At 58.6% G+C, this 111,311-nt stretch carries 119 protein-coding genes, 1 other RNA gene, 1 pseudogene and 1 riboswitch (2 of these 122 cut by a window edge); of the genes and pseudogenes, 90 read left to right on the top strand and 31 right to left on the bottom strand.

The annotated features are described in order from the left end of the window. The 5 genes from ACOQOY_RS13820 to rarD form a co-directional block, all read left to right on the top strand. On the top strand, positions 1–219 hold the final stretch of the coding sequence (locus ACOQOY_RS13820) for an alcohol dehydrogenase family protein (RefSeq protein WP_420585987.1). The gene continues 834 nt to the left of window position 1, outside the view; only the last 219 of its 1,053 coding nucleotides appear in the window; the start codon falls outside the window, past its left edge; its stop codon occupies positions 217–219. A 12-nt stretch (positions 220–231) separates the two neighbouring features. Next, positions 232–1,125, top strand: coding sequence for a homocysteine S-methyltransferase family protein (locus ACOQOY_RS13825; RefSeq protein WP_420585988.1), 894 nt, complete (start codon positions 232–234; stop codon positions 1,123–1,125). Between the two features lie 10 nt (positions 1,126–1,135). Beyond that, positions 1,136–2,101, top strand: a complete 966-nt coding sequence (locus tag ACOQOY_RS13830; RefSeq protein WP_420585989.1) for a GlxA family transcriptional regulator — start codon at positions 1,136–1,138, stop codon at positions 2,099–2,101. A gap of 88 nt (positions 2,102–2,189) precedes the next feature. Continuing rightward, positions 2,190–4,643 carry a GcvT family protein gene (locus ACOQOY_RS13835; RefSeq protein WP_420585990.1) on the top strand — a complete coding sequence of 818 codons (2,454 nt, stop codon included), beginning with the start codon at positions 2,190–2,192 and terminating at the stop codon, positions 4,641–4,643. Positions 4,644–4,899: 256 nt separating this feature from the next. Next, a complete protein-coding gene (gene rarD / locus ACOQOY_RS13840; RefSeq protein ID WP_420585991.1) occupies positions 4,900–5,805 on the top strand; it encodes an EamA family transporter RarD in 906 nt (301 codons plus the stop codon). Here the strand turns inward: rarD and ACOQOY_RS13845 are convergent. Together ACOQOY_RS13845 and ACOQOY_RS13850 are read right to left on the bottom strand one after the other, a co-directional pair. After that, a complete protein-coding gene (locus tag ACOQOY_RS13845; RefSeq protein ID WP_420585992.1) occupies positions 5,796–6,500 on the bottom strand; it encodes an SGNH/GDSL hydrolase family protein in 705 nt (234 codons plus the stop codon). The two genes, rarD and ACOQOY_RS13845, sit on opposite strands and share 10 nt — an antisense overlap. Positions 6,501–6,504: 4 nt before the next feature. Beyond that, positions 6,505–6,915, bottom strand: a complete 411-nt coding sequence (locus ACOQOY_RS13850; RefSeq protein WP_420585993.1) for a nuclear transport factor 2 family protein — start codon at positions 6,913–6,915, stop codon at positions 6,505–6,507. Between the two features lie 95 nt (positions 6,916–7,010). On the opposite strand from ACOQOY_RS13850, the gene ACOQOY_RS13855 reads away from it, so the two are divergent. From ACOQOY_RS13855 to ACOQOY_RS13870, 4 genes are all read left to right on the top strand, one after another. After that, on the top strand, positions 7,011–7,658 hold the full coding sequence (locus ACOQOY_RS13855; protein ID WP_420585994.1) for an RluA family pseudouridine synthase: 648 nt from the start codon (positions 7,011–7,013) through the stop codon (positions 7,656–7,658). A gap of 198 nt (positions 7,659–7,856) precedes the next feature. Then, a complete protein-coding gene (locus ACOQOY_RS13860) occupies positions 7,857–8,528 on the top strand; it encodes an OmpA family protein (protein WP_420585995.1) in 672 nt (223 codons plus the stop codon). Positions 8,529–8,642: 114 nt separating this feature from the next. Then, positions 8,643–9,185: an NADPH-dependent FMN reductase gene (locus tag ACOQOY_RS13865; RefSeq protein ID WP_420585996.1), complete on the top strand. Its 543-nt coding sequence runs from the start codon at positions 8,643–8,645 to the stop codon at positions 9,183–9,185. Positions 9,186–9,223: 38 nt separating this feature from the next. Continuing rightward, positions 9,224–10,021, top strand: coding sequence for an FAS1-like dehydratase domain-containing protein (locus ACOQOY_RS13870; protein WP_420585997.1), 798 nt, complete (start codon positions 9,224–9,226; stop codon positions 10,019–10,021). On the opposite strand, the gene ACOQOY_RS13875 is transcribed toward ACOQOY_RS13870, so the two are convergent. Further along, positions 10,013–11,053 carry an NAD(P)/FAD-dependent oxidoreductase gene (locus ACOQOY_RS13875; protein WP_420585998.1) on the bottom strand — a complete coding sequence of 347 codons (1,041 nt, stop codon included), beginning with the start codon at positions 11,051–11,053 and terminating at the stop codon, positions 10,013–10,015. The genes ACOQOY_RS13870 and ACOQOY_RS13875 overlap by 9 nt on opposite strands. 49 nt (positions 11,054–11,102) lie before the next feature. Between ACOQOY_RS13875 and mnmD the strand changes: the two genes are divergently transcribed. Together mnmD and ACOQOY_RS13885 are read left to right on the top strand one after the other, a co-directional pair. Further along, on the top strand, positions 11,103–11,768 hold the full coding sequence (gene mnmD, locus ACOQOY_RS13880; RefSeq protein ID WP_420585999.1) for a tRNA (5-methylaminomethyl-2-thiouridine)(34)-methyltransferase MnmD: 666 nt from the start codon (positions 11,103–11,105) through the stop codon (positions 11,766–11,768). After that, positions 11,765–12,634, top strand: coding sequence for a DMT family transporter (locus ACOQOY_RS13885; protein WP_420586000.1), 870 nt, complete (start codon positions 11,765–11,767; stop codon positions 12,632–12,634). Before mnmD ends, ACOQOY_RS13885 begins: the two co-directional genes overlap by 4 nt. Here the strand turns inward: ACOQOY_RS13885 and ACOQOY_RS13890 are convergent. Continuing rightward, the gene (locus ACOQOY_RS13890) at positions 12,608–14,572 is read right to left on the bottom strand and encodes a lytic transglycosylase domain-containing protein (protein ID WP_420586001.1); all 1,965 of its coding nucleotides are present in this window, start codon (positions 14,570–14,572) and stop codon (positions 12,608–12,610) included. The genes ACOQOY_RS13885 and ACOQOY_RS13890 overlap by 27 nt on opposite strands. 134 nt (positions 14,573–14,706) lie before the next feature. Between ACOQOY_RS13890 and dapA the strand changes: the two genes are divergently transcribed. Then, positions 14,707–15,579, top strand: coding sequence for a 4-hydroxy-tetrahydrodipicolinate synthase (gene dapA, locus ACOQOY_RS13895; RefSeq protein ID WP_420586002.1), 873 nt, complete (start codon positions 14,707–14,709; stop codon positions 15,577–15,579). A 126-nt stretch (positions 15,580–15,705) separates the two neighbouring features. Here the strand turns inward: dapA and ACOQOY_RS13900 are convergent, their stop codons facing one another. The 6 genes from ACOQOY_RS13900 to ACOQOY_RS13925 all read right to left on the bottom strand — a co-directional run bounded on the left by ACOQOY_RS13900 (position 15,706) and on the right by ACOQOY_RS13925 (position 24,617). Next, the gene (locus ACOQOY_RS13900; protein WP_420586003.1) at positions 15,706–16,593 is read right to left on the bottom strand and encodes a dimethyl sulfoxide reductase anchor subunit family protein; all 888 of its coding nucleotides are present in this window, start codon (positions 16,591–16,593) and stop codon (positions 15,706–15,708) included. Further along, on the bottom strand, positions 16,593–17,342 hold the full coding sequence (locus ACOQOY_RS13905) for a 4Fe-4S dicluster domain-containing protein (RefSeq protein WP_420586004.1): 750 nt from the start codon (positions 17,340–17,342) through the stop codon (positions 16,593–16,595). Before ACOQOY_RS13905 ends, ACOQOY_RS13900 begins: the two co-directional genes overlap by 1 nt. Further along, on the bottom strand, positions 17,339–20,152 hold the full coding sequence (locus ACOQOY_RS13910; protein ID WP_420586005.1) for a molybdopterin oxidoreductase family protein: 2,814 nt from the start codon (positions 20,150–20,152) through the stop codon (positions 17,339–17,341). Before ACOQOY_RS13910 ends, ACOQOY_RS13905 begins: the two co-directional genes overlap by 4 nt. A gap of 72 nt (positions 20,153–20,224) precedes the next feature. Then, entirely contained in the window at positions 20,225–21,247 is a 1,023-nt protein-coding gene (gene pta, locus ACOQOY_RS13915) for a phosphate acetyltransferase (protein WP_420586006.1), read from the bottom strand. 5 nt (positions 21,248–21,252) lie between these two features. Further along, positions 21,253–23,031 carry a sulfoacetaldehyde acetyltransferase gene (xsc, locus tag ACOQOY_RS13920; protein ID WP_420586007.1) on the bottom strand — a complete coding sequence of 593 codons (1,779 nt, stop codon included), beginning with the start codon at positions 23,029–23,031 and terminating at the stop codon, positions 21,253–21,255. Between the two features lie 125 nt (positions 23,032–23,156). Next, positions 23,157–24,617: a PLP-dependent aminotransferase family protein gene (locus ACOQOY_RS13925; RefSeq protein WP_420586008.1), complete on the bottom strand. Its 1,461-nt coding sequence runs from the start codon at positions 24,615–24,617 to the stop codon at positions 23,157–23,159. A gap of 134 nt (positions 24,618–24,751) precedes the next feature. Between ACOQOY_RS13925 and ACOQOY_RS13930 the strand changes: the two genes are divergently transcribed. Then, positions 24,752–25,060: an ArsR/SmtB family transcription factor gene (locus ACOQOY_RS13930; RefSeq protein WP_420586009.1), complete on the top strand. Its 309-nt coding sequence runs from the start codon at positions 24,752–24,754 to the stop codon at positions 25,058–25,060. Next, a complete protein-coding gene (locus tag ACOQOY_RS13935) occupies positions 25,053–26,081 on the top strand; it encodes a permease (protein ID WP_420586010.1) in 1,029 nt (342 codons plus the stop codon). Before ACOQOY_RS13930 ends, ACOQOY_RS13935 begins: the two co-directional genes overlap by 8 nt. A 38-nt stretch (positions 26,082–26,119) precedes the next feature. Here the strand turns inward: ACOQOY_RS13935 and ACOQOY_RS13940 are convergent, their stop codons facing one another. Together ACOQOY_RS13940 and ACOQOY_RS13945 are read right to left on the bottom strand one after the other, a co-directional pair. Continuing rightward, positions 26,120–26,512 carry a hypothetical protein gene (locus ACOQOY_RS13940; RefSeq protein ID WP_420586011.1) on the bottom strand — a complete coding sequence of 131 codons (393 nt, stop codon included), beginning with the start codon at positions 26,510–26,512 and terminating at the stop codon, positions 26,120–26,122. Between the two features lie 51 nt (positions 26,513–26,563). After that, positions 26,564–27,325, bottom strand: a complete 762-nt coding sequence (locus tag ACOQOY_RS13945; RefSeq protein ID WP_420586012.1) for a DUF1013 domain-containing protein — start codon at positions 27,323–27,325, stop codon at positions 26,564–26,566. A 130-nt stretch (positions 27,326–27,455) separates the two neighbouring features. Between ACOQOY_RS13945 and ACOQOY_RS13950 the strand changes: the two genes are divergently transcribed. Continuing rightward, on the top strand, positions 27,456–28,085 hold the full coding sequence (locus tag ACOQOY_RS13950) for a ribonuclease T2 family protein (RefSeq protein ID WP_420586013.1): 630 nt from the start codon (positions 27,456–27,458) through the stop codon (positions 28,083–28,085). Here ACOQOY_RS13950 and ACOQOY_RS13955 read toward each other — a convergent pair. The 5 genes from ACOQOY_RS13955 to ACOQOY_RS13975 all read right to left on the bottom strand — a co-directional run bounded on the left by ACOQOY_RS13955 (position 28,082) and on the right by ACOQOY_RS13975 (position 32,445). Then, on the bottom strand, positions 28,082–28,573 hold the full coding sequence (locus ACOQOY_RS13955; protein WP_420586014.1) for a hypothetical protein: 492 nt from the start codon (positions 28,571–28,573) through the stop codon (positions 28,082–28,084). The two genes, ACOQOY_RS13950 and ACOQOY_RS13955, sit on opposite strands and share 4 nt — an antisense overlap. Further along, complete coding sequence (locus tag ACOQOY_RS13960) at positions 28,570–29,304, bottom strand: hypothetical protein (protein WP_420586015.1); 735 nt, start codon at positions 29,302–29,304, stop codon at positions 28,570–28,572. The genes ACOQOY_RS13955 and ACOQOY_RS13960 overlap by 4 nt, the downstream gene beginning before the upstream one ends. 149 nt (positions 29,305–29,453) lie before the next feature. After that, positions 29,454–30,047, bottom strand: a complete 594-nt coding sequence (recR, locus tag ACOQOY_RS13965; protein ID WP_420586016.1) for a recombination mediator RecR — start codon at positions 30,045–30,047, stop codon at positions 29,454–29,456. 64 nt (positions 30,048–30,111) lie between these two features. Beyond that, entirely contained in the window at positions 30,112–30,456 is a 345-nt protein-coding gene (locus ACOQOY_RS13970) for a YbaB/EbfC family nucleoid-associated protein (RefSeq protein ID WP_420586017.1), read from the bottom strand. A gap of 237 nt (positions 30,457–30,693) precedes the next feature. After that, positions 30,694–32,445 carry a DNA polymerase III subunit gamma/tau gene (locus tag ACOQOY_RS13975; protein WP_420586018.1) on the bottom strand — a complete coding sequence of 584 codons (1,752 nt, stop codon included), beginning with the start codon at positions 32,443–32,445 and terminating at the stop codon, positions 30,694–30,696. Between the two features lie 265 nt (positions 32,446–32,710). Here ACOQOY_RS13975 and ACOQOY_RS13980 point away from each other — a divergent pair, with 265 nt between their 5' ends. Continuing rightward, the gene (locus ACOQOY_RS13980; RefSeq protein WP_420586019.1) at positions 32,711–33,070 is read left to right on the top strand and encodes a protein-tyrosine phosphatase family protein; all 360 of its coding nucleotides are present in this window, start codon (positions 32,711–32,713) and stop codon (positions 33,068–33,070) included. 1 nt (position 33,071) lies between these two features. Here ACOQOY_RS13980 and ACOQOY_RS13985 read toward each other — a convergent pair whose 3' ends face one another. Further along, on the bottom strand, positions 33,072–33,479 hold the full coding sequence (locus ACOQOY_RS13985) for a hypothetical protein (protein WP_420586020.1): 408 nt from the start codon (positions 33,477–33,479) through the stop codon (positions 33,072–33,074). Between the two features lie 82 nt (positions 33,480–33,561). Further along, a riboswitch (cobalamin riboswitch) is annotated at positions 33,562–33,783 on the bottom strand. 135 nt (positions 33,784–33,918) lie between these two features. Here ACOQOY_RS13985 and ACOQOY_RS13990 point away from each other — a divergent pair. Beyond that, positions 33,919–34,776 (top strand): hypothetical protein, encoded by an 858-nt coding sequence (locus ACOQOY_RS13990; RefSeq protein WP_420586021.1) that lies wholly within the window; start codon positions 33,919–33,921, stop codon positions 34,774–34,776. Positions 34,777–34,806: 30 nt separating this feature from the next. On the opposite strand, the gene ffs is transcribed toward ACOQOY_RS13990, so the two are convergent. Then, positions 34,807–34,905: signal recognition particle sRNA small type (ffs, locus tag ACOQOY_RS13995), an RNA gene on the bottom strand. Between the two features lie 39 nt (positions 34,906–34,944). Next, entirely contained in the window at positions 34,945–36,813 is a 1,869-nt protein-coding gene (locus tag ACOQOY_RS14000) for a bifunctional 2',3'-cyclic-nucleotide 2'-phosphodiesterase/3'-nucleotidase (protein WP_420586022.1), read from the bottom strand. 176 nt (positions 36,814–36,989) lie between these two features. Between ACOQOY_RS14000 and nudC the strand changes: the two genes are divergently transcribed. Beyond that, positions 36,990–37,970 carry an NAD(+) diphosphatase gene (nudC, locus tag ACOQOY_RS14005; RefSeq protein ID WP_420586023.1) on the top strand — a complete coding sequence of 327 codons (981 nt, stop codon included), beginning with the start codon at positions 36,990–36,992 and terminating at the stop codon, positions 37,968–37,970. A 40-nt stretch (positions 37,971–38,010) separates the two neighbouring features. After that, positions 38,011–38,478 carry an SRPBCC family protein gene (locus tag ACOQOY_RS14010; protein ID WP_420586024.1) on the top strand — a complete coding sequence of 156 codons (468 nt, stop codon included), beginning with the start codon at positions 38,011–38,013 and terminating at the stop codon, positions 38,476–38,478. 196 nt (positions 38,479–38,674) lie between these two features. Here ACOQOY_RS14010 and ACOQOY_RS14015 read toward each other — a convergent pair whose 3' ends face one another. Then, positions 38,675–39,508, bottom strand: a complete 834-nt coding sequence (locus tag ACOQOY_RS14015) for a prephenate dehydratase (RefSeq protein ID WP_420586025.1) — start codon at positions 39,506–39,508, stop codon at positions 38,675–38,677. Positions 39,509–39,627: 119 nt separating this feature from the next. Between ACOQOY_RS14015 and ACOQOY_RS14020 the strand changes: the two genes are divergently transcribed. The 6 genes from ACOQOY_RS14020 (at position 39,628) to ACOQOY_RS14045 (ending at position 46,312) form a co-directional block, all read left to right on the top strand. Beyond that, on the top strand, positions 39,628–40,137 hold the full coding sequence (locus tag ACOQOY_RS14020) for a c-type cytochrome (RefSeq protein ID WP_420587248.1): 510 nt from the start codon (positions 39,628–39,630) through the stop codon (positions 40,135–40,137). Positions 40,138–40,311: 174 nt separating this feature from the next. Continuing rightward, positions 40,312–42,216: an extracellular solute-binding protein gene (locus ACOQOY_RS14025; RefSeq protein WP_420586026.1), complete on the top strand. Its 1,905-nt coding sequence runs from the start codon at positions 40,312–40,314 to the stop codon at positions 42,214–42,216. Between the two features lie 9 nt (positions 42,217–42,225). Beyond that, the gene (locus tag ACOQOY_RS14030; protein WP_420586027.1) at positions 42,226–43,311 is read left to right on the top strand and encodes a microcin C ABC transporter permease YejB; all 1,086 of its coding nucleotides are present in this window, start codon (positions 42,226–42,228) and stop codon (positions 43,309–43,311) included. Continuing rightward, positions 43,312–44,418 (top strand): ABC transporter permease, encoded by a 1,107-nt coding sequence (locus ACOQOY_RS14035; protein WP_420586028.1) that lies wholly within the window; start codon positions 43,312–43,314, stop codon positions 44,416–44,418. After that, entirely contained in the window at positions 44,415–44,732 is a 318-nt protein-coding gene (locus tag ACOQOY_RS14040; protein ID WP_420586029.1) for a hypothetical protein, read from the top strand. The genes ACOQOY_RS14035 and ACOQOY_RS14040 overlap by 4 nt, the downstream gene beginning before the upstream one ends. Further along, complete coding sequence (locus ACOQOY_RS14045) at positions 44,729–46,312, top strand: ABC transporter ATP-binding protein (protein WP_420586030.1); 1,584 nt, start codon at positions 44,729–44,731, stop codon at positions 46,310–46,312. The genes ACOQOY_RS14040 and ACOQOY_RS14045 overlap by 4 nt, the downstream gene beginning before the upstream one ends. A 20-nt stretch (positions 46,313–46,332) precedes the next feature. Here the strand turns inward: ACOQOY_RS14045 and ACOQOY_RS14050 are convergent, their stop codons facing one another. Continuing rightward, complete coding sequence (locus ACOQOY_RS14050; protein WP_420586031.1) at positions 46,333–48,261, bottom strand: elongation factor G; 1,929 nt, start codon at positions 48,259–48,261, stop codon at positions 46,333–46,335. Positions 48,262–48,436: 175 nt separating this feature from the next. Further along, positions 48,437–49,792, bottom strand: a complete 1,356-nt coding sequence (gene hemN / locus ACOQOY_RS14055) for an oxygen-independent coproporphyrinogen III oxidase (RefSeq protein WP_420586032.1) — start codon at positions 49,790–49,792, stop codon at positions 48,437–48,439. A 61-nt stretch (positions 49,793–49,853) separates the two neighbouring features. Here hemN and fnrL point away from each other — a divergent pair, with 61 nt between their 5' ends. Beyond that, positions 49,854–50,597: a transcriptional regulator FnrL gene (gene fnrL / locus ACOQOY_RS14060; protein ID WP_420586033.1), complete on the top strand. Its 744-nt coding sequence runs from the start codon at positions 49,854–49,856 to the stop codon at positions 50,595–50,597. Positions 50,598–50,670: 73 nt separating this feature from the next. Next, the gene (locus ACOQOY_RS14065; RefSeq protein ID WP_420586034.1) at positions 50,671–50,922 is read left to right on the top strand and encodes a GlsB/YeaQ/YmgE family stress response membrane protein; all 252 of its coding nucleotides are present in this window, start codon (positions 50,671–50,673) and stop codon (positions 50,920–50,922) included. Between the two features lie 36 nt (positions 50,923–50,958). Here ACOQOY_RS14065 and ACOQOY_RS14070 read toward each other — a convergent pair whose 3' ends face one another. After that, the gene (locus ACOQOY_RS14070; RefSeq protein ID WP_420586035.1) at positions 50,959–51,798 is read right to left on the bottom strand and encodes a universal stress protein; all 840 of its coding nucleotides are present in this window, start codon (positions 51,796–51,798) and stop codon (positions 50,959–50,961) included. A 196-nt stretch (positions 51,799–51,994) separates the two neighbouring features. On the opposite strand from ACOQOY_RS14070, the gene ccoN reads away from it, so the two are divergent. From ccoN to ccoP, 4 genes are read left to right on the top strand one after another with little or no spacing between them, the layout of a single operon-like run. Next, positions 51,995–53,602, top strand: a complete 1,608-nt coding sequence (ccoN, locus tag ACOQOY_RS14075) for a cytochrome-c oxidase, cbb3-type subunit I (protein WP_420586036.1) — start codon at positions 51,995–51,997, stop codon at positions 53,600–53,602. A gap of 14 nt (positions 53,603–53,616) precedes the next feature. Then, positions 53,617–54,345 (top strand): cytochrome-c oxidase, cbb3-type subunit II, encoded by a 729-nt coding sequence (gene ccoO / locus ACOQOY_RS14080; protein WP_420586037.1) that lies wholly within the window; start codon positions 53,617–53,619, stop codon positions 54,343–54,345. 10 nt (positions 54,346–54,355) lie between these two features. Continuing rightward, a complete protein-coding gene (locus ACOQOY_RS14085; protein WP_420586038.1) occupies positions 54,356–54,541 on the top strand; it encodes a cbb3-type cytochrome c oxidase subunit 3 in 186 nt (61 codons plus the stop codon). Next, positions 54,538–55,401, top strand: coding sequence for a cytochrome-c oxidase, cbb3-type subunit III (gene ccoP, locus ACOQOY_RS14090; RefSeq protein WP_420586039.1), 864 nt, complete (start codon positions 54,538–54,540; stop codon positions 55,399–55,401). The genes ACOQOY_RS14085 and ccoP overlap by 4 nt, the downstream gene beginning before the upstream one ends. 137 nt (positions 55,402–55,538) lie before the next feature. Here the strand turns inward: ccoP and ACOQOY_RS14095 are convergent, their stop codons facing one another. Continuing rightward, complete coding sequence (locus ACOQOY_RS14095; RefSeq protein WP_420586040.1) at positions 55,539–55,676, bottom strand: hypothetical protein; 138 nt, start codon at positions 55,674–55,676, stop codon at positions 55,539–55,541. Positions 55,677–55,776: 100 nt separating this feature from the next. Here ACOQOY_RS14095 and ACOQOY_RS14100 point away from each other — a divergent pair, with 100 nt between their 5' ends. The 7 genes from ACOQOY_RS14100 (at position 55,777) to nusG (ending at position 61,979) form a co-directional block, all read left to right on the top strand. Further along, entirely contained in the window at positions 55,777–56,652 is an 876-nt protein-coding gene (locus ACOQOY_RS14100) for a LysR family transcriptional regulator (protein WP_420586041.1), read from the top strand. Between the two features lie 102 nt (positions 56,653–56,754). After that, positions 56,755–58,182, top strand: a complete 1,428-nt coding sequence (gene ccoG, locus ACOQOY_RS14105; RefSeq protein ID WP_420586042.1) for a cytochrome c oxidase accessory protein CcoG — start codon at positions 56,755–56,757, stop codon at positions 58,180–58,182. 1 nt (position 58,183) lies between these two features. Then, the gene (locus ACOQOY_RS14110) at positions 58,184–58,642 is read left to right on the top strand and encodes a FixH family protein (protein WP_420586043.1); all 459 of its coding nucleotides are present in this window, start codon (positions 58,184–58,186) and stop codon (positions 58,640–58,642) included. Between the two features lie 4 nt (positions 58,643–58,646). Continuing rightward, positions 58,647–60,824: a heavy metal translocating P-type ATPase gene (locus tag ACOQOY_RS14115; RefSeq protein ID WP_420586044.1), complete on the top strand. Its 2,178-nt coding sequence runs from the start codon at positions 58,647–58,649 to the stop codon at positions 60,822–60,824. Between the two features lie 4 nt (positions 60,825–60,828). Beyond that, positions 60,829–60,987, top strand: a complete 159-nt coding sequence (ccoS, locus tag ACOQOY_RS14120) for a cbb3-type cytochrome oxidase assembly protein CcoS (protein ID WP_420586045.1) — start codon at positions 60,829–60,831, stop codon at positions 60,985–60,987. 68 nt (positions 60,988–61,055) lie between these two features. Beyond that, a complete protein-coding gene (secE, locus tag ACOQOY_RS14125) occupies positions 61,056–61,253 on the top strand; it encodes a preprotein translocase subunit SecE (protein ID WP_170764835.1) in 198 nt (65 codons plus the stop codon). A gap of 192 nt (positions 61,254–61,445) precedes the next feature. Next, positions 61,446–61,979 (top strand): transcription termination/antitermination protein NusG, encoded by a 534-nt coding sequence (nusG, locus tag ACOQOY_RS14130; RefSeq protein WP_170533167.1) that lies wholly within the window; start codon positions 61,446–61,448, stop codon positions 61,977–61,979. Between the two features lie 88 nt (positions 61,980–62,067). Here nusG and ACOQOY_RS14135 read toward each other — a convergent pair whose 3' ends face one another. Next, positions 62,068–63,327, bottom strand: a complete 1,260-nt coding sequence (locus ACOQOY_RS14135; RefSeq protein WP_420586046.1) for a peptidoglycan-binding domain-containing protein — start codon at positions 63,325–63,327, stop codon at positions 62,068–62,070. A 380-nt stretch (positions 63,328–63,707) separates the two neighbouring features. On the opposite strand from ACOQOY_RS14135, the gene rplK reads away from it, so the two are divergent. Continuing rightward, complete coding sequence (gene rplK / locus ACOQOY_RS14140) at positions 63,708–64,157, top strand: 50S ribosomal protein L11 (protein WP_010440985.1); 450 nt, start codon at positions 63,708–63,710, stop codon at positions 64,155–64,157. Position 64,158: 1 nt separating this feature from the next. Then, positions 64,159–64,857, top strand: coding sequence for a 50S ribosomal protein L1 (rplA, locus tag ACOQOY_RS14145; protein WP_420586047.1), 699 nt, complete (start codon positions 64,159–64,161; stop codon positions 64,855–64,857). A gap of 69 nt (positions 64,858–64,926) precedes the next feature. Here the strand turns inward: rplA and ACOQOY_RS14150 are convergent, their stop codons facing one another. After that, positions 64,927–65,886, bottom strand: a complete 960-nt coding sequence (locus ACOQOY_RS14150) for a phosphotransferase (protein WP_420586048.1) — start codon at positions 65,884–65,886, stop codon at positions 64,927–64,929. A gap of 256 nt (positions 65,887–66,142) precedes the next feature. Here ACOQOY_RS14150 and ACOQOY_RS14155 point away from each other — a divergent pair, with 256 nt between their 5' ends. The 5 genes from ACOQOY_RS14155 (at position 66,143) to rpoC (ending at position 76,655) form a co-directional block, all read left to right on the top strand. Then, complete coding sequence (locus ACOQOY_RS14155) at positions 66,143–66,691, top strand: hypothetical protein (RefSeq protein WP_420586049.1); 549 nt, start codon at positions 66,143–66,145, stop codon at positions 66,689–66,691. 312 nt (positions 66,692–67,003) lie between these two features. Next, the gene (gene rplJ / locus ACOQOY_RS14160) at positions 67,004–67,522 is read left to right on the top strand and encodes a 50S ribosomal protein L10 (RefSeq protein ID WP_170335589.1); all 519 of its coding nucleotides are present in this window, start codon (positions 67,004–67,006) and stop codon (positions 67,520–67,522) included. 79 nt (positions 67,523–67,601) lie between these two features. Continuing rightward, a complete protein-coding gene (gene rplL / locus ACOQOY_RS14165; protein WP_170446876.1) occupies positions 67,602–67,976 on the top strand; it encodes a 50S ribosomal protein L7/L12 in 375 nt (124 codons plus the stop codon). A gap of 250 nt (positions 67,977–68,226) precedes the next feature. After that, positions 68,227–72,363: a DNA-directed RNA polymerase subunit beta gene (gene rpoB, locus ACOQOY_RS14170; protein ID WP_420586050.1), complete on the top strand. Its 4,137-nt coding sequence runs from the start codon at positions 68,227–68,229 to the stop codon at positions 72,361–72,363. Positions 72,364–72,413: 50 nt separating this feature from the next. Beyond that, positions 72,414–76,655 (top strand): DNA-directed RNA polymerase subunit beta', encoded by a 4,242-nt coding sequence (gene rpoC / locus ACOQOY_RS14175; RefSeq protein ID WP_420586051.1) that lies wholly within the window; start codon positions 72,414–72,416, stop codon positions 76,653–76,655. 112 nt (positions 76,656–76,767) lie between these two features. Here rpoC and ACOQOY_RS14180 read toward each other — a convergent pair whose 3' ends face one another. Continuing rightward, the gene (locus ACOQOY_RS14180) at positions 76,768–77,574 is read right to left on the bottom strand and encodes a DUF2189 domain-containing protein (protein WP_420586052.1); all 807 of its coding nucleotides are present in this window, start codon (positions 77,572–77,574) and stop codon (positions 76,768–76,770) included. A gap of 214 nt (positions 77,575–77,788) precedes the next feature. On the opposite strand from ACOQOY_RS14180, the gene ACOQOY_RS14185 reads away from it, so the two are divergent. Next, a complete protein-coding gene (locus ACOQOY_RS14185) occupies positions 77,789–78,658 on the top strand; it encodes a DMT family transporter (protein WP_420586053.1) in 870 nt (289 codons plus the stop codon). Here the strand turns inward: ACOQOY_RS14185 and ACOQOY_RS14190 are convergent. Further along, the gene (locus tag ACOQOY_RS14190) at positions 78,643–79,449 is read right to left on the bottom strand and encodes a putative rhamnosyl transferase (RefSeq protein WP_420586054.1); all 807 of its coding nucleotides are present in this window, start codon (positions 79,447–79,449) and stop codon (positions 78,643–78,645) included. The genes ACOQOY_RS14185 and ACOQOY_RS14190 overlap by 16 nt on opposite strands. Before the next feature lie 397 nt (positions 79,450–79,846). Between ACOQOY_RS14190 and rpsL the strand changes: the two genes are divergently transcribed. From rpsL to ACOQOY_RS14250, 12 genes and pseudogenes are all read left to right on the top strand, one after another. Next, positions 79,847–80,218 (top strand): 30S ribosomal protein S12, encoded by a 372-nt coding sequence (gene rpsL / locus ACOQOY_RS14195; protein ID WP_005621086.1) that lies wholly within the window; start codon positions 79,847–79,849, stop codon positions 80,216–80,218. 15 nt (positions 80,219–80,233) lie between these two features. Next, positions 80,234–80,704 (top strand): 30S ribosomal protein S7, encoded by a 471-nt coding sequence (rpsG, locus tag ACOQOY_RS14200; RefSeq protein WP_039529242.1) that lies wholly within the window; start codon positions 80,234–80,236, stop codon positions 80,702–80,704. A gap of 18 nt (positions 80,705–80,722) precedes the next feature. Next, positions 80,723–82,840 carry an elongation factor G gene (fusA, locus tag ACOQOY_RS14205; RefSeq protein ID WP_420586055.1) on the top strand — a complete coding sequence of 706 codons (2,118 nt, stop codon included), beginning with the start codon at positions 80,723–80,725 and terminating at the stop codon, positions 82,838–82,840. A gap of 60 nt (positions 82,841–82,900) precedes the next feature. Beyond that, a complete protein-coding gene (gene tuf / locus ACOQOY_RS14210) occupies positions 82,901–84,076 on the top strand; it encodes an elongation factor Tu (RefSeq protein ID WP_420586056.1) in 1,176 nt (391 codons plus the stop codon). A gap of 62 nt (positions 84,077–84,138) precedes the next feature. After that, positions 84,139–86,028 (top strand): amidohydrolase, encoded by a 1,890-nt coding sequence (locus tag ACOQOY_RS14215; RefSeq protein ID WP_420586057.1) that lies wholly within the window; start codon positions 84,139–84,141, stop codon positions 86,026–86,028. Positions 86,029–86,053: 25 nt separating this feature from the next. After that, positions 86,054–86,239, top strand: a pseudogene (locus ACOQOY_RS14220) (hypothetical protein); the annotation flags it as partial. A 45-nt stretch (positions 86,240–86,284) separates the two neighbouring features. Further along, positions 86,285–86,989, top strand: a complete 705-nt coding sequence (locus tag ACOQOY_RS14225) for a hypothetical protein (RefSeq protein WP_420586058.1) — start codon at positions 86,285–86,287, stop codon at positions 86,987–86,989. Positions 86,990–87,208: 219 nt separating this feature from the next. Further along, positions 87,209–87,523 (top strand): 30S ribosomal protein S10, encoded by a 315-nt coding sequence (rpsJ, locus tag ACOQOY_RS14230; RefSeq protein ID WP_008756422.1) that lies wholly within the window; start codon positions 87,209–87,211, stop codon positions 87,521–87,523. Between the two features lie 18 nt (positions 87,524–87,541). Beyond that, positions 87,542–88,267 carry a 50S ribosomal protein L3 gene (gene rplC, locus ACOQOY_RS14235; RefSeq protein WP_170351686.1) on the top strand — a complete coding sequence of 242 codons (726 nt, stop codon included), beginning with the start codon at positions 87,542–87,544 and terminating at the stop codon, positions 88,265–88,267. After that, positions 88,264–88,881: a 50S ribosomal protein L4 gene (rplD, locus tag ACOQOY_RS14240; RefSeq protein WP_068340788.1), complete on the top strand. Its 618-nt coding sequence runs from the start codon at positions 88,264–88,266 to the stop codon at positions 88,879–88,881. The genes rplC and rplD overlap by 4 nt, the downstream gene beginning before the upstream one ends. Further along, positions 88,878–89,174: a 50S ribosomal protein L23 gene (locus ACOQOY_RS14245; RefSeq protein ID WP_008757532.1), complete on the top strand. Its 297-nt coding sequence runs from the start codon at positions 88,878–88,880 to the stop codon at positions 89,172–89,174. The genes rplD and ACOQOY_RS14245 overlap by 4 nt, the downstream gene beginning before the upstream one ends. Then, on the top strand, positions 89,171–89,803 hold the full coding sequence (locus tag ACOQOY_RS14250; protein WP_420586059.1) for a hypothetical protein: 633 nt from the start codon (positions 89,171–89,173) through the stop codon (positions 89,801–89,803). The genes ACOQOY_RS14245 and ACOQOY_RS14250 overlap by 4 nt, the downstream gene beginning before the upstream one ends. Before the next feature lie 179 nt (positions 89,804–89,982). Here ACOQOY_RS14250 and ACOQOY_RS14255 read toward each other — a convergent pair whose 3' ends face one another. Further along, positions 89,983–90,378, bottom strand: coding sequence for a MarR family winged helix-turn-helix transcriptional regulator (locus ACOQOY_RS14255; RefSeq protein ID WP_420586060.1), 396 nt, complete (start codon positions 90,376–90,378; stop codon positions 89,983–89,985). Positions 90,379–90,528: 150 nt separating this feature from the next. Here ACOQOY_RS14255 and ACOQOY_RS14260 point away from each other — a divergent pair, with 150 nt between their 5' ends. The 9 genes from ACOQOY_RS14260 to ACOQOY_RS14300 all read left to right on the top strand — a co-directional run bounded on the left by ACOQOY_RS14260 (position 90,529) and on the right by ACOQOY_RS14300 (position 96,522). Continuing rightward, positions 90,529–91,110: a YceI family protein gene (locus ACOQOY_RS14260; protein WP_420586061.1), complete on the top strand. Its 582-nt coding sequence runs from the start codon at positions 90,529–90,531 to the stop codon at positions 91,108–91,110. 263 nt (positions 91,111–91,373) lie between these two features. Beyond that, positions 91,374–92,402: a hypothetical protein gene (locus tag ACOQOY_RS14265; protein WP_420586062.1), complete on the top strand. Its 1,029-nt coding sequence runs from the start codon at positions 91,374–91,376 to the stop codon at positions 92,400–92,402. Positions 92,403–92,653: 251 nt separating this feature from the next. Continuing rightward, a complete protein-coding gene (gene rplB / locus ACOQOY_RS14270; RefSeq protein WP_008757664.1) occupies positions 92,654–93,496 on the top strand; it encodes a 50S ribosomal protein L2 in 843 nt (280 codons plus the stop codon). A gap of 3 nt (positions 93,497–93,499) precedes the next feature. After that, on the top strand, positions 93,500–93,778 hold the full coding sequence (rpsS, locus tag ACOQOY_RS14275) for a 30S ribosomal protein S19 (protein WP_005980699.1): 279 nt from the start codon (positions 93,500–93,502) through the stop codon (positions 93,776–93,778). Positions 93,779–93,781: 3 nt separating this feature from the next. Next, on the top strand, positions 93,782–94,162 hold the full coding sequence (gene rplV, locus ACOQOY_RS14280) for a 50S ribosomal protein L22 (protein ID WP_039538267.1): 381 nt from the start codon (positions 93,782–93,784) through the stop codon (positions 94,160–94,162). Continuing rightward, a complete protein-coding gene (gene rpsC / locus ACOQOY_RS14285) occupies positions 94,162–94,872 on the top strand; it encodes a 30S ribosomal protein S3 (protein WP_008758042.1) in 711 nt (236 codons plus the stop codon). The genes rplV and rpsC overlap by 1 nt, the downstream gene beginning before the upstream one ends. Before the next feature lie 12 nt (positions 94,873–94,884). Continuing rightward, positions 94,885–95,298 (top strand): 50S ribosomal protein L16, encoded by a 414-nt coding sequence (gene rplP / locus ACOQOY_RS14290; RefSeq protein WP_058283513.1) that lies wholly within the window; start codon positions 94,885–94,887, stop codon positions 95,296–95,298. A gap of 126 nt (positions 95,299–95,424) precedes the next feature. Beyond that, on the top strand, positions 95,425–95,826 hold the full coding sequence (locus ACOQOY_RS14295; RefSeq protein ID WP_420586063.1) for a YybH family protein: 402 nt from the start codon (positions 95,425–95,427) through the stop codon (positions 95,824–95,826). Between the two features lie 75 nt (positions 95,827–95,901). Continuing rightward, positions 95,902–96,522, top strand: coding sequence for a 2OG-Fe(II) oxygenase family protein (locus tag ACOQOY_RS14300; protein WP_420586064.1), 621 nt, complete (start codon positions 95,902–95,904; stop codon positions 96,520–96,522). Between the two features lie 12 nt (positions 96,523–96,534). Here ACOQOY_RS14300 and ACOQOY_RS14305 read toward each other — a convergent pair whose 3' ends face one another. After that, the gene (locus ACOQOY_RS14305) at positions 96,535–97,179 is read right to left on the bottom strand and encodes a hypothetical protein (RefSeq protein ID WP_420586065.1); all 645 of its coding nucleotides are present in this window, start codon (positions 97,177–97,179) and stop codon (positions 96,535–96,537) included. Between the two features lie 170 nt (positions 97,180–97,349). Between ACOQOY_RS14305 and rpmC the strand changes: the two genes are divergently transcribed. The 23 genes from rpmC to ACOQOY_RS14420 all read left to right on the top strand — a co-directional run. Then, complete coding sequence (gene rpmC, locus ACOQOY_RS14310) at positions 97,350–97,556, top strand: 50S ribosomal protein L29 (RefSeq protein ID WP_039538276.1); 207 nt, start codon at positions 97,350–97,352, stop codon at positions 97,554–97,556. A gap of 4 nt (positions 97,557–97,560) precedes the next feature. Continuing rightward, positions 97,561–97,791: a 30S ribosomal protein S17 gene (gene rpsQ / locus ACOQOY_RS14315; RefSeq protein ID WP_008757253.1), complete on the top strand. Its 231-nt coding sequence runs from the start codon at positions 97,561–97,563 to the stop codon at positions 97,789–97,791. Positions 97,792–97,867: 76 nt separating this feature from the next. Beyond that, complete coding sequence (gene rplN / locus ACOQOY_RS14320) at positions 97,868–98,236, top strand: 50S ribosomal protein L14 (protein WP_008757934.1); 369 nt, start codon at positions 97,868–97,870, stop codon at positions 98,234–98,236. A gap of 2 nt (positions 98,237–98,238) precedes the next feature. Further along, a complete protein-coding gene (rplX, locus tag ACOQOY_RS14325) occupies positions 98,239–98,550 on the top strand; it encodes a 50S ribosomal protein L24 (RefSeq protein ID WP_420586066.1) in 312 nt (103 codons plus the stop codon). After that, positions 98,543–99,103, top strand: coding sequence for a 50S ribosomal protein L5 (gene rplE, locus ACOQOY_RS14330; RefSeq protein WP_170356680.1), 561 nt, complete (start codon positions 98,543–98,545; stop codon positions 99,101–99,103). The genes rplX and rplE overlap by 8 nt, the downstream gene beginning before the upstream one ends. Positions 99,104–99,122: 19 nt before the next feature. Continuing rightward, positions 99,123–99,428 (top strand): 30S ribosomal protein S14, encoded by a 306-nt coding sequence (rpsN, locus tag ACOQOY_RS14335; RefSeq protein WP_068340744.1) that lies wholly within the window; start codon positions 99,123–99,125, stop codon positions 99,426–99,428. 13 nt (positions 99,429–99,441) lie between these two features. After that, complete coding sequence (rpsH, locus tag ACOQOY_RS14340; RefSeq protein WP_155148687.1) at positions 99,442–99,834, top strand: 30S ribosomal protein S8; 393 nt, start codon at positions 99,442–99,444, stop codon at positions 99,832–99,834. Positions 99,835–99,845: 11 nt separating this feature from the next. Beyond that, a complete protein-coding gene (gene rplF, locus ACOQOY_RS14345) occupies positions 99,846–100,379 on the top strand; it encodes a 50S ribosomal protein L6 (RefSeq protein WP_170373361.1) in 534 nt (177 codons plus the stop codon). A gap of 11 nt (positions 100,380–100,390) precedes the next feature. After that, a complete protein-coding gene (rplR, locus tag ACOQOY_RS14350) occupies positions 100,391–100,750 on the top strand; it encodes a 50S ribosomal protein L18 (protein ID WP_039523386.1) in 360 nt (119 codons plus the stop codon). A 116-nt stretch (positions 100,751–100,866) separates the two neighbouring features. After that, entirely contained in the window at positions 100,867–101,436 is a 570-nt protein-coding gene (gene rpsE / locus ACOQOY_RS14355; protein WP_155148691.1) for a 30S ribosomal protein S5, read from the top strand. Between the two features lie 12 nt (positions 101,437–101,448). Then, on the top strand, positions 101,449–101,637 hold the full coding sequence (gene rpmD / locus ACOQOY_RS14360) for a 50S ribosomal protein L30 (protein WP_008757946.1): 189 nt from the start codon (positions 101,449–101,451) through the stop codon (positions 101,635–101,637). A gap of 53 nt (positions 101,638–101,690) precedes the next feature. Next, complete coding sequence (locus tag ACOQOY_RS14365; RefSeq protein WP_420586067.1) at positions 101,691–102,374, top strand: DUF4274 domain-containing protein; 684 nt, start codon at positions 101,691–101,693, stop codon at positions 102,372–102,374. A gap of 144 nt (positions 102,375–102,518) precedes the next feature. Further along, positions 102,519–102,734 (top strand): DUF1127 domain-containing protein, encoded by a 216-nt coding sequence (locus ACOQOY_RS14370; RefSeq protein WP_420586068.1) that lies wholly within the window; start codon positions 102,519–102,521, stop codon positions 102,732–102,734. Between the two features lie 185 nt (positions 102,735–102,919). Continuing rightward, a complete protein-coding gene (locus ACOQOY_RS14375) occupies positions 102,920–103,780 on the top strand; it encodes a hypothetical protein (protein WP_420586069.1) in 861 nt (286 codons plus the stop codon). Positions 103,781–103,926: 146 nt separating this feature from the next. Then, entirely contained in the window at positions 103,927–104,400 is a 474-nt protein-coding gene (rplO, locus tag ACOQOY_RS14380; protein WP_420586070.1) for a 50S ribosomal protein L15, read from the top strand. Positions 104,401–104,509: 109 nt separating this feature from the next. Then, positions 104,510–105,874 carry a preprotein translocase subunit SecY gene (gene secY, locus ACOQOY_RS14385; RefSeq protein WP_420586071.1) on the top strand — a complete coding sequence of 455 codons (1,365 nt, stop codon included), beginning with the start codon at positions 104,510–104,512 and terminating at the stop codon, positions 105,872–105,874. Further along, on the top strand, positions 105,871–106,518 hold the full coding sequence (locus ACOQOY_RS14390) for an adenylate kinase (protein WP_420586072.1): 648 nt from the start codon (positions 105,871–105,873) through the stop codon (positions 106,516–106,518). The genes secY and ACOQOY_RS14390 overlap by 4 nt, the downstream gene beginning before the upstream one ends. Positions 106,519–106,730: 212 nt before the next feature. Beyond that, the gene (gene rpsM, locus ACOQOY_RS14395; RefSeq protein ID WP_170332212.1) at positions 106,731–107,099 is read left to right on the top strand and encodes a 30S ribosomal protein S13; all 369 of its coding nucleotides are present in this window, start codon (positions 106,731–106,733) and stop codon (positions 107,097–107,099) included. A 15-nt stretch (positions 107,100–107,114) separates the two neighbouring features. Beyond that, positions 107,115–107,504: a 30S ribosomal protein S11 gene (rpsK, locus tag ACOQOY_RS14400; protein WP_008757289.1), complete on the top strand. Its 390-nt coding sequence runs from the start codon at positions 107,115–107,117 to the stop codon at positions 107,502–107,504. Between the two features lie 115 nt (positions 107,505–107,619). Next, positions 107,620–108,636 carry a DNA-directed RNA polymerase subunit alpha gene (locus tag ACOQOY_RS14405; RefSeq protein WP_039525561.1) on the top strand — a complete coding sequence of 339 codons (1,017 nt, stop codon included), beginning with the start codon at positions 107,620–107,622 and terminating at the stop codon, positions 108,634–108,636. A gap of 118 nt (positions 108,637–108,754) precedes the next feature. Continuing rightward, positions 108,755–109,177 (top strand): 50S ribosomal protein L17, encoded by a 423-nt coding sequence (gene rplQ / locus ACOQOY_RS14410; RefSeq protein ID WP_039538314.1) that lies wholly within the window; start codon positions 108,755–108,757, stop codon positions 109,175–109,177. 145 nt (positions 109,178–109,322) lie between these two features. Further along, complete coding sequence (locus ACOQOY_RS14415; RefSeq protein ID WP_420586073.1) at positions 109,323–110,648, top strand: DUF3300 domain-containing protein; 1,326 nt, start codon at positions 109,323–109,325, stop codon at positions 110,646–110,648. A gap of 1 nt (position 110,649) precedes the next feature. Then, a protein-coding gene (locus ACOQOY_RS14420; RefSeq protein WP_420586074.1) for a DUF2950 family protein crosses the window boundary here: on the top strand, positions 110,650–111,311 show its 5' portion. It continues 229 nt past the right edge of the window; only the first 662 of its 891 coding nucleotides appear in the window; its start codon is at positions 110,650–110,652; its stop codon lies beyond the right edge, outside the window.

Here is a 111,311-nt window from a genome sequence, read left to right on the forward strand (position 1 = left end):
ATCGTGCAGGCCGATCTGCGCGATATCTACCTGCGTGACATCACCATCCACGGCTGCACCCATCAGGCGTTCGAGGTGTTTGGCCGGCTGGTTGAGATGATCAATGCGGGACGGATCAAACCTCTGGTCTCAAAGACTTACCCGCTAAGTGACATCGCAGAGGCGCAGGCGGATTTTCAATCCAAGGCGTTTCCGGGCAAACTCGTTTTGATTCCCTGACAAGGTTGAGACATGGCGGACATCACTCTTTTGGATGGATCAATCGGACAGGAACTGGTCAAGCGCAGCGGTGATCGGCCTACGCCCCTGTGGTCGACCCGCGTGATGATCGACCACCCTGAGCTGGTTGGCGATGTTCATGCCGAGTATTTCCGTCGCGGTGCGACCGTGGCAACGACCAACACCTACGCCGTCCATCGTTCGAGGCTGGTGCGTGAGGGGATGGAGGCGCAGTTACCCAACTTGATCGACGCGGCGCTGACGCAAGCGGAACGGGCGCGCGGGTCGAGTGGCGGGCGCATTGCGGGTGCGCTCGGGCCGCTATTGGCCTCGTATCGCCCGGATCTGAATCCGGATGTCGAGGACGCCGCCCAGAAATTCGCCGAGCTGGTGACGATGATGGCGGATCGGGTTGATTTGTTTTTGATCGAAACCGTCTCTTCGGTGCAGGAAGCCAATGGTGCGTTGCGCGGAACCAGCCGGGCGGGCAAGCCGGTTTGGCTGGCGCTGTCGGTGATGGATGACGATGGTACGCGGCTGCGCTCGGGCGAGCCGCTGTCGGATATCGCGCCGGTGGTACAGCGTTTCGCGCCCGAGGCTGTGCTGATCAACTGTTCCCGCCCCGAAGCGATCCCCGACGCGCTACAGGTCATCGCGACGTTGGGTCGGCCCTTTGGGGCCTATGCGAACGGCTTTACCGGGATCACGCAGGGCTTTCTTGAGGACGCCCCCACCGTGGATGCCCTGCAACAGCGCCATGATCTGGGGCCAGAGGAATATGCCGATCACGCCATGGGTTGGGTCGCGCAGGGGGCCACCATAGTGGGCGGATGCTGCGAGGTCGGCCCGGATCATATCGAAGCATTGGCCGAGCGCTTGCGCATGGCCGGTCATCGGATTGTCTGAGGGTCGGGCAATGGCAATGCAGTCGGACAAATCCCGGGTCGAACATTTCGATATCCTCGTCGCACCCGGCTATGTGTTGCTTGAATTGGCGTCACTGGTCGAAGTTTTACGGCTGGCCAACCGGGTGTGCCCGACCCCTCCGTTCACATACACCTACCGCTCACTCAGGGGCGGGCCTGTCGCCAGCAGCAGCGACGCGACTGTTCAAACCGAACCGGTTCCGGCGCACCCCAATGCGGATTATCTGTTTGTGATCGGCAATTCTGACCCGGATCATCCCGACCTGTCGCTGGGGCGGGTCGTGTCCGACTATACTTTTCGAGGGGCCAAGGTGTTTCTGCTGGCCGAGGCTGCCAGCCGGTATATCAACGAACAGGGCGCGGACGACATGGCCACCCATTGGGAGAATGCCTCGTTCCTGCGTGAACGCGGCGCGCGGTTCGAGGCCAAGCTGTCCATTGCCACCGAACAGGGTGCGGTCGTCACCTGCGCCGGGATGGAGGCGACGACGGATGTAGCGCTAGCTGTCATCGGTCGTCATATCTCGGGCCCGGCCAAGATGACCGTGGCGGACATCATGCTGCACGAAAACATCCGTGATTTCTCCTCGATGCAGCCATTCTCCGGGGCGAAACTGACCTCGACGGGGGATGCCAAGCTGGATCAGTGCATCAAACTGATGCAAGCCAATATCGAAGACCCGTTGCCGATCAATCAAATCGTCGATTCGCTGCACCTGTCGAACCGGTCGCTTGAGCGGAAGTTCAAAACTTTCTTCGGCACCACGCCGAACGGGTTTTATCGCGAAATGCGCTTGGCCAAGGCCAATAACCTTCTGCTGAACACCACGATGAGCGTCCGTGAGATTGGACTCGCCTGCGGTTTCCCGAACGGTTTTTCCTCTGTTTACAAAAGCTTCTTCGGCGTCACACCTTTTGTCGTGCGGCGCGAAAAACGGGCCGCGTCACAACGGTGAAAATCGCCAGAACTGTGACGGTTTTCGTGCATTTACTGTCGGTCTTCCGTGGCAATTTAGCGCAAACTGACACAGTGGAGATTTCAGGATGGTTGATCTTCCCAGCAAGGCCCGTGTGGTCATCATCGGCGGCGGCGTTATCGGATGCTCGGTCGCTTATCATTTGACCAAGAAGGGCTGGGCCGATGTTGTGCTGCTTGAGCGCAAGCAGTTGACCAGCGGTACGACATGGCACGCGGCGGGTCTGATTGCGCAACTGCGGGCCACAGCGAACATGACCAAGCTGGCGAAATACAGCCAAGAGCTTTATGGCTCGCTTGAAGACGAAACAGGCGTGGCCACCGGGTTCAAACGCTGCGGGTCGATCACCGTTGCGCTGACCGAGGATCGCAAAGAAGAGATCTATCGCCAGGCCGCGATGGCCCGCGCTTTCGGCGTCGAGGTCGAAGAAATCTCGAACGAGCGTGTGCAGGAACTGTATCCGCATATCAACCTCGAAGGTGTCAAAGGCGCCGTGTACTTGCCGCTGGACGGGCAGGGCGATCCGGCGAACATTGCGCTGGCGCTGGCCAAAGGCGCACGTCAGCGGGGCGCGGTTGTTAAGGAGCGGGTGAAGGTCGCCGATATCGTCAAACAGGGCCGTAAGGTCACTGGCGTGGATTGGGTGGCTGACGATGGCAGCGCCTCGGGCCATATCGAATGCGACATGGTGGTGAACTGCGCCGGGATGTGGGGCCACGAGGTTGGCCGCATGGCGGGCGTGAATGTGCCTCTGCACGCGTGCGAACATTTCTACATTGTCACCGAGAATATCGAGGGCATGACTCAGCTGCCGGTGCTGCGGGTGCCGGACGAATACGCCTATTACAAGGAAGACGCGGGCAAAATCCTGCTGGGTGCGTTCGAGCCCGAGTCAAAGCCCTGGGCGATGGAGGGCATTCCTGAATCCTTCGAGTTTGACCAGCTACAGGAAGATTTCGACCATTTCGAACCGATCCTCGAAAAGGCTGTCGAGCGGGTGCCGCTGCTGGCCGAGGCCGGGATTCACACCTTCTTCAACGGTCCCGAGTCTTTTACGCCGGACGATGCCTACCATCTGGGTCTGGCGCCTGAGATGGACAATGTCTGGGTTGCGGCGGGATTCAACTCGATCGGTATCCAATCCGCCGGAGGTGCGGGTATGGCACTGGCCGAGTGGATGGATACAGGTGAGAAACCGTTCGATCTGGGTGACGTGGACATCAGCCGGATGCAGCCGTTCCAGGGCAACAAGCAGTACCTGTTCGAACGTTCGAAGGAAACGCTGGGCCTGCTTTATGCAGACCACTTCCCCTATCGCCAGAAAGACACCGCACGCGGTGTGCGCCGCACCCCGTTCCACCACCACCTGCTGGAACAGGGCGCGGTGATGGGCGAGCTGGCCGGATGGGAGCGCGCCAACTGGTTCGCCAACGAAGGGCAGGAACGCGAATACCAATACAGCTGGAAGCGCCAGAACTGGTTTGAAAACTCTGCCGCCGAACACCGTGCCGTGCGCGAGAATGTGGGCATGTACGATATGTCCTCGTTCGGCAAAATCCGCGTCGAAGGACCGGATGCCGAGAAGTTCATGAACTATATCGGTGGCGGCGATTACTCGGTCGCGAATGGCAAGATCGTCTACACCCAGTTTCTGAACCGCGCCGGTGGGATCGAGGCAGACGTCACCGTCACTCGCCTGACTGAGACCGCCTATCTGGTTGTAACCCCGGCGGCGACCCGTCTGGCCGACCAGACCTGGATGATGCGCCACGCGGGCAACTTTAACGTGGTGATCACCGATGTCACCGCAGGCGAAGGCGTTCTGGCCGTAATGGGCCCCAATGCGCGCGCGCTGCTGGGAAAAGTCTCGCCAGCGGATTTCTCGAATGCCACCAACCCGTTCGGCACCGCGCAAGAGATCGAAATCGGAATGGGTCTGGCCCGTGTTCACCGCGTCACCTATGTGGGTGAGCTGGGATGGGAGGTTTATGTCTCCTCGGACATGGCGGGCCATGTGTTCGAAACCCTGCATGAAGCTGGGCAAGATATGGGTCTAAAGCTGTGTGGAATGCACATGATGGATAGTTGTCGGATCGAAAAAGGCTTCCGCCATTTCGGGCATGACATCACTTGCGAGGATCACGTGGTCGATGCCGGTCTTGGCTTTGCCGTCAAGGTCGACAAGGGTTGTGATTTCATCGGACGCGAAGCAGTGATCGCCCGCAAGGAAAGCGGACCCAAGAACCGGCTGGTGCAGTTCAAACTGACCGATGCCGAACCCCTGCTATTCCATAACGAACCGATTATCCGTGATGGCGAGTATGTCGGCTATCTAAGCTCGGGCAACTATGGCCACACGCTGGGTGGAGCCATCGGTTTGGGTTATGTGCCAAGCGAAGGCGAGAAAGCAGCGGACGTGCTGGCGTCGACCTACGAGATCGACGTCTGTGGCGTGAAGGTCAAAGCAGAAGCTTCGCTAAAGCCGATGTACGACCCCAAATCTGAGCGTGTGAAAGCCTGATATGGGTGAGGGGGCTCTGCCCCCGCCGCCCTGTGGGTGTCTCCCACGGGCTATTTTGGGCCAGATGAAGCATGGGATACGATACGCACTTCATCTGGCTGGAAATACCTCGGGGCGCGAGGCAGAGCCTCGCAGAATGACACGGAATAAATAGCGCGACATATCAGAGTTGTTGATGGCCGCCTTCACAGTTTTCATGGTTCCCAAGCCCGACTGATTTGCCGTAGAGATACGCGGTATCAGACGGAGACGCGCCGTGACCGACACCCCTATTCCATCGAACAACACGGACACGCCCAAAGGGCTGGCTTTGGCCGTGACGGCTTATGTTCTGTGGGGTTTTTTGCCGTTGTACATGAAAGCCATGGCGCATATCTCGCCGGTCGAGATCGTGGCCCATCGCGTCGTCTGGTCGGTTCCGGTGGCCGGGTTGTTGCTGGTCGCGCTGGGGCGCACACGGGATTTGAGGGCAGCTTTGGTCAACCCGAAGATGCTGGTGATGGCCTGCGTGACGGCGGCGCTGATTTCCGCGAACTGGGCAATCTACGTTTGGGCAATTGCCAACGACCGGGCGTTGGATGCCGCGCTGGGCTATTACATCAATCCGCTTTTCAGCATCGCGTTGGGCGCCGTCCTGCTGCGTGAACCGTTGACGAAAACGCAATTGGCCGCTGTTGCGATTGCGGCGCTGGGCGTGCTGGTTCTGGTGATTGAAAATGGCAGCTTGCCGTGGCCCGCCTTGGGGATGATGGTCACGTGGGGGTTTTATGCCTTTTTCAAGCGGTCACTGCCTATTGGCCCCAATCAGGGATTTCTGCTTGAGGTTCTGATCCTCTTGGTTCCCGCATTTGCTTATATCATCTGGTTGGGCGTACAGGGGACCGGACATTTCGGAGTGGCCGCGACAGACACTATGCTGCTGGCGGGAGCGGGGATTGCCACCGCGGTGCCTTTGCTGGTCTATGCCAACGGGGCCAAACTGGTGCGGTTGTCGACGATGGGGATCCTGCAATACATCGCTCCGACCATGATTTTCATCACCGCGATCACTTTGTTCGGAGAGCAGATCGACCGGGGCCGCATGATTGCGTTCCCGCTGATTTGGTCAGCGCTGGTAGTGTATTCAATTCCATTGATCCGGCAGATTCGGGCTCAGGTCTGACGCAGAAGGCGGGCGGCTTCCTGGGCCCAGAGGGTATAGGCTTTGGGGCTGGGGTGATACCCGTCGGGCGCGGCAAGTGCCGGGTCGTCGGGTAGGTCCAGCGCCAAATGCCGGGCCTGCGGAAAGCGGGCAGCAACCTGTTGCAGACCCTGATCCAACCGCGCCGCCTGACGGCCCAGAACCCAGGCCAGCGGCTGTGGCAGCGCCGGGAACCGGTTCATCTGGGGAACGCCCGTTACAACCAACCGGCGCACGCCCAATTGGCCGGTCAGAAGCTCGGCCAGCTTGGTCTGCCGTTCGACAAAGCGGTTGCGTGTTACGCCTCGGGTCACGTCATTCACGCCCAATGCGGTGATGGCCATGTCAAACTGCGTGTTCAGCCCTTGCAGTCGGTCTATCGTGTCCTGCGTGGTATGTCCGGTCGTGGCCTCCAACCGCCATTCCACCGCATAATGTTTCGCCAGTTGGCTCACTAAACAACCAGACAGCGCCTGTGTCTGCGTCCCCGCGCCAACTCCGGCGGCTGAGCTGTCTCCTGCGATCAGCAGGCGCAACCGGGGGCCGCGCCCGTCGCGACCCTCACGCGGGCCAATTGGTTCCGGCAGAAGTTGCGCCTTGCGTCGCACCGACAGGCCCTGCGCTGCCAGAACGGGTAAAAGGGGCAGGCGCAAAAGTTGATCCGGGGCAACGGGCATGGGGTCAGTTCAACGCGCTTTTGAACTCAAGGAACCGCGGGTCGGTCATTATCCGCGCCATCATCGCTTCTCGCAAAGCGCCGATGGTTTTGTGCGGGCGCATGACAACCTCGAAATCCTGTATCAATCCGTCTTCGTTCAGAGTAATCAGGTCGACCCCCACCGCGTCCAGATCGCCGACCTTGCACTGAAATTCCAGTGCCCAGTCATTGCCTTCGCCCATCACGCGGCGATAGCGAAAGTCTGAAAACACCTGCCCCACATGCCCGAGCACCGCCGCAACCGGCACGCGCCCTGTCCAAGTGCTGTAGTACGTCGGTGGCGAGAACCGCACGTCCTCTGCCAGCAATTCGTGGATCAGGGTTTCATCGCCTTTGGCGACAACCTCTTGCATGCGTTTTATTGTCGGGTGCATGGGGCCTCCTTCCCTTTGGAGCAGGGTTGCCGAACACGTCCTTTCCCGCAAGCACGACGTTGCGGGAGGTCGCGCGCTGCGATAGGCAGGCGCGCATGAGCGAGACCTATGATCCCCCGATGACCCCTCTGGATGTGCTGCACGAGGATGCGCAGCTGATTGCGGTGAACAAGCCCTCGGGCCTTTTATCCGTGCCGGGGCGGGGTGAGCATTTGGCCGATTGCCTGCTGACTCGGATGCAGGCGGCTTTTCCGCAAGCGCTGCTGGTGCATCGGCTGGACCGGGATACCTCGGGCGTCATGGTGTTTGCCCAGACCCCCCACGCGCAGCGGCACCTGAGCATGCAGTTCGAGAACCGCCAGACACGCAAAACTTATGTGGCCCGCGTCTGGGGGCGGGTATCGGAAAAGTCCGGTACGATTGACCTGCCGCTAATCGTGGACTGGCCCAATCGTCCGCGCCAGATGGTCTGCCATGAGACCGGCAAGCCCGCCGTGACCGATTGGCGCGTGCTCAAGCACGAGGGCGACACGACGCGCCTGCGCCTGTTTCCCAAAACGGGCCGGTCGCATCAGTTACGGGTTCACATGCAGGCGATGGGTCACCCGATTCTGGGCGATCCCTTCTATGCGGACGGACCGGCACGGGATTTCCCACGCCTCATGCTGCATTCCGAAGAACTGCGCCTGAAAAACCCCGAAGGCGGGGCCTCGATGAAATTCCGCGCCAGGCCAGAGTTCTGACCCGGGGCAAGAGCCAAAGCCGTAGAGAATGTGCGGGACCATGAAAAGGACTGAAGTTTTTGCAGCCTTACCTGCTCAGTCCAGCGGGAAATCGCCGATCTCACCGGATTGTTGCTTGAGCCTGCCTGAAGGCAAAGTGATATACTGGCCAGAACAATATGCACCCGGTGAACGGGTGCCGGAGCAGAAGGTGATATCATGACGATTTCCAAGTTTGTTTTGTCTGCCGGGCTGTGCTCGGCTTTGTTTCTGGGTGCCTGTACGGACCCGGGGACGCTGAATTTGCCGTCCGATCCCAACCAGAATGCCAAACAAGGTGCGATACTGGGCGGTCTGATCGGGGCCGGAGTCGGCGCGATCGCAAATGACTCCGATCCTTTGCTGGGCGCACTGGCCGGTGGGGCCATCGGTGCCGCGGGCGGTGGCGTCGTCGGCAATCAGCTGGACCGACAGGCGGCCGAGTTGCGCCAGCAACTGGCCAATGACGGGATCATCATCACCAATGCCGGGGATCGCCTGATTGTCACCGTGCCGAACGACATCACATTTGACACCGACAGCTCGACCGTACGCCCGGCGCTGCGTTCCGATCTGGTCCGGGTGGGGCAGAATTTGGTGAAGTACCCGAACTCGAACGTTCAGGTCATCGGTCATACCGACAGTGATGGCGAGGCGTCCTATAATCAGGCTCTGTCTGAGCGCCGCGCCCGCTCGGTTGCTGACATCCTGCAAGCCAACGGTGTGAACGGCGGCCGGATCACCACTATCGGTCTTGGCGAAAACCGCCCCGCTGCCTCGAACCTGACGCCCGAGGGCAAGGCGCAGAACCGCCGCGTGGATATCGAGATCATCCCCAGCGGTCGCACGTAATGTCACAGGGCACCTTCGGGTGCCCTTTTTCGCACATTGACTGCGCGTCATATGGGCTTTGGCGCGCACGTTCTTTGGACTAGCTATTGGGGAACACCATAGCGGAGTTTCCCAATGTCCGACCCCATCCTGCTGAGCCTCTCCGGCTCGTTGCGCCAGAACGCCACCAACCGCAAACTGCTGCGCGAGGCTGCACGGCTTTTTGGTCCCGGTACCCATATCGAAGCTGACCTGAACCTGCCCCTCTACGATGGCGATCTGGAGGATGGCGAGGGTATCCCTGAGGCGGTGCAGACCCTTTCGGATCAGATCGCGCAGGCCCATGCGGTGATCATCTCGACCCCGGAATATAACAAAGGCCCGTCCGGCGTTCTGAAAAACGCGCTCGACTGGGTGAGCCGCACCGAAGGCCGCCCCTGGGCGGACAAGCCGGTTGCCGTTATGTCGGCGGCGGCGGGTCGCGCGGGCGGTGAGCGCGCGCAGATGATTCTGCGCAGCTATATGGTGCCGTTTCAGCCTCGCATCCTTCAGGGGCCGGAAATTCATCTTGCCAGCAGTTCGAACGAGTTTGATGAGCAGGGAAAGCTGACAAGCGACCGGTATGAAAGCAGCCTGCGCACATTGATGGAGAAGCTGAGGGCTGAGGCGGGTCTCTGACGCTTGTTCATGTGGGTAGACCTGCCTAACCTGCTGCCATGACTGAGGAAGTGCAGACCGACGTGATCGACCCCGCCCGCGCCGCAGCGTTTCAGGTGGCGCTGGGGCAGGCGGCATCTGTTCAGGTTGGTTCACCGTTGCCGCCGTTCTATCATCAGCTTTATTTCTGGTCGCCGCGCCCGCCTTCACAATTGGGCCGGGATGGGCATCCAAAGGTCGGAGGGCTGATCCCAGACATGGGCCTGCCGCGCCGCATGTGGGCCGGCGGGCGGTTGCAGTTCAACGCGCCTCTGATCGCGGGGCGTGAGGCCGAGCGTCGATCCCATTGCGAGAACGCGACCTCGAAAACCGGACGCACTGGACCGCTGGGCTTTGTCACGCTTCGGCATGAAATCTGGCAGGATGAGACCCTGTGCCTGACCGAATGGCAGGATCTGGTCTATCGGCAAGACCCCTCAGCCGATGAAGTCAAACCCGTCCCACCTGTGGCACGTATGGATGAGACGGACAGTCGCGAAGTGACCTTCGACTCGACCTTGCTGTTCCGCTATTCAGCGCTGACCTTTAACGGCCACCGCATCCATTATGATCTGGACTATGCGCGGGACGTTGAGGGTTATGCCGGTCTTGTCGTCCACGGCCCGCTGTTGGCGCAGCTTTTGATGCTGTTTGCAGCAGACCTGATGGGGCCGCTGGCGCGGTTTTCCTTCCGCGCCACCGCGCCATTGATGCATTTCGAAACGGCGATGCTGTGCCGAAACGATCAAACCTTCTGGGTGCGTGGACCAGATGGTCGGCAGTGTATGACGGCCGAAGCTAACCCGCTGTCAGAGTGACGCCTCCGGCCGGAAATCATCTGGAATATCGTCGCGTCCTTCCAGAACCAGATCGGCCATCACCTCAGCTATTTTCGGGGCCATGCCAAAGCCGATCTTGAATCCTCCGTTGGCGATAAACTGACCTGCGTGCAAAGGATGCGCGCCCAGCATCGGGGCGCGGCTTTTGCTGCGGGGGCGCACACCGGCCCACCGTTCGATGACCTCGGCCCCGTGCAGCACCGGAACAGCGCGCATGGCGCGATCCAGCACGTCGTCCAACGCGGCGTCCGTGCTGGTTGGGTTGTCGTATTCACGCTCCGAAGTCGAGCCGATAGCCAGAGTGCCATCCGCATGAGGCACGATATGAATCGCGTCGGCAAACAACTGCGGCACCTCGCCCGCGTCAAAGCGCAGCAACGCGGCCTGCCCTTTGACCCCATTGCCGATGGTTTTTCCGAAGGCGGTGCTGAGTTCCTGCAATCCTGCCAGCCCGGTGGCGTGGACGACCTGCCCTTTGTCTGGTGCATCTGGCACCACCTCGACCCCCATCACGGCCAGCGCTGACACCAACGCGGCACAGGCGCGACGGGGATGCATCCGGGCGCTGAGCGTGTCGTGGATGACGAAGCCGGTCGGGCTGGGCGGGCACCACGCGCCAAGGGCGTCTGTCTCGACCACGCGCCACTCAGCTCGGCCCTGCCAAAGCTCGGCGGAGGTTTCCGCGCGCAGATGTGCCAATTCCAGCGTCCGGGCGTCGGCGATGGGTTGCAATCGGCCCAACCGCGCATAGCCGGGTGAGACGCCTCCGGTCGCCTCGACCTGCGTCCAGAAGGGTTCGGCCATGATCAGGCTGTCGAACTGAAAAGCCTTCTTGGCGTTCCAGTTTTCCGGCACATGCGGGGCCAACGCTCCGACCAGCCCGCCGCTGGACCCTGCACCGGGGCCGAACGGGTCGACGACCTGCACCTTTGCGCCGCGCCGGGCGCAGGTCCAGGCGATGGACAGGCCAAAGATGCCCGCACCACGCACCGTTACATCGACCATTGCCATTCCTCTTTTCCTTGTTCAGTGTCGCGCCGCTTAGCTACAGGATTCCCCGATGGCAGACCAGCGCGCCGCACTGACATGGACCGAGGATCAGATCCCGGTCTCGGATCGTTTCGACGACCCCTATTATTCTTTGCAGAACGGGTTGGAGGAGACGCGGCACGTGTTTCTTGCGGGCAATGATCTGCCTGCGCGCTTCGCACCGGGGTTCCGCATCGCCGAGCTGGGTTTCGGCACTGGCCTGAATATGCTGACCGTCTGGTCGGAATGGGAGAAAACGGGCCAGACCACGCCCCTGAGCTTTACCAGTTTCGAGGCGTTCCCGATGGCGCATGACGACATGTCCCGTGCGCTCGCTTCATTCCCCGAACTCGCCCCGTGGAGCGCGCGTTTTCTGGCACAATGGCAGGGTGGCACATGCGATCTGGGTACTCTGCACCTTGAAGTGATCAAAGGAGACGCGCGCCTAACGTTACCTGAATGGGACGGCCAAGCGGATGCGTGGTTTCTGGATGGGTTCTCTCCGGCCAAGAACCCGGAGTTGTGGGGCGCCGACCTGATGCAGCACGTGGCTGAGCACACGGCCACAGGCGGCACCGCAGCCACCTACACGGCCGCAGGGTTCGTGCGACGGGGGCTGGAGGAGGCCGGCTTCTCTGTAACCCGCACCCCCGGCTATGGCCGCAAACGCCACATGACCCGAGCCTTCAGACCATGACGCAGCAGAACAACATTCGCGCCGGGATAGGCCTGATGATCGCGGCCACCATTGTGTTTGCCTTGCAGGATGGAATTTCGCGCCATCTGGCGGGGGCCTACAACACCTATATGGTCGTGATGATCCGCTACTGGTTCTTTGCGGCGTTCGTCATTGCTCTGGCTGCGCGGTCACCCGGCGGGCTGAGGGCCGCAACGCAGACCAGCCAGTTGGGGTTACAGGTGTTTCGCGGGGTCTTGCTGGCGGCTGAAATCTGCGTCGCCGTGTTTGCCTTTACGGTGCTGGGGTTGATCGACACGATGGCGGTTTTCATCTGCTATCCATTGCTGGTTGCAGCACTCAGCGGGCCGGTTCTGGGCGAACAGGTCGGATGGCGGCGATGGTCTGCGATTGGTGTGGGTTGCGTCGGGGTCCTGATCATCCTTCAGCCCGGTGTGGGTGTGTTTGATCCGTGGGCAATCCTGCCGCTGATGTCAGCGCTGATGTTTGCGCTCTATGGTCTTCTGACCCGATATGCGGCCCGCAAAGACAGCGCGGCCACCAGTTTCTTCTGGACCGGAGTCGCCGGGGCCGTGGCGATGACCTTGGTGGGGATGTGGTTTTGGGAGCCGATGGCCCCCGCAGACTGGGGCTGGATGGCACTGCTCAGCGTCAGCGGCGTTCTGGGCCATTGGTTGCTGATCAAATGCTATGAAATGGCCGAGGCCAGCGCGGTGCAGCCGTTTGCCTATTTTCATCTGGTCTGGACCGCGATGATAGGAATCACAGTCTTTGGCGAACTGCTGCGCCCCGAGGTGGTCATAGGCGCAGCGATGGTTGTGGCGGCGGGCCTGTTCACCCTATGGCGCGAACGACGCCAGAGTTGAGCCAATCAGCTCCTCTGAGAACGGAACCGGTAGCGCGGGCTGCCCCAGACGCGCGCGGTAAACCGGCAGGCTTTCGGCCACCCGCATCACATAGTTGCGGGTTTCGCTGAACGGGATCGTTTCGATCCAGTCGACCACGTCAATCTCTCCGGCCCGTGGGTCGCCATAGCGATCCATCCACGAGATCGGGCGGCGTGGTCCGGCGTTATAGCCCGCGGCCATCATCACCACATTTCCGTTAAAGTCGGCGGCCAACCCCGACAGGTAATTTGCGCCAAGTTTGGCGTTGTACTGCCAGTCTCTGGTCAAGTTCGAGGTTTTGTGCCCGCCGAGAATGCCCAGCTCTTTGGCCACAAGCTGCGCCGTTGCGGGCATCACCTGCATCAACCCGCGCGCGCCCGCGCCGCTTACGACCACTGGATCAAACTCGCTTTCACGACGGGCGATGGCCAGTGTCATCTCTTTCGCCATGGGCAGGCCCATATCGGCCACAGGATGCACAGGGTAATAGGCGGCGGGTAGCACAACACCGGTTGTGGCCGCACGTTTTGCGATCATCACGGCCAGATGCGGTTCTTTCAGTTCGATCACCAAATCGCCCAGCTGCGTCGCCTGCACCGGGTCGAGCTCTTCAACCAGATGGGTCAGAAAACGTTCCGACAGGTTGTCTTCCCCCGCACGCAGCAGCAGCAATCCGGCCTCTAGAACGCTGGAATCGGCGAAGTCTGCCTGTTTCCAATGTGGTGCCCGGCGCGGGTTGGCCAGCTCGCTATCGAAAGGCCGTCCGATCCGCTCGGCCGCCAGAAGACCGTAAAACGAGGTCTGATGATCAGCGCCCATCGCGTAGGCCTCATAGGCTTTGTCGGCATCGCCTTGCGCCGCATAGGCCCGGCCCAGCCAATACCCGGCACGCCCTTTCGAGATCGGTGATCGCACCGCGCCCGAGAAGTTCTGGAAATGCCGAACAGCCGTGTTCGGATCGTTCAGTTTGCGCAGGGCAAGGAACCCGGCCAGCCACTCAAGATCTGCGTAGGCATAGCCCATTTCAGGGGTCATGTGATGATTGGCAGCAACCTGATAGGCGCGGTTCATATCGCCATTGCGCATCTCAAGCCGCGCTAGACGCCGGCGACCTTCAGCCCATTTGTCCGGCTCGCCCAACGCATCGGGTCCGGTCGAACGCGCCAGCATCAGGTCAATCGCGCTGTCATCAAGCTCTTTCTTGTCGCGCCAGACGAACCGATCAAACGCCAGCCCCGGTGCGTCGGCGATGGATTTCGGCACCGCCGCGACTTTGCCATCCACGCCGGGCTCACGTTTTTGCAGGGCGATCCGCGCTTCGGCCAGCTTACGCTGATCCGAGCTGACCAGAGGCAACATCCGCCCTGCGCTGACCAGATGATTGTCCCACAGCATCCGGTCCAAACGCGCCGCGTGATGCGGTTTCAGCAGCTTGCCAAAATTCTCCAGATAGTCCTTCTGTAGACCCGATCCCATCGGCATGGTGCGCCATGCGGCGACGATATCCGCCTCAGCATCGCCCTGACGCCCCTTGGCCTTCAGAGCCACAGCGTAGTTCAGCGCGCCCTCGGCGGTTTGCGGCGGAGTGTCGGCGTAGAACTTCAACACCCGGTCAGGATCGGCGCCGGTAAATGCGGGTTCGCTCTTGCGTCGCAACCATGCAAGCCCCGGCCAATCCGGGCGTCGGTCCAAAAACACCAGCACGTCGCCTGAACTGCCAAATCCTTCGCGCAGCCAGTGCCAGACGATGATATCGCGGCTGACCGATCCGCGCTGGCCCGATACGCTTAGGGCGGCATTCCAATCCCCCTTGCGCATCTCATTCATGCCGGCGCGCAGATCACCGACCGAATCGGCCTGCGCCTGCCCGTATGAACCAAGAATCAGTGCTATCAAAAGCGCCAGAACGCGTGTCATGCCTTGCATTTCCCAACCAACCAAGGATAGAGCCATTTAGGATAAACCTTGCGCCCACGGTATCAACTCACATCGCCATGATTATGACGATCCTTGGGCACAAAAAACACAAACTGCACCTTAAGGAGCGTGTCATGTTCAAAGGCTCTATGCCAGCCCTCGTCACCCCGTTCGAAAACGGCGAGTTGGACCTGAAGACGCTCAAACACCTGGTGGAGTGGCAGATCAAGGAAGGCTCGACCGGGCTGGTGCCTGTGGGGACCACGGGTGAAAGCCCAACGCTCAGCCATGATGAGCATGAAACCGTCGTGGAAGAGGTCGTCAAAGCCTCCGCAGGCCGCGTCCCGGTTATCGCGGGGGCGGGCTCGAACAACACGGTCGAAGCAATCCGTTTCGTGCAATTCGCGGAAAAGATCGGTGCGGACGCGGCGCTTGTCGTAACGCCCTATTACAACAAACCCACGCAAAAGGGCCTGATCGCGCATTTCCGTGCGCTGCACGACTGCGCGGATATTCCGATCATCACCTACAATATTCCCGGCCGTTCTGTCGTCGACATGACCCCGGCGACAATGGGTGAATTGGCCCAACTTCCACGTATTGTGGGGGTCAAGGACGCGACCGGTGATCTGGCGCGTGTCAGCCAGCAGCGCGCCTCCTGCGGACCGGAGTTCTGCCAATTGTCGGGCGAGGACGCCACTGCGCTGGGCTTCAACGCCCATGGCGGCGTCGGCTGTATTTCGGTCACCGCGAACGTGGCTCCGAAACTCTGTGCCGAGTTTCAGCAGGCAACACTGGCCGGAGACTATGCTAAAGCGCTGGAGTATCAGGACCGCCTGATGCCTCTGCACGAAGCGATCTTTATCGAGCCCGGCCTCGTCGGCGCGAAATACGCGCTCAGCAAACTGGGTCTTTGCGGCATCGAAGTTCGCTCGCCGCTGACCCCGCTGGACGACAGCACAAAAGCAGCCATCGACGCTGCAATGGCGCACGCGGGCCTGATCTAAACGAAATCCCGAATACCAAAAAGGGCGGCCTCATTCCTGAGCGCCGCCCTTTTTCTTTTGCGGGGTCCCGCCTTCACCTGGCTAAAAATACCTCGGGGAAGTCGCGGTTTGCCGCGACGGGAGGCCTTATCGTTTGCCGTAATACAACCCCACGACATGTTCTGCCTGCGCAAAAAACAGCCAGCGCGATGTGGCAACGCCGGCCAGATGCGAAACGACTGCCAACAATGCCAGAACGTGTTTCACCGCTGTGTTCTCAATCGGAATGAGCAGCAGCAAAAGCGGCAGCGCAAAGGCCAGAGCAAAGGAAATCATCCGCAGCTTCTCGGCATGTTTACGTCCAACGACATGAACGAATTCCCGCAGCAGATAGTTGGTACCCGTATGCGGCGGCTCAAAAGCCCGCACCGCGCCACGCTGGCCCAGACCAGTCGCCGTGCCCAAGTTAGTGCCGGATTCCGCCAGAGCCTTGTCGCCCTTCTTCCAGTACAGAATCTGCACTAGGGCGGCGATCAGCAGCAAAGGCAGCGCAAGACTGGTCTGACCGGCAAGCAGGGCGCCACCCGCCAGGCTGAAGCTTAGAAACATGGCCGGTGTCAGGTTCGTGTTCCAGCGCGGAATAGTCTTGAGTTGGGTATAGATCATTGAGGTCGTGAATACCGTCGCCAGCGAGAACAACGCCCCAATCCAGCCCAGCAGGCCCCATCGTTGGCCTAGAAAGACTGCGCCGATGGCATAAAGCCCCATGACGATCAGGGCGAGGACCGCGCACCAGCCTTCTCGGCTGAGCCAACTGGTTTTCCACTGGGTGAACGCTTTCCACGCGCGTTCGGGATGGCCCAGGTGGAAGGTCGAGGCCATTAGCCCGCCGACCGCAAGCGCATAGGCGATTACGAAGAACACGAAAGCCACCCAGCCGGACACATCAGGTAAGCCGAGGCCGAGGAAGAACAGCAGGCCGAAGCCCAGACCCGACAGGGTGGTGAAAATGATAACGGAAGGGGCCGGATGCATCAGAGTTTCTCCAACGTCTTGTCGAGCCAGCCGAGGAAGCCCTTGGGTTCTTCGGCGACCGGTGCCAGCAAGGGGGCGAGAATGTCGATCTGTTCCTCAACCTGATCCTTGGGCCTCGGCGGCAGGTATTTGTTGACGGGTTTGGTGCCCATTTCAGGCATCAGGTCCATGCCTTCGCGCTCGGCCACCAGTTTGCTGACATCGCTGTCGGGGTCGCCCAGATCACCAAAATGGCGGGCACCGGCAGGGCAGGTGCGCACGCAGGACGGAACGCGATCCACCTCGGGTAGGTTTTCGTTGTAGATGCGGTCGACGCAGAGGGTGCATTTCTTCATCACACCTTCGGCCACATCCAGTTCCCGCGCGCCGTAGGGGCAGGACCAGGCGCAGAGGCCGCAACCGATGCAGTCGCTTTCGTTGACCAGCACGATGCCGTCTTCGATCCTCTTATAGCTGGCCCCGGTGGGGCAGACGGTGACGCAAGGGGCGTCCTCGCAATGCAGGCAGGATTTGGGGAAGTGGATCAGCTGGGCCGCGCCCTGTTCCGGCTGCACTTCGTAGGAATGCACACGGTTCAAGAAGGTGCCTGACGGGTTGCCGCCATAGGCGTCCTGATCCGACAGGGGCGCGCCGTAGTTTTCAGTGTTCCAGCCTTTGCACGAGATCACGCAGGCGTGGCATCCGACGCAGGTATCCAGGTCGATGACCAGACCCATTTTGCGTTCAGTGGATTCGGGGAGTTGAGTCATTTGCCTACCTTCCACGCCAGATCTTTCGGGCCGGTGCCGACGGGCGACTGTATCGGGTCAAACTCGGGCTGGCTTTCGGCGTCACTCGGAGCTTCGGCTTTTTCGATTTTCACCTTCAGGTCGAACCACGCGGCCTGTCCTGTTACGGGATCAGAGTTGGCCCATCGCATTCCATCGCCTTTTGCTGGCAATAACTCATGGATCAGGTGGTTCAGCAGGAAGCCTTTGGTCGCCTCGGGGGCGTCTTCCTGCAAGGCCCATGCGCCTTTGCGTTTGCCGATGGCGTTCCACGTCCAGACGGTGTTTTCGTTCAGCGCGGCCATTTCCATGACCGGGACGGTGATCTCGCCATGTGGAGAGGTAACTTTGGCCCAGTCGCCATCGCTCAGATTGTGCTCGCGCATCAGTTTGGTCGGAACATAAAGCGGGTTGCGTCCGTGCAGCTGGCGCAGCCATGCATTTTGTGTGCCCCAGCTGTGATACATCGCCATCGGGCGTTGCGTCAGGGCGTTGACGGTGAAGCCTTCGTTGCCCTGCTGATCTGTTTCGTACCAGATCGGCAGCGGGTCCATCGTGTCTTTGATCCGCTGACGCAGATGTTCGGGCGGCTGACGCTCGCCATGACCTTCGGCGGCCAGTTGGAACTTGCGCATCGGTTCCGAATAGAGCTGGAACAGATAAGGTTGCGGGCTGTCATAAAGACCCATCCCAACGGCCCAGTCCTGATAGGCTGCGTTCCAGGGTTTGTAGTAGTCCGCGCCTTCGGGGATGTGCGCGACGTAGAAACCACCGTTGTCGATATAGCGGTTCAGCTGGTCGGGATTGACCTCTCCACGCCCTTCTTTGTCGCCGTTTTCACCGCGGAACCCGGCAAGCGGTCCAATGCCCGGCTTGCGCTGATGGTTGACGATGTAGTCGGCGTAGTCTTTCCACTTGGGCGTGCCGTCTTCGTTGGTGAAACCGGGCAAGCTCATACGGTTTGCAAGCTGGATCAGCACTGATTGGAAGCCACGCACATCGCGGTCGGGTTCGATCACCGGCCAGCGGATGGCGTCTGCGGCGGCATCGGCCTCACAGATCGGACGATCCAGCAGCGAGATACAGTCGTGCCGTTCCAGATAGGTGGTGTCGGGCAGGATCAGGTCGGCATAGGCGACCATTTCCGAAGAATAGGCGTCGGAATAGATGATATGTGGAATGACGTATTTGCCGTCTTCGTTGCGCGCCGTCAGCATCTCCATCACACCTTTGGTGTTCATGGAGGAGTTCCACGACATGTTCGCCATATACATGAACAGCGTGTCGATCTTGTAGGGATCACCGGCGGCGGCGTTCGAGATCACCATGTGCATCAGCCCATGGGCCGACATTGGATTTTCCCACGTAAAGGCCTTGTCGATGCGCTGCGCCGTGCCGCAATCGTCGATCAGCAGATCCTCGGGGCCGCGCGGGAAGCCCAGGTGGGGGCCTTCCAGCGGGCGACCGGGGCGGCGGTCGCCGTGCGGAGTGGGGTGCGCCTCGACCGGTTTGGGATAGGGTGGTTTGAAACGGAAACCACCGGGGACCTCGACTGTACCCAGCAGGATTTGCAGCACATGAAGCGAGCGGCAGGTTTGGAAGCCGTTAGCATGGGCGGAAATCCCACGCATGGCGTGGAAGCTGACCGGGCGACCGGTCATTTTCGAATGCGTCTCACCCCGGAAATCGGTCCATTCATGGTCCAGTTCAATCGCCTCGTCAAAAGCGACGCGGGCGATTTCGGCGGCGATGGCACGGATGCGTTTGGCCGGGATGCCGCAGCGGTCGGACACGTTTTCGGGGGCATGGTCGTCAGATAGGTATTTCTCGGCCATCAGGTGGAAGACCGGGCGGTGGGTGACACCGTCTTTTTCGTAGGTGGCCGACAAATCGGGGCGGACGCCCGGCTTGTCGAACGCGGTGGGTTCGCCAGTCACGCGGTCGATGACCAGCGGCTTGCCGTTGTCGTCGCGCAGGAACAGGCCCTTTTCCGGCCCCTCGGCGGCATTCACCAGAACCGGCGCGTTGGTATAGCGGCTGAGATAGTCGAGGTCGATCTTGCCGGCCTTCATCAGGACATGGATCAGGGAGAGGATGAACAGACCATCGGTGCCGGGCGTGATCCCGACCCAATCATCAGCGACGGCGTTATAGCCGGAACGGATCGGGTTGACCCCGATCACCCGCGCGCCGCGCGCCTTGATCTTGCCGATGCCCATCTTGATCGGGTTGCTGTCGTGGTCCTCGGCCACGCCGAACAGCATGAACAATTTGGTGTGGTCCCAGTCGGGTTGGCCAAACTCCCAGAAGGCTCCGCCCATCGTATAGATGCCGCCCGCCGCCATGTTGACCGAGCAGAAGCCGCCATGGGCGGCGTAGTTGGGTGTGCCGAAATTTTGCGCCCAGAAGCTGGTGAAGCTCTGGCTCTGGTCGCGTCCGGTAAAAAAGGCCAGTTTTTGCGGTGCCGTCTCGTGCAGCTCGTTCAGCCAACCGACGGCAGTGCTGATCGCCTCGTCCCATTCGATCTCGCGGAATTCACCCGATCCGCGCGGGCCGACCCGACGCAGCGGTTTGCGCAGGCGAGACGGCGCGTTGACCTGCATGATGCCGGCACTGCCTTTGGCGCAAAGCACGCCCTTGTTCACCGGGTGATCGCGGTTGCCTTCGATATAGGCGACCTTGCCGTCCTTCATATGAACATTGATGCCGCAACGACAGGCGCACATGTAGCACGTGGTTTTCCGGACTTCATCCGAGACCTTGGGCGATGTGTCGATAACGGGCTGGTTCATGGACGTCCCTTTTGCTGGTTATCAGACCCTCCAGGCATTCCGGTCAGGTCGGAGTTGTTTCGTTTCCCGGCTTTAACCGGGTTGATCTTGGGCTTCAGTATGTTGCGCCTGAACCGCGGTCACGGCGATCATGTGCAGCACGTCATCCGCCGAGCAGCCACGCGACAGGTCGTTTGCCGGTTTCGCCAGCCCTTGTAGCACCGGCCCGATGGCCTCTGCCCCGCCAATACGCTGTGCGATTTTGTAGCCCAGGTTGCCTGCGTCGAGATTGGGGAAGACAAACACGTTGGCCTGGCCTTCCAGAGGCGAGTCCTTGGCCTTTTTGCGAGCTACTTCCGGCACGTAGGCGGCGTCGAACTGAAGCTCTCCGTCGATCAGCAGATGCGGATTGGCGGCCTTGGCGATGCGGGTGGCCTCAACCACCTTGGAAACCTTTGGATGGTTGGCGCTGCCGCTGGTCGAGAAGGACAGCATGGCAACGCGTGGCCCGTGACCTGTCAACGCGTGATACGACGCGGCAGAGGCTTGCGCGATTTCGGCCAGTTCCCGTTCATCGGGATCAACGACCAGACCGCAATCGGCAAAGATATGCACGCCCTGAACCGCGTGGTGGTCGCGCTCATAGATCATCAGGAAAAAGCTGGAGACCATATGCGCATTCGGGGCCTTGCCGATGATCTGCAAAGCGGCCCGGACGGTGTCCGAGGTTGTTTCGACCGCGCCGCCCACCGTGCCGTCAGCTAGCCCGAGATGGACCAGCATTGCGGCATAATTCAGACGGCTTTGAACCTGCGTTCTGGCGTTTTCGGGCGTCATGCCCTTGTGCTTGCGTAACTCATAGTAGGCGTCGGCAAAGCGATCCAGATGGGCGGAGGTGGCCGGATCATGGATCTCGATCCCGTCCACGTCCGCTCCGCCTTTTTCGGCCAACAACGCAGTCACTTTGGCCGTATCACCCACAAGGATGATATCGGCGGCGTTTTCGGCACGTGCTTTCAGCGCGCCTTCGACGACACGTGGATCATCGCCCTCGGCAAGGGCGATGATCTTTTTGGAACTGGTCGCAGCCCCAAGTATTTGTTGCAGGGGCTTCACTGCGATCAGGCCTCGGCTTGCGGGGCCATGTCAGCGGCGTCGATGCCAGCAACCGCAACCGGCTTTTTCATCGCGTCGCGGCGGAACGGTTCACCAAGTTCCTGGTTGATCATGGCTTCGATCAGGGTGGTGATGCCGTTCTTCTGGTCCTCGATGGCCTGGTTCAGGGCGGCGGTCAGCTCGTCCTGAGTACGGGCAACCACACCTTTCAAACCACAGGCCTGCGCGATACCGGCGTAAGATACCTGAGTATCCAGTTCGGTGCCGACAAAGTTGTCGTCAAACCACAGGGTCGAGTTCCGCTTTTCCGCACCCCACTGGTAGTTGCGGAAGACGATCTGGGTCACGGCGGGCCATTCCGAGCGGCCAATCGCGGTCAGCTCGTTCACGGCGATACCGAAGGCACCGTCACCGGCGAAGCCGACAACCGGAACGTCCGGCTGACCGATTTTCGCACCCACGATGGCGGGCAGACCGTAACCGCAGGGGCCGAACAGGCCGGGGGCAAGGTATTTACGGCCTTCCTCGAAGGACGGGTAGGCGTTGCCGATAGCGCAGTTGTTGCCGATATCAGACGAGATGATCGCCTCTTTCGGCAGCGCGGACTGGATCGCGCGCCATGCCATGCGGGGGCTCATCCAGTCGGGCTTGGCGTCACGCGCGCGCTGGTTCCAAGTGGTGCCCGGATCGTCATCCTCGTGGTCCATGCTGGACAACTGCTGTGCCCATGCCGATTTCTTCTGGGCGATTTTCGCCTTGCGCGCATCGCGGCCTTCGTCACCAGCAGTGTCGGACAGTTGGGCCAGAATGCCCTTTGCCACTTTGGCGGCGTCACCGATGATGCCAACGCTGACTTTCTTGGTCAGGCCGATGCGGTCGGGGTTGATGTCGACCTGAATGATTTTGGCGTCTGCGGGCCAGTATTCCATGCCATAGCCCGGCAGGGTCGAGAACGGGTTCAGACGGGTGCCGAGGCACAGAACCACGTCGGCCTCTGAGATCAGCTCCATACCGGCTTTCGAGCCGTTGTAGCCCAGCGGGCCAGCAAACAGCGGGTGCGAGCCGGGGAAAGCGTCGTTGTGCTGGTAGCCAACACAGACCGGGGCGTCCAGACGCTCGGCCAGGGCTTTCGACGCTTCGATACCGCCTTCGGCCAGAACAACACCAGCGCCGTTCAGGATGACGGGGTTTTTGGCGTTCGACAGCATCTCGGCCGCTGCGGCAACCGCGTCTTCACCGCCCGAGGGGCGTTCGAACTCGACTATCTTGGGCAGTTCGATGTCGACCACCTGAGTCCACATGTCACGCGGGATGTTCAACTGAGCCGGAGCGCTGGCGCGTTTTGCGTTCATGATGACGCGGTTCAGAACCTCGGCGACGCGGGTCGGGTCGCGAACCTCTTCCTGATAGGCGACGCAGTCCGCGAACATGCGCATCTGTTCCATTTCCTGAAAGCCGCCCTGACCGATGGTTTTGTTCGCCGCCTGCGGGGTGACCAGCAGCACCGGGGTGTGGTTCCAATAGGCGGTTTTCACGGCGGTCACGAAATTGGTGATGCCGGGGCCGTTCTGCGCGATCATCATCGACATTTTGCCGGTGGCACGGGTGTAACCGTCGGCCATCATGCCGCCCGAGCCCTCGTGGGCGCAGTCCCAGAACATGATCCCAGCTTTCGGGAACAGATCCGAGATCGGCATCATGGCCGAGCCGATGATCCCGAACGCATGTTCGATCCCGTGCATCTGCAGAACCTTAACAAAGGCTTCTTCCGTGGTCATTTTCATGTGATGATCTCCGCGCATATGAGGATTGGCCGGGGTATTTGGCCCAGCATTTGTTTATGGTTTTGGCCCATAGGGCAGGGCTGCGTTAGGGCCAGACCGAAAGGCGAATTAGGTCCAGTCTGGCGCTAACAGGCTCGGATGGCGTCTGCGATCAGTTTGATGCCCGGTTCGATCCGGTCCTGCCGGATCGAGGAATAGCCCAGCCGGTAGAAATTCCGGGGCTGATCTGGCCCCGAAAAGAAGGACGCACCGGGTTCTATATGGACACTTTGCTCCTGCAAGCTGCGTGCCAGCCGGGTCGTGTCTACATGCTCTGGTGCGGACATCCACAGGGACGAGCCACCCATGATGCCGCGGCCCGCCACTGTCAGACCGTGTTGCTCTACCGCTCTGTCCAGCGTTTCGCGCCGCCCCGTCAGCGCCTTGGACATGCGCCTGATCTGAGCATCGTAATGACCCAGCGACAGGAAATAGGCCGCCGTCCGCTGAATATGCCCCGGCGGATGGCGCAGCACCAGAGACCGCAGCGCTCTCGCTTCGCGAATAAAGGGTTCGGACCCCACCATGTAGCCCAGCCGCAATCCGGGGAAGAGCGATTTGGAGAAGCTGCCCACATAGATCACGCGCCCGTCTTGGTCCATCGACTTCAGTGCCGGAGAGGGCGCACCCAGAAAGGCCATTTCAAACTCGTAGTCGTCCTCGACCACCATCGCATCAAGGTCGCGTGCGCGCTCCAGCAGTTTGTGCCGGCGGGCGATGGGCATGGTCGCCGTTGTCGGGCTTTGGTGGCTGGGGGTGGTGAAGATGACGTCTGTGTTGTCGGGCAAGGCATCGGGGGGCAGGCCGTTGCGATCGACAGGCAGGGCCGTCACGTCGCAATCCCAATGTTCAAGCAGGCTGCGCAAGGCGTAGTAACAAGGGTCTTCAATTACCGCGTTGCGATTGTGTGTCAGCAAGATGCGCGAAGCCAGCCACAGCGCGTTCTGCGCGCCCATGGTGATCAGAATTTCTTCGGGGCGGGCGGCGATTCCACGGCGGGGCAGGGTGTGGCGGGCAATAAATTCGACCAAAAGCGGGTCGTCTTGATCCACGTAATCTGCCGTCAGGGAATCGAAGTCCTTGTGACCTAGCGCGCGTACCGCACACAGGCGCCAATTGGCGTGGTCAAACAGGGTGCGGTCGGCTTGGCCATAGATGAAGGGATAGCGATACTCCCGCCAGTCGGCGGGTTTGGCCAGCGTGTCCCCTCCTGAAAAGCGGCGGGCCAGCGCCGTTTCCCAGTCGACCGTCTCGGCGCCCCGTTGCAGCGGGGTGTATTTCGGCGGTACCGGCGCGTTTTGCGAGACGTAATAGCCCGAACGCCCCTTGGCAGTCAGGTAATCATTGGCCAGCAGTTCAGTATAGGCCAGCGTCACCGTAATCCGGCTGACGCCCAGATGTGCGGCCAGTTTGCGCGACGAGGGCAGCTTTTCCCCGACATGGAAACGCCCGGATAGGATGCCCTCGGCAATCATCTGCTGGATCTGCGCCTGAAGCGTGCCTTGCCCGTTCAGTTCAAGAAAGAAGGTATCGACTGATATTGCCATGCGTTCTTATAGGGTGGACCTAAGGGATGGGCAATCTGGCCTTATCGCGTTCCCGATAATTTCTGCGCAGGTAGTTGACTGAAAATCTCCAATAACCTAAATAACTATAAATCTAGTTTAATGGAGTTAATCGAATGTGGGAAGTCGCAGCCGCAGGATTTTCTGCCATGGGGTCCGAGGCCCGGTTAAAGGTGCTGAAGACTCTGGTCCGGGCCGGGCAGGCCGGACTGACCGTGGGCGAGATACAGGAGCGGACGGGAATCGCCCCGTCAACGCTGGCGCATCACCTGCGGTTCTTGGCGGCAGGAGGGGTGGTCGAGCAAGAGAAAGTCGGGCGGACCACGATCAACCGGGCCTGTTATGACGAGCTGAGAAATCTGGCGCAGTTCATCCTTGCGGAATGCTGTGCAGACGAAGTGGAAAAGGCAGCGAACGATGGCTGAGTTGACGCAAAATCCCAAAGCGCCGGTCAAGGCGCTTGAGCTGGTCAAAACCCCTTGGGCGGTGATCGTGGCGATCCTTGCTGCCGTGGCCATTCTGGATCCCGGCAATTGGGTCGAGGTTGTGACTTTTGCGGCTAAGGCTTTGGCCCATACGGGCCAGTACATATTGTTTGCTGTTCTGTTGTTGTCTTATCTCAAGGCCACCGGGGCTGAGGTGATGGTGGCCCGCGCTTTTGAGGGGCGCGAGACGCGGATGATCCTATTGGCCGCGTTGTTCGGAGGGTTGGCTCCGTTCTGTTCCTGTGAGGTTATCCCGTTTATTTCCGGATTGCTGGCACTGGGCGCGCCTCTATCTGCGGTGATGGCGTTCTGGCTCAGCTCCCCTCTGATCGACCCGCCGACCCTGCTGATCACAGCGGGAGCGCTGGGCTGGCCCTTTGCGATTGGCAAAGCGGTCGCCGCGGTCGCGCTGGGTCTGTTCGGAGGGTTCGTCGTGCGCGGCCTGATGCGCTCGGGCGCCTTTGCTGAACCGCTGCGCGAATACAAACCCGCCGGGTGCTGCGGCTGTGGCCCGAAACAGGATGACACACCGGTCTGGCAGTTCTGGAAGGAGCCGGGGCGTCGTCAGCGGTTCCGCTCGGAGTTCGCGCAGAACGGGCTGTTCCTGCTGAAATGGCTGGCACTGGCCTATGTGCTTGAGGCGCTGCTGGTCAGCTATGTCCCCGCCGATCTGATTGCCCGCGTAGTCGGGGGCGAAGGCATCGTGCCTATCGTGATTGCGGCTTTGGTTGGAATGCCCGCCTATCTGAACTCCTACGTCGCGCCGCCGCTGCTGGCGGGGTTGACGGAACAAGGGATGAGTGCAGGTGCGGCGATGTCGTTCATGATCGCAGGTGCGGTCAGTTCGATCCCGGCCATGGCGGCAGTCTGGTCTCTGGTCAAGCCACGGGTCTTTGCGACCTATCTGGGCTTAGGAATCACCGGGGCCATCATCGCCGGGGTTCTGTTCCAGATGATCTAAAGGAAAAACCGCCCGGAGATGCCTCCGGGCGGTTTTGCTTATTGGTTGGCCTCGCAGTGGCGAGGCAGTTTGAACCGATACCGTGCCTCTCCGCTTTCCACAAAGACGCGTTTTTCGATGCAGGCGCTGGTGCCGACGGTTTGTGACACCGCCCCCTCGGTCGAGGTGATTGACGTCGCCGAACCATCCGGCAAGCGAACAGAGGCTATGACGCCGTTGCGAAGGTCGCCATTGATTGGGGTCGCCGACAGAACCGCGACGGTCATGAAGGCCTCGTGCTCATGCTCGCCGCTGTCGTTCAGCACCAGCAGAGCGGTCGCGATAGAGATTGTGCCAACAACCGCGACGACCAGCAGGCCCCAGGTTTTCAGGAAGGCATAGATGGATACCGCGCGATGCGGGCCAAAAATCTTGGACAGAAAAGTCAGCATGGGTTTCCTGCGAAAAAACCCCGGTCTGTCTGGACCGGGGTTGTCTGTACCTTAGGGGCGCAGATCGTCTTCGTCTTCTTCCTCGGCCCCGCCTTTGGGCAGGTTGAAGAAGCTGTCGGCGTCGATGATCGGCTCGTCGTCTTTCTCTTCGGCCGGTTCGTCGGACAGCGAGAAGGTTTCCAGACCCTCGATCGCCGTCGGGATCTTGGGCGCAGCGTCCATTTCCAGCGACTGCTCGGTCGAAACCAGCTTGCGGCGTTCGTCATCGCTCATGACGCCACCTTCGGCAGCTTTCTTGGCGGCAGCTTTCTGAACGATCGCGTCCAGCTCGGATTGTTTACACAGCCCCAGCGCAACCGGGTCGATCGGCTGCATGTTGGCGATGTTCCAGTGGGTGCGTTCGCGGATCGACTGGATGGTCGGCTTGGTGGTGCCCACCAGCTTGGCGATCTGGCCGTCGCTGAGTTCCGGGTGGAACTTGACCAGCCACAGGATCGAATTCGGACGGTCCTGACGCTTGGACAGCGGGGTATAGCGCGGGCCACGGCGCTTTTCTTCGCCCGCAGCAGCAGCATTGAACTTGAGCTTCAGCTTGTGCAGCGGGTTGTTCTGCGCCGAGTCGATCTCTTCCTGAGTCAGCTGGTTGTTGGCAATCGGGTCAAAGCCTTTGACGCCAGCGGCCACATCGCCATCTGCGATGCCCTGCACTTCCAACTCGTGCATTCCTACGAAATCCGCGATCTGCTTGAAGCTGATCGTTGTGTTGTCCACCAGCCATACGGCTGTTGCCTTGGCCATAAGCGGTTTTGCCATCAGCCCGTCTCCTATAAATACATCTGTCCCGTCGCCGGAATTCGGCGGCCCCTTGGTCTTGGGGCAGGTTTCCGTTGTCGGGGAACTTGGGGCTTATATAGTCGCGGCAAGGCAAGAAGGGAAGAGGCGAATGCGCTGGGTCATTTTGTGGTTGTTGAGCGCGTTGGCCGCGCAGGCCGATGGCGAAAAGACGGGCGAGTTCGATTACTACGTGCTGTCGCTCAGTTGGTCGCCGAACTGGTGCGCGCGCGAGGGCGATGCCCGTGGGTCAGACCAATGCGATGCGCGCCACGATCACGGCTGGATTCTGCACGGGCTTTGGCCGCAATTCCATCAGGGGTGGCCTGCCTATTGCCGTACGCCCGAGGCCGCGCCATCCCGCCGTATGACGCGGGAGATGGAGGATATTCAGGGCTCATCGGGTCTTGCGTGGCACCAGTGGAAGAAGCATGGCACCTGTTCAGGCCTGTCTGCGCCGGACTATTTTGCGCTGTCGCGGCAGGCCTATGAGCAGGTCGAGCGCCCCAAAGTGTTCCGCCAACTGGATGCGACGGTCAAACTGCCGGCCTCAGTCGTGGAAGAGGCCTTTCTGAAGGCCAACCCGACGCTGGATCGCGATATGATCACCGTCACCTGCAAACAGGGCTACATCGAAGAGGTCCGCCTCTGCCTGTCCCGCGATCTTGACCCTGTTCCCTGCGGTCGCGACGTAATCCGCGACTGCACAGCTAAAGATGCGTTGTTTGATCCGATTCGTTAGAGTTTGCGGTTCTGGCAATCCCGCGCATAGTCCAACGCCTTGGCGGTGCCTTTCAGGTCAATCGCCATCACGGTCTGACCTTCAGGATTGTAGACAGTCATTGTCTTGTTTTGCGCAATGGCCTCGACGAAACTGCGGTCGGTAAAGAAAACTGTCGCGCCGGGAACGTCGCGTTGGTTGAACCCAATGGCGGTGGCCTCATAGCTTTTGCCGTCCAGCTCAAATCGGATCGGATAGCTCTCTCCCTGTTTGATGTCGCCCCACGCCTTGTTGTAGACGGCGAAATACCCGCGATTGTCCAGCGCGTCATAGCCGATGCGCACGACCGAGAGGTCCTGATACACCGTCTGAATCAGGCACCCGTTGCCAAGCGCGGGGTCCATCATGATGTTCCAGCCTTCGACGAAGCCTTTGTCGATGAGTTCTTGCGACAGGGCGGAGGATGCGGTGAAGGCGGCGAGGGTGAGGGCGAGAAGGCGGTTTTTCATATTAAGCTCTCGGTTTTTTCACAGGGTAGATTGGGACCCACAATTTCTTCAAGGAAGCTCGCCAACCTGTCGTTCTTCGGTGCAAGTAATTTGGAAAGAGCCGAAAGTGCTGACAAATCCCATGACTGCAAGGGATAATACTCCAATATCTCTGTTGGTTCGAGTTTGTCGGCCCAACCGATGATTAAATTCGCGGCCGCGTCGCCACCGTGGAGACTTGCATAACCTACTGATAGAATTGCATCGAGGTAGTCGTTGTTTCCATTAACCGCATCCGCACATGTGTTCGCGATATCGCTGCTATTTGCGGAATACCAATCTTCCAGTGCGGCAAGCGTTTCCATGTCTTCACTGGTCAATCGGCAATGCTCTGGTATCCAATTTTTTTGATGGTCACCTAGTCTTAGGGACAGACCCTGAAATTTTCCCTTGATCCCGGTCGCGCCACCGTCCTCCGATGAGGACCTAGCGCATTTCATCGTGAACGAAAGAAAGTCCAGGATGTCGATATTTTTATGGGATTCTCTTTCTGAGAAACTCCACAACCATGGGAAAGCGGCAAAAGTGACGGGATACAAATCTTCCTGATGATGCAGCTTCTCCCAGAACAAGTCTTTGGCGATATCCTCGTCCCAGGATTTTTGCAGCTTGGTCAAAATACCAGCCACATCTTGAATGCCGTAAGGGCCATACAGCCGAGACCAGATTGGGGCAGAAAACGGAATGTGCAACAGGTGCCTCGAATGAAAGCTGTTTCGAGGAATTCTATGGGCTTAGCTATTGTATTTCCAGTGTTTTACGTTCCCAGAAACGACTGATTTCTTCTGATTGTTGGAGCCTGATGAAAGATTGCTAACAGGGACAGTGGATTTAAAGCTGTCTACAACTCCTTCCGCGCCCTGAGCGCCGCCGTAATCGTCCCATCATCCAGATAGTCCAGCTCTCCACCAATCGGCACACCCTGCGCCAGTGAGGTCAGGCGGACCTGCCCCTCCAACTGATCGGCGATGTAATGGGCGGTCGTCTGGCCGTCGACGGTGGCGTTCAGGGCGAGGATGATCTCGGTGATCCCCTCAGCCGTTACCCGATCCTTTAGGCGGGGAATGCGCAACTCGTCCGGGCCGACGCCGTCCAATGCGGACAGGGTGCCGCCCAGAACGTGATATCGGCCTTTGAACACGCCCGCGCGCTCCATCGCCCAGAGGTCGGCGACGTCCTCGACCACGCACAGCTCTCCGGTCGCGCGGGCCTCGCTGTCGCAGATGTCGCAGATATCGCTGGTGCCGACATTGCCGCAGTTCAGGCATTCGCGGGCGGTAATGGCGACTTGCTGCATTGCGTCCGACAGGGGCGTCAGCAGCAGCGCGCGTTTGCGGATCAGATGCAACACGGCGCGGCGGGCCGAGCGCGGGCCGAGCCCCGGCAGTTTGGCCATCAGGTCGATCAGGTTGTCGATATCGCTGTTCGAACTCACCGCGGATGCTCCTGCAAAAGGGCCGGGCAAAGGTGCCCGGCCTTGGGGTCGTCAGGAGTGTCTATCAGAACGGCAGCTTGATGTCTGCGGGCAGGCCCATGCTTTCGGTCAGCTTTGCCATCTCGGCCTGCGAGCGTTCGGTGGCTTTGGTCTGGGCGTCCTTGATGGCGGCCAGGATCAGGTCCTCGACCACTTCCTTGTCATCGCCGTTGAAGATCGACGGGTCGATGTCCAGACCTTTCAACTCGCCTTTGGCCGTGGCGGTGGCTTTGACCAGCCCGGCACCGGATTCGCCGACAACCATCAGGTTGTTCAGCTCTTCCTGCATTTCGGTCATCTTGGTCTGCAAGTCCTGCGCGGATTTCATCATCTTGGCCATATCGCCCAGACCGCCTAGTCCTTTGAGCATCGTAGATCTCCTATAATCTGGTTTGACGCCTAAATACGGAGACCCATCGCGCCGCACAAGGGGCCAGCGCCCCTCCCGCCCGTCGTCAAGGTCTTTTGCAAGACCTCTCCTCCCGTTGGGCCCGGCAGCGCGCGGGCTATGCCCGCGCGCTGCCGGGCCCAAGGCCGCTCAGGGGTATCGGCATCAGCCGATGGCCCGTGGCGGGCGCGGGAGGGTTTCGACTTTGGCACGGAGATCTTAGTCTTCCTCGAACGGATCCCATTCGTCTTCGACCTCGGGCAAGGCCTCGGTCTCAACCTTGGCGGCGCGCTCTTGAGGTGTTTCGATCCGTTTGATCCGCGCCTTGGGGAACTGCATCAACACAGCCTGCACCAGAGGGTGCTGCTCGGCTTCGGCCTTTAGCGCCAGATCGGCAGCGTCGCGGACTTCGGCAATCGTCTCAGCCGTGCCGTCAGCCACGATCGAAACGGCCCACCGGTTGCCTGTCCATCGCTGCAACGCTGACCCGATCCGAGCGGCCAAATCGGTGGGCGCGTTGTCCGTGGGTGTGAACTCAATCCGGCCTGGTTGGTAGGAAACAAGGCGGACGCCGTTTTCGACCTCGACCAGCAGTTTCACATCCCGGTTGGTTCGGATCAGTTCGACCACATGTTCGAATGTCGGATAACGGGCCAACGCGGTTTGAACGTCCTGCGCCAGTGCGGCGGTTGGCGCACCGGCGGGGCCGCGTGATGCGGGAGCGTAGCTGGAGGCTGCTGATTGGGCAGGAGCGTGAGAGGGTAGGGCAACACCACCGCCAGGTCCTCCATTTGGGGGCGGAGGTGGTGTGTCCTGCAACCGTTTGATTAGTTCTTCCGGGCTCGGCAGGTCGGCCACATGGGTCAAACGGATCACAGCCATTTCGGCGGCCATCATCGCGTTTGGCGCAGCCGAGACTTCCTCCAACGCCTTCTGCAGCATCTGCCACATCCGCGTCAGTACACGCATCGGCAGCGCCTCGGCCATCTGTTGACCACGCGCGCGTTCGTCCGGCGACACGGTTGGGTCGTCGGCTGCGTCCGGTGTGATTTTCACAACGGAAACCCAGTGGGTGATCTCGGCCAGATCACGCAGCACGGCCAGCGGGTCTGCCCCTTCGGCATATTGCCCGCTCAGTTCGGTCAAAGCGCCTGCCGCATCGCCGCGCAGGATCATGTCCATCAGGTCCAGCACCCGTCCGCGATCTGCGAGACCCAGCATCGCGCGCACTTGGTCAGCGCTGGTTTCCCCGGCACCGTGAGAAATCGCCTGATCCAGCAGCGAGGTCGCATCCCGCGCCGACCCTTCGGCCGCGCGGGTGATCAAGGCCAACGCATCGTCTGCGATCTGAGCATTCTCGGCCGCGGCGATCTTGTTGAGCAGGCCGATCATGTCCTCAGGCTCAATCCGGCGCAGATCGAAGCGCTGACAGCGGGACAGGACCGTCACCGGTACTTTGCGAATCTCGGTGGTGGCGAAGATGAACTTCACATGCTCGGGCGGTTCCTCGAGCGTTTTGAGCAGCGCGTTGAAGGCGCTGGTCGAGAGCATGTGAACCTCGTCGATGATGTAAATCTTGTAGCGGGCCGACGCGGCGCGATAGCGGACGCTGTCGATGATCTCGCGGATATCGTTCACGCCAGTACGGCTGGCGGCGTCCATCTCCATCACGTCGACATGGCGGCCTTCCATGATGGCGACGCAATGCTCGCACTGGCCGCAGGGTTCAGTGGTCGGCTTGCCCTCGCCATCGGGTCCGATGCAGTTCATGCCCTTGGCGATGATCCGCGCCGTGGTGGTTTTTCCGGTGCCGCGGATACCGGTCATGATGAAGGCCTGCGCGATCCGGTCGGCCTCGAACGCGTTTTTCAGCGTGCGCACCATCGCGTCCTGACCGACGAGATCGGCAAAGGTTTCCGGGCGGTATTTACGGGCAAGAACCTGATAGGCGGGGCTGGGCGTGTCGTTCATGTCTGCTCTGTCGGATTCGCGTTCCGATGCAGCGTAAAGACCCCCGCGCCCCGCGTCCACAGCCGCCGTTGCGAATTTCGGTTTGCACGCCTCATTCCCCGTTCTAAAACCACCGCAGGAGGGTGGAGACATTAGCCAGTTCGAAATTTTTTCTGCACCGTTGGGGAACGGAACCGTTGCCCTGTCTCCTCTGCCCGGCGGCGGTGGAGAATACGCGCACGACTTGCGTATAGTGCGTGATTGGGCACCTGATCTGGTGATTTCCATGACGACGGCAGATGAGATGCAGCAATTGGGCGCGGGCCGGTTTGGCGATGATCTGCGCGCAAGCGGGATCGCGTGGACGCACTTGCCGGTAACAGATTTCGGCGCGCCGAGCGAGGCGACCGACCGGGCCTGGAAGGGGGTGAGTGCTGCGGCTGCAAATGCCTTGCTGCGTGGGGGTAGGGTTCTGGCGCATTGCCGGGGGGGCTGTGGCCGATCCGGCATGATTGTTCTGCGCCTTATGGTCGAACATGGCGAAGACGCCGACGCTGCCCTAAGCCGGTTGCGCAGGGTCAGGTCCTGCGCTGTCGAAACGGACGGGCAGATGGAATGGGCCATGCGCCCGGGGCAAGCCCGCTAGGTCAGAGCGCTACCAGACGGTCCGTATGCTGAACCGGATTTGGCGACAGCGCCATGACCTCAAGCATTGCGCAGGGTGGGGTGGGCAGTCCGCCAGCAGGTCGCGCAGCAAAGTCGAGACCGAACAGCATATCTGCATAATTGTCGAGCGCCTCGATCGAGGTATCGGCCTCGCTGCCGCAATACACCCGGATTTGATCCTTTTGAGCCCGAAAACGCGCATTGCAGCCCTGCGCACAATAGGTCAGCTCGCTGCTGCCATCGAACTCAAATTCAGCGGTGGTCGCCGGGACGGCGGCTTCCATTGCCTGCACGACCGCGCGCGCCATCTGAGCAAGTGCCGGGCAAGATCTGCCGGTGCGTTGGCATACGGTTGCCGAGAATTGGTGCGTCTTTGTTTTCCACATCATGTTGCGCCCTCCGCGCGTGGGACGAGGGGCGTAGATCAGGTGTGACAGCGTGCTGACGACCTGCCCGGACACCCCGCCCGAGTTTCGGTTTTTCTTCGATGGCAGGTCTCCTGACTTGCGGGTCGTCGCTTTGCCGACCTTCCCAGCCTTGCGGCCAGTGGTGTTTCGGCATTGCTCACCGCTTACAGTTGCGGGGGCAGTCTCGGACTTGGTTCGTATCGGTTTCCCGGTCAGAACCGCACCGTGTTCCCTTTTCATCCCGCCCCGATGATCGGGGACGAGAACCATCACCCAATCGCTAGCGGGTCCACGCACCTCGAGTCAAGCGGACTGTTCAAGTGTCGAAGTGGACGCGTGGTCATTCTGAAACCGGATTGACTCAGAGATGCAAAACATGCGGATTGGATGAGTGAACTAATCAGTTCAGATTGAGGGCGACATGCTGGATACAACGCAAACCGTTTTAACCGAAGATATTCAGTTTCCTTCCGGTGACAGCCAATTGGCGGGCCGTTTGTACCTGCCGGTGGGTGAGCCGCAGATCGCTGTCGTCATTCACAGTGCCACAGGCGTTCCGCGTGAATATTATCAGCATTTCGCTCGTTGGCTGGCGGCAGAGCGGGGCATGGCCTGCCTGACCTATGATTACCGCGATTTTGGTCATTCGCTGACCGTGTCTTTGAAACAGGCGCGGGCTACGATGGCGGATTGGGCGCTGATCGACATGCCCGCAGCCCGGGCTGAGATGCGGCGCCGGTTCAGGGGCGCGCAACAGTGGAGCATCGGTCACTCGGTCGGAGGGATGTTGGGACCGATTCAGCCGGATATCGACCGGATTGATCGGATGATCTGCGTCTGTTCCGGTGCGGTGACGGTCTCGGATCACCCTTGGCCTTATCGGGCGCTGGCTTTGCTGTTCTGGTATGGTCATGCACCGGTGGCCGTGAAAGGGCTGGGGTATCTGCCGGGCAAGGCGGTAGGATTCGGGGCGGACTTGCCGGCCAGCGTTTACTGGCAATGGCGCAGATGGTGTACGGCGCCGCGCAATTACTTGCCCGAGGTTGGCTCTGCCCTGCCAGATGCGCTGTGGGCGCAATCGGATACGCCGGTCGATCTGTTCACCTTTGAAGATGACGACGTGGTGCCGCCGAAGGCGGTTTGGCGGCTGGCCGATCTCTACGGGCCGAACGCCCGCCGTCATCAATTGTCACCGGATGAATTTGGCCTGTCCGAGGTTGGCCATATCGGGGCCTTCGCACGTCGCAGCGCAGCGGTTTGGCCGCGGCTGATCGACTGAGGGTTTCGGACCTGCATCTGTGGGAAAGTGAAGTGAGAGGTTGGACATCGACCCAAGCGGGGCTCGTTGTGGCTGCTTCCTTCCGGACCTGACCAGGTTGGCGAGGCGCTCGCCCGCGCCAACCTCTCAAGAGGTGATATAAGCAACAGGCGCGGGAATGACAACCCGTCAGAGCGTCAAGGCAATCCGCAAGAACCCCTCATCATCTTCGCCCAGAGTTTCGGGTGCATATTGCTGGAGCTCAGCCAAATGGTGCCGGGCATTTGGTCCCGTCCGCAGGATGGCCCGCGCGCCGGGTACAGGGGCAAAGCGGAATGGGTGGGGTGCCTGTTCCAGAGGATCTTTTGGAAGAAGGCCGGACAGATAGTCCTGAAGAATGCGCTGGACGGGTAAGGCGGGTATCGGCACGGGTTCCGCTTGCCCGACGAAAGGGAAGTGACCTCCGCCCCCGGCCCGGTAGTTGTTCAGAGCCACGATAAAACGTTGATCTGGGGCAACAGCGGTGCCGTTAATCCGAATGTCGTGAACGCGCCGGTGTGTTGGGTCGGTCAATCTCCCGTCTGCGTCAAAGCGGGCGGGGTGAGACAGGTCGATCTGGTAGGTAAGGCCCAGTATAATATCAAAGTTATGCCCAGCCCGATCCCTGTCGACCAGATCGGTATCCGTCCCCGGTACGGCTTGGTTAAACACGCCTGCGGACATCTCCAGCCAGTCGCAGATCTGATTGCCCGTGACCGCAACGGCCTGCAATTCGTTCGGGAAAACATAGAGATCGGTGACATGGCGCAGGCAAAGCTGACCGGCCGGAACATCGGTGAAAAACCTTGGCCCGGCCCGGCCTCCGAACTTTAACGGAGAGATGGCTGTCAAAACGGGCAGGGCAGCGTGGGACGTTCCGGGAAGGTACTGGCGCACTGCCGCCGCTTGCGCCGCGCCGGCCAGCCTCAGGCCGCGATCCTGAACACAAAAGCTGAAGTAACTATGCAGGTGCTGCTTGGTTTCCCCCACTGGCTGCGCCGCGCGTTTCCGCGTTTCGGAGTGTCCCTTGGCGAAAAGCCGCAGCACCTCAGGGTCTTCGACCACCGGTTCTGCTCGCCCATCCGGATCAGGCGAGCAAACGGGTTGCAGGGCGGCGCACCGATCAACGACGGACCACGTGCCGCCTTCGTCCTGTTGCAATGTCAGGTCAATGACCCCCAGAAATGACCCGGCTGACCCGGGCATAACGACAGGTTTGCCGTGCACGAGGCCCTTGTCGGCATCGACATGGCGGAACCCCTCATGTGCCTTGCCGGGCAATGTTAGATGCGCATGCCCGGCAATCAGCACGTCAATCCCGTCGATGGCGGCCAGTGGAATGACCGCGTTTTCCAGGCCGGGGGCGGCCTCGAGCGATCCAAGCCCCGTATGCGCCAGCGCTATGATCAAGTCACAGCCCTGCGCCTGCAATGAACGGACCTGTTCGTGTGCGGATACCAGAATGTCGTCCATGACGACCTTGCCATGCAGCCGGTGTGCCTCCCATTTGGCGGTCTGCGGAGGCAGGACCGAGAGGACACCGATCTTCAGCGATACGCCTTGCGCGATCCGGTGCAGAACAACGCTGCTCAGCCAGGTGGGGTCACCATCTTGCCGCCGCGCGTTGCTACAGATCACTGGGCAGGGGGCATCCGCGATGACGCGGTCCAGCACGTTTAACCCAAATCCGAAATCGTGATTGCCCAGACCGATCGCATCATAGCCCAGATCGGCAAAGGCCCGCATCAGGATGTGCGGAGCATTGGCGGGTTCAACCGCCCATTCGCCCACCGGGGTGCCTTGCAGGAAGTCCCCGTTATCGACCAGCAAGACCAATGCGCCCTTTGCCTCAGCCTCGCGCCGGGCAGCGCGGATCAGGTTGGCGGTTCGGGCAAAGCCGATCGTGGGCTCATGCGTGTCGGTGTAATAGTCGAAACCGTTCAGATTCATATGAAGATCGGATGTCGCCAATATCCGGACATTCAGCGCAGGGCGCGGCGGTATTAAGGAATGTGTCAAATTTCTACTTTGGGCAGCTGTATGTTAATCATTTTCAACAAAAAGTAGATTAAGTGCAACTTTTAAGGCGGGTTTGTGATCATTTGTTCGTCGGGGATTTTATGGAGGCCTAGAATAGCCATTGAAACGGTGAGGCAGCCGTGGCAGCCCTGTGCCGACGACCCAAAGGAAATTCCATGAAGCACGCAGAACTTGTGACGTTTGGCAGCTCGGGGCTGGATCGCGGCGGACATATTCGCAGCAATCCTGACCAGATTGCCCAGCTGCGAGCGCACCCGCAGGCCCGTTGCCTGTTGCTCTGGCGCGGAAAGCCGCTGGTTCAGGGTGACGCGCTGGATCGGCTGGGTCTGATTCCCATGTCCCACCGTCTGATGGAAAACGCACCGGGCGGTCACGTGGAAGCGCCGGTCTTTCTGGGTATTTCGGATGAGGTGCCGGTGTTCGCGCTGGATATCTCGGACTGGGTTCCTGACGGGCAGGATCTGTCCGAGGTCGGCGGCTTTGTCGATCGGTCCGAGCAGCAGCACCCCGATCTGCCCGCTGGCCATGTGTTCGCCGAGTTGCGGCGGATCATGACGCGTCTGTCTGCCCGTGATGCAGAGCTTGCGGCGGCGGCAAAGGCGGTAATCGGCTGGCACGAAACGCATAAATTCTGCGCCCGATGTGGCGCGCCCAGCGAATTGGCGCAAGCCGGTTGGCAGCGCAGTTGCCCATCCTGTGGCGGTCAGCATTTCCCACGTACTGATCCGGTGGTGATCATGCTGATCACGCACGGGGATTCGGTTCTGATGGGGCGGTCGCCGGGCTGGCCCGAGGGGATGTATTCCCTGCTGGCAGGATTTGTCGAACCTGGCGAAACGCTTGAGGCCGCCGTTCGGCGTGAAGTGATGGAAGAGGCGGGCGTGCCGGTCGGAGCGGTCAGCTATCTGTCCAGCCAGCCCTGGCCGTTTCCGGCTTCGCTGATGTTTGGCTGCGCGGGTCAGGCATTGTCTCGTGACATCACCATTGATCCGGTGGAAATCGAAGATGCGATGTGGGTCAGCAAGTCTGAGATGATGCAGGCTTTCGCTGGAGAGCATCCAAACTTGCTTCCGGCCCGCAAGGGTGCGATTGCGCATTTCCTGCTGCAAAACTGGCTGGCGGATACTCTGGACTGACACAAATCATATTCTCAACGGGAAGAGACCAAGACCAACCATGCAGTTTACAGCGCGCGAAGACATCGAAGCCCCGATCAATGCGGTGTTCGAGATGGTTGCCGATTTTGAACGGTTCGAGCGGATGGCCATGCGTCGTGGAATCGAAGTGCGCCGCTTGTCGGGTCACCTGGGGGTTGTTCCGGGCACGCAATGGGAAACTGAATTCAAGCTGCGTGGCAAGCCGCGTCATGTGGCGATTGAAATGGTCGAATGCGACCCGCCCTCGCTGATGCAGTTCGATGCTGCAAGCAAAGGGATGAGCGGTCGCACTGTGGTGGAATTTCTGGCCCTGTCCCAGCGCCGCACACGTCTGAGCGTTGACATGTCGTTGGCCGCCAAATCCCTTCCGGCGCGGTTACTGCTGCAATCGCTCAAGCTGGGTCAGTCGCGATTCCGCCGACAATTTCAACTGCGGCTCAGCGAATTTGCCCGCGAAATCGAAGAGCGCCATTTGCACGGGGCGTGAAAAGTCGCCCTTTTTCTGCAATGTGGGTGGCGAAAGTTATGGTTGCGCAGGCTGCCAGATATCCGCCAATCGACGCGACCATCGAAGCAAGAAACCCCAAAGGGCTGGCCTGCTACAGCGAAATGGGATTCGTCGACTACCGAACAGGTCACGGCACCAACTGCAATCGCTTTGCAGTCAAGACGCCCTAAGAGCCTTAACCGCGTGAATGGGCCGCCGGGTAAACACCCAGCACTTCGACATTGGTGGTGAAGTGCTCAAGCTCTTCCATCGCCAGCTGCACATTGCGGTCGTCCGGGTGACCGACGATATCGGCGTAGAACTGCGTCGCGGTGAAAGAGCCGTCGACCATATAGCTTTCCAGCTTGGTCATGTTGATCCCGTTGGTGGCAAAGCCCCCCATCGCCTTGTAAAGCGCCGCCGGAATATTGCGCACCTGAAACACAAAGCTGGTGATCATGCCATGCGGGCCGCGCCGGGACAGGTCCGCCTGACGTGACATGACCAGAAAGCGCGTGGTGTTGTTGTCCTGATCCTCGATATGACGGGCCAGAACGTTCAGACCATAGATTTCACCTGCAAGTTCACTGGCCAGCGCGGCTGAGTGCTTGTCTCCGACCTCGGCGACCTCGCGCGCTGCACGGGCGTTGTCAGGGCTGACGCGGCCACGGATATTGTGTTCTTTCAGGAACCCCGCGCATTGCGGCAGCAGGACAAGATGCGAATGCGCCTCGGTAATATCGTCCAGCGTCGCACCCGGTACGGCCAGCAGGTTGATGTGTACCCGCACGAAGGCCTCATCGATAATGTGCAGCCCGCTATGGGGCAGCAGCCGGTGGATATCGGCCACCCGGCCATAGGTCGTATTCTCGACCGGCAGCATCGCCAGTTCCGCTTCGCCCGAGCGAACCGATTCGATCACATCTTCGAAAGTGCGGCAGGGCAGGGCCTCCATATCCGGACGCGCGTTGCGGCAGGCCTGGTGGCTGTAGGCGCCGGGTTCCCCCTGAAATGCGATGCGATTGGTCATTTGTACGATTCCATGCAACAAGTTACCGAATTGGGCGTTTAGTCGCGGTGTCTATACCTTGCCTCTTGCAAGGGGAAGCCTTAGACACCCCGCAGACAGCTGAAATGGACACGCGATCAATGTTCGACACGATGACAGTTACCAAGGCCGCAGCAGGCCTGTTTGGCACCTTCCTGGTGCTGCTTCTGGCCAAATGGGCAGCCGAAGGGCTGTACCACGCGGATGGCCATCACGAGACGGCCTCTTATATCATCGAAACCGAAAGCGCGGGTGAAAGCGCCGACGGCGAAGAGGTGGTATTCGAAGACCTGCTGGCCGCCGCTGACCCGGAAAAAGGCGCGCGCGTCTTCCGCAAATGCACCGCCTGCCACAAGCTGGAAGACGGCGCGAACGGCACTGGCCCGTACCTCTTTGGAGTAGTGGATCGCCCACTGGGCACCGCAAAAGGCTTTGGCGGCTATTCCGCTTCGATGCTGTCGCATGGCGGCAACTGGACACCCGAAGCGCTGGACGCTTTCCTGACCCGCCCCAGCGACTACATCTCGGGCACCACCATGAGCTTTGCTGGTCTGAAAAAGCCGCAAGAGCGCGCCGATGTGATTGCCTATCTGCAAACCATCGGCAACTGATCCAGCGATCAGTGCGCCACATTTCAAAGCCGCTGCACCGTGCAGCGGCTTTATTTTTTGCCTAACGACATCTTCACAAAGCGTTCACGCATTCTAAACTTGAACCTGACAGTGCTGGTCATTTAGCTGGCGCGTACAAGATTAAAGGCACAGGCCAAGCAGGGGATGAGCACTATGAGATCCAACAGAGTTTCCGTTCAGGCGCGCGCATTGGATTTCAGTCGCTGGATACATGGCCTAGTGATCGGGTTCTTTCTGGTTCTGTTGATGTCCGCCGCGGTGCTGGCGGAAGAGAAGATCATCAAAAGTCACGGGTTTTCCGAGTTTGGCGATCTCAAATACCCCGAAGGTTTTGCCCATTTCGATTACGTGAATCCGGATGCGCCAAAGGGCGGAGAGCTGTCCTATGCCGCGCAAGGCACGTTCGACAGTTTCAACCCGTTTACGCGGCAAGGCCGAGCCGGGGCGCGGTCGGCGGATCAGTACGAATCTCTGCTGGTGCCGTCCTATGATGAACCTGCGTCCTATTACGGGTTGCTGGCAGAAAGTCTGGAATACCCAGAAAGTCAGGACTGGGTCATTTTCAACATGCGGCCCGAAGCTCGGTTTTCGGATGGTACTCCGGTGACAGCGGAAGATGTTGTTTTCTCGCATAATTTGTTGCTGGATCAGGGTCTCAAGTCCTACGCGGATGCCGTGCGCAAACGTATTCCCCGGGCAGAGGCGTTGGATGAACATCGGGTGAAATTCTATTTTGCACCGGACATTCCGCGCCGTGCGTTGATCTCGCAGGTGGGCGGCACGCCGGTGTTTTCGAAGGCGTGGTTCGAGGCCGACCCCGAGAACCGGCGTCTTGACAAGTCCCGTCTGGTTCCGGGGATCGGGTCGGCGCCTTATTTGCTGGACGACTACGACATCAACCGCCGCATCGTTTACAAGCGCAACCCGGACTATTGGGGTGACGACATCAACGTGAATGTTGGCCGCAACAATTATGACACGATCCGTGTTGAATACTTCAGCGACTCGATTGCCGCGATGGAAGGATTCAAGGCAGGAACTTTCACGCTGCGGCAAGAGAACAATTCGAAAAGCTGGGCTACGGCTTACGATTTTCCCGCGATTGCGAATGGCGCTGTGATCCGTGCCGAGCTTGAGGATGGCAACGTGCCGTCGGCCAGTGGTTTCATGATGAATCTGGACCGTCCGCAGTTTCAGGACCCACGTGTTCGCGAAGCTGTTCAGCTGGGTTACAATTTCGAATGGACCAACGAGAGCCTGCAATATGGGCTGTTTCAGCAACGCAGCTCGTTCTGGGAAGGTACCCATCTTGAGGCAACGGGCCTGCCCGAAGGCCGCGAGCTTGAGGTGTTGGAAGCGCTAGGCGATGCGGTCGATCCGATGGTGCTGAGCGAAGAACCTGTCAGCGCCCATGAATCCCGCGCTGCCCGCCAGAACGACCGCCGTAACCTGCGCGCCGCGATGAAGCTGCTGGACGACGCGGGTTGGATTGTCGGCGATGACGGTATCCGTCGGAATGACAAGGGCGAGGTGCTGTCCATCGAATTCCTGTCTGACCAGCCAACTTTTGATCGGATCATTCAACCCTTCGTCGACAACCTGCGCGCTATGGGCATTGATGCGAACTATAATCGCGTCGACAACGCCCAATTCACTCTGCGCCGCAGGGATCGTGATTTCGACATGATCTATGCCGGATATCCGACATCGCTACAGCCTTCGACGGGCCTGTATCAGCAGTTCGGAACCGAGGCGGCCTCGTATTCCGTGTTCAATCCGTCGGGCGCGCATGGTCCTGATATTGAACCATTGATTGACAACATCGTCGCCGCGACCGACAGCGAAGAGCTTTATGCCAATGTCCGCGCCTTGGACCGTGTTCTGCGCGCCAAGCGGATCATGGTGCCCACATGGTATCTGGGCAAATACTGGGTCGCCTATTGGGACATGTATGAGTACCCCGAAAACCTTCCGCCTTATGCGTTGGGCGTGGAAGACCTCTGGTGGATCAACTCGGAAAAAGAAGCCGAGTTGAAATCATCCGGCGCGTTGAGGTAAGCCGCCCCCATGGGAGCATATATTCTAAGACGCCTGTTGCTGGTCATCCCGACCCTGCTTGGGATCATGATCGTCAACTTCACGCTGGTTCAGTTCGTCCCCGGCGGCCCGATTGAACAGATCATCGCCCAGATGGAAGGCGGTGGTGACGTGTTCGAAGGCATCGCCGGCGGCGGCAGCGACATCGAGCAGCAGACCGGCGGCGCCAACGATCGTTACGTCGGCGCGCGGGGGTTGCCGCCTGAATTCATCGAAGAGCTCGAGAAAGAGTTCGGCTTCGACAAACCTCCGGTCGAGCGGTTTTTTGACATGATGGGCAATTACCTGACGCTTGATTTCGGTGAGAGCTATTTCCGCTCGATCAGCGTGATTGATCTGGTGCTGGAAAAGATGCCGGTTTCGATATCATTGGGCCTGTGGTCGACGTTGATCGCTTATCTGGTGTCGATCCCGCTGGGCATTCGCAAGGCGGTCAAGGATGGGTCCCGTTTCGACACCTGGACCAGTGGTACCATCATCGTGGCCTATGCCATCCCCGGCTTTCTGTTTGCGATCCTTTTGCTGGTTCTGTTTGCCGGTGGTTCTTACTGGCAGATCTTCCCGCTGCGGGGGCTAACCTCGGACAATTGGGACAGTCTCAGCCTGTTTGGTAAGATCATCGACTATTTCTGGCACATTACCCTTCCAGTGATCGCGCTGACGATTTCTGCCTTTGCGACGCTGACGCTGCTCACCAAGAACTCGTTTCTGGATGAGATCAAAAAGCAATACGTCATGACCGCGCGGGCCAAGGGCCTGAGCGAAGGCAAGGTGCTGTATGGCCACGTCTTCCGCAACGCCATGCTGATCGTTATCGCCGGTTTCCCGGCGGTGTTCATCGGCGTCTTCTTCGGCAGTTCGATCATTATCGAGACGATCTTCTCGTTGGACGGTCTGGGCCGTCTGGGGTTTGAGGCCGCCGTGGCTCGTGATTATCCGGTGATCTTCGGCACCCTGTTCATCTTTGGCCTGATGGGGCTGGTGGTCGGCATCGTCAGCGACCTGATGTATGTGCTGGTTGACCCGCGCATCGACTTCGAAAAGCGGGAGGGGTAAATGGCACTGTCCCCACTCAACCAGCGCCGTTGGCGCAACTTCCGCCGCAACGGCCGGGCGTTCTGGTCGCTGATCATCTTCTCGGTTCTGTTCGGACTGTCGCTGTTTGCCGAGTTTATTGCGAACGACAAACCGATCCTCGTGCAATACCGGGGAGAGTTCTACACGCCGATCTTCAACTTCTACCCCGAAACCGCATTTGGCGGTGATTTCCAGACCGAAGCGATTTATCGCGACCCCGAGGTTCAGTGTCTGATCGACAGCGGCGGGCTTGAGGACTGTTTCGACGATCCCGAAGGCATTATTGATGAGATCAAGGCTGGCACGTTTGAGGCCGAAGGTTACGAAAAGGGTTGGGCCATCTGGCCGCTGATCCCCTATTCCTTCAACACCAGTGTGGATCGTCCCGGTGCTGCGCCGCTGCCGCCCAATGGGCAGAACCTGCTGGGGACAGACGACACCAAACGCGATGTTCTGGCGCGGGTAATCTATGGCTTCCGCCTGTCGATTCTGTTCACGCTGATGGTGACAGGCGTGGCCAGCTTGATCGGTATCTTCGCGGGGGCCATACAGGGGTTCTTTGGCGGCTGGCTCGATCTGGTGTTCCAGCGGATCATCGAGATCTGGTCCGCCACGCCCTCGCTTTACGTGATCATCATTATGTTCGCCATTCTGGGACGAAGTTTCTGGCTGCTGGTGGCGCTGATGATTCTGTTCAGTTGGACAGGATTGGTGAGCGTAGTCCGGGCCGAGTTTCTGCGGGCTCGCAACCTCGAATACGTCCGTGCTGCACGCGCGCTGGGCGTCGGCAACATGACTATTATGTTCCGTCATATGCTGCCAAATGCGATGGTTGCCACGCTGACCTTTATGCCTTTCATCGTCACTGGCACTATCGGCGGCTTGGCCTCGCTGGACTTTCTCGGCTTCGGCCTGCCATCCTCGGCCCCGTCTCTGGGTGAGCTGACTTTGCAGGCGAAACAGAACCTGCAGGCACCGTGGCTGGCCTTCACCGCGTTTTTCACTTTTGCCATCATGCTGTCGCTTTTGGTCTTCATCTTCGAAGGCGTTCGCGATGCGTTTGATCCCAGAAAGACATTCTCATGATCCGGGACGAAAACCCGACCGGGATGGAACGCGCGATTATGTATGCCGCACTGGCGGCCCTGATCTATATCGCTGTGATGCTGGCGTGGATCGGCTGGGATTTTGCGCAATCTCACCCGCATGGCCCGTTTCAGTTTGAGGTTTTTGGGTTGTTTTTCCTGGTCTTGTTTGGACCGGGAACGTTTTCGCTGCTGGCCAGTGTTGTCACTTATGCGCTGAAACGGTCCTTTCCGACCATTTTGCAGGTGACGGCTCTGCTGAGTGCAATTTGGGTGGGCTATATGCGTTCAGCCTTGGAAGGGATCAGCATATGAATACTCCGCTTTTGAATGTGCAGAACCTGCGTGTGTCCTTCCGGCAGGACGGGCGGGTTTCAGCGGCGGTCAAAGGTGTATCTTTCACCGTTGACAGGGGTGAAACGGTTGCCTTGGTCGGCGAGTCCGGGTCCGGCAAGTCTGTCACGGCGCTGTCCACCGTGTCGCTGTTGGGCGACAGCGCCATTGTCGAAGGCTCGGCCACTTATGCCGGTGATGAGATGATCGGTGCCTCGCAGGACAAGTTGATGGATGTGCGCGGCAACGATATCAGCTTTATCTTTCAGGAGCCGATGACCTCGCTCAACCCGCTGCACACGATCCAGAAGCAGATGGCCGAGTCACTGGCTTTGCATCAGGATTTGAAAGGTGACGCGGCACGGGAACGCATTGTCGAGCTGCTGACCAAGGTGGGCATTCGTGACCCGCGTGATCGGCTGGACAGCTATCCGCACCAATTGTCCGGCGGACAGCGGCAGCGGGTCATGATCGCGATGGCGCTGGCTAACAAGCCGGACATTCTGATCGCGGATGAGCCAACAACGGCGCTGGACGTAACCATTCAGGCGCAGATTCTGGAACTGCTGGCAGAGCTTCAGAAATCCGAGAATATGGGGATGCTGTTCATCACCCACGATCTCGGCATCGTGCGCCGCATCGCGGACCGGGTCTGCGTGATGAAGGATGGTGAGATCGTCGAGACCGGGGTGACTTCGGAAATTTTCGACAATCCGCAGCACCCCTATACGCGTAAACTGCTAGGTGCCGAGCCTTCGGGCCATCCGGACCCAGTAGCGACAGACGCGGAAGAGGTCGCCCGGACCGATCACCTGAAGGTCTGGTTCCCGATCCAGCGCGGGTTTCTGAAACGCACTGTGGGGCATGTGAAGGCTGTGAACGATGCCACGCTCAGCGTCCGCGCGGGTGAGACGCTGGGCATCGTCGGTGAAAGTGGCTCGGGCAAGACAACTCTGGCCTTGGCGATTATGCGGCTGATTGCCTCCGAGGGCGGGATTACTTTCCGCGATCAGGATGTCCGCCGCTGGTCCACGCGTGAGCTGCGGCGGCTGCGCAAGGATATGCAGATCGTGTTTCAGGACCCGTTCGGCAGTCTCAGCCCGCGCATGACTTGTCAGCAGATCATTGCCGAGGGCTTGGCCATTCACAAAGTCGATCCCCACCGCGCGCCGCGTGATCTTGTGGCCGAGGTGATGACCGAGGTCGGCCTCGACCCGGCCGCGATGGATCGCTACCCGCACGAATTCTCAGGGGGTCAGCGTCAGCGTATCGCGATTGCGCGTGCCATGGTGCTGCGGCCCAAGCTGTTGGTTCTGGATGAACCGACCAGCGCTCTGGACATGACGGTGCAGGTTCAGATCGTCGATCTTTTGCGCGACTTGCAACGGAAATACGGGTTGGCCTATCTGTTTATCAGCCACGATCTGAAAGTCGTGCGTGCGATGTCGCATAATGTGATCGTCATGCGAAACGGTGATGTCATCGAGATGGGCGCGGCTGAGGAATTGTTCGAGAACGCCCAAACCGACTACACCCGTGAACTTATTGCGGCGGCGGGCTGAACCCAGCCCGCGCCACAGGGTTACGCATTCGCGCTTTCGCGTGCGGCCGCTTTCGGCACCGGCCCGCGTAACTCTTCGTAATGATCAAAGCTCAGCCTGACCCAGCCCGTGCCGCGGGTGGCGCTGGCCAGCGTTCGGTGCAGTTCATCCTCGGCTACGGCAGGGAGCTGGGCGTTGAAAATCTCCCAGCCCGATGCATTGGGGTTGCCTTCAAAGCCCAGCACTTGACCCTGTAGCGAACTGATGGTCGGCACCAGATCGCCAACGAAATCCGACGGCAGGTGAATTTCGGCATTCAGGATCGGTTGCAGGACGACGGGTTTGGCGTTCGGCAACGCCTCACGTACGGCGTTTTTGCCGGCGGTGCGGAACGCATAATCCGAACTGTCCACGTTGTGATGTTTTCCGTCGCTCAGCGTCACCTTCACGTCCACCACAGGGAAACCCTCGGGCCCTTGCGCCAACGCGTCCTTGGCACCGTGCTCGACCGACGGGATGTAGTTTCTGGGTACGGCTCCGCCCTTGACCACTTCTTCAAACTGAAAGCCCGATCCGCGCGGCATGGGCGTGACCGAGATCACCACATCGGCAAACTGCCCCGCGCCGCCGGATTGCTTGCGATGGCGGTGGCGGTGCTCCACAGGCGTTCGAATGGTTTCGCGATAGGCGGTTTCGACGGGATCAGTGGCGATCTCAATTCCGAAATCCTCGGCCAGTTTGGCGGATACCCGGCGCATATGCTGCGGACCTTGAGAGCCTAGCACGGCATGACCGCTGAGTTCATCCTGTCCCAGATGCAGGCCGGGGTCGATCTCGACCAGGCGGTGCAGGGCGTTGGACAGGCGTACATCGTCGCGCTCATGCGCAGGCGACACGATCTGCCGATGTGCAGCGGGATGGGACGATGCCCATTCCGGCAGCGGGGTTGCCGACGAACTGTCATAGAGGTTGCCGGGGTTCAGGTGGTCAGATTTGACGGCCAGCCCGATTTGTCCGGCGGGCAGGTCCGAGATCTGTGTCTTCGCGTCCAGCGTAGTCAGGTTGCCGACTGTCTCTCCGCCCAGGTTTTCGTGTGCTTTCACACCCGCGCCCAACCCGCGTAGCACGACGATCTTGCCTATATGCTTCTTCACATCCGCAAACCCGGCTATGGCGCGTGCGTTTTCGGCTGCTTCGTCACGCCCGGCGGCAATATCGAATTCCGGCGCTTCGTGTCGCAAGGCTTTCATCAGGCGCGTCAGGCCATTGCCATGGTTGGCCGCACCCAGACAGGCCGGGATCAGCTGGTGGTTTTGCAGCACCTGCGCGGCAAGGTCATAGACTTCGGCGCTGGGAGGCTGTTTGTCCTCGATCAGCTGCTCCAGCAGATGGTCATCGAAATCGGACAGCGTTTCCAGCAACTCGGTGCGGGCCTCTTGTTCGCGGTCTTCAACCGATTGCGGCAGCTCAATCAGGGCCGAGGGCTGCCCCTCTTGGTACTTCCACGCGCGTTCCGAGATAAGGTCGACCGCGCCAATGATCGCATCGCCTTCCCGGATCGGCACTTGCCGCAGGGCGATGTGGTGCGTGCAATAGGTTTGCAGCGCCGCGATGATGTCGCGAATCCGACCATTGGGGTTGTCCATCCGGTTGATGAACAGGAAGCAGGGGATGCCCGCCTCTTCGACCAGTCGCAGGTACGGGGCGCACAAAACGGCGGCGTTCGGGTCAGGGGGCAAGACCACCACGGCGGCGTCCGAGATTGCCATGGCCGGGCCGACATAGGCCAGGTTGTCGCCGCCGCCATCCACGTCGATGGCGCACCAAGGCTCGTCCAAATAAGAAAAACCGTGCAGATGCACGGTTCCGGATACGTCAAATGTTGTGGGCCGCCCGTCGAGGCGGCTGATAGCCTCGACCAGAGTTGTTTTGCCCGATTGGCTGGGGCCGAGGACGGTGAAAACGCGCATGAGTGCTGTCCCTCTTTCAAATTGCAGATCGGCTGCACGAAAGGGAAAGCCTTACGCGAATGCGTTGGCGTGAACTGTCTGATACTGGGCCTGCCTCAGGCGCGGGCGGGGTTCCGCCCGCCCTGCAAGTTTGGAAAAACCGGCCCTTTGCGTCAAGCCCCGAGCCATCAAACGGTCAAATGGCCGAGCTGTGGCCCGCCTTGCTCAGATCATACGCGTCAAAACTGCGGGCGATCATGCGGGTCAGCGGGCGTGCCTCGTGCGGGATGAAAAGCCCGTCTTCGGTGACACGCAACAGGCCGTCAAAGGCCGCGTTGGCGTCCTGATACAAGCGTTGCAGCTGGGCCGCTGTGATATCGTGATCGCGCAGGATTTCAGCTGAATCGATCTGGAAATCGCACATCAAGGCCTCAATCAGACGCGCGCGCAGGATGTCTTGCCCTTTGAACAGGTGGCCGCGCGAGGTCGAGAATTGCCCGTCGCGGATCGCCTTGGTGTGAGCTGACGTTGCGGGCGCGTTTTGGGCATAGCCTTGCGGGAAGCGTGAGATTGAGCTGGCTCCGACGCCGATCAGAACTTCGGCCTGATCGTCGGTATAGCCCTGGAAATTCCGCTTCAGCCGCCCGGCCTTTAGCGCGTGGGTCAGACCATCATCCTGAGTCGCAAAGTGGTCAATCCCGATTTCGACGTAGTTATCCCACATGAACAGGCGACGCGCTGTATCAAACAGGTCCAGCCGTTGTTCAGGCGTGGGCAGCGCGTCCGAGGGGATCATCTGTTGCCGCTTGGCCATCCAAGGCACATGCGCATAGCCATACAGCGCGACCCGGTCGGGATTGAGCGACAGCAGCTTCTGCACACTTTCCGTCATCCGCGATTTGGTCTGATGCGGCAAGCCATACAGGATGTCGGCGTTCAGGCTGGTTATCCCGCGGGCGCGGATCATATCCACCGCTTCGCGAGTGGTGTCATAGCTTTGGATGCGCCCGATGGTCTTTTGAATCTCGTCATCGAAATCCTGCACACCGATCGAGGCACGGTTCATCCCGGTTTCGGCCAGTGCATCCAGACGAGCCTCGTCAACCTCGTTGGGATCGATCTCAACCGAAAACTCGGCGTTTGGCCCCAGCGGCACCACCTCGAAAATGCGCGCTGCCAGATCACGCATCAGATCGGGGTTCAGTAAGGTTGGTGTACCGCCGCCCCAATGCAGGCGCGACAGGGTGACGCCCTGTGGCAGGCACGCGGCCAGCAAATCCAGCTCGGCTTTTAGCACATCCACATAAGCAATCACCGGGTTGTCGGTCTGTGTTCCTTGCGTGCGGCAGGCGCAGAACCAACACAGCCTGCGGCAGAACGGAACGTGGATATACAGCGACACTTCGCTGCCCGGTTTGATCTCGGAAATCCAATCGCCATAAAGACTTGACCCCACATCATTGCTGAAATGCGGGGCGGTGGGGTAGCTTGTGTAACGCGGCACTTTCGCGTCAAAAAGTCCAAGCTTTGCCAATTGTGGTTTCACTATCATGGCGATACCTTTAAGGGACGGGCCGCCAAGTTGCTTTGACAGAGATCAAGTGGAAACGCGCATGACACCGATATTCAAGATCGACCATACGAACTGTGAGGATTGCCCGATCCGGCATCGTGCAGTCTGTGCGCATTGCGACGCTGATGAGCTGGAAGAGCTTGAAGCCATTAAATATTATCGCAGTTTCGAAGCGGGCCAAACGATCATCTGGTCTGGAGATCAGATGAACTTTGTCGGCTCGGTCGTGTCCGGCATCGCGTCCCTGACCCAGACGATGGAGGATGGGCGCACGCAAATGGTTGGCTTGTTGCTGCCCAGTGATTTCGTCGGTCGTCCGGGCCGCGAATCTGCACCGTATGACGTGCAGGCGACCACCGATCTGGTGATGTGCTGTTTTCGCAAAAAACCGTTCGAAGCGCTGATGAGCACCACGCCCCATATCGCGCATCGGCTGCTACAGATGACTTTGGACGAACTGGACGCGGCGCGCGAATGGATGCTGGTTTTGGGTCGCAAGACCGCGCGCGAAAAGATCGCCAGCCTGCTGTCGATCATTGCGCGCCGTGATGCCTCGATCAATCAGAAGGGCAATACCGGCCCCATCGTGTTTGATCTGCCCCTGACCCGCGAGGCGATGGCTGATTACCTTGGTCTGACGCTGGAAACGGTCAGCCGTCAGATATCGGCCCTGAAAAAGGATCAGGTCATTCTGCTGGAAGGCAAGCGCCACGTGACGATCCCGGATATGGGGCGGCTGATGGAAGAGGCCGGCGACGACTCGGATGGTGGGTTTCTGGTCTGACGCCTTACGGGATGACTGGGTCTGCCCGGCGTGCTTAACTGGCGCTGAGCAAAGCGGATTTCAGGAGTAAGTCATGGTATTTGGTAGCATTTTGGCGATGCTGTTCATCGGTGCGATCGCCGGATGGCTGTCGGGCAAGATCATGGAAGGCAGCGGTTTCGGCCTGATCGGCAACATCATTGTCGGCATCGTCGGAGCGTTTCTGGCTGGTCTGATCTTCCCAGCGCTGGGCTTTTCCGTGGGCGGAGGTCTTATCTCGTCTATCTTCTTCGCCACGATTGGTGCAGTGATCCTGCTGTTCCTGATCGGCCTTGTGAAGAAGTAATAACCGCCCCTAAGGGCGGTTTTACTGTGGGGCCATTTAATGGGCCAGAAACACCGGGACCGAGGCCTGTTCCAGCATGTTCCGCGTCGCACCGCCCAGAATGGCTTCGCGGAACCGCGAGTGGCCATAGGCGCCCATCACGATCATATCGGCGGATGTATCCGCGGCGTGGCGGTTCAGGATGTCTGACACCCGCGTCATGGTCTTGCTGAGAACATCGATCTCGCATTTCACACCGTGACGCGCCAGCATTTGTGACAACATCCCGCCGGGGTCCGACCGATCGGGTCCATGACGCGGCGGGTCGATCACTACAATGCGCGCCAGATCGGCCTGAATCAGGAAGGGCAGGGCGCGGCGGATGGCGCGCATCGCCTCGACGCTTTCATTCCAGCCAAGCAGGATCGTTTTCGGGCGTTCGAACGGGGTCGCGTCTTTCGGAGTGACCAGAACTGGCGCGTGGCCTTCGAACATGGCCGCTTCGATAATGGGTTCCGCCTCGGGGCCGCGATCCGGCCCATAGGGTTGCGGCATAATCACAAGATCCGAGAATCGCGCGCGATGCGCCACGTGCCGCCCGATATCGGCGATCTGTGCCACGCCACTTTCAGCGGACCAACGGGTTCCGGTCTTGCCCAGGTAATCCTTGGCGAAGGTCAGGACCTCTTCGGCTTCGGCATTTGCGCGGTTAAGCGTTTCCTGAAGAATCAAAGCATTGGCACCGGCGTAGTAATATCCGGTCTGGCTGCGATCGACCCCCAGACACAGGGCCTCGGCATGCGCATCCTGCGCATTTGCCAGTGCGGCCATCTGCGACAAGGCTGGAACACTCTGGTTTGCGTCGGTGATAACGGTGAGAAGAGATTTGTACGCCATTTTGACCTCGTGTCTTCAGAGCGCGTCACACTGCGGCCTGATGGCCCAGTTGTTTGAAAACGATTGTCACAGAATTAGGACTGTTGTCTTGACACAGATCAAAGCAAATCTGGCCTCTGTCCGACTAAACAGCAGCCAGTCAAAAGGGTCCTGCGGTATATAAAGAATCGCCCGGGGCATGGCAAAGGGACGCAATATGTCAAATTATATCAAGCTGATCGTGCTTGGTCTGGTCGTGGTATTCGCCGCGATCGGGTCCAATTATGCACGCGATTTGGCGTATCAGGTGCACGCAATTCTGGTGATGCTGATCGCCGGTGGTCTGTTCATCTGGACGCTTAGAAACACCGACGAGCCAGATATCCTTGTGGATCGTTCGGGCGAGTATATGGATGGCGTGATCCGCTACGGCGTGATCGCAACGGCCTTCTGGGGTGTGGTCGGGTTCCTGGCGGGAACCTTTATCGCGTTTCAGCTGGCCTTTCCGGTCCTGAACTTTGAATGGGCGCAGGGCTATCTGAACTTTGGCCGTTTGCGTCCGCTGCATACCTCGGCAGTGATTTTTGCCTTTGGCGGCAACGCATTGATCGCGACTTCGTTCTATGTGGTCCAGCGGACCAGCGCCGCGCGCCTGTGGGGTGGAAACCTCGCGTGGTTCGTATTCTGGGGCTATCAGCTGTTCATCGTTCTGGCCGCAACCGGCTATGTTCTGGGCGGTACGCAGTCCAAAGAATATGCCGAGCCGGAATGGTATGTTGACCTGTGGCTGACCGTCGTCTGGGTTGCCTATCTGGCCGTATTCCTTGGCACTGTGATCAAGCGGAAAGAGCCTCATATCTACGTGGCGAACTGGTTCTATCTGGCCTTCATCGTCACCGTTGCGATGCTGCATGTGGTCAACAACATGACCATCCCGGTCAGCATCTGGGGTTCGAAATCGGTCATCGTCTGGTCGGGTGTTCAAGACGCCATGATCCAGTGGTGGTATGGCCACAACGCTGTGGGCTTTTTCCTGACAGCGGGCTTCCTGGGCATGATGTACTATTTCATCCCGAAACAGGCCGAGCGTCCGGTGTTCTCGTACAAGCTGTCGATCATCCACTTTTGGGCGCTGATCTTCCTGTATATCTGGGCCGGTCCGCACCACCTGCACTATACCGCGCTGCCGGATTGGGCCTCGACGCTGGGCATGGTGTTCTCGGTGATCCTGTGGATGCCTTCGTGGGGTGGTATGATCAACGGTCTGATGACCCTGTCGGGCGCATGGGACAAGCTGCGCACCGACCCGGTGATCCGGATGATGGTGATCTCGGTCGGCTTCTACGGCATGTCCACCTTTGAAGGTCCGATGATGTCGATCCGCGCAGTGAACTCGCTGAGCCACTACACTGACTGGACCATCGGTCACGTGCACTCGGGCGCGCTGGGCTGGAACGGTATGATCACCTTCGGTGCGCTGTACTTCCTGGTGCCGGTCCTGTGGAAGCGTGAGCGTCTCTACTCGCTGCAAATGGTCAGCTGGCACTTCTGGCTCGCCACCATCGGCATCGTGCTCTACGCCGCGTCGATGTGGGTGACCGGGATCATGGAAGGCCTGATGTGGCGCGAAGTGGATGCCAACGGCTTCCTGGTGAACTCGTTCGCCGACACCGTGGCGGCCAAGTTCCCGATGTATGTGGTGCGTGCTCTGGGTGGCGTGATGTTCGTCGCTGGCTCGCTGATCATGTGCTACAACCTGTGGATGACTGTGCGGAAAGCGCCGGCCAAAGAGGCCAGCCTGACCGTAGCGGTCCCGGCTGAATAAGGAGGGCCGGAGCAATGGCAATTCTCGACAAACACAAAGTCCTCGAGACCAACGCGACCCTCCTGCTGGTGTTCAGCTTCCTGGTCGTAACCATCGGTGGCATCGTTCAGATCACCCCGTTGTTCTATCTTGAGAACACCATCGAAAAGGTGGAGGGCATGCGCCCTTACACCCCCTTGGAAATGGCTGGGCGAGAGATCTATCTGCGCGAAGGCTGCTATGTCTGCCACAGCCAGATGATCCGCCCGATGCGGGATGAGGTCGAACGTTATGGCCACTACTCACTGGCGGCTGAGTCCATGTATGACCACCCGTTCCAGTGGGGGTCCAAGCGCACCGGGCCTGATCTGGCCCGTGTCGGCGGCCGCTACTCGGACCAGTGGCATATCGACCACCTGCGCGATCCGCAGTCGGTGGTGCCTGAATCGGTGATGCCAAAATATGGCTTCCTCGAACAGCGCAAGATTGACGGCGAGTACATCGCTGACGTCATGAAGGCGAACGCGCTGCTGGGGACGCCCTACACCGAAGAGATGCTGGAGAACGCTCAGGCCGACTTCCGTGCTCAGGCCGACCCCGACAGCGACTACGACGGGTTGCTGGAGCGCTATGGCGACAAGGTCAGCGTGCGCAACTTCGATGGTCAGCCTGAACTGACCGAGGCCGACGCAATGGTCGCTTACCTTCAGATGCTGGGAACGCTGGTCGATTTCTCGACCTTCACCCCGGACGCAAGCCGCTAAGGAGGGTGTGATGGAAGAATATACACTCTTACGGCAGTTCGCGGACAGCTGGATGTTGCTTGTGCTGTTTCTTTTCTTTGTTGGCATCATCGTCTGGGTGTTCCGCCCCGGCTCCAGCAAAGAATACAAGGACACCGCTAACATCCCCTTCCGGCATCAAGATAAACCCGCCACATCCAAGGAGGCGCGGCCATGAGCAAGACACCTGAAAAACAGCCGGGTGATCCGAAAACAACCGGACACAGCTGGGACGGGATCGAAGAGTTCGACAACCCGATGCCGCGCTGGTGGTTGTGGACCTTCTACGCCACGATTTTCTGGGGGATCATCTATACGATCATGTACCCTGCATGGCCGTTGGTGCAGTCAGCCACGGCGGGTGTGACGGGCTGGTCCTCGCGCGCGGATGTGCAGCAGGAAATGGTCGCCTTTGAAGAGGCAAACGCACCGTTGAACGCCGCGCTGGTGGACACTCCGCTCGAGCAGATCTCAGCCGATGCTGATTTGCAGCAATACGCCGTGAATTCGGGCGGCGCTGTGTTCCGCACCTGGTGCGCGCAGTGCCACGGCTCGGGGGCGCAGGGTGCGCCGGGCTTCCCGAACCTTCTGGATGACGCATGGCTGTGGGGCGGTTCGCTTGAAGATATCGAGTTCACCATTGCCCACGGTATCCGCAACGAAGAAAGCGACGACGCGCGCTATTCCGAGATGCCTGCCTTTGGCGAAATCCTTGAAAAGGACGAGATCACTCAGGTGGTTCAATACGTCATGTCGCTGACCAATGCGCAAACCGACGATGCGGCAGCGCAGGCGGGCAAGGTTGTGTTTGAAGACAACTGCGCGGCCTGTCATGGCGAGAACGCTCAGGGTGACGTCTCGCAGGGGGCTCCGAATCTGACCGATGCCATCTGGCTCTATGGCGGCAGCCAGGAAGCCCTGACCGAGACGGTGACCTACAGCCGCTTTGGCGTGATGCCCGCATGGGAAAACCGTCTGACCGACGCGCAAATCCGCGCTGTTACGGCTTATGTCCACCAGTTGGGTGGCGGTCAGTAACGGCAAAAGAATACCTTCGGACGGTTCGCCGCCCGAAGGTTGATGCACCGGCTGTTCCATCTGTTCGCGCGTTTCCTGAACAGCCGGTGCTCTTTCTACAGGGTACTGTTCCGTTTCGATCTGGTCCAGCTGACCGTTTAGTTCGACCGTGAACGGCTCGCGCGCTTCTTTTCCTTCCACCAGTGATCTTCCGGCAGCCATTTGGTTTTCCGCTTTACTTCGCGCTCATCCGTCTGAGTGGCGACCATGAATGTTTGTGCGAGAATTGAGAGCATCTGACCTCTCCTTGGATATGTTCCGAATACGCTCAAGATTGACGCTCAGCTGTGAAAATGCGACTCAATTGGATATTAAGTATGTAATCAGGGCTTACATATGGACTGGATGAAGATGCCGCCGCTGGCCGCGCTGAAGGCCTTTCATGCCTTTGCTGAGGCGGGGAATGTTGTGCAGGCAGGGGCATCCTTGAATGTCAGCCACGCTGCCATCAGTCAGCAATTGCGCGCGTTGGAAAAGCACATGGGTCTCGCCTTGCTGGATCGCAGCGGCAAATCCATGACCCTGACATCCGAAGGCGAGAGGCTGGCACGTGCTCTGCATCTGGGTTTTGGAGCGATCGGTGATGCCGTCGTCGATCTGATGCGCATTACCGAGGATCGTCCGGTTCATGTGTCGCTGACCCCGTCTTTTGCGGCGTCTTGGTTGATGCCACGCCTGCCGGCGTTTCAGGCCGAACATCCCGACATTCCCCTGGCATTGGACCCTTCACCCCAGCTGGTCGATTTGGGTCCGGGCGGGGTGGATGTCGCAATCCGCTACGGGGATGGCGACTGGTCCGGCGTTTCTGCCGAGCTGCTGCTGCAAAGCCCGATTGTCATTGTGGCTGCGCCATCGCTTCTGGGTGGCAGGACGTCGATGACAGCAGATGAACTAAGCCAATTGCCCTGGCTTGAGGAACTTGGAACCACCGAGGCCACCGCGTGGCTGGCCCGGCAAGGTGTTGAACATGGTCCGCGGGCCGGTCGCATCGCGTTGCCGGGGAACCTGATGCTTGAAGGGTTGCGCGCCGGGCAGGGTGTGACCGTCACGGCGCGACATTTTGTCGAACGCGATATCGAAGCTGGTCGAATAGTCGAATTGTTTTGCGAAACCGGAACGCTTGGTTACCATATTGTCACCGGGGACGCGCCGTTGCGGCCTTCGGTCAGGACATTTGTCAGGTGGCTCAAGCGGCAAGCTGGTCAGATGTGACAAAAGGTGTCTGCACGATACGCTTTTGACCCATGTCAAAGAGGCTATCTTTGTGATCTGGGACAAGACGCCTAAAATACCAGCCAAATCTGGAGCCAGCTCGTGAGCGATTCCGACCCCGCCCCCAGCCTTTACGCTGCTCGGGAACCCATCTTTCCCCGGCGCGTGTCCGGGCCGTTTCGAAACCTGAAATGGATCATCCTGGCGGTCACGCTGGGCATCTACTATGTGACGCCCTGGATCAGGTGGGACCGCGGGCCAAGCCTGCCGGATCAGGCTGTATTGCTGGATCTGGCAAACCGACGCTTTTACTTCTTCTGGATCGAAATCTGGCCGCATGAATTCTATTTCGTGGCGGGTTTGCTGATCATGGCCGGTTTGGGGCTGTTCCTGTTTACCTCGGCACTTGGGCGCGTGTGGTGTGGCTATGCCTGCCCGCAAACGGTCTGGACCGATCTGTATATCCTTGTCGAACGCTGGATCGAGGGCGACCGTAACGCCCGTCTGCGGCTGCATCGGCAAGAGAAGATGGATTTCCACAAGGCGCGTCTGCGGGTGACGAAATGGACCGTATGGCTGCTGATCGGTCTGGCGACCGGGGGCGCGTGGGTATTCTATTTCGCCGACGCGCCGACCTTGCTGCGCGATCTGGTCACGGGCAATGCGCATCCGGTCGCATATACCACCGTCCTTATTCTGACCGGCACTACCTTTCTGTTCGGTGGTTTCGCCCGCGAACAGATTTGCATCTACGCGTGTCCTTGGCCGCGCATTCAGGCTGCGATGATGGACGAGGATACTCTGGTTGTCGGGTATCGCGAATGGCGCGGTGAGCCGCGCGGCAAGGGCAAGCGCACTGCCGATAGCGAACTGGGCGATTGCATTGATTGTATGGCCTGTGTGAACGTTTGCCCCGTAGGCATCGACATCCGCGACGGTCAGCAGTTGGAGTGTATCACCTGCGCGCTCTGCATCGACGCCTGTGACGACATGATGGCCAAGATCGGCAAGCCGCGGGGCCTGATCGATTATATGGCGCTGAGCGATGAGACCAACGAACGCGCAGGCAAGCCGCCCAAGAGTGTCTGGAAACACATCCTGCGCCCCCGGACGATCATGTATACGGCCATGTGGGCAGCGGTAGGGTTCGCGCTATTGTTTGCATTGTTCATCCGCTCGGATATCGACCTGACCGTGGCTCCCGTGCGCAATCCGACCTTTGTGACCCTGTCCGACGGTACGATCCGCAACACCTATGACGTGCGCCTGCGCAACAAACATGGTGAGGACCGGCTGTTCAAACTGTCCCTGAGCGGTGATCCGGCAATGCGGATCGTGATCGAAGGCACGGACCTTGATACAGTCAATGTCGCGGCGGATACGGCGCAGTTGCAGCGCGTGTACATTGTCGCGCGGAACGGGACTGGTCCGGCGGCGGCAGACTCAACGCCCGTTCGTATCTGGGTCGAGGATCTGATCAGTGGGGAACGTGCCTACAAAGACACCTCTTTCAATGGACGAGGAAACTAGCATGGCTGAGCGTCAATTTACCGGGAAGCACGCCCTTGCGGTCTTTGTTGCGGCCTTTGGTGTGATCATCGCCGTGAACCTTGTGCTGGCATATAGCGCGGTCAAAACATTTCCGGGGCTCGAGGTTAAGAACTCTTATGTCGCCAGTCAGGAGTTCAATGAACGTCTGAAAGAGCATCAGGCGCTGGGTTGGGAAATCCGTGCCGAGATGTCGGGAGGCCTGTTGATCCTGCATATCACCGACAAGACCGGCGCGCCGGTTCAGGTGGCCGAGTTACAGGCCGTTGTCGGGCGCGCCACCCATGTGAAAGAGGATTTCTCGCCCGATTTCACCTTTGACGGTCTGGCCTATTCGACCCCGGCAGCGCTGGGAAAGGGAAACTGGAACATCCGACTGGTGGCGAAAGACCATGAAGGTGCGGAATTCGCGCAGCGCGTGCCGCTGTATGTGAAAGGGTGATCGGATGACAGCGCAGCTGACGTCTGGCACGGCCGCTTGTCCGGGGTGTATCGCCAGCCCGGCGGAACCGGCGCGGCCGGTACCAGAAGACGTCCAGATCGCGCTGTCTTTGCCGGGCATTCATTGCTCGGCCTGTATCGCCACGGTCGAGCGCGAGTTGAACGCCCATCCGGGCGTCGAGGATGCGCGGGTCAACCTGACCCTCAAACGTGCAATGGTCAAAGCCGCACCCGATTTGCGGGCCGCCGATCTGATCCCGGTGCTCGAGAGCGCGGGTTTCGAGGCGCATGAACTGGACCCTGGTGCTTTGTCGGCCACACAGGCGGATAAGGCCGGGCGCGATCTGCTGATGCGGCTGGCGGTGGCCGGGTTCGCTTCGATGAACGTGATGTTGCTGTCGGTTTCGGTGTGGTCCGGGGCCTCGGACGCGACACGGGATATGTTCCACTGGATTTCGGCGGCAATTGCGCTGCCTGCGATTGCCTTTTCCGCACAGCCATTCTTTGCCAATGCGTGGTCAGCTTTGCGTGTTCGACGTCTGAACATGGACGTACCGATTGTGCTGGCGATCGTGCTGGCGCTGGTGACATCGCTTTGGGAAACCGCGCTCAGCGGCGAGCATGCCTATTTCGACGCGGCCCTGACGCTGACCTTCTTCCTGCTGGCCGGTCGTTATTTGGATTACCGCACACGTGCGGCGGCCCGATCCGCGGCCGAAGAACTGACCGCGCTTGAGGTCCCGCGCGCCATACGACTGGTCGGTGGTGCGGAAGAAGAGGTGGCCGTTGCCTGGCTGAATGTCGGTGATCTGATCCTCGTGCGTCCCGGTGGCCGGATGCCGGTGGATGGCGAGATTGTGTCGGGTCAATCAGAGCTCGACAGATCCCTGCTGACCGGAGAAACCTTGCCTGTCTTCGCCGAAGCTGGACTGACCGTCAGCGCCGGTGAGGTTAACCTGACAGGCCCCCTGACCATCCGTGCCACAGCAGTGGGTGAGGATACGTCGCTGCACCGCATGGCTGATCTGGTGGCCATCGCCGAGTCTGGGCGGTCACGCTACACCTCATTGGCGGACAAGGCAGCAAAGCTGTATGCGCCCGGTGTGCATATCCTGTCAGCGCTCAGTTTCCTGGGCTGGTACATCTATTCCGGCGATATCCGCACCGCGTTGAACATCGCCGCCGCCGTTTTGATCATCACCTGCCCCTGTGCGCTGGGGCTGGCAGTGCCTGCGGTGACAACAGCCGCCTCTGGGCGTTTGTTCCGCAAGGGGATGCTGATCAAACACGCCACCGCGCTGGAGCGTCTGGCCGAGGTGGATACTGTCGTTTTCGACAAGACCGGCACGCTGACCTCAGGCACGCCCGAACTGACCAATCTGGGCGATCACGCCCGCCCTGATCTTGAGGTGGCGTTGGCTCTGGCCGAGGCATCCTCGCACCCGCTGTCAGTTGCGCTGGCCAAATCCGCACGGGAGGCCGGGATCAATCCGGCCCGCTTGACCGACATCGCCGAGGTGCCGGGTTACGGCACAGAAGGCACCTATCGTGATCAGCGCGTTCGTCTGGGCCGCGCGGCATGGGCCGGTGCAGAAGAAGGGGATCAGACCGCGGCGTGGCTTTCGATCACAGGGCAGGCACCGATGAGCTTCCTGTTCACAGACAGCTTGCGCCCGGGGGCGGCAGAGGCCGTTCAGGCGTTCCGGGACGTCGGTAAAGAGGTCATCCTGATCTCTGGCGACACGCAAGGCGCCGTGCAGGCGCTGGCCGGTAAGCTGGGCATCGAGAAGTGGGTCGCGCAGGCGCTGCCGCAGGACAAGGCGGCTCGTGTGCAGGAACTGAGCGAGCAGGGGCGTCGCGTGTTGATGGTTGGGGACGGATTGAATGACACCGCTGCGCTGGCGGCGGCGCATGTGTCGATCTCTCCGGCCTCGGCGCTGGATGCGGCGCGTGTGGCGTCGGATATCGTGCTGCTGGGCAACGATCTGGCACCCATCGCCGACGCCTGCGACACCGCCGTGAAGGCGACCAAACGGATTCGTGAAAACTTCCGCATCGCCACGGTCTATAATATCATCGCGGTGCCGCTGGCGGTGGTCGGTCTGGCCACACCGCTGATTGCAGCGCTGGCGATGTCGACCTCGTCGATCACCGTGTCATTGAACGCCCTGCGCCTGAGGTAAACCGATGGAAGTTCTGGCCTATCTGATACCGATTTCCCTGTTTCTGGGCGGGGTTGGCCTTGTGGCTTTTGTCTACACGGTCCGCTCGAACCAATATGACGACCCTGAAGGAGACTCTCGGCGCATCCTCAGCGATGAGTGGGACGACAGGCCGAAGCCCTGACAGCCCTTGAAATTGCCGCAATGCCCGGTTATGTCCGGCCCATCCGCTAGCAGAGAGAACACAGCCAAATGGCAACTATGAATCCGATCCAGTTCATTCAGCAGGTCCGTGCCGAAGTCGCAAAGGTCGTCTGGCCTACCCGGCGCGAGGTTCTGCTGACCACGGTTATGGTATTCATCATGGCCGCACTGACCGCCGTGTTCTTTGCGCTGGTCGATCTGGGCATCCGTGGCGGTCTGCAACTGGTTCTGGGCGCGTTCGGCTAAGGCGGTTCGGGCAGGCGTAAACGCCACTGCCCCCTTGCACAGCACGCGATGTCAGAGTAGGTGACATGACTATTCGGAATGGGCGTGCGGCGAATCAGGCTGCGCGCCGCTTTTTATTCCGGGTCACGCAATTGGATTTCAACGCGGGGCGCGCGCATAGCTACCCCAACGGTAAACAAGGACGACAGGTTCATGGCGAAACGGTGGTACTCGGTCAGCGTTCTTTCGAATTTCGAAAAGAAGATCGCAGAGCAGATCCGCACGTCGGTGGCTGAACAGGGCCTTGAGGACGATATCGACGAGGTTCTGGTGCCCACCGAAGAGGTGATCGAAGTGCGCCGGGGCAAGAAAGTCACCACCGAACGCCGCTTCATGCCCGGTTACGTTCTGGTGCATATGGAAATGTCGGATCAGGGATACCACCTGATCAACTCGATCAACCGCGTCACCGGCTTTCTGGGCCCGCAAGGCCGCCCGATGCCGATGCGCGATGCCGAGGTGAACCAGATCCTCAACCGCGTTCAGGAAGGCGAAGAAGCGCCGAAGCTGATGATCACCTTCGAAGTTGGCGAGAAGGTCAAGGTCAACGACGGCCCGTTCGAGGATTTCGACGGCATGGTCGAAGGCGTGGACGACGAAGCGCAGAAGCTGAAGGTTTCGGTCTCGATCTTTGGTCGGGAAACCCCGGTCGAGCTGGACTTTACGCAGGTTACCAAGCAGAGCTAAATTTGCTCAGATCGAATTTGTAACGCCGCGACGCAAAGAGCGCCGCGGCGTTTTTTGTTAGCTGCTGAATTTGTTCAGTGACCCGGCTTTATTGCGCCTGAACCATAGCCGCGCGCAACAGTTGCGGACGGTCGGACTGGGACGGTAGGAACACGGCTTCTGATCCGGTGTCCAGCGCGGTAAGGCTCGCGTCATACCACTGCATCGCAAGATCGCGGCGTTCCTGAACGCCGAAGCCCTCGCGCAGGTGGTGGCCGATCAGCTCGCCGTAAGCAGGTTCGCCCATTGCGACCAACATCAGCGCAGAACCGATTGCGGCATCCATGTTGTCCTGACGGTAACCAATGGCCAGACAGACTTTGCTGGTCGCTGCCAGATCTGCCGGGCTGAGTCCCGAGTCCAACGCAAGCTTGCGCATCTGGGTTTCCGCGTCTGTTTTTGAGCTGAGAGACAGCGCAACAACCTGCGGTGCCAACATGTCGCCGTACGAGTCACACTGGGCAGCCACCTGATCCGGTGTCAGCCCCTGAATGTCTTTCATAAGATCTTCACCGCGCCCCATTGCATAGCTACGGGCGAGGCAGAACTGTTCGCTGAGCGCGAAATCAGGGTCGGACATGTTTGACAGAGTTGTGTAGCCGCCATTTGTCGAAGTCTGAAGCATAACCGCGCTACAGCGATTGGCAAGCGAAGGACCTCCAGTGCCGCCGGAAAACAGGCTCGGCAAGCTGGCCGAAGTTGTTTCAGTCGCGCCTGCCTGCGGTTCGGCCGCTTCGGGCGTAGCTGCCGGGGTGGGCGTCGTCTGGGGCTGAAGAGCAGCCGTTGCCTGCGCCTGAGGAACTGGGGCCACCGGAGCCTGAGGAGCCGCCGCCAATGCAGAGCCGCTGTGAAGTTGTTGACGATACGCCATAAGCAGCGGTTGGCCGGCGAGTTGCGTTGCGGCCTGGCCGCCGCTGGTCGCCCAATAGTAGGCCTGCATCAGGAAATCACGCTGATAAGGTTGGAAGTCATAGCCGTTCACAGGGTAACCCATGGACACTTGGTAGCGTTCGATTGCTGCGCGGGTGCCACCACCAACCTGTCCGTCGACCCGGCCGGCATTGTAGCCGAAGTAGTTAAGCGCAGTTTGGGTCTGCGCGCCTTGCGACGTCGACGGGATGCCCGACCGGTAGGTCCGTGTCGTTGTGCGGGACTTCTTCTTCTGCTGGTCCTTGCCAATTGCATAACCAACGACCCCACCAACAACAGCACCACCCAAGAAATCGCCTGCATCGGCTCGTGCGTTCTGAGGCGCTGTCGCAGCAAGGGAAACAGTGATGCCAAGCGCCACTAGAAAACGAATGATCATAATTAACCTCCACTGAAAAATCTATTTCCATGGAGTATAGCACGGGAGGTGGTTTTATTGTGATACCAAGGCTATATCTTCGCTGAATAGCCGGTATGTAAGGTTTTTTGCTTCGCGATTAAGACCTTAGTGGAATGCACTTCCGCCTCCAGCCAAGTCTGCAATCCGCAAGCGTCGAAGGGCTCGATCGGGTTTCGATTCGATTGCTCAATTGGAGTGATCGCAGCTCTTGCCAACCCCACCATTCCCCTTTAAATGCCGCCTCTATCGTCTTCGGGCGAGATTCTCTCGTGGGAGGTTGCTGGGATCGCGATCCCGGATCGGACCACGCAACATAATCTGGGTGAAACGCGTTTCACCTAAGTTGAAAGGAAAACCAAATGGCTAAGAAGCTTGCTGGTACAATGAAACTGCAGGTTCCTGCAGGTCAGGCGAACCCGTCTCCGCCAGTTGGTCCGGCGCTGGGTCAGCGCGGCATCAACATCATGGAATTCTGCAAGGCGTTCAACGCCAAGACCGCAGACATGGAGCCCGGCGCGCCGTGCCCGACCGTGATCACCTATTATCAGGACAAGTCCTTCACCATGGACATCAAGACGCCGCCCGCGTCTTACTACCTGAAAAAAGCGGCTGGTCTGAAGCCGGTTGGCAAGCGTAACCGTCCTCGTGGCGCGGAAAACCCAGGTCGTGAGACCGTGGCAACCGTGACCTCGAAGCAGGTTCGCGAAATCGCCGAAGCCAAAATGAAAGATCTGAACGCCAACGACGTCGAAGGCGCAATGCAGATCATCCTGGGCTCGGCCCGCTCTATGGGCATCGAGGTGAAATAAGATGGCAAAACTCGGTAAACGTACCCGCGCTGCGCGCGAAGCTGTCGCCGGCAAGGAAAACCTGTCGGTTGAAGAAGCAGTTGCTCTGGTCAAAGGCAATGCCACCTCGAAATTCGACGAGACCATCGAAATCGCACTGAACCTTGGCGTTGACACCCGTCACGCAGACCAGATGGTTCGTGGCGTTGTTGGCCTGCCGAACGGCACCGGTAAAGCGATGCGCGTTGCTGTATTCGCTCGTGGCCCCAAGGCAGACGAAGCGAAAGAAGCTGGCGCAGACATCGTTGGCGCAGAAGACCTGATGGAAACCATTCAGGGCGGCACCATCGAATTCGATCGCTGCATAGCCACCCCGGACATGATGCCGATCGTCGGCCGTCTGGGTAAGGTTCTGGGCCCCCGCAACCTGATGCCGAACCCCAAGGTTGGCACCGTGACCATGGACGTGAAAGCTGCCGTGGAAGCAGCCAAAGGTGGTGAAGTTCAGTTCAAAGCAGAAAAAGGCGGCGTTGTGCACGCCGGTGTTGGCAAAGCGTCCTTCGACGAAGTCAAGCTGGTTGAAAACGTCCGTGCCTTCATCTCGGCTGTTGCGAAAGCCAAGCCGTCGGGCGCCAAAGGCACCTACATGAAGAAAATCGCGCTGAGCTCGACCATGGGCCCGGGCGTGACTCTGGATGTGGCAGCTGCTGCGGGCGAGTAAGTCCAAAGCTGATGCTTGAGAATTTGAAACCCGGGCGGTACGAACTGCCCGGGTTTTTTCTTTGGCGGGTCAGTCTTCGTGGCTGAAAGCGATATCCAGCCGCATTTCGAGGCGTGAGCGCCGGACCTCCTCGAACGCGCTGCATTGGAAATCAACGCGCCAATAGTCCAGCCAGTCTCTCAGCAAACGGCCCCGAATGCAGAAATCCAGAACCTTGGGATCAATTGGCAAGCGGTAACGGCGCAGGAACATCTGCTTGTTGCGCCTGAGGATGCCGCTGCGGTCCACGTCATTTGCGCTGCTATCCCGAAAGATGTCCGCCTTCAGAAAGTCGACCATATCGTAGATGGCCAGTTTCTCACCAACTTCGGTGAAATCCAGACCGAATGTCTTGCCTTGCCCGATAATCAGGTTCTGGCCGTGAAAATCGCCATGAGCAAAGACCCGCAACTCCTCAATTCCTCTGAGCTGTTGGCTTTCGGTCAGCATGGTGTTGACCATGCTCTGGCTTTTTTTGGCTATGTGGTGGGGAACATCACCCAGCAGCTGGCAAATGTCATCGGTCATCCATTTTGGCCGGAACGCATAAGTCACCGGCGGCAGTCGACTGTGAAAATCGCTCAGCCACGCCCCGGCCCGGCGAAAGACCTGTGCCACCTGATCATCGTCCTTGCTGTTATGAATCAAATCAACAGCGGTGGGTCGGTCGATGAACTCGGTGACAAAAAAGGTCTGTGTCGGCGACAGATAGATCGGGCGGATGACCTGGGATGAGGAGTTGCCCGCGAAATAGTCGTGGAGGTCGGTCAGCAGGTTGAACTCATTGCGCAGGCGACCGGTGGCGGGCGACTCTCGGTCGATCTTCAGCGCAAAGATCCCCGTGTCGGTTTCTAGCCTCAGAACTTGCCGTGCCTCAGGAAACGCATGCGAGCGATAGGTGCAGGCAAGTCCCCGAACGCGCCCGTCTGGCAGGAACTCGGCCACGCAGCGTGATACGAATGACTTTTCAGATTCGGTCAGGTCCAGCATTGAGCAATGTTCTTTTCCGGGCCGGTTGAAAGGACCGCAGATCGCTCCTGGTGTCAACGAGGAGAGAGCGGCGCAGCTTGCGATTAGAACGGTTTCCGTTCGACTTTGCCGCAGTCGTTCGCTCGGTGTACTGTCAGGGCAATTGTGTGCTTCGTGCCACTGATGAGGAAATCCTCAATACAACTATTTGGAGAATCTCCCATTCTACTATTGCGATTGTTAGTGGTGGTTCCGGCAATGAGTATGAGAATTCAAAATGACAATAAAGACAGTGATAGCCGCAGTGATTGGCGGGTCGTTTCTTTTTTCAGGCTGCGCATATGACACCCCGGAATACCGGGCGGAAAAGGCAGAACAGAACAAGCGTGCATCTGCTTCCAACACAAAACTGGTGACTGCTGAGCTTGCTCCGTTGATCGATGTCTGTTTGGACGTTCTTGAAACGGGTCAGCCGGTCTCCAGCGACAAGATGGCGGCCCTGGGCTTTTCGAAGATGAACACATTAAGGGGAGAAGGGTACAAGAAAAAACGCGGCGATTCAGGCTGGGATAGGGTGAACGGCTCCAACACGATCTTGAGCTATCCCCCGAAAAAGAACTGGTGTCAGTTCTTAATCGGGAATTTTTCCGGCTATCGCGAAGCCTTTGTCTTTGTTGCCAATTCGCTCAATTCCAGGGGATATAAGCCAGTGGGCAATCCCAAAAAGGGCTTTAAATACCAAAAGGGTGATCAGGTGTATGTTGTGACAGGGGCTTACATAAAGCAAACCTACCAAACTGCGGTGTCGATCTCCCGAGAGAACTGAACGATTTGACGGGAAAGCGGCAAGCAACCTTGTGTAATTTACCCCTTGGAAACCCCGCATATCTGCCCTAAAGAGAGCTACGGAATAAAGCGTGCGATTCGTCGTGCGCTTTATTTTGTTTCGTCCAAGACGGTGGGTGGGTCCATCTGGCCCCTTAATTCCCTGCCTGAGACGGGTAAGACCAAAGAATTCTGAGGGTCCAGCCCTCGGGCGCATTTTGGCCAATCCCGTAATAACGGACCTGAACGCCGGAGCGAAAGCTACGGCAAATATGAGCCGGGGTGAGATATCGCCCCTAACTTGGAGAGAACTGTGGATAGAGCCCAGAAAGAGAAAGTGGTCGAGGAACTCGGCCAAATCTTCGAAAGCTCTGGCGTCGTAGTGGTTGCTCACTACGCCGGTCTGACAGTTGCCGAGATGCAGGACCTTCGCGCACGTGCTCGTGACGCGGGTGGTGCCGTGCGTGTTGCCAAGAACAGGCTCGCCAAAATCGCCCTTGAGGGTAAGCCGTGTGAAAGCATGGCCGACCTGCTGACAGGGATGACCGTTCTGACCTATTCCGAGGACCCTGTGGCAGCAGCCAAGGTGGCCGAGGACTTCGCCAAGGATAACAAGAATTTTGAGATTCTTGGTGGTGCAATGGGTGAGAACGCTCTGGACCGCAAAGGCGTCGAAACAGTTTCGAAAATGCCGTCTCGCGAGGAGCTTATTGCTTCGATCGTGGGCTGCATTGGCGCACCTGCTTCGAACATCGCCGGCGCGATTGGCGCACCTGCAAGCAACATCGCAAGCATCCTTTCCACCATCGAAGAGAAGGCGGAAGCTGCGTAAGCGGTTGGCACTGAATGATCTGCGTAGGGTACCTACCCTGACGTTGGAACACACACTGTAAACGGAAAGAGCTGATAAAATGGCTGATCTGAAAGCACTCGCAGAAAGCATCGTGGGTCTGACCCTGCTGGAAGCACAAGAACTGAAAACCATCCTCAAAGACGAGTACGGCATCGAGCCCGCAGCTGGCGGCGCCGTAATGGTCGCAGCTGGTGGCGACGCCGGTGGCGCAGCTGAGGAAGAAAAAACCGAATTCGACGTCGTTCTGAAGAACGCCGGCGCTTCGAAAATCAACGTGATCAAAGAAGTTCGCGGCATCACCGGTCTGGGCCTGAAAGAAGCCAAAGAGCTGGTCGAAGCTGGCGGCAAGATCAAAGAAGGCGTGGACAAAGCCGAAGCAGAAGACGTCAAAGCCAAGCTGGAAGCAGCTGGCGCCGAAGTCGAGCTGGCCTAAGTCTAGTCTCTGGCGCATCGCTGATGTGCCGAAGAATTTGGCTGGGTCCGGAGAAATCCGGGTCCAGCCGAACCTGTCTTAGAAAGGGCCTCATGGGGTGGGGCGTTTTCTAAGACACGGTTTTCGGATCGGGAGGCCACCTTCGGGACGGTGGCCACGAATTGATCCGGACGTGTCGTCTCGAATGTGCAAGATGCCGGGGCCCGACGGTGTCTTTGCCCGCTGAGAACATCGAAAGGTGACATCTGACATGGCTCAAACGTTCCTTGGCCAGAAACGTCTTCGTAAATATTACGGCAAAATCCGCGAAGTGCTGGAGATGCCGAACCTCATTGAGGTCCAGAAATCTTCTTATGATCTTTTCCTGCGCTCTGGTGATGCAGACCTGCCAACTGACGGCGAAGGCATCATGGGCGTGTTCCAGTCGGTTTTCCCGATCAAGGATTTCAACGAAACCTCCGTTCTGGAGTTCGTGAAATACGATCTGGAAAAACCGAAATACGACGTCGAAGAGTGTATGCAGCGCGACATGACCTACAGCGCGCCGCTGAAGGTCACTCTGCGTCTGATCGTATTTGATGTCGATGAGGACACCGGCGCCAAGTCGGTCAAAGACATCAAAGAACAGGACGTGTTCATGGGCGACATGCCCCTGATGACGCCGAACGGGACGTTCATCGTGAACGGTACCGAGCGTGTGATCGTGTCCCAGATGCACCGCTCGCCCGGTGTGTTCTTTGACCACGACAAGGGCAAGACCCATTCCTCGGGTAAACTGCTGTTTGCCTGCCGCATCATCCCGTATCGCGGCAGCTGGTTGGACTTTGAGTTCGACGCCAAAGACATTGTGTTCGCCCGGATCGACCGTCGCCGCAAACTGCCTGTGACCACCCTGCTGTATGCGCTGGGTCTGGATCAGGAAGCGATCATGGACGCGTATTACAACACCGTGTCCTACAAGCTGGACAAGAAGAAGGGCTGGGTCACGCCGTTCTTCCCCGAGCGCGTGCGCGGCACCCGTCCGACTTATGATCTGATCGACGCGAAATCCGGTGAAGTGATTGCTGAAGCCGGCAAGAAAGTCACCCCGCGCGCGGTCAAGAAACTGATCGACGAAGGCAGCGTCACCGACCTGCTGGTTCCGTTCGATCACATCGTTGGCAAATACGTCGCCAAGGACATCATCAATGAAGAAAACGGCGCGATCTATGTCGAAGCCGGTGATGAACTGACCTTGGAATACGACAAAGACGGTGACCTGATCGGTGGCACCGTGAAGGAACTGATCGATGCGGGCATCACCGACATCCCGGTTCTGGACATCGACAACGTCAACGTTGGTCCCTACATGCGCAACACCATGGCTCAGGACAAGAACCTGAACCGTGAAAGCGCGCTGATGGACATCTACCGCGTTATGCGTCCGGGTGAGCCGCCCACCGTCGAAGCTGCGTCGGCCCTGTTCGACACCCTGTTCTTCGACAGCGAGCGTTATGACCTGTCGGCTGTTGGTCGCGTGAAGATGAACATGCGTCTGGCTCTGGACGCGCCGGACACCCTGCGCACCCTGCGCCGCGAAGACATCGTGGCCTGCATCAAGGCGCTGGTGGAACTGCGTGACGGCAAAGGCGACGTGGACGATATCGACCACCTCGGCAACCGTCGTGTGCGTTCGGTCGGCGAACTGATGGAAAACCAGTACCGCGTTGGCCTGCTGCGCATGGAGCGCGCGATCAAAGAGCGTATGTCGTCGGTCGAGATCGACACCGTCATGCCGCAGGACCTGATCAACGCGAAACCGGCTGCGGCTGCTGTTCGCGAATTCTTTGGCTCTTCGCAGCTGTCGCAGTTCATGGACCAGACCAACCCGCTGTCGGAAGTCACCCACAAACGCCGTCTCTCGGCGCTTGGCCCGGGTGGTCTGACACGTGAACGTGCTGGCTTTGAGGTTCGCGACGTACACCCGACCCATTATGGCCGGATGTGCCCGATTGAAACGCCGGAAGGTCCGAACATTGGTCTGATCAACTCGCTGGCCACCTTTGCCCGCGTGAACAAGTATGGCTTCATCGAAACACCCTACCGCGTTGTCAAAGACGCCGAGGTGACCGATGAGGTTCACTACATGTCCGCGACCGAGGAAATGCGTCACACCGTGGCGCAGGCGAACGCGACGCTGGATGCCGATGGCAAGTTCATCAACGATCTGGTTTCGACCCGTCAGGCTGGTGACTACACACTTGCTCCGCGTGAGAATGTGGACCTGATCGACGTGTCGCCAAAACAGCTGGTCTCGGTCGCTGCATCGCTGATCCCGTTCCTTGAAAATGACGACGCCAACCGCGCTCTGATGGGCTCGAACATGCAACGTCAGGCGGTTCCGCTGCTGCGCGCCGAAGCGCCGCTGGTCGGTACCGGGATCGAGGAAAAGGTTGCGATCGACTCAGGTGCTGCGATTCAGGCGAAACGCGCGGGTATCATCGACCAGGTTGATGCTCAGCGTATCGTTATCCGCGCTACTGAGGATCTGGAACTGGGCGACGCTGGCGTTGACATCTATCGTCTGCGCAAGTTCCAGCGTTCGAACCAGAACACCTGCATCAACCAGCGTCCCCTGATCAAGGTGGGTGACACCGTCCAGAAGGGCGAGGTGATTGCCGATGGTCCGTCGACCGATATGGGTGAACTGGCGCTGGGTAAGAACGTGGTCGTCGCGTTCATGCCGTGGAACGGTTACAACTACGAAGACTCGATCCTGATCTCGGAACGTATCGCGCGTGACGACGTCTTTACCTCGGTCCATATCGAGGAGTTTGAAGTCGCCGCCCGTGACACCAAGCTTGGTCCGGAAGAGATCACCCGCGACATCCCGAACGTCGGTGAAGAAGCGCTGCGCAACCTCGATGAGGCAGGCATCGTTTACATCGGTGCGGATGTTGAGCCGGGCGATATTCTGGTCGGCAAGATCACTCCGAAGGGCGAAAGCCCGATGACCCCGGAAGAAAAGCTGCTGCGCGCCATCTTTGGTGAAAAAGCATCTGACGTGCGCGACACCTCGCTGCGTGTGAAACCGGGCGATTACGGTACGGTCGTTGAAGTCCGCGTATTCAACCGTCACGGCGTCGAGAAAGACGAGCGTGCGCTGCAGATCGAACGTGAGGAAGTCGAACGTCTGGCCCGTGACCGGGACGACGAGCTGGCGATCCTCGACCGCAACATCTGTGCGCGTCTGCAAGGCCTGATCCTTGGAAAAACCGCTGTCAAAGGCCCGAAAGGCGTCAAGGCAGGGTCGGTGATCACCGAAGAACTGCTGGAGACCCTGACCCGTGGTCAGTGGTGGCAGCTGGCGCTGGAAGGCGAGCAGGACGCACAGATTGTCGAGGCTCTGAACGAGCAGTACGAAGTGCAAAAGCGTGCTCTGGACGCCCGTTTCGAGGACAAGGTCGAGAAGGTCCGTCGTGGCGACGACCTGCCGCCGGGTGTGATGAAGATGGTCAAAGTCTTCATCGCCGTTAAGCGTAAGCTTCAGCCGGGCGATAAGATGGCCGGTCGTCACGGGAACAAGGGGGTGATCTCCAAGGTTGTTCCGATGGAAGACATGCCGTTCCTGGCTGATGGTACTCCGGTTGACTTCTGTCTGAACCCGCTGGGTGTGCCGTCGCGTATGAACGTTGGTCAGATTCTGGAAACCCACATGGGTTGGGCCGCGCGCGGTCTGGGTCTGAACATCGACGACGCGCTGGGTGAATACCGCCGCTCTGGCGACCTGACCCCGGTACGTGAGGCGATGAAACTGGCCTATGGCGAAGATGTCTACGAAGAAGGCATCACCGGTCTGGACGAGGATGGCCTGATCGAGGCTGCGGGCAACGTGACCCGTGGTGTGCCGATCGCAACCCCGGTCTTCGACGGTGCCAAAGAGGCTGACGTCAACGACGCGCTGGTGCGTGCGGGCTTCTCGGAAAGCGGCCAGTCGGTTCTGTTCGACGGTCGGACCGGTGAGCAATTCGCGCGTCCGGTGACCGTGGGCATCAAGTACCTGCTGAAACTGCACCACCTGGTGGACGACAAAATCCACGCGCGTTCGACCGGGCCGTACAGCCTGGTTACCCAGCAGCCGCTGGGCGGTAAGGCGCAGTTCGGTGGTCAGCGCTTTGGTGAGATGGAAGTCTGGGCTCTGGAAGCTTACGGCGCCGCCTACACCCTGCAGGAGATGCTCACCGTGAAATCGGATGACGTCGCCGGCCGGACCAAGGTCTATGAGTCGATCGTCAAGGGCGAGGATAACTTTGAAGCGGGCGTACCGGAATCGTTCAACGTTCTGGTTAAAGAAGTCCGCGGCCTCGGCCTGAATATGGAACTCCTGGATGCGGAGGTTGAGGAGTAAGGGCGCTGCCCTTCCTCCCGTCCCCCCTTCCGCAAGATTTGAGGTAACAAATGAACCAGGAAATCACCAACAACCCGTTCAACCCGCTGACGCCCCCGAAGGTCTTTGACGAGATCAAGGTCTCGCTGGCGTCGCCCGAGCGGATTCTGTCTTGGTCCTATGGCGAGATCAAGAAACCTGAAACCATCAACTACCGGACGTTCAAGCCTGAACGTGACGGCCTGTTCTGCGCGCGTATCTTTGGCCCGATCAAAGACTACGAATGCCTGTGCGGCAAATATAAGCGGATGAAGTATCGCGGCGTTGTCTGCGAAAAATGCGGTGTGGAAGTCACCCTGCAGAAAGTTCGCCGCGAGCGTATGGGCCACATCGAACTGGCCGCGCCTGTTGCACACATCTGGTTCCTGAAATCGCTGCCGTCCCGCATCGGTCTGATGCTGGACATGACGCTGCGCGATCTGGAACGCGTTCTGTACTTTGAAAACTACGTCGTCATCGAGCCCGGTCTGACTGACCTGACCTACGGCCAGATGCTGACCGAAGAAGAGTACATGGATGCGCAGGATGCCTATGGCATGGACGCGTTCACCGCGAATATCGGTGCTGAAGCCATCCGCGAGATGCTGGCCCAGATCGATCTGGAAGCCGAAGCCGAGCAGCTGCGTGCTGATCTGGCCGAAGCAACCGGCGAGCTGAAGCCCAAGAAAATCATCAAGCGTTTGAAGGTTGTTGAATCCTTCCTCGAGTCGGGCAACCGGCCAGAGTGGATGGTGATGACCGTGATCCCGGTCATTCCGCCGGAACTGCGTCCGCTGGTTCCGCTGGACGGTGGCCGTTTCGCAACCTCGGATCTGAACGATCTGTATCGCCGCGTCATCAACCGGAACAACCGTCTGAAGCGTCTGATCGAGCTGCGCGCGCCTGACATCATCGTCCGCAACGAAAAGCGGATGCTGCAGGAATCTGTTGACGCTCTGTTCGACAACGGTCGTCGTGGCCGCGTGATCACCGGCGCCAACAAGCGTCCGCTGAAATCGCTGTCGGACATGCTGAAGGGCAAGCAGGGTCGCTTCCGTCAGAACCTTCTGGGGAAACGCGTCGACTTCTCGGGCCGTTCGGTCATTGTGACCGGACCGGAACTCAAGCTGCACCAGTGTGGCCTGCCCAAGAAGATGGCGTTGGAGCTGTTCAAGCCGTTCATCTACTCGCGCCTTGAAGCCAAGGGTCTGTCTTCGACCGTGAAACAGGCGAAGAAACTGGTCGAGAAAGAGCGTCCCGAAGTGTGGGATATCCTCGACGAGGTGATCCGCGAACACCCTGTCATGCTGAACCGTGCGCCGACGCTGCACCGTCTTGGCATTCAGGCATTCGAGCCGGTTCTGATCGAAGGTAAAGCCATCCAGCTGCACCCGCTGGTCTGTTCGGCCTTTAACGCTGACTTCGACGGTGACCAGATGGCGGTTCACGTGCCCCTCAGCCTTGAGGCGCAGCTGGAAGCCCGTGTTCTGATGATGTCGACGAACAACGTTCTGTCGCCTGCCAACGGCGCGCCGATTATCGTTCCGTCGCAGGATATGATCCTGGGTCTCTACTATGTGACCCTGGAACGCGAAGGCATGCCGGGTGAAGGCAAGGTGTTCGGGTCGATCGACGAAGTTCAGCACGCGCTGGATTCCGGCGAAGTGCACCTGCACACCAAGATCACCGCGCGGATCACGCAGATCGACGACGAAGGCAACGAAGTTCAGAAGCGCTATGAAACCACTCCGGGCCGTCTGCGTCTGGGTGCCTTGCTGCCGATGAACAACAAAGCGCCGTTCGATCTGGTCAACCGCCTGCTGCGGAAGAAAGAAGTGCAGCAGGTGATCGACACCGTCTACCGGTATTGCGGTCAGAAAGAGTCGGTCATCTTCTGTGACCAGATCATGTCGATGGGCTTCAAAGAGGCGTTCAAGGCGGGCATCTCGTTCGGTAAGGACGACATGGTCATCCCGAACGACAAATGGGGCATCGTTGATGACACCCGCGGTCAGGTGAAGGACTTTGAACAGCAGTATATGGACGGCCTGATCACTCAGGGCGAAAAGTACAACAAAGTTGTCGATGCCTGGTCGAAGTGTAACGACCGCGTCACCGAGGCGATGATGTCGACGATCTCGTCGTCGGATCGGGCAGAGGACGGCTCTGAACAGGAACCGAACTCGGTCTACATGATGGCCCACTCGGGCGCGCGTGGCTCGGTCACTCAGATGAAGCAGCTGGGTGGTATGCGTGGCCTGATGGCCAAGCCGAACGGTGACATCATCGAGACGCCTATTATCTCGAACTTTAAAGAAGGTCTGACCGTTCTCGAGTACTTCAACTCGACCCACGGTGCCCGTAAGGGTCTGTCGGATACCGCTCTGAAGACGGCGAACTCGGGTTACCTGACCCGTCGTCTGGTGGACGTGGCGCAAGACTGTATCGTTCGTGAGATCGACTGTGGCACCGAGCGTGCGATCACTGCCGAAGCAGCCGTGAATGACGGTGAGGTTGTTGCCTCGCTGGCCGAACGTGTGCTGGGCCGTGTGGCGGCTGATGACGTGCTGCGTCCGGGCACCGATGAGGTGATCGTGGCCGCTGGTCAGCTGATCGACGAACGTATGGCTGACACCATCGACGAAGCTGGTGTTGCCTCGATGCGCATCCGCTCGCCTCTGACCTGTGAGTCCGAGGAAGGCGTCTGCGCAACCTGCTACGGTCGTGACCTTGCACGCGGTACCATGGTCAATACAGGTGAAGCTGTCGGCATCATCGCCGCGCAGTCGATCGGTGAACCCGGTACACAGCTGACCATGCGGACCTTCCACATCGGTGGTGTTGCCCAAGGTGGTCAGCAGTCGTTCCAGGAAGCCAACCAGGAAGGCGTTGTGGCGTTCGAGAACCCGCAGATCCTGGTCAATGCCGCAGGCGAAAGCCTGGTCATGGGCCGGAACATGAAGCTGGTGATTAACGACGAACACGGCGAAGAGCGTGCCAGCTTCAAGCTGGGTTACGGCTCCAAGCTGTTCGTCAAGGATGGCACCAAAGTGGCCCGTGGCGACAAGCTGTTCGAGTGGGACCCGTACACCCTGCCGATCATCGCCGAGAAAGCCGGTACTGCGAAATACGTTGACCTTGTTTCGGGCCTTGCTGTCCGCGACGAGACCGACGAAGCAACCGGTATGACCCAGAAGATCGTGATCGACTGGCGCGCCGCCCCCAAAGGCAGCGACCTGAAGCCCGAGATCATTCTGGTCGGTGAAGATGGCGAGCCGGTCCGCAACGATGCGGGCAACCCGGTTCACTATCCGATGTCGGTGGATGCGATCCTCTCGGTCGAAGACGGTCAGCAGGTCGAAGCCGGTGACGTTGTTGCGCGTATCCCGCGTGAAGGCGCCAAGACCAAGGACATTACCGGTGGTCTGCCGCGTGTGGCCGAACTGTTCGAAGCCCGCCGTCCGAAAGATCACGCGATCATCGCAGAAGCCGATGGTTACGTGCGCTTTGGCCGCGACTACAAGAACAAGCGCCGCATCAGCATCGAACCGGCTGACGAGTCCATGGAGACCATCGAGTACATGGTGCCCAAGGGCAAGCACATCCCGGTCGCCGAAGGGGACTTTATCCAGAAGGGTGAATACCTGATGGACGGTAACCCGGCTCCGCATGACATCCTGTCCATCATGGGTGTCGAAGCGCTGGCGGATTACATGATCGACGAGGTGCAGGACGTCTATCGTCTGCAGGGCGTGAAGATCAACGACAAGCACATCGAGGTCATCGTGCGCCAGATGCTGCAGAAGTGGGAAATCCTGGATTCAGGCGACACCACCCTGCTGAAAGGCGAGCATGTCGACAAACAAGAGTTCGACGCGGCCAACGAGAAGACCATCGCCCGCGGTGGTCGTCCGGCACAGGGCGAGCCGATCCTCTTGGGGATCACCAAAGCCTCGCTGCAGACGCGTTCGTTCATCTCGGCGGCGTCGTTCCAGGAAACCACCCGCGTGCTGACCGAAGCTTCGGTTCAGGGCAAGAAAGACAAGCTGGTTGGCCTGAAAGAGAACGTCATCGTTGGTCGCCTGATCCCTGCCGGTACCGGTGGTGCGACCCAGGCCGTGCGTCAGGTTGCTCAGTCGCGCGACAACGTCGTGATCGAAGCCCGCCGGGAAGAGGCCGAAGCGGCCGCTGCCTTGGCTGCGCCGATGATCGACGACGACATGGTCGGCGACGAACTGGACGTTCTGGTGGAAACACCGGAAAGCCGCGAATAAGCCTCGGCACATAGAAATTGAGAAGGCCCTGCGGTATCGCGGGGCCTTTTTGTTTGAGGTCGCACCTCATTCACATCGCTTAAAGGGCAGGATGGGCGTGCGGCTTTTGGGATCAGTCGACGGCCCTTTGATACAGGTGCCACGTGGTATGGCCAAGGATCGGCAGGGTGAAGATCAGGCCAATAAATGCCGGGATCAGCGACAACACCATGGTGATTGAGATGATTGCCGCCCAGGTCAGCATGACCACCGGGCTTTCCGACACGGCGCGAAGGGAGGTCAGCATGGCGGACACGAAATTGGTCTCGCGGTCCAGCAGCATGGGCATGGCGATAACTGTTACGGCGAAGAGGACACCCGACAATACCGCTCCGATACATGTGCCAACGGCAAGGAAGGTCCAGCCTTGGGGAGTGAAAAATACGGTATTCAGAAATCCGTCGAAATCCGAAAAGGATGCGTTCTGAAGGATGATCGCAAGCCACAGGCGAACCTGATAAATCCACACCCAGAATATGAACAGCGTGACAAACGCCATCCAACCCAGTTCGCGTTTGCGTTGATCGGCCATGACGGTCAGAATGTCCCTCCAGCCGAAGCTTTCCCCGTTCTGTAAGCGACGGGACATTTCATAAAGCCCGGCAGCGGCGAAAGGGGCGACAAGTGGAAAGCCGACAACGGCGGGAATGATCATCCAGATCTTGCCAAGCCAGACCAAGGCCCACACGAACAGGATGCCGAAAACCGCATAGAACAGTCCGAAAAAGCCACTCATGACAGGGCGTGCCAGAAAGTCCGAAAACCCTGCCTTCAAAGACGCGGTAATATCCCCCGCAGTCAGTCTGTTGACCTTAGGCATGGTCTGTTGCTGAGGCGTCAGATTGTCTGGCGGTGTGGAACCCGTGGTGCTGGAATTCATGACACATTCCTCGCAAGGCAAAGAGGCGTCTGGCCCATCAGTGCGAAGGCCCGATCGTAAAGCAGAGATGCCTCGTACTGCATTTAAGTTTGCATCAGGCGACAGATAGGAGCAAGGGGGCCGTCAAGACGCTTTTGACCTCTCATGATGAGTTGACAATCAGATCGGTGATGGTGCCAATGCCGGGGTTTGTGATTTACAGGACCCGGCTCGCATGACCCCCAATGTGAAAGGCGCGCTGCTGATGATGAGCAGCATGGCCGCGTTTACGGTGAACGACACTCTGGTCAAGGTGGCCCTGCAAGAGATGCCGCTGTTTCAGCTGGTGACTATACGCGGGATGCTGGCCACGGTTCTGGTCTACATACTGGCGCGTAATCTGGGGGCTTTGCACCTGAATTTTCCACGTCACGACAAGTGGTTGGTGGTGCTTCGGTGTATTGCCGAGGTCTCGGCCACGTTCTTCTTTCTGACAGCTCTGAAACATATGCCACTGGCGAATGTCACTGCGGTGTTGCAGGCTTTGCCCCTGACGGTGACGCTGGGGGCGGTTCTGTTTTTCTCAGAGCAGATCGGCTGGCGGCGGATCACGGCGATTGCGGTCGGTTTCGTCGGGATGCTGCTGATTGTGCGCCCGGGACCTGACGGGTTCAGTATCTATGCCTTGTACGCGCTGGCTGCGATGGCCTCTGTCACTGTTCGGGATCTGATCACACGCCGTATGTCTGCCGCGGTGCCGTCGATGGTTGTGACATTGGCGACATCGTTGACTATTACGCTCACGGCCTGCGTGGTTTCAGCGTTTGAAGGCTGGGTGCCGGTGTCGGTCGAAAACGGGGCGCTGGTGGTGTCGGCGGCGGTGTTTGTACTGATCGGATATCTGTCCAGTGTGATGGTGATGCGTGTGGGCGAGGTCGGTTTCATCGCGCCGTTCCGCTATTCCAGTCTGATCTGGGCGCTGGGGCTTGGCTGGTTGGTTTTCGACGAATGGCCGGACACGATCACCATGTTCGGGGCCGCGCTGGTCGTTGCGGCGGGCCTGTTCACCTTGTTCCGGGAAAGATCAGATCAAGCGGCAGAGTGAACTCGGCGAACCGCGTCCTGGTCGATAGCGAACCGCGCGATGAACTCCCCCTCTTGTTCACGGTTCAGCGGTAGCAGTTCGGCCTTGTTGTTGCGGGCATGGTACGAGTCGTTGAATTGACTTAGGCTGCGGACCCACATCGGCGCGTCGGGATAGCTGATCACGGGCATAAAATTCCCGATCCGATGATGGCCGAAATTCATGATAGTCAGGTCGCAACCAGCACGCACATACATGCCCAGACCAACACCCAGCAGGGGTTGGAACTTTTGCCGGGCCACAATGCCCCCGGCCCCAAAGCGGGCAAAGAAGCCACTGTTATAGTCGATGGCGACGGTTCGGCTTTTTTCGATCAGCCTCCTGCCGTCTTCTAAGGAACCACGCAGGCGTTCTACGAAGTCCACCGATACGGCGTCGTCGTCATCATGTCGAAATTGCAGGCAGGGAGCATCGAAGCTGCCGCGCGCCGCGTTTATGACCTCTTTCATTACCTTGCGCTGACGCATCGGTTCGCGGGCGATGATCTGGACCTGTTTCATGCCAGCCGTCAGATCGTGCAACCTGTCATAGGCGGGTTTGGGCAGGCACTCACCGATCACAATGAGAAGTTTGAAATCCTCGTCGGTTTGTTCCCTGAAACAGGGCAGGGTAACGGTTTCGAACAGGCGGAACCGCTCTTCCAGACGGTTGGGATTATAGAGGTACCGCCTGCGGTCCTCGATCGTGTCATGCTCTACCTGAAAGCCGCCATAAGCAGGGTAGGAAAAGCGGCAAAGGCCGATAACTTGCATGATTCATCCGTGGTTCCGTCTGTTAACGGGACTATGCCCTTGCAGGCCGTGGCCCGCAACGACTGTGGCGCTGGAAATCCTTGTTGCACCCTGATAAATCCGCCTGAACCGGCCTGTTGGGCGCTCGATCGGGTCGCACTGTTGACACCGCGCCCGACTCCCCCTATTACGCGCGTCATCTCGGTACCGGGGGCCGCCCCATAGCCGATTTCAGTAATGAACTGGTCAAGACCCGGACAATTTTGCCGTTCGCGTCCTCTGATAACCAACCGCGACGTTCACCTCGGAATGGGAACGCTCGCGGATTTTGCGCTTGTGGACGCATGAGTGCAGCGAATTTAACCGCACGCAATGCGCGTGCATGTCATGTGTGTTGCAAAACGGGGAAGAAACCGGAATGCCAACTATTCAACAGCTGATCCGCAAGCCGCGGCAGCCCAAAGTAAAACGCTCGAAGTCCATGCACCTGGAGCAGTGCCCGCAGAAACGCGGCGTCTGCACCCGTGTGTACACCACCACACCAAAAAAGCCGAACTCGGCGATGCGTAAGGTTGCCAAGGTGCGCCTGACCAACGGGTTCGAGGTCATCTCGTACATCCCCGGTGAAAGCCACAACCTGCAGGAACACTCGGTTGTTCTGATCCGTGGCGGCCGTGTGAAAGACCTTCCCGGTGTGCGTTACCACATCCTGCGCGGTGTTCTGGATACTCAGGGCGTCAAAGATCGTAAGCAGCGTCGTTCGAAATACGGCGCGAAGCGTCCCAAGTAAGAAGGAGAGGCTGATATGTCACGTCGTCACGCCGCCGAAAAACGCGAAGTCCTGCCTGACGCCAAATTTGGCGACAAGGTACTGACCAAATTCATGAACAACCTGATGATCGACGGCAAGAAGTCGGTCGCAGAGCGCATTGTCTACAACGCCTTTGATCGCGTTGAGAACAAGATCAAGCGCGCACCTGTCGAAGTGTTCCACGAAGCCCTCGACAACATCAAACCGTCGGTCGAGGTTCGCTCGCGCCGGGTTGGTGGTGCAACCTATCAGGTTCCGGTCGAAGTCCGTCCTGAGCGCCGCGAAGCACTGGCCATCCGCTGGCTGATCACTGCTGCGCGCGGTCGCAACGAAAACACCATGGAAGAACGCCTCGCCGGTGAACTGCTGGACGCTGTACAGTCCCGCGGTACTGCCGTGAAGAAGCGCGAAGACACCCACAAGATGGCCGAGGCGAACAAAGCCTTCAGCCACTACCGTTGGTAATTCAGAGGCTTATCAAAAATGGCACGCGAATATCCGCTCGAACTATACCGTAACTTCGGTATCATGGCGCACATCGACGCAGGTAAGACCACCTGCTCGGAGCGTATCCTGTATTACACTGGTAAATCCCACAACATCGGTGAGGTGCACGATGGTGCAGCCACCATGGACTGGATGGAGCAGGAGCAGGAACGCGGCATCACCATCACTTCGGCTGCGACCACCACTTTCTGGGAGCGCACCGAGGACGGTCAGACCGCCGATACCCCCAAGCACCGCCTGAACATCATCGACACCCCCGGCCACGTTGACTTCACGATCGAAGTTGAGCGTTCGCTGGCGGTTCTCGACGGTGCCGTCTGCGTTCTGGACGCAAACGCCGGTGTTGAGCCCCAGACCGAAACCGTGTGGCGTCAGGCTGATCGCTACAAGGTTCCGCGTATGGTTTTCGTCAACAAAATGGACAAGATCGGCGCAGACTTCTTCAACTGCGTTCGCATGATCGAAGACCGCACCGGCGCACGCGCTGTTCCGGTTGGTATTCCGATCGGCGCCGAGTCCGAGCTGGAAGGTCTGATCGACCTGGTCACCATGGAAGAGTGGCTGTGGCAGGGCGAAGATCTGGGCGCAAGCTGGATCAAAGCCCCCATCCGCGACAGCCTGAAAGACATGGCTGACGAATGGCGCGGCAAGATGATCGAAGCGGCCGTCGAAATGGACGACGACGCGATGATGGAATACCTGGAAGGCAATGAGCCCGACGTTCCGACCCTGCGCGCCCTGCTGCGCAAAGGCACTCTGGACATCGCGTTCGTTCCGGTTCTGGGTGGTTCGGCGTTCAAGAACAAAGGCGTTCAGCCGCTGCTCAACGCTGTGATCGACTATCTGCCCAGCCCGCTGGACGTTGTTGATTACATGGGCTTCAAACCCGGCGACGAGGAAGAAGTTCGTGACATCGCACGTCGTGCCGATGACGCAATGGCGTTCTCGGGTCTGGCGTTCAAAATCATGAACGACCCCTTCGTTGGTTCGCTGACTTTCACCCGGATTTACTCGGGCACCATGAACAAGGGTGACTCGATCCTGAACTCGACCAAAGGTAAGAAAGAGCGCATCGGTCGTATGATGATGATGCACTCGAACAACCGGGAAGAGATCGAAGAAGCGTTTGCAGGCGACATCATTGCGCTGGCGGGTCTGAAAGACACCACCACCGGTGACACCCTGTGTGATGCGAAGGATCCGGTGGTTCTGGAAACCATGACCTTCCCTGATCCGGTGATCGAGATCGCGGTTGAGCCCAAAACCAAGGGCGACCAAGAGAAGATGTCTCAGGGTCTGGCCCGTCTGGCCGCTGAAGACCCGTCCTTCCGTGTGGAAACCGACCTGGAATCCGGTCAGACCATCATGAAGGGCATGGGCGAACTTCACCTGGACATCCTGGTTGATCGTCTGAAGCGCGAGTTCAAGGTCGAGGCGAACATCGGTGCACCGCAGGTGGCATACCGTGAAACCATCTCGATGCCGGTCGAGCACACCTACACCCACAAGAAACAGTCGGGTGGTTCGGGTCAGTTCGGTGAAGTTAAGCTGGAAATCCAGCCGACCGAGCCGGGCGAAGGTTATTCGTTCGAAAGCCGCATCGTTGGTGGTGCCGTTCCGAAGGAATACATCCCGGGTGTTGAAAAAGGCATCAACTCGGTCATGGACAGCGGCCCGCTGGCTGGCTTCCCCGTGATCGACTTCAAGGTTGCCCTGCTGGACGGTAAGTTCCACGACGTTGACTCGAGCGTTCTGGCGTTCGAAATCGCGGCCCGTATGTGTATGCGTGAAGGCATGCGCAAAGCTGGCGCGAAACTGCTGGAACCGATCATGAAGGTCGAAGTGATCACCCCGGAAGAATACACCGGCGGTATCATCGGCGACCTGACCTCGCGTCGTGGCCAGGTGTCTGGTCAGGAACCGCGCGGCAACGCGATCGCGATCGACGCGTTCGTTCCGCTGGCGAACATGTTCGGCTACATCAACACTCTGCGTTCGATGTCGTCGGGCCGTGCCCAGTTCACCATGCAGTTCGACCACTACGATCCGGTTCCGCAGAACATCTCGGACGAGATCCAGGCGAAATACGCATAAGCGACGATTTGAGGGAGCTCCGGTCAGGGGCTCCCTTCATTACCGAAAAAGGAGGCCATCATGGCAAAGGAAAAGTTTGAGCGTACAAAACCGCACGTCAACATCGGCACGATTGGCCACGTTGACCACGGCAAGACCACGCTGACCGCAGCAATCACCAAGTATTTCGGTGACTTCAAAGCGTATGACCAGATTGACGGTGCGCCGGAAGAGAAAGCGCGCGGCATCACCATCTCGACCGCCCACGTGGAATACGAGACCGACAACCGCCACTATGCGCATGTCGACTGCCCCGGCCACGCCGACTACGTCAAGAACATGATCACCGGTGCCGCTCAAATGGACGGCGCGATCCTGGTTGTGAACGCTGCTGACGGCCCGATGCCGCAGACGCGTGAGCACATCCTGCTGGGCCGCCAGGTTGGCATCCCGAAGATGGTCGTGTTCATGAACAAAGTTGACCAGGTTGACGACGAAGAGCTGCTGGAACTGGTGGAAATGGAAATCCGCGAGCTGCTGTCTTCGTATGAATACCCCGGCGACGATATTCCGATCATCGCAGGTTCGGCTCTGGCCGCGATGGAAGGCAACAACCCGGAAATCGGCGAAGAGAAGATCAAGGAACTGATGGCGGCTGTTGATGACTACATCGACACCCCTGAGCGTGCTGTTGACCAGCCGTTCCTGATGCCGATCGAAGACGTGTTCTCGATCTCGGGCCGTGGTACCGTTGTTACGGGTCGTGTTGAGCGTGGCGTGATCAACGTTGGCGACGAGATCGAAATCGTCGGCATCCGCGACACTTCGAAAACCACCTGCACCGGCGTTGAAATGTTCCGCAAGCTGCTGGACCGCGGTGAAGCAGGCGACAACATCGGCGCCCTGCTGCGTGGTGTGGATCGTGACGGCGTTGAGCGTGGCCAGGTTCTGTGTAAGCCGGGTTCGGTTACACCGCACACCAAGTTCGAAGCCGAAGCCTACATCCTGACCAAGGAAGAAGGCGGTCGTCACACTCCGTTCTTCGCGAACTACCGTCCGCAGTTCTACTTCCGTACGACTGACGTGACCGGCACCGTGACCCTGGCCGAAGGCACCGAGATGGTCATGCCTGGCGACAACGTGTCGTTCGGCGTTGAGCTGATCGCCCCGATCGCGATGGAAAACGGCCTGCGCTTTGCGATCCGCGAAGGCGGCCGCACCGTCGGCGCCGGCGTTGTGTCGAAAATCATCGAGTAATTCGCTCTGGCGAAATGCTATGGAAAGGGCGCCCCTCGGGGCGCCCTTTTTTCATTTTCGGATTGACCCACCTAGATGCTAACCTCTTTCACATTGAGACATTGCAATTAGAAAGAGGTCATAAGATGCACGTATCTGCGCGTTCAATCTGCCTTGTCGCAGCAATTGCTTTCTCATCTACCTCGGCCTTCGCCCAGGAAATTGCGGACCGCATCTATTCTGGTGGACCAATTGTAACGATGGACGATACGACCCCGTCCGCCGAAGCGGTCGCGGTTAAAGATGGGCGCATTCTGGCCGTTGGATCGCTTTCTGATCTCTCTGCGCATCAAGGTGTGGAAACGGAAACCTTCAATCTGAACGGGCGCGCAATGCTTCCGGGGTTTGTCGATAGCCACGGGCATGTCGTCATGGGGGGATTGCAGGCGTTGTCCGCCAACCTCCTCGCGCCGCCGGATGGAGAAGTTGTGGACATCGCCAGTCTGCAATCATCACTGTCCAACTGGGCTGCTAAAAATGCGGATGCTGTTGAACAGGTGAAAATGATCATCGGCTTTGGTTACGACAATGCTCAGCTAAAAGAACTGCGCCATCCGACGCGCCAGGATTTGGACGCGGTATCCGAAGATTTACCCGTCATCATCATCCATCAATCCGGGCATATTGGGGTCGCCAACTCAAAAGCATTGGAACTGGCGGGTATCACAGCGGCTTCAGAGGCTCCTCCGGGTGGCGTTATTCAACGCGATGAGGCCGGAGAGCCCAATGGTGTTCTGGAGGAGTACGCGTTCTTTTCTGTGCTGGTGCCCATGTTGGGAAATCTCGGAGAGGAGGGTTTGGCGGCTTTCGCTCAGGCAGGGGCCAATCTCTGGGCCAAGTTTGGATATACGACCGGGCAAGAAGGCCGGTCTTCTGGCGAAATTGTCGAGGTTCTTAGGAAAGTCGGTGCCGAGAAGGGGCTTCCGATCGACGTGGTTGCCTTCCCGGACGTTCTGGAGTCGCGAGACTACATTGGTGCCAACACCTCAAAGACCTACGACAACCGTGTTCGGGTCGGCGGCTGTAAGCTCACTATTGACGGATCACCTCAGGGTTTCACGGCATTGAGGGATAGACCCTACTACAATCCGGTTGGGAACTATGCTGCCGGATATGCCGGATATGCTGCGATCACGATGGAACAACTTCAGGACGCAGTGAACTGGTGTTACGAAAACGGGCTCCAAATCCTTGTGCATTCCAATGGGGAAGGGGCTTCTGACATGCTGATAGCTGCGCTCGAAGAAGCACAGATAAAGTATGGCGACCCCGGAAATCGTCCGGTTTTGATCCACGGTCAGTTTTTAAGAGAGGATCAGGTTGCCAGTCTAAAACGCCTCGGTGTATTCCCGTCGCTTTTCCCGATGCACACATTCTACTGGGGGGATTGGCACCGCGATCACACCGTTGGGCCAATCAATGCGGATAATATCTCACCCACAGGATGGCTGCGCGAGCGGGATATGATGTTCGGCACACACCACGATGCCCCGGTGGCCTTCCCGGACAGCATGCGTGTTCTTGCAGCAACGGTAACACGCCGCACGCGGTCTGGCGACATTTTGGGGCCGCATCAGAGGGTCGATGTTATGACTGCCTTGAAGGCGATGACAATCTGGCCCGCGTGGCAGCATTTCGAGGAACATGACAAGGGGTCGATTGAAGTTGGTAAAGTTGCGGACTTCGTGATCCTGTCGGACGACCCCACATCAGTTGACCCAGAGACACTGGCGGAACTTGAAGTTCTTGTAACCGTGAAGGGCGACGAGGTTGTTTATGAAGCGGAAGTGGGTATCAGAGAGGGCAAATTGAACTATTCGCCGTTCTCAAATGATCCAGTGATTGCCCATCTGTTTCTGCATGCGGTCTACCAAGGGATGAAGGTAGAAGACCCATGGCTGATCCGGAATTAGCACCAAGTTGCCCGCAGCAACCAGAGAGCCCCCCGAGAAGACCATGCCCGGCGACAACGTGTCGTTCGGCGTTGAGCTGATCGCGCCCATAGCGATGGAAGGCGGCCTGCGCTTCGCCATCCGCACGTCGCGCTACCCATTGCAAGTTGACAACAAAAATCTGCCGGCAAAAGCCATTTTTTATCAAGTGGTTGAGCTTAATATGTTTTGAGGCGTACCTTTTGCAGGCACGACTATTGAAATGGAACCTTAGCCTTTGAGTGATCCGAAGATACAAGCAGCCGAGTTATCCAAGAAAGCGAATGAGGCTTTGAAACTGGATTACGTTGAGGGCTACGGCTTAGCTGAATCCTTGTTCAGCCAAGCTTTTGAGTTGGATATTCAGCAACCGCTTGAAAAATCGCATGCGAGGCGTGCCACTGACTATGCATGGGTGCTCAAAGAGCAATCAAAATTTGACGAGGCGAGAAACGTACTTAACAAAACACTTAATAGAATTCCTCGTGCAAACGACACTGAGATTGCCATGGTTGTCGAATTGTTGGATTCGCTTGTGGCCTTGGAGTTGCAAGAAGGGAATCTGGAGATTGCCGAGGCAAAACTGAGTGAAGCCGTTGCTCTGGGGAACGAACTGGGTTCAGAACGCGGTTCTGCCGAAAACCGCAGGGAAAAGCGTTTGGCAGAGCTTCGATTTCAGTTGGGTAGACCCGGTGGTCTTGAGGCCGAATTGCTGGATAGTCTAACCTCGCACCGTTCCAATCCTGACAACGCTCCCAGCGCATATCAATCCGTTTTGGAGCGATATGTGGCAGTGCTACTTTCCCAGCGAAGATATGACGAAGCGGGATCGCTGATCCAAGAAGGTCGCGAGCATCGCGCTAAATTTCTTAGGTTCATCTCAGTGCCAGATCAATGGGATGCAATGGGTGCGACGGTACAATCTCGAATCCGGAACTCATAGTTGTATGGAGCTAAGCTAGTCGAATTTTTTCTGGGTTTTGTGATCCTTTGCGGCCAAACTCATTTCCCCCTTGCCAAACCCCACCAACCCCACTAATACGCGCGAGTTCTCAACTAAGAACGTCAAGGCGGGATGATTCCCGCCTTTTGGGTTCGATGAGGGTTGGCGATGCGCGTCTGTCCTCCTCTCAACCCCAACGCCTGATGAAAGGCTGTTAATATGCAAAGCCAAAACATCCGTATTCGGCTGAAGGCATTTGACTATCGCGTTCTGGATGCCAGCACGCAAGAGATCGTCAACACTGCCAAGCGGACCGGCGCGAACGTGCGCGGCCCGATCCCGCTGCCGAACAAGATTGAGAAGTTCACGGTTCTCCGTGGCCCTCACGTTGACAAGAAATCCCGCGACCAGTTCGAGATTCGCACGCACAAGCGTCTCTTGGACATCGTTGATCCGACCCCCCAGACCGTTGACGCGCTGATGAAGCTCGACCTCGCTGCTGGTGTGGACGTCGAGATCAAGCTGCAGTCGTAAGATCGGAGGGTATAGATTATGCGCTCTGGTATTATCGCAAAAAAAGTTGGCATGACCCGCCTGTTCATGGAAGACGGCAAACAGATCCCTGTGACCGTTCTTCACCTGGACAACCTGCAGGTTGTTGCACAGCGGACCGCTGACAAAGACGGCTACACCGCCGTTCAGCTGGGCGCCGGTGCTGCCAAGGCAAAACGCACCTCGAAAGCCATGCGCGGTCACTATGCCGCTGCCAAGGTTGAGCCCAAGCGTAAGCTGGCCGAGTTCCGCGTCTCCGAAGATGGCCTGATCGAAGTGGGTGCCGAGATTTCGGCGGAACACTTCCTGGAAGGTCAGAAAGTTGACGTTTCGGGCACCTCGATCGGTAAAGGCTTTGCTGGTGCGATGAAGCGCCACAACTTCGGTGGTCTGCGCGCCTCGCACGGTGTTTCGATCAGCCACCGTTCGCACGGTTCGACCGGTCAGTGTCAGGACCCGGGCAAGGTGTTCAAAGGCAAGAAGATGGCCGGTCACATGGGTGCTGCCCGTGTTACCACCCAGAACCTGGAAGTCGTCAAAACCGACGCCGACCGTGGTCTGGTCTTCATCAAAGGCGCCGTTCCCGGACCGAAATCGGGCTGGGTCACCGTCAAGGACGCCGTGAAGAAGAAAGCACCGGAAGGCCTGCCTTTCCCGGCTGCTGTGAAATCGGCTGCAACCGAAGCACCTGCGGAAGAAGCTCCCGCGGAAGGTGGTGAAGCATGAAACTTGATGTAATCAAACTGGACGGCGGCAAAGCCGGCGACATCGAGCTGAACGCCGATCTGTTCGGTCTCGAGCCGCGTGCGGACATCCTGCACCGTGTGGTCCGTTGGCAGCGCAACAACGCGCAGGCCGGCACCCACAAGGTCAAGACCCGCTCGGAAACCAGCTACTCGACCAAGAAGATCTATCGCCAGAAGGGCACCGGTGGCGCACGCCATGGTGACCGCAACGCGCCGATCTTCCGCAAGGGTGGTATCTACAAGGGCCCGACCCCGCGTTCGCACGGCCACGACCTGCCGAAAAAGTTCCGCAAGCTTGGCCTGCGCCACGCTCTGTCGGCCAAGGCCAAAGCAGGTGAACTGGTTGTGATCGAGAACGCCGAAGCCGAAGGCAAGACCGCCGCTCTGGCCAAACAGGTTGCAAACCTGGGCTGGAAGCGCGCTCTGGTCATCGACGGCGCGACCGTGAACGAAGGGTTCCTGAAAGCGTCCAAGAACATCGAAGGTCTGGATATCCTGCCGTCGATGGGCGCAAACGTCTATGACATCCTCAAGCGTGACACTCTGGTGCTCACCAAAGCGGCTGTCGAAGCACTGGAGGCTCGTCTGAAATGAGCGCGAAGGCAGAACACTACGACGTGATCCGCAAGCCGATTATCACTGAAAAGTCGACCATGGCGTCCGAAAACGGCGCGGTTGTCTTTGAAGTGGCGATCGACAGCAACAAGCCGCAGATCAAAGAGGCCGTTGAGGCGCTGTTTGGTGTGAAGGTCAAAGCGGTGAACACCACCGTGACCAAAGGCAAAGTCAAGCGGTTCCGTGGCCAGCTGGGCCGTCGGAAAGACGTCAAAAAAGCATATGTGACCCTGGAAGAGGGCAACACAATCGACGTGAGCACCGGTCTTTGATCCGACGCTTACTGCGACTATTTACGGCCTCGGCGGTTCAACCCGCCGGGGCCGATTTCGTTTCGGACCCAGAAACTGTGCGGGCACAGGTTCTTGGGCAGATGCGGGCGTTCAGCGCCGAGCCCTATTTTCAGATTGCCGATGAAAAGCTGGGGCTGTTGTCGGTGTTCGATGATCTGAAATATGACCGGGCGGATGTAGACATGATCTCTCCGGCGATGCGCAAGCATGTGGTCGGCAAGCTTAGCCCGCTGGGGTTCCGCCGGACCTCCGGCACGGTGCTGGAGCACTCCGAGGCCGACATGCGCGTGCACATCCCCAAGTTCCACGCCCTTGGCGCGTCGCCCTTCGACATCGCGCGCTATACCGACAAACGCCCGCAGGATTACTGCCTGCTGACGCCTACTCAGGTGGCTTGTCAGTACGTGGATCACTACGGGCTGGACGACGCGGTGCAACGGATCGAGGCATTGATCGCGAAGCACCCGATCAACCTGCTCAAACTGGCGGACTATCTGGAGGGCACACCCAAACACCGCGCCTTTCGTGAGGTGCTGGGTCATATCAAGCTCAAGCAACGGATTGCGGTGGAGTCAGAGCCGCTGTGCCGGAGACGGTCTTTGGGGTGAACGGTCAGCTAGTCTGCCGGAAAGAGGTCAAAAAGCAAATGTGACCTTAGAAGAGGATAACACCATCGGCGAGCCCACCGCTCTCTGATCGAACCCCTCTTTGGACAAAACGAAGCCCCCCCGGCGAAAGCGGGTTTTTTTTGCTCTACTGTTTGGTGCCGGTCCGCTCAGGTTGCCCCCTAGGCTGGGCCGGATTCTTTGTTCTCCGCTTCGATGAATGCCTGCCAGCCGTCGACAGCACCAAAGGCGCGCATCCTTTCATGCAGCATGGGGCCATAGATGGACCACATTTGCTTTCGCAGTTCTCGCCCCTTTTGAGTAATTTTCAGAACTTTCCCACGTCTGTCTGCGTTGAATTCGATCAGTTCAATCAGACCCTCAGTCGCAAGCCGCTTGCTTAGATGGGACAGGTTCGATTGTTCGAAGATGGTGTCATCTGCCAATTCATAGGGGCGCAATTGCCCTCCGTGCCGTTCCAGCGACCAAAGTAGATCGTACCATTTCAAAGGTGGCAAACCCGCTTCTTTCAAGGCTGCGCCGATATCCGACTGGATGCGTCGGGTGGCGCGGTTCATGGCAACCCATATCTCTGTCTCAAAATCTGTTGGCAGATCGTTCTTCACAACTCTGTGTTCACTCTCATTCTCATTGCGGTCTCCGGGCAATTCATTTAGATGAAAATTCATCTAAAATCCAGTTCCTGTCAGATGAAAAGGAATACCACCATGACCTTTAAGTCTATGATTGCCGCCGCAGCCCTGAGCGTTGCTGTTACACCGGTGTTTGCGCAGACCTATAAAACAGACCAAGGGCATACCGAAGTCCGGTTCGGTTGGAGCCACGCAGGCGTTTCGAACCAGCATGGTGAGTTCACCAAAGTAGAAGGCGTACTGGATCTGAACGCCGATGACGTAGAAGCCTCAACGCTGAACGTGACGATTGACACCAACAGTCTGGCGTCGGGGTTCGGGCCGCTGGATGATCACCTAAAGTCAGCCGATTTCTTCGAGGTCGAAACGTATCCCGAGATCACATTCGTCAGCACTGAGATCAAAAAGACCGGCGATACGACGGCGGATGTGACCGGCGACCTGACGATCCATGGCGTGACTAAGCCGGTGACCCTAAAAACCACGTTGACCCACCAGGGCCCGCATCCTTTGGGCGCTGCGCTCGAATACTATCAGGGAGATTGGGTGGCCTTTTCGGCAACGGCTGAGATCGACCACACAGAATTCGGCGTGGGGCCGTTTTCGACCGGACCGATCACCATCATGATTGATACCGAGATGAAGGCCGACGGATAAGGCCGCGTGTCCATCTGTCACTGATTGGCCCCGTCTTTGGACAGGGAAAAAGGCCTCCACGAAAGTGGGGGCCTTTTGCGGTGGGCTTGCAAACAACAAGGCAGGGTTCCCTTGCCCCAGTTCTGCCAATCCATGGCTGCTATCGGATCGCGCCTGCCACGGAACGTCAATTGAAGGCAAGTCTGCAATTGGGTATCAGTGGACGATGCCCGGCGCGCTTTCCTGAGCGTTCCGGGTTATCCAACAAGCTAAGAAGGCCCTTTATGCCGTTCAGCCAACTGAAACCTGACCTGCATCGCGATGCGAGTGTTGTTCCAGCAACGCGGTATACGATCACGGGGCCCCGCAAGTCTCCGACTGCGACGTCATCCCGGAACGTCCTGAACATCGTGAAAAAGGGACAGGTGAAACTGGAGGCCGAGGCTTTTGATAACCTGCACATCCACCACATAGACTCCAAGAACTCTGAGGTGTTCTGGTGCCGGTTGAAGGACAATACGGCGGTGTTGGATCAGAGCTTTTACTATCAGGCCATTCGGCAAAACGCGGTCGAAGGGTACGGGGTTCGTTTTGAAGACCTGATGCCGTGGCAGCGGCCGTTGCAAGCGAGGCCGGTTTTCATTTTCTCTATTGGGCGCTGTGGGTCCACGCTGTTTGCGAAAATCTGTCAGGTGGCTGGGCTGTTGACCTGGTCCGAGCCGGACACGTTTACCAACTTGGCTGTTGACGCCAGGTTGCAGGACAATCCGGCGAAATTCAGAATGCTGACACGGGTTGCCTTGACCGATCTTGCCGACAAAACGCTCGCTTCGGGCCGGTCCGATATGGGGATCAAGCTACGCTCGCACGTAACACCGATCTGCGAAGACCTGTGCGGGCATCACCCCGACGCAGTCTGTTTTTTCCTTGTACGCGAGCCTATAGCCTGGGCGAGATCCCGGTTCCGCCTCTGGGGCGCACGGCCATCCGATCAGGCGTTGGCGCTGAGCACTATGGTCGGGGATATGAGACTGGCAAAGGCACGCGGTCTCAATGTAAATGTCCTTAGCTATGACGCGTTGGTGGAAAACCCGCAGAAACAGGCGCAGAGAATCGCGCATGAGATCGGCGGGCCAGAGATCGACCCGAGCGCGCTTGAGGAAATTCTGGGGCAGGATTCTCAGGGCAACACAACCATCGGCCGGGCGTCCGGCAATCCGGTTCCTGACGATTTCAACGGTCGGTTCGTCAAGGCGCTGCGCACCCAAGCCCCGCATTTGCTGGAGCGTGATCCCGAAATGTGGCTGGATTGACGATATCGGCTGAGGCTGCTCAGTGGCCAGTCGTAGGCGGGCGGATGTGGGGTGCCCAAGAAAAAACGCCTTTGCTGTAGACGCCGGGCATTTGATCTGTTAGCAGGCTCCAATCTTACGGCCTCGGATTCGTTCCGGGGCCTCTGATATTTGTAACCGGGGACCTTCGGGGCCCTATACCCTTGGCACCTACGGGGGCCTATCACATAGCGGGGAAACTCCCTGCACTTGCTAAACGGAAGACAGAAAGCATGGCACTCAAGTCGTACAAGCCGACGACGCCGGGCCAGCGCGGGCTGGTGCTGATCGACCGTTCGGAGCTTTGGAAAGGACGTCCGGTCAAGTCTCTCACAGAGGGTTTGACCAAATCGGGCGGCCGGAACAACACCGGACGGATCACTTCACGCCGCCGCGGCGGTGGCGCAAAGCGTCTCTACCGGATCGTTGACTTCAAACGGAACAAATTTGATGTCGCGGCAACCGTCGAGCGGATCGAATATGACCCGAACCGGACCGCATTCATCGCACTGGTAAAATACGAAGACGGCGAGCAGGCCTATATCCTGGCTCCGCAGCGTCTGGCTGTTGGTGATAAAGTCGTGGCATCCGCCAAGGCCGACATCAAGCCGGGCAACGCAATGCCGTTCTCGGGCATGCCAATTGGTACCATCGTCCACAACATCGAGATGAAGCCTGGTAAAGGCGGTCAGATCGCACGTGCGGCCGGTACATACGCTCAGTTCGTTGGTCGCGATGGCGGCTACGCTCAGATCCGTCTGAGCTCGGGCGAGCTGCGCATGGTCCGTCAGGAATGCATGGCCACCGTTGGTGCTGTGTCCAACCCCGACAACTCGAACCAGAACCTCGGTAAAGCCGGTCGTATGCGCCACAAGGGCGTTCGTCCGTCGGTTCGTGGTGTTGCAATGAACCCGATCGATCACCCGCACGGTGGTGGTGAAGGTCGTACCTCGGGTGGCCGTACGCCGGTTACGCCGTGGGGTAAGGACACCAAGGGTAAGCGTACCCGCAACAAGAACAAAGCGTCCCAGAAGCTGATCATCCGCTCGCGGCACGCCAAGAAGAAGGGACGTTAATCTATGTCTCGCTCTGTTTGGAAGGGTCCTTTCGTCGATGCTTACGTGCTGAAAAAAGCCGAAGCAGCGCGCGAGTCGGGCCGCAACGAAGTCATCAAAATCTGGTCGCGTCGTTCCACCATTCTGCCCCAGTTCGTGGGTCTGACCTTTGGTGTGTACAACGGCCAGAAGCACATTCCCGTCAACGTCTCGGAAGACATGATCGGTCAGAAGTTCGGTGAATACTCGCCGACCCGTACCTATTATGGCCACGCCGCAGACAAAAAAGCGAAGCGGAAGTAAGTCATGGGCAAGGAAAAGAACCCCCGCCGCGTGGCTGAAAACGAAGCAATGGCGAAAACGCGCATGCTTCGCACCAGCCCGCAGAAACTGAACCTGGTTGCGCAAATGATCCGCGGCAAGAAAGTTGAGAAGGCTCTGACCGACCTGACTTTCTCGAACAAGCGTGTCGCGCAGGACGTCAAGAAGTGCCTGCAGTCCGCAATCGCGAATGCCGAAAACAACCACAACCTGGACGTTGACGAGCTGATCGTCGCCGAAGCATGGGTTGGCAAGAACCTGGTCATGAAGCGCGGTCGTCCGCGTGCCCGTGGCCGTTTCGGCAAGATCATGAAGCCGTTCTCGGAGATCACCATCAAGGTGCGTCAAGTTGAGGAGCAAGCCTAATGGGTCATAAAGTAAATCCGATCGGCATGCGCCTGCAGGTCAACCGCACCTGGGACAGCCGCTGGTACGCCGACACCAAGGACTACGGTGATCTTCTGCTGGAAGACCTCAAGATCCGTGAGTTCATCAACAAAGAGTGCAAGCAGGCCGGTGTTGCCCGTGTGATCATCGAACGTCCGCACAAGAAGTGCCGCGTTACGATCCACACCGCACGTCCCGGTGTCATCATCGGCAAGAAAGGTGCAGACATTGAAGTTCTGCGCAAAAAGCTTGCTCGTATGACCGACAGCGAACTGCACCTGAACATCGTCGAAGTGCGCAAGCCCGAGCTTGACGCGCAGCTGGTTGCCGAGTCCATCGCTCAGCAGCTGGAACGTCGTGTTTCGTTCCGTCGCGCGATGAAGCGCTCGGTTCAGAACGCCATGCGCATGGGCGCCCTGGGTATCCGGGTGAACGTCGCTGGTCGTTTGGGCGGCGCCGAAATCGCACGGACCGAGTGGTACCGCGAAGGCCGCGTGCCTCTGCACACTCTGCGTGCCGACATCGATTACGCACATGCCGAAGCGATGACTCCTTACGGGATCATCGGGATCAAGGTCTGGATCTTCAAAGGTGAGATCATGGAGCACGATCCGCAGGCACGTGACCGTAAAGCACAGGAACTCCAGGACGGCCCTGCACCTCGTGGTGCTGGTGGCGGTCGTCGCTAAGGAGGGAAAGATATGCTTCAACCAAAGCGTACTAAATTCCGCAAGATGCACAAAGGCCGGATCAAGGGTCTCGCCAAGGGCGGCTCTGATCTGAACTTTGGCACCTACGGCCTGAAAGCTCTTGAGCCTGAGCGTGTAACCGCACGCCAGATCGAAGCTGCACGTCGTGCCATGACGCGTCACATGAAGCGTCAGGGTCGTGTTTGGATCCGCATCTTCCCCGACACTCCGGTCACTGCAAAGCCGATCGAAGTTCGTATGGGTAAAGGTAAAGGTTCGGTCGACCGCTGGGCATGCAAGGTCAAGCCCGGCCGCGTGATGTTCGAGATCGACGGCGTCAATGACGACATCGCCCGCGAGGCCCTGCGCCTGGCCGCGATGAAGCTGCCGATCAAGACCCGCGTCGTGGTCCGCGAAGACTGGTAAGCCGGTCTTACCTGCCAATTCAGAAAACCCCGCCGATCCGGCGGGGTTTTTTGTTTTTTGAATAGTTTGGGTTAGGCTCAGTTCCAGCTCTCGATGTATCAGCAGAGCGCAAAACAGGGGTCCCAAATGGTTTCCAAGTCAGAGATTGAAACGATTGACGACGGCTTCTTTGCCGCACTGAATGCGATGTTTGAGGGTGACGTCGGACCGATGGAGGCGCTTTGGTCACATGCAGACGACGTCATCTACATGGGGCCGTCTACAGATCTGTTCCACGTCGGGTGGAAAGTCACGGACCAGGATTGGGTCGCACAGGGTCAGGCGCATCTGGGCGGGTCGATCAAAGTGCTAAATCGGCATGTGGTGGTAGGGGATGCGCTTGCCACTGTGCATCACGTCGCCGAGGCGTCGGGGCAGGGAGATGGGGCCAACATCCGGATGCGAGGCACGAATGTCTACCGTCACGAAAGTGGTGCGTGGAAGCTGATCGCGCATCACAGCGACCCGTTGCCTTATATTGATTTGTGACGGCTGTAGCAGTTTCCCGAATTTGAAGAGAGTTCCTCTATCGCACCTTGGTGCCAATTGGGGTAAGGGACGCCTATGGCACAGATTGAATCACTCTTCGTTACCCGTCTCTACCGCGCCGCTTTGTCCGAGTTCGATCCCAAGGTTGATGCGGGCGAGTTGGAAAGCTCCTGCCTTGTCATCGCCGAGGATGATGAGGCAGGACAGGAATGGTGCGAGGAAAACGGCTATCCCGGCTATACCAGCTATGCCTCACTGACCGATCTGCCCTGGCGGTTTCCGATCTTTGCCGATCTGGTCAAGGCGCTGGATCAGCACGTAGCGGCCTTTGCCAAAGATCTGGAGTTCGATCTGGGCGAGGGTGAGCTGAAGCTGGAGGACCTCTGGATCAACATCCTGCCAGAGGGTGGGATGCACTCCAGCCACCTGCACCCGCACAGCGTGATCTCGGGCACGACCTACGTGTCGATGCCGGAAGGGGCGAGTGCGTTGAAACTGGAAGATCCGCGTTCAGGCCGCATGATGGCTGCCCCGACGCGTCTGAAAGGTGGTCGGCGGGATTTGCAGTCGTTCATCTATATGAAGCCGCAGGTTGGTGATGTCCTGCTGTGGGAAAGCTGGCTACGCCACGAGGTGCCGATGAACATGGCCGAAGATGAGCGGATTTCGGTGAGTTTCAATTATAAGTGGGAATGAGGTTCTTTGGCCTTAGGAGGCTGTTTTTTGAAAACGGATTTCCGCGACTAGGTATTCGTACATTACAATTCTGACGACTATAAGTTCTTCGAAAGTGATTTGGTATCGGTATACATCACTCTGAACAATATCCCATTCGCCGGTATCAATCGAAAACCAATTTTGCGCTTCCTTTGGCAAGGAGTTGAGCGCAACCATTTCTATTGAACTACAATGCCACTGGCCCACTTCACGGATCGACAGAAACAAATGCCCGCGCGCGTTCTTCAAAACAGCACGTTGGAGGCGAACTTCGTTGGGAACCAGAGTAAGAACCGGTGGTTGTTTGTCCTCAATCTCAATAAGCTCTAGGAACTGGTCTTGGAGTTTGTGATTGCTGGCAATGACCTTTTCCAGTGATGAATGCTCGCTCGACACGCCATCAGACAGCATTAAGGCCAAAAAAAGCGGCCAGATACTCTTCATCGGGTGAAAAGCTTGCGTTGCAGTCCCTGCAAATTTTAAAAGTGGAGAGATTGTTGGGATAAGGGATGCGGAGAAGGCATTTGGAGGGAACGTGGTCTCTGCTGCGGTTGCGACGCGTGAGCCTTGTCCCGCAATGAATGCAGAGTGTATTCTCCATTCCGGCAACTTAGGCTCCGCGACTTTTGTTTTCAAAGTTTCTTTCGAGAATCTTCCTCTTGCCACCCACCCCCCAAACCCTTATACGGCGGCATCCTGCGGTCTCCCGGCGTTGTCGGGCGATTCGTATGTCTATCATTCATCCACCAGGTCCAAGGTGACCCTGTCAGGGGGCCTTCTGGTGTTTTGAGCAAAGGAAAAAGGCGATGAACGCCCAAGAACTGCGTGACAAGACCCCGGACCAGCTCCGCGAGGAACTGGCCAACCTGAAGAAAGAAAGCTTTAACCTGCGCTTTCAACAGGCAACCGGTCAGCTGGAAAACACAGCCGGCATCAAAGCGGCCCGCCGCAATGCTGCCCGCGTCAAAACCATTCTGAACCAAAAGGCCGCTGCTGCGGCATCCGAGGAGTAATCAGATGCCCAAGCGTATCCTGTCCGGCACCGTAACCAGCGACGCCAACGAACAGACTGTAACCGTATCCGTCGAGCGCCGCTTTACGCATCCGGTTCTGAAAAAAACCATCCGTAAGTCCAAGAAATACCGGGCTCACGATGAAAAGAACGCCTTCAAGGTCGGCGACACCGTACGCATCATCGAATGCGCGCCGAAATCGAAGACGAAACGTTGGGAAGTTCTGGAAGCGTAAGCCTCCGGGATTTTCCCATTTGTCGAAACCCTGGGGGATCTAACCAGACCAGCCCCCACAGGTCGGGAGAAACCACATGATCCAGATGCAGACCAATCTGGATGTCGCTGACAACTCCGGCGCACGCCGAGTTCAGTGCATCAAGGTCCTGGGTGGTTCCAAGCGTAAATACGCCTCCGTCGGCGACATCATTGTCGTCTCGGTGAAGGAAGCCATCCCGCGCGGCCGCGTAAAGAAAGGCGACGTCCGTAAGGCCGTCGTCGTGCGCACCGCCAAGGAAGTCCGTCGTGAAGACGGCACCGCGATCCGTTTCGATCGCAACGCCGCCGTCATCCTGAACAACAACAACGAGCCCGTAGGTACCCGTATCTTTGGCCCCGTTGTTCGCGAACTGCGCGGCAAGAACTTCATGAAAATCATCTCGCTGGCTCCGGAGGTGCTGTAATCATGGCTGCTAAACTCCGCAAAGGCGACAAGGTCGTCGTGCTGGCCGGCAAGGACAAGGGTAAAGAGGGAACCATTTCCTCGGTTGACCCCAAAGCCGGTAAAGCTGTTGTCGAAGGCATCAACATTGCCATCCGCCACACCCGTCAGACGCAGAACTCGCAAGGTGGTCGCCTGCCTCAGGCAAACCCGATCGAGCTGTCGAACCTGGCGCTGCTGGACAAGAACGGCAAAGCAACCCGCGTTGGCTTCCGTATGGAAGGCGACAAGAAGGTCCGCTTCGCCAAGACCACAGGGGACGTGATCGATGCTTGATTCCGCAACCTACACCCCGCGTCTGAAAGCTCAGTACGTTGAAACCATCCGTGCCGCTCTGAAAGAAGAGTTCGGCTACAAGAACGACATGCAGCTGCCCAAGCTGGACAAAATCGTTCTGAACATCGGTTGTGGTGCTGAGGCGGTCAAAGACTCGAAGAAAGCGAAAGCTGCCGTCGAAGATCTGACTGCAATTGCTGGTCAAAAGGCCGTTGCAACCAAGGCGAAGAAGTCGATCGCGGGTTTCCGCGTCCGTGAAGACATGCCGCTGGGCGCGAAAGTGACCCTGCGCGGTGACCGGATGTACGAATTCCTGGATCGTCTGATCACCATCGCGCTGCCGCGCGTTCGTGACTTCCGCGGTGTTAAGCCGTCTTTCGATGGTCAGGGCAACTTTGCCATGGGCATGAAAGAGCACATCGTGTTCCCGGAAATCGACTTCGACAAGGTCGACGAGGTCTGGGGCCTGGATATCGTAATTGCCACCACAGCGAAAACCGACGCTGAAGCGAAGAGCCTGTTGAAAGCATTCAACATGCCGTTCAACGCGTAAGCGCCGGGAGGATTGAGACATGGCTAAGAAAGCAATGATCGAACGCGAGAAGAAGCGCGAACGCCTGGTGGCCAAATATGCCGCAAAGCGTGCCGAGTTGAAAGAAATCGCGAATGACGAGAGCCGCCCGATGGAAGAGCGCTTCAAAGCGCGTCTGAAACTGGCGAAACTGCCGCGCAACAGCTCGGCAACCCGTCTGCACAACCGTTGTCAGCTGACCGGTCGTCCCCACGCTTACTACCGTAAGCTGAAGGTCAGCCGTATCGCGCTGCGCGAGCTGGGTTCTGCTGGTCAGATCCCCGGCATGGTGAAATCGAGCTGGTAAGGGAGACATAGATATGAATGATCCTATCGGCGATATGCTCACCCGTATCCGCAACGCGCAAATGCGCGGCAAGTCCACCGTTTCCACCCCGGCTTCCAAGCTGCGCGGCTGGGTTCTGGACGTTCTGGCGGACGAAGGTTACATCCGTGGCTACGAAAACACGACCGGTGAAAACGGTCATCCGGCCATCGAAATCAGCCTGAAATACTACGAAGGCACCCCTGTTATTCGCGAACTGAAGCGGGTCTCGAAACCCGGCCGTCGCGTCTACATGGGCGTCAATGACATCCCGCAGGTCCGTCAGGGTCTGGGCGTGTCGATTGTCAGCACTCCGAAAGGTGTGATGTCGGACGCAAACGCTCGCTCCAACAATGTTGGTGGCGAAGTGCTCTGCACCGTCTTCTAAGGAGGTCTGCAATGTCTCGTATTGGTAAAAAACCGGTCGAGCTGCCCAGCGGCGTTACCGCTTCTGTGTCGGGTCAGACCATCGAAGTCAAAGGTCCGAAAGGCACCCGTAGCTTCACCGCCACCGACGACGTTACGCTGTCGGTTGAAGACAACGTGGTCAAGATCGACCCCCGTGGCATGTCCAAGCGTGCTCGCCAGCAGTGGGGCATGAGCCGCACCATGGTTGCCAACCTGGTAACCGGTGTGACCGAAGGCTTCAAAAAAGAGCTGGAGATCCAGGGTGTTGGTTACCGGGCTCAGATGCAGGGTAACACCCTGAAACTGAACCTGGGCTACAGCCACGATGTTGATTTCACTGCTCCGGAAGGTGTCACCATCACCGCACCGAAGCAGACCGAGATCGTTGTGGAAGGTATCGACCAGCAGCAGGTGGGCGAAGTTGCGGCCAAAATCCGCGAATGGCGCCGTCCCGAGCCGTACAAAGGCAAGGGCATCCGCTACAAGGGCGAGTTCATCTTCCGCAAGGAAGGCAAGAAGAAGTAAGGACGCAGACAATGGCAAACAGCAAAAGAACCCTGTTTCTGAAGCGCCGCCTGCGCGTTCGGAACAAACTTCGCAAAGTCAACGCCGGCCGTGTACGCCTGTCGGTTCACCGTTCGAACAAGAACATCAGCGTTCAGCTGATCGACGACGTTCGTGGCGTGACCCTGGCCTCGGCCTCGACCCTGGAAAAAGACCTGGGCGTAGTTGGCAAGAACAACGTCGAAGCGGCCACCAAAGTGGGCGCGGCCATCGCCGAGCGTGCCAAGAAGGCAGGTGTCGAAGAGGCCTATTTCGATCGTGGTGGCTTCCTGTTCCACGGCAAGGTGAAGGCAGTTGCCGACGCCGCGCGTGAAGGTGGTCTGAAGATCTAAGACCTGCGGGCAGCTTGACGGCTGCCCCGATGATCCGGGGGCCTCGGCAACAGTCGGGGCTCACTTGGATTGAAGAAAACGGCGCCGTATGCGCCACATGAGAAAAGGGATGCCAAATGGCAGAACGTGAAAACCGTCGGGGCCGGGGCCGCGACCGTGAAGAAGCACCGGAATTTGCCGATCGTCTGGTCGCAATCAACCGCGTGTCGAAAACCGTAAAAGGTGGTAAGCGCTTTGGCTTCGCCGCTCTGGTGGTTGTCGGCGATCAGAAAGGCCGCGTCGGCTTTGGCAAAGGTAAAGCGAAAGAAGTACCTGAAGCCATCCGTAAGGCGACTGAACAAGCCAAGCGTCAGATGATCCGCGTGCAACTGCGCGAAGGTCGTACCCTGCACCACGACATCGAGGGCCGTCACGGCGCCGGTAAAGTGGTTATGCGCACCGCACCTGAAGGTACTGGTATCATCGCCGGTGGTCCGATGCGTGCTGTGTTCGAAATGCTGGGCGTCAAGGACGTTGTGTCCAAGTCGCTGGGCTCGCAGAACCCGTACAACATGATCCGCGCCACCATCAACGGCCTGCAGAAAGAGCAGAGCCCGCGTTCGGTTGCCGCACGTCGTGGCAAAAAGGTTGCTGACATCCTGCCCAAGCGGGACGAAGCACCGGCTGCTGCTGAAGCAGAAGCATAAGGAGAGCGACCCATGGCAAAAACCATCGTCGTCAAGCAGATCGGTTCTCCGATCCGCCGCCCCGCCGAACAGCGCGCAACCCTGATCGGTCTGGGCCTGAACAAGATGCACAAAACCCGTGAACTGGAGGACACCCCTTCGGTCCGCGGCATGGTCAACAAGATCCCGCATCTGGTAGAGATCATCGAAGAGCGTGGCTAAGCGCGACTTCTAGCGAACTAAAGAACGCCTCCGAATTTCGGGGGCGTTTTTTGTTGTCAAGTGCAGTTCATTCGTATTTAGGTGCTCGGGAAGAGCGATTTTTTCTCGAAAGTATTACTGTGCCCTCAAAGTTTTCTGATTACAGGCCAATTACTTGGAAGGAATGCCAAGGCGACAATGGTCTCATTGAATTTCCGGACAACATGGAAACCGTTCTCATTGATGAAGTTGTTGAGTTTCTTGAGACTCAAAGAGATCAATCGCTTTGGTATTCTATTATCTCCAATATGAACTACGACTACGGAGAGCCGGTAAGCCACGTTGCAGAATGGATGTTGCAACAGGATGATTGTGATGTTGCTATAGCGGTTCTTGCCTATAGCCTAATGTCAGGCGAGTATTTTTGCGGCGTTCAGCACGAAACTGAATGCTGTGTGTCTGTTGAATTTTTGAAGCCGTTGAGAATTATTGAAGCTCGTGAGACCACGCGACCCTTTAAGGAGAACGCGCTGAAGGTACCCAAGCGCGATTTGTACCTGTTTGATCAGTCAGAGATGTTGGAAATCAGTGTGAATGCGGCGGCACGTCTGGCGTCCAGTCAGGGGACAGGCACGAAAGTGACAGGGTTAATATCGGTTCCAGAGAACCTTCTTAAAACAGAGTTAAAAGGCACTGTTCCGCTATCAAGCTACGTAGCCTTCGATACTGGTCCGATGGTTGTGCCAATAGGGCAGTAATCTTGCCATTCCCACAACGCATACCGGCTAGACCGAAACTTCCGTTGTTAGCGGTATCGAACGCGCCTATCTGAGCCGTGTCCCAAACAGGAACAGAACAGAAATCATCGGAGAATACGCTCCGATCCAGAAAGGAATAAAGATATGGCTTATACAGCAACATCCACCCACGGCGGCTTTAACCTGATCGCTCGTTTCGCCGAGCTGGTCGCGAATGCAAAAGACGCCTACGCGCGCCGCGCAGAATTCAATCGCACTTATGCGGAACTGCAAGGCCTCAGCAATCGCGAGCTGGACGATATCGGCATCCGTCGCTGCGATATCAAAGACATCGCGCGGGACCACGTTTACTGCTCGTAACTTCTGACAGACCACCACTCACCCGAGAGGCGCCATTTGGCGCCTCTTTTGGTTTCAGATGTCGGTACAACACATCGCGGGTTAAATCTGTTCAGACCTGTTGAAGACGCGGGTGTAATCGGTCAAGGGACTAGAAACCGGCAGGAGGTATACTGCGAGGGGAGCGGCTGGAAGGGCAGGGCGACGTGCGGGAATATCAGATTGGGATGCTCTGGGTCGATGGCCCGCTGAGTTTTCTGGAGCAACTCTGTATCAAGTCGTTTCTGGATGTGGGCCAGCACGTGTGCCTTTATACCTATGGCGATGTGACCAACATTCCCGAAGGGACTGAGCAGCGCGACGCCCGAGAGGTTCTTTCAGACGAGAACATCCTAACCCATAAACGTACCGGCAGCCCTGCGGTTCACGCGGACAAGTTCCGATATCGTATGCTCGCGAAAGAACCGGATATGATCTGGGCGGACACGGATGCCTATTGCGTAAAGCCCTTCACCACCGAGAACGGGCATTTCCACGGCCACCTTGCCGCGAATGAGATCAACAACGGCGTGCTGCGCCTGCCGCAGGACAGCCCGACCCTCTACGATCTGATAGATTATACCGACAACCCATATCGCATCCCGCCATGGTTGCCTGCCGGGTTTCGACAAGATCTGATCCGCGATGCGCTGGCCGGTGAGCCCAAACATGCCGGAGAGATGCTGTGGGGTGTCTGGGGGCCACGGGCGCTGACCTGGCTGTTGCGGCAGAATGGCGAGGCGCAATTCTCGTTCCCGACTGATGTGCTGTACCCGATCTCGTTCAAGCACCGCCGGGCGCTGAGCAGGCCTTTTGCAAGGGCCGAGCGGTACCTGACGGATGACACGATGTCGATCCATTTCTACGGACGTCGCATGCGGTCGTTTATTCTGTATAAGTTCGAGGGCGTGCCGCACCCGGACAGCCTGGTCGGGTCTCTGGTGAAAAAGCACGGGATCGATCCGCATCTGGCCCCCATCCCGCCCCGGCACAAGCCCGAGGAAGACATGTCAGAAGACACCGGCTGAGGTGGGTATAATCGCATGGTCTTGCCAAGATCGGGCAACGGGCCTATACGCCTCCGGTGGACAAATGTCCGCGAGAATCAAAATCAAGAAATGCCGTGTTTGGCCCATCACGCTTCGGGGGTCACATCCGGCTTAGGAGAAGCGAAATGAAACTGAACGAATTGCGCGACAATCCTGGCGCCAACCCGAAACGCACACGCGTTGGACGTGGCCCCGGTTCCGGCAAAGGTAAAATGGGTGGCCGTGGTATCAAAGGCCAGAAATCCCGTTCGGGTGTGGCCATCAATGGCTACGAAGGTGGCCAGATGCCGCTGTACCAACGCCTGCCCAAGCGTGGCTTCAACAAGCCGAACCGCAAGGAATTCGCAGTCATCAACCTGGGCCTGATCCAGAAGTTCATCGACGCCAAGAAACTGGACGACAAAGCCGCGATCACCGAGGACGCGCTGGTTGCGTCCGGTCTGGTTCGTCGCAAACTGGACGGTATCCGTGTTCTGGCCAAAGGCGAAATCACCGCCAAGGTGAACCTGGAAGTTACCGGTGCTTCGAAAGCTGCTGTTGAGGCAGTTGAAAAAGCGGGCGGTTCACTTCAGGTCACAAAAGCTGCTGCGGCAGAGTAAGCGCTTGTGAGCGGGCAAAGACCCGCTTACATAGAGCACTAAGTTTTCCCAGACGCCGCCCGAGCCGGAAAACGGTTCTGGGCGGTGTTTTCATAAGAGAGACCGATTTATGGTATCAGCAGCAGAACAAATGGCAGCCAACACAAGCTGGTCTGCCCTTGGCAAAGCCACCGATCTGCGCAACCGCATCCTGTTTACGCTGGGTTTGTTGATCGTTTATCGCCTGGGCACCTTTATTCCGGTGCCGGGAATCGACGGACAAGCGCTGCGTGAGTTCATGGAACAGGCGGGGCAGGGCATCGGCGGCATGGTTTCGATGTTCACCGGCGGGGCGCTGGGGCGGATGGGTATCTTTGCCCTCGGCATCATGCCCTACATTTCAGCCTCGATCATCGTGCAGCTGCTGACATCTATGGTTCCCGCGCTCGAACAGCTCAAGAAAGAGGGCGAGCAGGGGCGCAAAAAGATCAACCAATACACCCGTTTCGGCACCGTGGCTTTGGCCACCGTTCAGGCCTATGGTCTGGCGGTTTCGCTTGAATCGGGCGATCTGGCGACCGATCCGGGCATGTTCTTCCGCATGTCGACCATGATCACTCTGGTCGGCGGCACCATGTTCCTGATGTGGCTGGGTGAGCAGATCACAGCGCGCGGCATCGGCAACGGTATCTCGCTGATCATCTTCGTCGGCATCATCGCCGAGGTCCCGGCCGCGCTGGCGCAGTTCTTCGCGTCGGGCCGTTCGGGTGCGATCAGCCCCGCCGTGATCGTTGGTGTGATCGTGATGGTTATCGCCGTAATTACTTTCGTGGTGTTCATGGAGCGGGCACTGCGCAAGATCCACATTCAATACCCGCGCCGTCAGGCCGGTATGAAGATCTATGAAGGCGGCTCCAGCCACCTGCCGGTCAAAGTCAACCCCGCGGGCGTGATCCCGGCAATCTTTGCCAGCTCGCTGCTGTTGCTGCCGGTGACGATCTCGACCTTCTCGTCAGGTGCGACCAGTGGTCCGGTGATGTCGTGGCTGCTGGCCAACTTTGGCCCCGGACAGCCGCTGTATCTGTTGTTCTTTGCGTCGATGATCGTGTTCTTCGCTTACTTCTATACGTTCAACGTGTCGTTCAAACCCGACGATGTGGCGGACAACCTGAAAAAACAGAACGGCTTTGTGCCGGGTATCCGTCCGGGCAAGAAAACCGCCGAGTATCTGGAATACGTGGTCAACCGCGTGTTGGTTTTGGGTTCGGCTTATCTGGCCGCGGTTTGTCTGCTGCCTGAAATCCTGAGGAACCAGTTCGCCATTCCGTTCTATTTCGGCGGCACCTCGGTTCTGATTATCGTCTCTGTGACCATGGATACGATCCAACAGGTCCAGAGCCACCTGCTGGCGCATCAATACGAAGGGCTGATCGAAAAGTCCCAGCTGCGCGGTAAGAGTAAGAAACGCGGCAGGAAGGGACCCGCTCGTCGATGAACATCATTCTTCTTGGCCCCCCGGGGGCCGGTAAAGGAACGCAGGCGCGTCACCTGGTTGAAACACGCGGCATGGTCCAGCTGAGCACCGGCGACATGCTGCGCGAGGCCAAGGACAGCGGCACCGAGATGGGCAACCGCGTGGCCGAAGTTATGGCCAAGGGCCAGTTGGTCACAGACGAGATCGTCATCGGCCTGATCCGCGAGAAGCTGGAACAGGGTGCCGAGGGTGGTTTCATCTTTGACGGTTTCCCCCGCACGCTGGCGCAGGCCGACGCGCTGGGGCAACTGCTCGACAGCACCGGCAACAGCCTGGATGCGGTGATCGAGATGGAAGTCGACGACGCAGCACTGGTTCAGCGCATTACCGCGCGGTCCACCTGTGGGGGCTGTGGCGAGGTCTATAACGACATCACCAAGCCGATCCCTGCGGATGGTAAATGCACCAATTGCGGCAAAGAGAATGACTTCAAACGCCGCGCAGACGACAATGAGGAAAGCCTCAAGACCCGTCTGATGGAATACTACAAAAAAACCTCGCCGCTGATCGGCTATTACTATGCCAAAGGTCAGCTCACCAAGGTCAATGGTCTGGGTGAGATCGAAGAGGTTCAGGGCGCAATTGCAGGTGTCCTTGACGCCTGACGCTGCGCTTGCAGGAATATGGGCTTGACGGCACTGCCAAAAGCCCATATCGACCCACATCCCTATGGGAATCACGATTGCGTGCGGGATTCGTTCAGCGCGCTTTTACCACCTCGTATAAATGCTGGACCCTCTGGCCTCACTGCCACGGTCAAGTGTTGTGAAAAAAGGTTCTGGAGCTACGGAACCGCAACAAAAAAGGAAAGTGACACGTGGCACGTATTGCCGGCGTAAACATCCCGACTGCAAAGCGGGTACCTATCGCCCTCACATATATCACCGGTATCGGCAACACCTCGGCCAAAGCGATCTGCGAAGCCGTGGGCATTGAAGCGACCCGTCGCGTCAACGAACTGTCGGATGCCGAAGTACTGAAAATCCGCGAATACATCGACGAAAACTTCACCGTCGAAGGTGACCTGCGTCGTGAAGTTCAGATGAACGTCAAGCGTCTGATGGACCTGGGCTGCTACCGCGGTCTGCGTCACCGCCGCAACCTGCCGGTTCGCGGTCAGCGCACCCACACCAATGCTCGTACCCGCAAAGGCCCCGCAAAGGCCATCGCTGGTAAGAAGAAATAAGGGAGGGTCTGACTGATGGCACGTGATAAGACTCGCGTTAAGCGCAAAGAGCGTAAGAACATCGCATCGGGCGTTGCCCATGTGAACTCGACCTTCAACAACACCAAGATCCTGATCTCGGACGTACAGGGCAACGCCATCTCGTGGTCGTCTGCCGGTACCATGGGCTTCAAAGGGTCGCGGAAATCGACACCCTACGCCGCTCAGATGGCTGCAGAAGACGCAGGCAAAAAGGCGCAGGAACATGGCGTCAAAACGCTGGAAGTCGAAGTTCAGGGCCCCGGTTCGGGTCGTGAATCGGCTCTGCGCGCGCTGGCTGCAGTGGGCTTCAACATCACGTCGATCCGCGACGTGACGCCGATCGCTCACAACGGCTGCCGTCCGCCGAAGCGTCGTCGCGTCTAAGCGATTTTGAATTTGGCTGGGGCTGTGTTTTTTGCACGGCCCCAGCACGTCATTTTGAACCTCGGGCGTCTGCACCTTGTTGGTCATGGGGCGCGGACAGGAATGGAGGGATTACATGATCCATAAGAATTGGGCAGAATTGATCAAGCCGACCCAGCTGGACGGTAAGCCGGGCAACGACCCTGCACGTCAGGCTACTTTGGTTGCTGAACCGCTGGAGCGTGGCTTTGGTCTGACCCTGGGCAACGCGCTGCGTCGCGTTCTGATGAGCTCGCTGCAAGGTGCGGCCATCACCAGCGTACAGATCGACAACGTCCTGCACGAGTTCTCGAGCGTCGCGGGCGTGCGTGAAGACGTCACCGACATTATCCTGAACCTCAAAGGCGTATCGCTGCGCATGGAAGTCGAAGGCCCCAAGCGCCTGTCGATCAATGCCAAAGGCCCCGCAGTTGTCACCGCTGGTGACATCAGCGAAAGCGCCGGTATCGAGGTTCTGAACCGCGATCACGTCATCTGCCACCTCGACGATGGCGCCGACCTGTTCATGGAACTGACCGTCAACACCGGTAAGGGTTACGTCTCGGCTGAGAAGAACAAGCCGGAAGATGCACCCATCGGCCTGATCCCGATCGACGCGATCTATTCGCCGGTCAAGAAGGTTGCCTATGACGTTCAGCCGACCCGTGAAGGTCAGGTTCTGGACTATGACAAGCTGACCCTGAAGATCGAAACCGATGGGTCCATCACGCCGGAAGACGCGCTGGCCTTTGCCGCGCGTATCCTGCAGGATCAGCTGTCAATCTTCGTCAACTTCGACGAGCCGGAATCGGCTGGCCGCCAGGACGAGGACGATGGTCTGGAGTTCAACCCGCTGCTGCTGAAGAAAGTGGACGAGTTGGAACTTTCGGTCCGTTCGGCGAACTGCCTGAAGAACGACAACATCGTTTACATCGGCGACCTGATCCAGAAGACCGAAGCCGAGATGCTGCGCACCCCGAACTTCGGCCGCAAGTCGCTGAACGAGATCAAAGAAGTGCTGTCCGGCATGGGTCTGCACCTCGGCATGGACGTCGAGGACTGGCCGCCCGACAACATCGAAGATCTGGCGAAGAAATTCGAAGACGCGTTCTAAGCGCGTCTTCCCCAATGCCCGGGCGTCCGGGGACAAAATGGGCACTTCCGCCCCAAGGAGAGCCGGTGACACGCATCGCCAGCCAGACAAAGCAAAACGCGAAAGAAGGAACTAGAAAATGCGTCACGCACGTGGTTACCGCCGCCTGAACCGTACTCATGAGCACCGCAAGGCGCTGTTTGCAAACATGGCTGGCTCGCTCATCGAGCATGAGCAAATCAAAACAACTCTGCCCAAGGCAAAAGAACTGCGCCCGATCATCGAAAAGCTGGTCACTCTGGGCAAGCGTGGCGACCTGCACGCCCGTCGTCAGGCCGCAGCACAGCTGAAAGAAGACAAAGACGTCGCCAAGCTGTTCGAAGTTCTGGGCCCCCGCTACGCCGAGCGTCAGGGCGGTTACGTACGTATCCTGAAAGCTGGCTTCCGCTATGGCGACATGGCTCCGATGGCGATCATCGAATTCGTTGATCGTGACGTCGACGCCAAAGGCGCGGCTGACAAAGCCCGCGTTGCCGCCGAAGAGGCCGCAGACGAAGAATAAGAAAGCCAGGCTTTCTGATTTATTGGCCCCCGTGTCCCCGGACACGGGGGCTTTTTCGTCTGCTGTAACAAAACGGCCCCAAAAGCGGTCCTGTTGCCAGAATCGCAAACTTGGGCGATCCTTTGAGAAATTGAAGGATCATAATATGTTTAAGTATCTGATCTTTGCGCTCGGTATTGGCGCATCCACGACGCTTTTTGCGCAGGAAACATCCGAACAGCCCGCAACCGAAGAAACGCCGCCGGACCAGTCCGAGCTTTTGACGGATGCCGAGCTTCAGACACTGGTCGCTCCGGTCGCGCTCTACCCGGATACTTTGTTGATCCAGATATTTGTGGCCGCTACTCAGCCGCTGGAGATCGTTAAGGCCGAGCGGTATTTGCTGGATAATGCCGACCGCGATCCGGTTGAGCTTGAGCCGGAAATTGACGCCATGGGCTGGGATCCGTCGGTTGCGGTGTTGGCAACTGCGTTCCCCGAAGTCGTTGGTCAGATGGCCACTCATATCGACTGGACCGAAACCATGGGCACCGCGATGCTGGCACAATCCGACGATGTGATGGATGCGGTCCAGGTCATGCGAGATCAGGCCATCGACAGCGGTGCCTTGATCTCAGGCCCTGAGCAGACGGTTGAAGTATCCGATGACGATACGGTTGTGATTACGCCTACCAACACCGAAACGGTTTATGTGCCGCAATATGATCCGGCGACCGTGTATACCGGGCCGTCGACGGGTGATGTTGTGGGGGCTGCCCTACTGACCTTTGGTACCGTGGCGCTGATTGACGAGATTTTCGACGATGACGACGATTGGTACGGCTATTGGGGTTGTCGCAACTGTGGCGGCTGGGGCGGTGGCCCGATCTATAGAAATCCGGATATCGACATTGATGTCGATGGCAACGTCAATATCGGGAACGACATAGATTTGGGGGACCGGACCGATATTGGCTGGAAGCCCGACGCGAACCGTCAACAGCAGGCGCGGAATAAAATCGCTGACCACAAGCGTCCAGAAACTGGTCGTGGCGATCTGCCGGTCAACCGCCCCGAAGGCCGCACAGACGAGCTGCGCAATAAACTGAGCCGTGAATCCGGGGCTGCCGATATCAGCCGGGATCGCTCAGCCGCGATTGCAGCCGGTGCTGGCGTCGCTGCCGGTGGCGCGTTGGCCAGCCGGGGTGGTGGGAACAGAGACCTGCCGCAGGTCAACCGGGGCAACGTGGACCGCGACAAGGCAGCTGCCAAGCAGCAGGCCATTGACCGCACCAAGCAACGGCCCGAAGCGGCAAAGAAGCCTGTGAAGCAAAAGCCGCAGGCGGCCAAGAAACCTCAGGCCAAGAAAGCGGCCACCCAACGCAAGCCCTCAGCAACCAAAGGCAAGGCGATGAAGAAAAAAGCATCCGGCAGCAGAACCAAGAGCGCGTCCAAGCGCGGCCATGCGGCCCGGGGTAAGCGGGGACGGTAAGATGCGCAATTCGCTACTATCTTTGATGATCCTTGCCGCAACCACCGGATCGGCTTTGGCCGAAGGCGCGCGGTTCGATACGCCGCAGACGGCTCTGGACGCGTTTGTCGATGCGCTAAGGGCCGACGATCAGGCCAGTTTGCTTGAGATTTTCGGGCCTGAGGCCGAAGACCTCATCGGAACGGGTGATCCCGTCGAAGACCAGCAAAGGCGGCAAGAAGTTCTGGGCATGTACGCCGAGGGCTATCGCTTTTTGCCTGATGAGGACGGGGTCGTTCTGCTGCTGGGCGAAGACAGTTGGCCCTTTCCTATCCCAATCTCACGCGGCGATGATGGCTGGCGCTTTGATCTTGATGCGGGGATAGAAGAACTTGCCGCCCGTGAGATCGGTTTGAATGAGCTGGAAGTGATCGAACTGCTTGAGGCCTATGTCGATCTGCAGGCTGCGTTCCGACTGGTTGATCACAACGGTGACGGCGTGATGGAGTTCGCACAGACGATCATTGCTGACCCCAGCGCACGAAACGGCCTGTTCTGGCCGGATGAAGACAGCTTTGTCGGTGCCGCCCTTGCCCGCGCCGCCGCTTCGGGCTGGAGCGACGGAGAGACTGATTATGACGCCGAACCGTTCCTTGGTTATACCTACACGATCCTGCACGGGCA

It is taken from the genome of Ruegeria sp., from assembly GCF_965221235.1.
Lineage (GTDB): Bacteria > Pseudomonadota > Alphaproteobacteria > Rhodobacterales > Rhodobacteraceae > Ruegeria.

Bases quoted from the DNA above. Each gene is read 5' to 3' on its own strand.
- ACOQOY_RS13980 (WP_420586019.1), top strand. From the start codon at position 32,711: ATGACGACGGCAGATGAGATGCAGCAATTGGGCGCGGGCCGGTTTGGC.
- rpsS (WP_005980699.1), top strand. From the start codon at position 93,500: ATGTCTCGCTCTGTTTGGAAGGGTCCTTTCGTCGATGCTTACGTGCTG.
- ACOQOY_RS14370 (WP_420586068.1), top strand. From the start codon at position 102,519: ATGGCTTATACAGCAACATCCACCCACGGCGGCTTTAACCTGATCGCT.
- ACOQOY_RS14110 (WP_420586043.1), top strand. From the start codon at position 58,184: ATGGCTGAGCGTCAATTTACCGGGAAGCACGCCCTTGCGGTCTTTGTT.
- ACOQOY_RS14030 (WP_420586027.1), top strand. From the start codon at position 42,226: ATGGGAGCATATATTCTAAGACGCCTGTTGCTGGTCATCCCGACCCTG.
- ACOQOY_RS14010 (WP_420586024.1), top strand. From the start codon at position 38,011: ATGCAGTTTACAGCGCGCGAAGACATCGAAGCCCCGATCAATGCGGTG.
- ACOQOY_RS13955 (WP_420586014.1), bottom strand. From the start codon at position 28,573: ATGAAAAACCGCCTTCTCGCCCTCACCCTCGCCGCCTTCACCGCATCC.
- ACOQOY_RS13875 (WP_420585998.1), bottom strand. From the start codon at position 11,053: ATGGCAATGGTCGATGTAACGGTGCGTGGTGCGGGCATCTTTGGCCTG.
- rpsN (WP_068340744.1), top strand. From the start codon at position 99,123: ATGGCTAAGAAAGCAATGATCGAACGCGAGAAGAAGCGCGAACGCCTG.
- rpsL (WP_005621086.1), top strand. From the start codon at position 79,847: ATGCCAACTATTCAACAGCTGATCCGCAAGCCGCGGCAGCCCAAAGTA.
- ccoO (WP_420586037.1), top strand. From the start codon at position 53,617: ATGGCAATTCTCGACAAACACAAAGTCCTCGAGACCAACGCGACCCTC.
- ACOQOY_RS14040 (WP_420586029.1), top strand. From the start codon at position 44,415: ATGATCCGGGACGAAAACCCGACCGGGATGGAACGCGCGATTATGTAT.
- rpoB (WP_420586050.1), top strand. From the start codon at position 68,227: ATGGCTCAAACGTTCCTTGGCCAGAAACGTCTTCGTAAATATTACGGC.
- secE (WP_170764835.1), top strand. From the start codon at position 61,056: ATGGCAACTATGAATCCGATCCAGTTCATTCAGCAGGTCCGTGCCGAA.
- rpsH (WP_155148687.1), top strand. From the start codon at position 99,442: ATGAATGATCCTATCGGCGATATGCTCACCCGTATCCGCAACGCGCAA.
- ACOQOY_RS14180 (WP_420586052.1), bottom strand. From the start codon at position 77,574: ATGAATTCCAGCACCACGGGTTCCACACCGCCAGACAATCTGACGCCT.
- ACOQOY_RS13950 (WP_420586013.1), top strand. From the start codon at position 27,456: ATGCGCTGGGTCATTTTGTGGTTGTTGAGCGCGTTGGCCGCGCAGGCC.
- ACOQOY_RS13975 (WP_420586018.1), bottom strand. From the start codon at position 32,445: ATGAACGACACGCCCAGCCCCGCCTATCAGGTTCTTGCCCGTAAATAC.
- ACOQOY_RS13870 (WP_420585997.1), top strand. From the start codon at position 9,224: ATGACTGAGGAAGTGCAGACCGACGTGATCGACCCCGCCCGCGCCGCA.
- rplF (WP_170373361.1), top strand. From the start codon at position 99,846: ATGTCTCGTATTGGTAAAAAACCGGTCGAGCTGCCCAGCGGCGTTACC.
- ACOQOY_RS14295 (WP_420586063.1), top strand. From the start codon at position 95,425: ATGGTTTCCAAGTCAGAGATTGAAACGATTGACGACGGCTTCTTTGCC.
- ACOQOY_RS13835 (WP_420585990.1), top strand. From the start codon at position 2,190: ATGGTTGATCTTCCCAGCAAGGCCCGTGTGGTCATCATCGGCGGCGGC.
- rpsJ (WP_008756422.1), top strand. From the start codon at position 87,209: ATGCAAAGCCAAAACATCCGTATTCGGCTGAAGGCATTTGACTATCGC.
- ACOQOY_RS13930 (WP_420586009.1), top strand. From the start codon at position 24,752: ATGTGGGAAGTCGCAGCCGCAGGATTTTCTGCCATGGGGTCCGAGGCC.
- ACOQOY_RS14035 (WP_420586028.1), top strand. From the start codon at position 43,312: ATGGCACTGTCCCCACTCAACCAGCGCCGTTGGCGCAACTTCCGCCGC.
- ACOQOY_RS14050 (WP_420586031.1), bottom strand. From the start codon at position 48,261: ATGCGCGTTTTCACCGTCCTCGGCCCCAGCCAATCGGGCAAAACAACT.
- tuf (WP_420586056.1), top strand. From the start codon at position 82,901: ATGGCAAAGGAAAAGTTTGAGCGTACAAAACCGCACGTCAACATCGGC.
- ACOQOY_RS14020 (WP_420587248.1), top strand. From the start codon at position 39,628: ATGTTCGACACGATGACAGTTACCAAGGCCGCAGCAGGCCTGTTTGGC.
- ACOQOY_RS13845 (WP_420585992.1), bottom strand. From the start codon at position 6,500: ATGCCCGTTGCCCCGGATCAACTTTTGCGCCTGCCCCTTTTACCCGTT.
- nudC (WP_420586023.1), top strand. From the start codon at position 36,990: ATGAAGCACGCAGAACTTGTGACGTTTGGCAGCTCGGGGCTGGATCGC.
- ACOQOY_RS14065 (WP_420586034.1), top strand. From the start codon at position 50,671: ATGGTATTTGGTAGCATTTTGGCGATGCTGTTCATCGGTGCGATCGCC.
- xsc (WP_420586007.1), bottom strand. From the start codon at position 23,031: ATGAAAATGACCACGGAAGAAGCCTTTGTTAAGGTTCTGCAGATGCAC.
- ACOQOY_RS13990 (WP_420586021.1), top strand. From the start codon at position 33,919: ATGCTGGATACAACGCAAACCGTTTTAACCGAAGATATTCAGTTTCCT.
- ACOQOY_RS14190 (WP_420586054.1), bottom strand. From the start codon at position 79,449: ATGCAAGTTATCGGCCTTTGCCGCTTTTCCTACCCTGCTTATGGCGGC.
- mnmD (WP_420585999.1), top strand. From the start codon at position 11,103: ATGGCAGACCAGCGCGCCGCACTGACATGGACCGAGGATCAGATCCCG.
- rplD (WP_068340788.1), top strand. From the start codon at position 88,264: ATGAAACTTGATGTAATCAAACTGGACGGCGGCAAAGCCGGCGACATC.
- ACOQOY_RS14100 (WP_420586041.1), top strand. From the start codon at position 55,777: ATGGACTGGATGAAGATGCCGCCGCTGGCCGCGCTGAAGGCCTTTCAT.
- rpsK (WP_008757289.1), top strand. From the start codon at position 107,115: ATGGCACGTGATAAGACTCGCGTTAAGCGCAAAGAGCGTAAGAACATC.
- ACOQOY_RS14185 (WP_420586053.1), top strand. From the start codon at position 77,789: ATGACCCCCAATGTGAAAGGCGCGCTGCTGATGATGAGCAGCATGGCC.
- rpmD (WP_008757946.1), top strand. From the start codon at position 101,449: ATGGCAAAAACCATCGTCGTCAAGCAGATCGGTTCTCCGATCCGCCGC.
- rpsQ (WP_008757253.1), top strand. From the start codon at position 97,561: ATGCCCAAGCGTATCCTGTCCGGCACCGTAACCAGCGACGCCAACGAA.
- rplA (WP_420586047.1), top strand. From the start codon at position 64,159: ATGGCAAAACTCGGTAAACGTACCCGCGCTGCGCGCGAAGCTGTCGCC.
- ACOQOY_RS14095 (WP_420586040.1), bottom strand. From the start codon at position 55,676: ATGCTCTCAATTCTCGCACAAACATTCATGGTCGCCACTCAGACGGAT.
- ACOQOY_RS14115 (WP_420586044.1), top strand. From the start codon at position 58,647: ATGACAGCGCAGCTGACGTCTGGCACGGCCGCTTGTCCGGGGTGTATC.
- ACOQOY_RS13985 (WP_420586020.1), bottom strand. From the start codon at position 33,479: ATGATGTGGAAAACAAAGACGCACCAATTCTCGGCAACCGTATGCCAA.
- dapA (WP_420586002.1), top strand. From the start codon at position 14,707: ATGTTCAAAGGCTCTATGCCAGCCCTCGTCACCCCGTTCGAAAACGGC.
- ACOQOY_RS14415 (WP_420586073.1), top strand. From the start codon at position 109,323: ATGTTTAAGTATCTGATCTTTGCGCTCGGTATTGGCGCATCCACGACG.
- fnrL (WP_420586033.1), top strand. From the start codon at position 49,854: ATGACACCGATATTCAAGATCGACCATACGAACTGTGAGGATTGCCCG.
- ACOQOY_RS14155 (WP_420586049.1), top strand. From the start codon at position 66,143: ATGACAATAAAGACAGTGATAGCCGCAGTGATTGGCGGGTCGTTTCTT.
- fusA (WP_420586055.1), top strand. From the start codon at position 80,723: ATGGCACGCGAATATCCGCTCGAACTATACCGTAACTTCGGTATCATG.
- rpsG (WP_039529242.1), top strand. From the start codon at position 80,234: ATGTCACGTCGTCACGCCGCCGAAAAACGCGAAGTCCTGCCTGACGCC.
- ACOQOY_RS14265 (WP_420586062.1), top strand. From the start codon at position 91,374: ATGCCGTTCAGCCAACTGAAACCTGACCTGCATCGCGATGCGAGTGTT.
- ACOQOY_RS14260 (WP_420586061.1), top strand. From the start codon at position 90,529: ATGACCTTTAAGTCTATGATTGCCGCCGCAGCCCTGAGCGTTGCTGTT.
- ccoN (WP_420586036.1), top strand. From the start codon at position 51,995: ATGTCAAATTATATCAAGCTGATCGTGCTTGGTCTGGTCGTGGTATTC.
- ACOQOY_RS14255 (WP_420586060.1), bottom strand. From the start codon at position 90,378: ATGAACCGCGCCACCCGACGCATCCAGTCGGATATCGGCGCAGCCTTG.
- ACOQOY_RS13865 (WP_420585996.1), top strand. From the start codon at position 8,643: ATGTCCGACCCCATCCTGCTGAGCCTCTCCGGCTCGTTGCGCCAGAAC.
- ccoP (WP_420586039.1), top strand. From the start codon at position 54,538: ATGAGCAAGACACCTGAAAAACAGCCGGGTGATCCGAAAACAACCGGA.
- rplK (WP_010440985.1), top strand. From the start codon at position 63,708: ATGGCTAAGAAGCTTGCTGGTACAATGAAACTGCAGGTTCCTGCAGGT.
- ACOQOY_RS13825 (WP_420585988.1), top strand. From the start codon at position 232: ATGGCGGACATCACTCTTTTGGATGGATCAATCGGACAGGAACTGGTC.
- rpoC (WP_420586051.1), top strand. From the start codon at position 72,414: ATGAACCAGGAAATCACCAACAACCCGTTCAACCCGCTGACGCCCCCG.
- rplV (WP_039538267.1), top strand. From the start codon at position 93,782: ATGGGCAAGGAAAAGAACCCCCGCCGCGTGGCTGAAAACGAAGCAATG.
- rpmC (WP_039538276.1), top strand. From the start codon at position 97,350: ATGAACGCCCAAGAACTGCGTGACAAGACCCCGGACCAGCTCCGCGAG.
- ACOQOY_RS14015 (WP_420586025.1), bottom strand. From the start codon at position 39,508: ATGACCAATCGCATCGCATTTCAGGGGGAACCCGGCGCCTACAGCCAC.
- ACOQOY_RS14135 (WP_420586046.1), bottom strand. From the start codon at position 63,327: ATGATCATTCGTTTTCTAGTGGCGCTTGGCATCACTGTTTCCCTTGCT.
- ACOQOY_RS13900 (WP_420586003.1), bottom strand. From the start codon at position 16,593: ATGCATCCGGCCCCTTCCGTTATCATTTTCACCACCCTGTCGGGTCTG.
- rpsC (WP_008758042.1), top strand. From the start codon at position 94,162: ATGGGTCATAAAGTAAATCCGATCGGCATGCGCCTGCAGGTCAACCGC.
- hemN (WP_420586032.1), bottom strand. From the start codon at position 49,792: ATGATAGTGAAACCACAATTGGCAAAGCTTGGACTTTTTGACGCGAAA.
- rplC (WP_170351686.1), top strand. From the start codon at position 87,542: ATGCGCTCTGGTATTATCGCAAAAAAAGTTGGCATGACCCGCCTGTTC.
- ACOQOY_RS13905 (WP_420586004.1), bottom strand. From the start codon at position 17,342: ATGACTCAACTCCCCGAATCCACTGAACGCAAAATGGGTCTGGTCATC.
- rplE (WP_170356680.1), top strand. From the start codon at position 98,543: ATGCTTGATTCCGCAACCTACACCCCGCGTCTGAAAGCTCAGTACGTT.
- ACOQOY_RS13860 (WP_420585995.1), top strand. From the start codon at position 7,857: ATGACGATTTCCAAGTTTGTTTTGTCTGCCGGGCTGTGCTCGGCTTTG.
- rplQ (WP_039538314.1), top strand. From the start codon at position 108,755: ATGCGTCACGCACGTGGTTACCGCCGCCTGAACCGTACTCATGAGCAC.
- ACOQOY_RS14085 (WP_420586038.1), top strand. From the start codon at position 54,356: ATGGAAGAATATACACTCTTACGGCAGTTCGCGGACAGCTGGATGTTG.
- rplR (WP_039523386.1), top strand. From the start codon at position 100,391: ATGGCAAACAGCAAAAGAACCCTGTTTCTGAAGCGCCGCCTGCGCGTT.
- ACOQOY_RS14245 (WP_008757532.1), top strand. From the start codon at position 88,878: ATGAGCGCGAAGGCAGAACACTACGACGTGATCCGCAAGCCGATTATC.
- ACOQOY_RS14045 (WP_420586030.1), top strand. From the start codon at position 44,729: ATGAATACTCCGCTTTTGAATGTGCAGAACCTGCGTGTGTCCTTCCGG.
- secY (WP_420586071.1), top strand. From the start codon at position 104,510: ATGGTATCAGCAGCAGAACAAATGGCAGCCAACACAAGCTGGTCTGCC.
- nusG (WP_170533167.1), top strand. From the start codon at position 61,446: ATGGCGAAACGGTGGTACTCGGTCAGCGTTCTTTCGAATTTCGAAAAG.
- ACOQOY_RS13830 (WP_420585989.1), top strand. From the start codon at position 1,136: ATGGCAATGCAGTCGGACAAATCCCGGGTCGAACATTTCGATATCCTC.
- rpsE (WP_155148691.1), top strand. From the start codon at position 100,867: ATGGCAGAACGTGAAAACCGTCGGGGCCGGGGCCGCGACCGTGAAGAA.
- rplO (WP_420586070.1), top strand. From the start codon at position 103,927: ATGAAACTGAACGAATTGCGCGACAATCCTGGCGCCAACCCGAAACGC.
- rplP (WP_058283513.1), top strand. From the start codon at position 94,885: ATGCTTCAACCAAAGCGTACTAAATTCCGCAAGATGCACAAAGGCCGG.
- ACOQOY_RS13855 (WP_420585994.1), top strand. From the start codon at position 7,011: ATGAGCGAGACCTATGATCCCCCGATGACCCCTCTGGATGTGCTGCAC.
- rplB (WP_008757664.1), top strand. From the start codon at position 92,654: ATGGCACTCAAGTCGTACAAGCCGACGACGCCGGGCCAGCGCGGGCTG.
- ACOQOY_RS14405 (WP_039525561.1), top strand. From the start codon at position 107,620: ATGATCCATAAGAATTGGGCAGAATTGATCAAGCCGACCCAGCTGGAC.
- ACOQOY_RS13890 (WP_420586001.1), bottom strand. From the start codon at position 14,572: ATGACACGCGTTCTGGCGCTTTTGATAGCACTGATTCTTGGTTCATAC.
- rplX (WP_420586066.1), top strand. From the start codon at position 98,239: ATGGCTGCTAAACTCCGCAAAGGCGACAAGGTCGTCGTGCTGGCCGGC.
- rplL (WP_170446876.1), top strand. From the start codon at position 67,602: ATGGCTGATCTGAAAGCACTCGCAGAAAGCATCGTGGGTCTGACCCTG.
- ACOQOY_RS14300 (WP_420586064.1), top strand. From the start codon at position 95,902: ATGGCACAGATTGAATCACTCTTCGTTACCCGTCTCTACCGCGCCGCT.
- rplN (WP_008757934.1), top strand. From the start codon at position 97,868: ATGATCCAGATGCAGACCAATCTGGATGTCGCTGACAACTCCGGCGCA.
- ACOQOY_RS13885 (WP_420586000.1), top strand. From the start codon at position 11,765: ATGACGCAGCAGAACAACATTCGCGCCGGGATAGGCCTGATGATCGCG.
- ACOQOY_RS13970 (WP_420586017.1), bottom strand. From the start codon at position 30,456: ATGCTCAAAGGACTAGGCGGTCTGGGCGATATGGCCAAGATGATGAAA.
- ACOQOY_RS14150 (WP_420586048.1), bottom strand. From the start codon at position 65,886: ATGCTGGACCTGACCGAATCTGAAAAGTCATTCGTATCACGCTGCGTG.
- ACOQOY_RS13850 (WP_420585993.1), bottom strand. From the start codon at position 6,915: ATGCACCCGACAATAAAACGCATGCAAGAGGTTGTCGCCAAAGGCGAT.
- ACOQOY_RS14070 (WP_420586035.1), bottom strand. From the start codon at position 51,798: ATGGCGTACAAATCTCTTCTCACCGTTATCACCGACGCAAACCAGAGT.
- ACOQOY_RS13925 (WP_420586008.1), bottom strand. From the start codon at position 24,617: ATGGCAATATCAGTCGATACCTTCTTTCTTGAACTGAACGGGCAAGGC.
- ACOQOY_RS14025 (WP_420586026.1), top strand. From the start codon at position 40,312: ATGAGATCCAACAGAGTTTCCGTTCAGGCGCGCGCATTGGATTTCAGT.
- ccoS (WP_420586045.1), top strand. From the start codon at position 60,829: ATGGAAGTTCTGGCCTATCTGATACCGATTTCCCTGTTTCTGGGCGGG.
- ACOQOY_RS13935 (WP_420586010.1), top strand. From the start codon at position 25,053: ATGGCTGAGTTGACGCAAAATCCCAAAGCGCCGGTCAAGGCGCTTGAG.
- ACOQOY_RS13910 (WP_420586005.1), bottom strand. From the start codon at position 20,152: ATGAACCAGCCCGTTATCGACACATCGCCCAAGGTCTCGGATGAAGTC.
- ACOQOY_RS13945 (WP_420586012.1), bottom strand. From the start codon at position 27,325: ATGGCAAAACCGCTTATGGCCAAGGCAACAGCCGTATGGCTGGTGGAC.
- ACOQOY_RS13940 (WP_420586011.1), bottom strand. From the start codon at position 26,512: ATGCTGACTTTTCTGTCCAAGATTTTTGGCCCGCATCGCGCGGTATCC.
- ACOQOY_RS14390 (WP_420586072.1), top strand. From the start codon at position 105,871: ATGAACATCATTCTTCTTGGCCCCCCGGGGGCCGGTAAAGGAACGCAG.